Here is a 115,343-nt window from a genome sequence, read left to right on the forward strand (position 1 = left end):
TCAAAGCCTTTCCTTTATTATAACATTGCCCCCGGGGAAAGCAATGGCTAAAGTAACGAAAGTTAACGTGTAACCCTTACTTTTTTAGACCGAGGCACCCTTGTCTATCCTTCAGGGCCACAAGAACCTGCCGCTGGTACTGTACAATCAACCTGTCCAGGCGCCGGCTTAAAGCCAGGAGCTGATCCTGATCCTCCCTGTCTATGCCGTTCAGCCTCCGGCGCAGGTGCTCAATTTGCACCCTGAGTTTCCGATCCAAGGCTACGCCCCCCTTAGTCATGGAAACGATATAAACAAGCTCTCTTCTTTAGCACGCATTTATCCTTGGAAACGTTGACAAACCTTCTCGTTTTACTTTTTCCTACGTACTTACTATACGACTGCCGCATCCAATTTTCGCAGCTATATGAAGAAAGATCGTCTCCCGCCCTGGCATTTATACCATTTTATGGTATAATAACTATTAACCGGTGCATTTCCCGGGCTTTAACTTTTTATATTTTCTCTCTTGCCACCCCTTTTGCCACCAATGTACGCCCTTATTTTTGAAGGGTAATCTTTTCAGCAGCCGCATTGCGCTTGCCGCTGTCGGAGTCGGGGTCAGGCAGCTTCCAACTCCTGGTAGGGAGGCCGAGTTTCAGCATCCATACCGAAACCGTTGCCCTGCCCACACCAAACAGTTGGGCCAGCTGGTCCAGGGTATACCCTTTTTCGTAGTAATAGTGCCTGATAAGTGTTGCTACGGGCTCGCCAAACCTCGCCTCAATTTCGGCCATTTTACTTTTGCGACCGGCCACGTTATCACCTCGTGTACAATGTTTTCTCAATGATAACTTAATGACAAAAATAAAAGTTCCTGCCATTTATTCTAAAGTTATCATACTAATAACTTGCTGTCAAGAGGTTTTTCCGAAATTTCAAGGAATAATAAGGAATAATATAGTTACACTTCCCTGGTGAAAATTAAGGTGACATTATGAAAAATTATTATGAAGAAATTGGCAAAAGAATAAAGATTGCCCGGGAAGACCGGGGACTCACCCAGGAGCAGCTGGGTGAAAAGCTGGGGTTCACTAAAACAGCCATCAACCTTTACGAAAAAGGGAAAAGGCGGATTTCCATAGATGATTTAAAACGAATATCAACCATTCTGGGCAAGCCCCTGTCCTTTTTTTTGGGGGAAAGCATTGTCCCAATGGAAACCATCAGTACGCTTATCCAGAAACCCCTGGCCGACTTCCTGCCCATCAAACAAGTCCCCCTTTTAGGGACCATACGCGCCGGGGCTTCCCCCTACAGTGAAGCGGATATTCTTGGTTACGTAAGCATCGACAAAGAGCTTGACGCCGATTTTGCCTTTAAGGTAAGGGATGACAGTATGAGCGGGGCCGGAATCATGCCCGGGGATATAGCCATATGTAAAAAAGTTGACGCGGCAGAGCCGGGCCAGCTAGCTGTCGCATTCATAAACGGGGATGAGGTAGCCGTAAGGTATATCATTTCCGAGGATGGTCTTTGGAAGCTACGTGCGGCCAACCCCCAATATGAAGATGTTCCTTTTAGCCCCAGCGAAAAAAGGATTCATGGCATCGTAGTGTTAATCCAGAAAAAGCCACCAGCATTGGCAGAGAGAGTTTATGCCGGCCAAACCGACGACTGGCTGCAGGTCAGGGAAGTGGCGGCAAAATACGGCATTAGCCCGGAAAAGGCCAAGCGGCTGCTTGAATCCTTTGGCAGGTTAATGGAAAGTGAACAGGGAGAAGCCGTTGATGACAGGGATGACGAGTAAAAAGGCCCGACTGGCTTAAAACCGGCCGGGCCTTTGGCTTAACAAAGCCTAAATATTTAAATATTTGAGCCAGTGGAACAAAACAAACCTTAATTCATAATTCCTGATCACCAACTCGGTAACAGCCCCCCCGGCCCATTTCAGCGGAGATTTTACTAAACACTTTTGTTATCTTTAGCTCATTATATATGATAAAATAGCAGGTAGAGATGTGGAAGCGAGGTGAACCTCATTGAGTGATCCCAAAGCGCCAGTTCAGGAAAGCCACCCCACTTACCCGCCCTGCTACCACCCCGTACCAGTTGGTTCCCGGGGAGAAATATGCGTACGTTATGGTTGTTCTCCCAGTTGTGCCGTTTGTCCACTGGCCAGGGTTAAAAATACACCGGCATGCTTTCAGAGCCTGCCCGGCTTTCCCGAGTACTGTATTTCTGAATATTTTATTCCCGAATGCAAGCGTTTTTGCAAGTATGCGGTTACGGAAATATGAAAACTAATCAATTAAAAAAGTCCGGGGAAGGCTGGATGGATGGGATTCAAATAATTAATTAAAGAATAAATGCCAATTAAAATAAGCAGGCCAGCCACCCAGAAGATCACTATTTTCCGGTGGTTCCAGGTTGTAAAGTCCCACAGGTAAAAATATAAAAGCATATAAGGGCACAGAAACAGGAAAAGCCAGGTGATATCCACAAGCCCCACCCCCATCTAGCATTGCCGAACTACCCAGGCGCGTCGTCATGCAGCATCTCTAATCATAATTATACTATATCATTTTTTAAGACAGAGGTGAGCATGTAAAAAAAGCAGGCTGTTCTGGTGATAATCCAGCCTGCTTTTTTTTCGCCCCAGAGTCGTAAAAGGAGGAACCGGAAGTTACAAATAGCTGCTTTACCCAAAAGCCCAAATTTGCACCGCAAATATTAACGTCCCTGGAATTGCGGCTTGCGCTTGCTTAAAAAGGCCGCAATACCTTCATCCCGGTCGGCCGTGGCAAATACCAGCCCGAAAAGGTCCGCCTCGTGGGCCAGGGCCTTCTCCAGGTCCATTTCCAGTCCTTCATTCACGGCTTCCTTGGTCAACCTTACAGCCACCGGTCCCCGGGCGGCAATGCGCTCGGCCATCCCCCGGCAAAAGCTAAGCAGTTCCTCAGCCGGTACCACATGATTCACCAGTCCTATGCGCCTGGCGGTTTCGGCATCAAACATGTCCGCCGTAAACAAAATCTCCTTGGCCAGGCCGGGGTTGACCAGTCTGGTCAAACGCTGGGTACCGCCGAAACCGGCAATTAAACCAAGATTAACCTCCGGTTGACCGAATTTAGCCTTTTCCGAGGCCACGCGAATATCACAGGCCATGGCCAGTTCGCACCCGCCGCCCAGGGCAAAGCCGTTGACGGCGGCAATTACGGGTTTGGGCAGGTTTTCAATCTTGCTCAGCACCTTCTGCCCCAGCCGGGCGAAATCTTTAGCCTCCAGGGGGGTCAGCTTGCTCATAAAGGCAATGTCCGCCCCGGCCACAAAGGCCTTCTCCCCCGCACCGGTAATGATGATCACCCGCACCGCCGGGTCCGCCCCCAGTTCCTCGATGGCCCCGTCGATCTCCGTAAGCGTCTCGGCATTTAGTGCGTTCAACACCTGCGGCCGGTTGATGGTGAGTATGGCCACCGGGCCATCCTTTTCCACCAGGATATTATTCCAGGACATTATCCTACCTCCTCTGTTTTCTGCCAACCTTCAGGCCAGAAGTCACTGGTTGTAAACGTAGAATCCCCGTCCGGTCTTACGGCCCAACCAGCCGGCGGCTACGTATTTTCTCAGGAGGGGACAGGGGCGGTACTTGCTGTCACCCAGTTCCTTGTGCAGCACTTCCAAAATGTAAAGACAGGTGTCCAGGCCAATGAGATCCGCCAGGGCCAGGGGTCCCATGGGATGGTTCATACCCAGTTTCATCACCTGGTCCACTGCTTCGGGAGTGGCTATTCCTTCGTAAACGCAGAAAATGGCTTCGTTGATCATGGGCAGAAGCACCCGGTTGGATACAAAACCCGGAGCATCGTTGACTTCCACGGGCACCTTGCCCATGCGTTCACTCATGGCCTTGACCACCGCAAAGGTTTCATCGGAGGTAGCCAGTCCACGGATAACTTCTACCAGCTTCATTACCGGCACCGGGTTCATAAAGTGCATGCCGATGACCTTTTCCGGCCTTTTCGTTGCCGCGGCAATCTGGGTTATGGGCAGGGACGAGGTGTTGGTGGCCAGGATGGTGTGGGGGGGACAGATTTCATCCAGCTGTTTAAAAATGCTGGATTTCACTTCCATATTTTCTATAGCCGCTTCAATGACCAGGTCCACATCTTTAGCATCGGCCAGACTGGTGGAAGGTGTAATGCGCGCGAGGATTTCTGCCTTTTGATCTTCCTGCAACCTCCCTTTGCTTACATCCCGGCTCAGGTTCTTTTCGATATTGCCCAGGCCCCGTTGAACAAATTCATCTTTAATGTCATTTAAAATGACCTGGCAGCCGGCCACTGCCGCCACCTGGGCAATGCCCGAACCCATCTGGCCGGCACCGACAACCATTACCTTTTGTGCATCCATAAACCTTAAACCTCCCCGGTGAGAACGTCTTCTTCTTGCGATCATTCAAAGGGTAAAGACTTTCTAAATATTTTCCAGAATCATGGCCATCCCCTGGCCCCCGCCAATGCACATGGTCACCAGGCCGGTTTGCCAATTTTTTCTCTTCATTTCGTGCATAATGGTGACCACCAGCCTGGCCCCCGTGCAGCCTATGGGATGACCAAGAGAAATGCCGCTGCCCAGCGGGTTGGTTTTTTCCAGGGTGAGGCCAAGTTCCCTCATACAGGCCAGGGCCTGGGCGGCAAAGGCTTCATTCAGTTCCACCACGTCTACATCCTGGATGGTTAGTCCCGCCTTTTTCAGGGCTTTTCTGACGGCCGGAACCGGCCCGATGCCCATGTAGGCCGGGTCCACCCCGCCGGAAGCGTAGGCTTTAATAGCCACCCAGGGCTTCAGCCCCAGCTCCTTCGCCTTCTCCCGGGACATCAGCACCACTGCCGCTGCGGCGTCATTTATGCCCGAGGCGTTGCCCGCGGTCACTGTTCCATCGGGCCGGAAGACCGGGCGCAATTTGGCCATCTTTTCCATACTGGTATCCATGGGCCGCTCGTCGGTGTCAAAGACTGCCGGCTCACCTTTCTTCTGGGGCAGGGGTACGGGCACAATTTCTTCTTTAAAAAGCCCTTCTTTAATGGCGGCCCTGGCCCGCTGGTGGCTGAGCAGGCCCAGCTCATCCTGCTCCCGGCGGGTGATACCGTATTTGGCGGCGATGTTTTCCGCCGTATTACCCATGTGGTAGCCGTAAAAAATTTCCCACAGCCCATCGTAAACCATCAGGTCAATGCATTCGCCTTTGGCGTTGACATCCATCCGGTATCCCCATCGGGCCCGGGGCAGGATATAAGGCGCCTGGCTCATATTTTCCATTCCACCGGCCACCACCACTTCCGCCTCACCGGCCATGATGGCCTGGGCGCCCAGGGCAATGGCTTTTAAGCCCGAACCGCAAACCTTGTTTACCGTAAAGGCGTTGGATTCTTTGGGAATGCCGGCATAAATGGCGGCCTGGCGGGCGGTGTTCTGGCCGCTGCCACCCTGGAGCACATGCCCCATAATGACTTCGTCAACCTGTACTTCCTGCAGGGAGTCATCCCAGTCATAGGAGTTTTGCTCCAAATCCGTTACCGGTTCATCTTTCAGGGCGTCGGGGCCGTAATTTAAAAGCTCCTGGCTGGAGACGGGCCTTAAACCGGCCCGTTTTAAGGCTTCTTTTATTACCAGACTGCCCAGCTTGACCACCGGCACATCCTTTAAGGAACCGCCAAAGGCGCCGATGGCCGTACGCACCCCGCTAACTATAACCACTTCTTTCACCGGTGCTCATCTCCTAACATCTTATTCCTTCCCGAGGAGCTTTCTGAACTCCCGGGTAAGCAGGGGTACCACTTCAAAAAGGTCACCCACAATCCCGTAATCGGCCACCTTGAAGATATTGGCTTCCGGGTCCTTGTTGATGGCCACAATCACCTTGGATGAGCCCATCCCCGCCAGGTGCTGGATGGCCCCCGAGATGCCGCAGGCAATGTACAGCTGCGGGGATACGGTCTTACCCGTCTGACCCACCTGCATGCTGTGCGGCGCATATCCCGCATCCACCGCCGCCCGGGAGGCTCCCACCGCCGCCCCCAGCACGTCCGCCAGCTCTTCCAGTATCCTGAAGTTCTCCGCCGATTTCATCCCCCGGCCCCCGGAGACAATAATGTCCGCTTCGGTGAGTTCGGGACGGCTGGATACCTGGCGAACTACTTCTTTAATGATCTGGCGGATGTCCCCCGGCTCCACGTCCACCCGTACCACTTCCGCCGCGCATCCCGCCCGGGGTTCGGGCACCGGCAGTACGTTGGGCCTGATGGTGGCCATCACCGGCCGGGCTTCCGGAGAGATGGCCTGGACAAAGGCCTTGCCCGCGTAAACGGGCCGGGTGAGGGTTATCTGGCCGTCCTGCAGTTCCACTTTCGTGCAGTCGGTGCACAGCCCCGTCTGCAGCCGCTGGGCCACCTGGGCGGCCAGGTCCCGCCCCTGTACGGTGCAGCCCAGGAAGATGGCCGTGGGCCGGTGTTCCAAGGCCAGCCCGGCCAGCGCCCTGGTGTACCCGTCCGTGGTGTATTCGGCCAGAGCGTCATTTTCCAGCACGTATACCTTGTCGGCACCGTATTCCCCCAGGGCGGATGCGAGTTCGCCCACTTCTTTGCCGATGATTACAGCCGCAACTTCTTCAGCCAGCTGGTCAGCCAGCTGGCGGGCGGCACCCAGCATTTCATAGGTGACTTTTTTAACCTTGCCGTTTTTGTGTTCGGCGTAGACCCAGATTCCTTTCCCCATTTCCTTCCACCTTCCTTAGATGACCTTTGCTTCTTCCCGCAGAAGCCGCACCAGGGCGGCGGCAGCTTCCGCCGGTTCTCCGGGTACGATCTTTCCTTGTGCCCTGGGGGAGGGCAGGAAGTATTTGAGGGCGCGCACTTTGGGCGCTACTTCTTCCGCGCTAAGTCCCAGGTCGCTCAGAGCGAGTTTTTCCATGGGCTTCTTTTTGGCCTGCATGATGCCCTTCATGGTGGGATAGCGGGGTTCGTTCAACCCTTTCTGGGCGGTGATCACCGCGGGCAGGGGCACTTCCACCATTTCGCTGCCCCCTTCAATTTCCCGGGTGGCCAGGGCCCTGCCGCCGTCTATTTCCAGCTTGACGACCATGTTGACCACCGGCAGTCCCAGGATTTCCGCCACCCGCCCGGCCACCTGGGCGGAGCCGTCGTCAATGGCCCGCCAGCCGCCCAGAATGAGGTCGTATTCCATGCGGGATACGGCTCTGGCCAGGATGGTGGCCGTGGTGTATTCGTCCATTTCTTCCAGTTCGGGGGTGATGAGCACGGCCCGGTCGGCGCCCATGGCGAGGGCCTGGCGCAGGACGTCCTGGGCCTTCGGCCCGCCCATGCTGACCACGGTTACTTCCCCTTTGGTTTTTTCCTTGATGCGCAGGGCTTCTTCCACGGCAAATTCATCGTAGGGGTTCATGATCAGGCTGACGCCTTCCGGGTTGATTTTGCCCTGATCGTCAAGGGTGATTTTGGCTTCCGTGTCAAAGGTTTGTTTGGTGAATACTACTACCTTCATCTTCCTCCTCCTTGCATCAGCTATTTGAGCAGATAGTTGGCAATGACAATGCGCTGTACCTCACTGGTACCTTCATAAATTTCCGTAATCTTGGCATCGCGCATCATGCGCTCCACGGGGTACTCCCGGGTATAGCCGTAACCGCCGTGAATCTGCACCGCCTTGGTGGTCACCCACATGGCCACTTCCGAGGCATAAAGTTTGGCCATGGCCGACTCCTTACCGTAGGGCAGCTTGTTGTCTTTCAAAAAGGCAGCCTGGTAAACCAGCAGGCGGGCGGCTTCAATACGGGTGGCCATATCAGCCAGCATCCAGGCAATGCCCTGATTGGCACAAATGGGCCGGCCGAATTGCTCCCGCACTTTACTGTAAGCCAGGGCCTGCTCGAAGGCCCCTTGGGCAATCCCCAGGGCCTGAGCGGCAATACCAATCCGCCCGCCGTCCAAAGTGGCCATGGCAATTTTAAAGCCTTCACCCTCTTTGCCCAGCATATTTTCTTTGGGGATACGGCAATTATCAAAAACCAGTTCGTAGGTATAGGAGGCCCGGATACCCATCTTGTGCTCCTTCTTGCCAAAGGTAAATCCGGGTGTACCCTTTTCCACAATAAAAGCGGTTGTACCCCGGTGTTTCTTGCTCATATCCGGATCCGTGCGGGCAACAACAACGTAAACGTCCGCCCGCCCACCATTGGTAATAAAAATCTTGGTTCCATTGAGTACGTACTCATCCCCGTCCCGCACGGCGCTTAATTTTACCGACCCGGCATCGGAACCCGCAGAGGGCTCGGTCAGGCCCAGGGCCCCGATCTTTTTCCCTTCTGCCAGGGGGACCAGGTATTTGCGCTTCTGCTCCTCGGTGCCGAAAGCATAGATGGGCCAGCTACACAGGGAGGTATGGGCCGAGATCAGCACCCCGGTGGAAGCACAAACCCGGCTCAATTCCTCCACCGCAATGGCATAACTGAGGTTGTCCATACCCGCTCCCCCATACTCTTCGGGAAAGGGAATGCCAGTTAAACCCATATCGGCCATCTTATCCCAAAGGGACCAGTCGTACTCTTCCGTTTCATCCATCTCGGCCGCCTTGGGAGCTACCTCGTTCTCGGCAAAGTCCCGGACGGTCTGGCGCAGTAATTGTTGTTCTTCCGTGAGCATAAAGTCCATAAATCTCTCCCCTTTTCTCTGCCCCGATTTTTAATTTACCTTTCCCCATAAAAAACTATTTGATAACCGCTGGCCCACCTAAAGAACGCAACCTGTCTCCCTTGCAAGCACCATGCCTGACTTTTTAGAAAACTCTAACTTGACCCGCAAGGGCAGCAATTCCAACAACCTGTAAACCTTTTCCCCACTACAATGAGGGATAAAACGTGCCTTCGCCATAGACATTGCGTGCCGCTTGAAATAACGGGAGGGACGGAAAAGGCTTTCGCCACCGGGCCGCCAAACAGGTGTTTACATAAGTAAACATGACCAGCCCACAGCTAGACATCTGGCTTTTGGATCCGGTCAGGTTTGCACTATCGTTCTTTTATCAGTAGCATATTCCTTTTTCCCGCAAGAATCAAGAACAAACACATGAATAAAGGCCGGGCATTTCTCCCGGCCTTGTTTTCCCGTAACTACCTGCGCTTACCGGCCCACTCCCGTTCCCGCAGCTCCACCCGCCGAATTTTACCGCTTATGGTTTTAGGCAATGATTCCACAAATTCAACCTTCCGCGGGTACTTATAGGGTGCGGTAATCTTCTTTACATGCTCCTGCAGTTCTTTTACCAGTTCATCGGAGGGCTGGTAACCCGGTGCCAGCACCACAAAGGCCTTCACTACCTCGCCTCGAATCTCGTCAGGACTGGATACCACGGCCGATTCGGCAACCGCCGGGTGTTCCAACAGGGCGCTTTCCACTTCAAAGGGACCGATGCGGTAACCCGCGGCCAGGATTACGTCATCGGCGCGACCCACAAACCAGAAATAGCCATCATCGTCTCTGTATGCCCGGTCACCGGTAATGTACCAGTCACCACGGTATACGCTGGCCGTCTTTTCGGGATTCTTCCAGTACTCCTTGAAAAGCCCCACCGGACGTTCGGGTTTTACCCTTACGGCAACATCCCCTTCAGTGTTGGGCGGCAGGATATTGCCTTCTTCGTCAATAACCTGGACGTCAAAGCCGGGGGAAGGTTTACCCATGGAGCCGAAACGGGGCTCAATGCAGGGGAAGCTGCCGCACAGCAGTACCGTTTCGGTCTGGCCGTAACCATCACGGATGATCAAACCGGTGGCTTCTTTCCAGATTTCAATGACTTCCGGGTTCAGGGGTTCGCCGGCACCCACACAGTGGCGCAGGGCTGGGAATTTGTACTGGCTCAAATCTTCCAGCACAATCATCCGGTAGTTGGTCGGCGCCCCGCATAGAGTGGTGATGGGATATTTCTGCAGTAGCTCCAGGGTTTTCTTGGGACTAAAACGGGAAGTATGGTGGACAAATATGGCCGCTCCCATATTCCAGGGACCATAGAAGCTGCTCCAGGCCGCCTTGGCCCAACCCGTATCGCTTAAATTCCAGTGCAGGTCATCCGGGCGCAGGTCCAGCCAGTATCTTCCGGTAACAATATGCCCAATGGGGTAACTGGCGTGGGTATGCACCGTCATCTTTGGATAGCCCGTAGTTCCCGAGGTGAAGTACAAAATGGCGTCGTCATCACTCCTGGTACTTACCGTGGTAAAGTCGTCGCTGGCCCTGGCCACGGCTTCCCTGTAATCCAGCCAGCCCTGGCGGGGCTCGCCAACGATAATGCGGGACTTTACCGTGGGGCATTCCCCAACAACCTCGTCCACCTTGGGAGCATTATCGTTGTCGGTGATGACACAAACCGCTTCCGCCGTCTCCAGACGGTACTTGATGTCCTTGGCGGTAAGCTGGGTGGTACCGGGGCTGATTACCGCACCCAGGCGCAGGCAGGCCAGGTTGATCTCCCACCATTCGATCAAACGGGGAAGGATGACCACCACCACATCGCCCTGTTTTACCCCCTGTTCCCGGAGGACGTTGGCCGCCCGTTTGGAAGCCCTGGAAAAGTCAAGAAAAGTTTTGCGCACCTCTTTGCCCTCATCGTCGACCCAAAGCATGGCCAGCCTGTTAGGGTCCCGAGCCCACTTATCAATGACATCCCGGGCAAAGTTAAAATACTCCGGTTTTTCCCATTTAAATTCCGCATAGGTTTTATCATAATCCACCATGTTGTGCTGGCTCAACTTTGCTTCCTCCTTTAATGGATTACCGGCCTGGTATCAGGGCATCCTCATTTAAATTGAGCCGGTTGCGGGACCGCCCTTGGGCCGACCCCGCAACCGCGCTCTGTCGAAGGTGCCGCTACAGCTGTCCCCAAACCATGCCAACTCGTAAGGTCGTCCTAGTGCCCCTGTCACCTCCTCCCCGCCGATTGCCGAAAATTCTACCATGCAATAATTAAGCCACTATTCTGACTATTATTCTTTTAGCCGGGTAAAATTTGCGCAAAAGAACCGGTAACCAGGGACCCACGCCTAATAAATCTATGTTCGTATAACCGTTATAACCGCAAAAATGGGTAGGTTACCCCCTTAGAATGAGTTGGCGGTGTGTAAATTTTAATAGACATGTTTTTGAGCGTATCCAAGAAAAAGATTTACCCCCGTGCCTTTTTGGCTGCCACTATGGCCTTTACCTGCTCCACAGTGCCAATATCTTCAAGACCGGTGATATCTCCCTTTATTTCCCCCCCGACGACAATTTCCTTTAGTAGCCGGCGCATGATCTTGCCGCTGGGGGTTTTGGGCATTACCGGGGTAAAGTAAATGGTACCGGGAATGGCAATTTTACCAATGTTTTCAACCACCTTGTCTTTAATGGCCTGTTCCATTTCAGGACCGGCTTCATAACCCTGCCGGAGGGTGACAAAGGCTACGGGGATTAATCCTTTAATAGGATCTGGAACACCAATCACCGCCGCTTCGGCCACCCCCTCACACTCAATAATGGCACTCTCCATCTCCATGGTGGAAAGGCGGTGACCGGCCACGTTAAAGACGTCGTCAATCCGGCCGGTAACCCAGAAGTGTCCGTCCCTATCCTTGATGGCGGCATCATTGGTAAAATAACAGCCTTCCACCTGGCTGAAGTACTCCCGGATATGCCTTTCTGGCTCTCTCCAAAGGGTCCGAACCATCATGGGGATGGGGCGGGTGATGATGAGGTTGCCGGGCGTTTCAGGGGGAACGGGTTTGCCATCCTCATCCACCACATCCAGCTGGGCGCCCAGAAACTGGATGCCACACGAACCGGGTTTCATGGGGGTTACCCAGGCTGCTCCGGCCAGGGGGCAACCGGCGGTTTCCGTCTGACCCCAGGTGTTATTGATGTACATGCGCTTTTGGCCCAGCTTTTCAAAGGCCCAGTGCCAGGCTTCCGGGTTAAACGGTTCCCCCACCAGGGAGAGAACATCCAGGCATGAAATATCGTAAGATTCCATCCAGCTTTCCCCGTACCGCATGAGCATGCGGATGGCGGTGGGTGCGGTAAATAGTTTATTCACCCGGTACTTGTCAATGATCTGGTAGAACCGGTCGGGGCGCGGGTAATCCAGGGCCCCCTCGTAAAATATGGTAGTCACCCCGTTGGACAGGGCGCCCGCAATCCCCCAGATATGCATGGTCAGCCAGCCGATGTCGGCCGTACACCAGAACATATCGTTGGGGTGATGGTCCATGTGGAACTTAGCGTAAACATAATTGTTTACCACGAAGGCCACGCTTGAATGCACTATACCTTTAGGTTTGCCGGTGGTACCGCTGGTGTAAAACACCAGTCCCGGTTCATTGGCCTCCATGGGCTCCGGCGGACATTCCAGGTGGGCCCCGGCCATTAATTCATGCCACCAGTAGTCCCGTCCTTCTTTCATGTTAATCCCGGAACCTGTGCGTTTGACCACCACCACGGCCTGGATGCTTTCCATACCCTCGATTGCTTCGTCCACCTTGGACTTTAAAGGAACTTCCCGGCCGCGACGGTAACCACCGTCGGCGGTGACAATTACCTGGGGTTCATAGTTAATCAACCGGTCCCGCAGGGCACGCACGGAAAAACCGGAGAAAACGGTATTAAACAGCACCCCCAGGCGGTAGCAGGCCAATACGGCTATTACCGTTTCGGCCAGGTTGGGCAGGAAAATGGCCACCCGATCCCCTTTTTGCAAACCAAAACCCTTTAAAACATTGGCAAATTTGCACACTTCGCTATAAAGCATCCGGTAAGTATAAAATTTGGTCTGATAGTCTTCCCCCTCCCAGATCAGGGCCAGCTTGTTATCGGCACCCTGCTCCAGATGCCGGTCGATGAGGTTGTAGCAGGGGTTGGTTATACCCCCCACGAAAAATTTAAAATAAGGCATTTTACCTCCCATGACTTTTTCCCAGGGTTTAATCCAGTAAAGCTCACTGGCTACATCGGCCCAAAAACTTTCCGGATCCTCCCATGATTTGCGAAGCAAGGCATTAAAGGCGTCCACACTGCCCAGAACTGACTTTTTTACTTTTTCGGGATCCGGATAGTAAAGTTTGCTCTCCTTAATCATTTTTAACTCTTCGGGTTTTACTTCTACCATGTACCCCCATACCCCCTGTTGGTTTCTTGGACCCGAAAACCCCCCGGTCGGAAGATAAGAGCCCCGCACAGGCCGGTCGAAAATTAAATTCACCTCCAGTCTTTCGAAAAATCGTTTTCCCCAACCGGTGTCCGGGCATCTAAAAAAATATATTTAACTCCCTTTGCTTTCCCACCATTTGCTTAATGGATCGTGAAGGGCAAACCCTCCATCGGAATTACGCCGCACCCGCCCAACCCGGACCAGTTCCTGGAGCAACTGGTCAATTAATTTCTCGTCAAGCCCCAGGTGCTCGGCCAGTTCGGGAACATTCCCGGAAGCACGGCAGAGCAACCGGATAATGGCTTCCCTGGCAGCTTTTTTCTGCCGGCGGGTCAGAGGACCACCGGGCGGTACAGTCCTTTCGCAAATCCTGCGAACCATCTCTACCTCCTCCGATATACCCACTTACCTGGTTATCAACACCCCAGGGTCCGTGCAATGACCAAACGCTGGATCTCCGAGGTGCCTTCCCCAATCTCCAACAGCTTGGCATCCCGCAGGTGGCGTTCAACCGGAAACTCCTTCATATAGCCGTAGCCACCGTGAATTTGAATGGCGTCCAGGGCGGCCCGGGTGGCCATTTCAGAAGCAAAAACCTTGATCATGGCCGCTTCCTTGGTGTAAGGCCGGCCCTGATCCTTCAGCCAGGCAGCTTTCAAGTACATATTCCGTGCTACTTCAATGTTGGTGGCCATATCGGCCAGTTTAAAGGAGACAGCCTGAAATTTGGAGATGCTTTGCCCAAACTGGATTCTTTGCCGGGCATAGTTCAGGGCGGCATCCAAACAGGCCTGGGCAATACCTACCGCCATGGCCCCAATGGCAATGCGCCCGCCGTCAAGCACCTGCAAAAACTGCTTGAAACCCTGGTTTAGCTGGCCCAAAAGATTTTCTTTGGGTATCCTCACATCGTCAAAAAACAGTTCCGTGGTATTGGACCCGGACATGCCCAGCTTTTCATAACCGGCTTTAATAGTTAAACCGGAAGCATCGGTGGGTACAATAAAGGCACTGATACCATTTTTCCCTCTCGTGCGGTCGGTAACAGCCGTAATGGTAACAAAGCGGGCATAGCTGGCATTGGTAATAAAACATTTGGAGCCATTGATCACCCATTCATCTCCCCGAAGTACCGCCGTGGTCTGGGTCCCGCCGGCATCCGAACCTGCATTGGGCTCGGTAAGCCCAAAGGCCCCTAGACATTCTCCCCGGCACAAAGGAACCAGGTATTTCTGCTTCTGTTCCGCGGTACCAAAGAGATAAATAGGCATGCAGCCAAGGGAAATGTGCGCCTCATAGGTAAGACCGGTCGAAGCACAGGCCCGGGTGATCTCTTCTAAGGCCAGGCAGTAACTGACATAGTCCCCCCCGGCACCTCCGTATTCCTCGGGAAAGGGCAGCCCCATGAGATCCATCCGGGCAAGCTTTTTTATTATATCCAGGGGGAACTGTCCGCTCCGGTCAATCTCTTTTGCCCTGGGAAGTATTTCTTTTTGCGCAAAATCCCGCACTACCTCCCGGATCAGCTGCTGATCCCTGGTGAGGTCGAAATCCATCGTTTCACCCCTCCCGGAAGATTTTTACTGGTCCTGTAGCCCCCTAAAAAGGTGACGGGCCCGAAAAAAACCACGCCCCTTCCCGGCCTGATCTTGTCACCCGGCAAATTCCATTAGCAAATTAACCGTAACCAGCCGGGTTTTTAGCTGCCAATAACCGTAAAATGGGGTTAAGGATACAAAATTAAGGCCCTAGTAGCAACCCTTTTTTGCATTTACCCCGGAGGTGTTACCAAACTTAACACGAGCAAGGGTTATTACTTTCGACGCCCCGGGCATTTGTCCGGGAGGGGGAAGGGTAATGGTCCGGGAAGGGTGAAAGGGCGGCAAGAGGGGCAGTTGTTTATATTAATTTACATTAAATTGTATTTAATTAATTTTTTATACAGGCCCGGGCGGGATATCCCCAGCAACTGGGCGGCTTTGGCCTTGTTTCCTTTACTCTCGGCCAGGGCCTGCAGAACAACGGTTTTTTCTATCTGTTCCATAATTTGGGCCAGGGTTTTCCCCTGCCTGAATGCTGCCGTCACCTGGCCAGGAAACCCTTTTTCACCGGGCAACCGGTTTTCCCCTGCCAAAGCATACAGGTGGGCGGGCAAATGGTGCGGTTGAATAACCTTCTCCTCATCCACCAGGTTAAAGGCCCGCTCCAAACAGTTCTCCAGTTCACGCACATTTCCCGGCCAGGGATAATGCAGAAAGGCGGTCATTACTTCCGGGGCCACTCCGTTTACCCCGGCCCTGAAGGAGAGATTAAACTTTTGTATAAATGCATCAACCAGCAAGGGGATATCTTCCTTGCGTTCCCTTAAGGGGGGAATGTGTAAATTAATCACGTTTAAACGATAAAAAAGGTCTTCCCGGAACTTTTTATATTTAACCATTTGTTCCAGGTTAACATTGGTGGCTGCCACTATCCGGACATCAACGAAGATAGTTCGCCTGCTGCCCAGTTTCTGGATCTCGCGTTCCTGCAGGAAACGCAAAAGTTTGGCTTGCATGGCACAGGAAAGTTCAGCCACTTCATCTAAAAAGACCGTACCCCGGTGAGCCAGTTCCAGTTTGCCAACCTGTCCCCCCTTACGGCAGCCTGTAAACGCTCCTTCTTCATAACCAAATAGCTCCGACTCTACAAGGGTATCGGGAATAGCCGCACAATTTATTTTCACAAAGGGTCCTGCCCGCCGCAAACTGGCCGCGTGCAGTGCCCGGGCAAAAAGTTCCTTCCCGGTACCGCTCTCACCGGTAATGAGTACGTTGGAATTGCGGGGAGCTACCTTGAGCAGGGTTTCCTTGAGGTCAAGCATTTGGGGGCTCAGGCCGACAATATGATCCGCCGTAAAATGGGAGAGTTTCGGGGAGTGATGTCTCACTGGTTACCACCGGCCCTTCCTGAAAGGAAAATTAAGAGGTGCCAGAGTAACTGGTTGGCTAGCGGGAAAGAGAATTGTTTCACTTCTCTTAATATTGTAACAACTCGCGCCCCGGGTGTAAACTTAAAAAGCAAAGGCCATCCACCGGGGGACGGCCTTTGCGTGTTTCAGGCGGTTTTCGCCCTGGCCAGATGCCGGCTCAAAGCCTCCTGGTAGAGTTGTAGATATTCCACTGCGGAACGGGCCCAGGAAAAGTCAAGCTCCATAGCCCTTTTTATCAGCATTTTCCACTCGTGCGGATGCTCCGTGTACAGGGAGAGGGCCCGCTGGATGGCGTGGTACAGGGCATCTCCTTCATATTCGGAAAAAACGAAACCATTTCCGGAACCTGTAGACGGATTAAAATCGTGAACCGTATCGGCCAGCCCGCCGGTAGCCCGGACAATGGGAATGGTCCCGTAACGCATGGCAATCAATTGCCCCAGGCCGCAGGGCTCAAAGCGGGAGGGCATTAAGAACATGTCGGCGCCGGCATAAATGCGCTGGGCCAGAATGGCGTTAAAACCGATGTAGACAGCAGCTTTTTCGGGGTAACGATTGTGGATGTCCCTGAACATATCTTCATAGCGCCGGTCACCGCTACCCAGAACCACAAATTGCAAATCATGGGAAAGCAACCGGTCGGCAATCCGGGCAATTAGGTCGAGCCCTTTTTGATCCACCAGGCGCGAGATCATCCCCAGCACCGGTACATCCCTTACAGGCAGATTCATTTCTTTTTGCAGGGCGTATTTGTTTTCCTTTTTATTTTCAATGCTGTTCTGGTCATAGTTCCGGTGAATACGGGGATCGGTTTTGGGGTTAAATTCATGGTAATTAATGCCATTAACTATCCCGTACAGATCGGGGGAACGTTTACGCAGCAGACCGTCCATCCGCTCACCCAACTCCGGTCGCTGGATCTCGGCTGCATAAGTTTTACTGACCGTGCTAATGACATCGGCATACAATATACCCATTTTCATGTAACTGACCGTGCCGTAAAACTCAAGCAATTCGGGAGTAAAATACTCCTCCCCCACCCCCAAAAGCTTTAGCGTCTCCTTGGGGAAGTTGCCCTGATATTGCAGGTTGTGGATGGTAAAAACCGTTGCCACACGGCTGTAAAACGGATCCTGCGCGTAGCGAACTTTCAGGAAAAAGGGGATGGGTCCGGTCTGCCAGTCGTTGCAGTGGATGATATCCGGCTGCCAGTTGAGGCGCGGCAACATTTCCAGCACCGCACGGCAGAAGAAGGTAAAACGTTCGGCCTCGTCGGGGAACATGTACATGCCGTCGCGGTAGAAGTAATGGTGATTATCCACCAGGTACACTGGAATGATGCGGTGCTCCCCCTGGTAATAGGCCTCGATGGTACTCTCCCGGATGATGGCCGTCTCAGCCCGACTGTTGAAAAACACTGGAAAATCCATGCGGTAGGTGGCCTTTTCGATCCCCTTGTAATGGGGCATGGCCACCCGCACATCGTTCCCGAGATTGTCATTGCCCACGGTAGCCAGAGCCTTGGGCAGGGAACCGGCTACATCAGCCAGCCCCCCCGTCTTGGCAAAGGGAACCACTTCGGATGAGACAAGCAAAATTTTCAGCGGCCGATCAAACATACTGTACTGCCTCCCTTTCTCCCCCGGCATAAACCGGAGGCGAGCAGAAAACTTCCTGTTCCCGCAGGACCTCCGCCGCCAGTTCCGGTGGCGTGGGGTTAATGTAAAAGCCCGTACCCAGTTCAAAACCGGCCATTATGGTTAGCCGGGGCAGGATTTCCAGATGCCAGTGGTAATGAATCGTATCCGGCTCATTTACCGGGGCGGTGTGCAGGACCATATTGAAGGGCGGGCCACCTAAACTTTGCCTTAAGCGCAACAGGGTGTTGCGCAGTATCCGGGCCAGGTCTCCTACCTGCTCCTCCCGGATGCTGGCAAAGTCATGCTGGTGCTCCCGGGGTACAATCCACATTTCAAAGGGAAACCGGGAAGCAAAGGGGGCAAAGCTGATGAATTTACCTGTTTCAACAACCACCCGCTGCCGCTCGGAAACTTCCTGGGCCAGTACATCGCAAAGGATACACCGTCCCGTAGACCAGGCGTAATGGTTAAAGCCCTGCATTTCCTCCTGTATATCCACAGGAACCATGGGCGTAGCTAAAATCTGGGAGTGGGTGTGCTCCAAGGAAGCTCCGGCAGTCTGGCCAAAGTTTTTAAAGATTTGGATATATTTCAGCCGGGTATCCCGGCGGAGATCCAGGGAACGCTGCTGCCAGGCCCATATAACTTCCTCCAGTTGACGCTCATCCAGGGCATCCAGGTAAGCTTCGTGCTCCGGAGCCTCCACCACCACCTCATGGGCACCCAGGCCATCCATTACCTCGTAGACCCCATGACGGCGCACGCCGGTTTGAGCCTCGATGCGTACCGCCGGAAACTTGTTCGGAACCACCCTTACCCACCAACCCGGCGCATCCGGTGAGGTGCCCCTTTCCCGGAAGGCCAGGACCTCCGGGGGTGTATCTCCTTCATGTCCCGGACACAGGGGACAGCGTCCGCCTTTTTTTTCGTCTTGCGGCACCTTGAAGTCGCAGGGACGTTTGCCCCTTTCGGTGGCAATGACCACCCAGCGCTTCACCAACGGGTCTTTTCTCCATTCGGGCACTTCCTTTCCTCCCCTCGCAAAGTATGTCAGTTATGGCAACACGGCTCGAACCATGTCTTCCATGGATTCCTCTTTATCCCGGCGCTCATCGATGGTGATGGAGGTCACTACTCGCATGACGCCGTCGTTAAAGGGAGCCCGGTGCATTTTTTTCACCGCATCCAGCACCCGGTCCAGTTCTCCTTCAATAATGGTGGACATGGGTGTTACCTGATGCTTGAGACCCGGTTCCCCTTTTACCACCTCGTAGCAATGGCTGATATAACTGCTGATACTGGGATCACCGGTGCCCATGGGCATGACACTTACTTCCACTATAGCCATGCTTTTCTTCACTCCCTTATGCGGTAAATTCTAATGTAAAATTACCGCAAAGGGTTTCTTTTTATACAATTAGACGGCAATATTTTCGTGGGGAGCAGGAAAGTGACGGCAGAAATCGAAATATGCTTTAGAGGAAACAAAAAGGGGTTGGGTAAAGTGCCCAGGGAACTGGTAAGCATCAAGGGTACCCGGGAGGGCCTGGTCATCCTGCTCGATCCCAACCGGGAATTTGAAGATATAAAATTGCACTTGAAACGAAAAATGGAGTCTTCCCGGGGCTTTTTCCGGGGTGCACGCTTCACCGTTTACGGGCAAACAATCACCGGTTACCAGCGGACTGAACTGGAAAATATTTGCCGCCAGTACGGGTTAATTCCCTCGCCGGAAATATCCTGGCCCTTTGAAAAAAAGAAAGCCGCTTCCCCGGGGGAACCGGCCCGGTTGGTGCAATGCGCTTTACGCTCGGGCCAGGAGATACGTCACCGGGGCAGCGTGGTCATCGTGGGCAACGTCCACCCCGGAGCCCAGGTGATAGCCGATGGCAGCGTCATCATCATGGGCGGCTGCCGGGGAACAATCCATGCCGGAGCGGGGGGCAACAATACGGCCACCATCACGGCCCTAAAGTTCGAGCCGATCCGTTTATCCATTGCCGGGGTGACCGCAGACCCAGCCACTATCCCGCAAAATAGCCTTTTTCCTTTAACTGCCAGACTGGAAAAGGGCAGGATCATTTTTTCCTCCTACCGCAGCAAAGCTACATACCCGATTTTTTAAACCTTTTCCCGGGCCAAAAGGTAATGTGTGGCCAGCAAGCCAACGGTGGACTTGGCGTCACAAATTTCCCCCCGCAAGAGCATAGTTAGGGCTTCGTCCAGGGGTACCTTCACCACCTGGACGAATTCGTCTTCGTCCGGGTGCTGGCCTTCCTGGTTTAAATCCCGCGCCAGGAATAAATGCATTTTTTCGCTGGTAAATCCCGGGGTGGAGTAAAAGCTGCACAGCAGTTGCCAGCGTTCCGCCCTTAGCCCGGTTTCCTCCGCCAGCTCCCTTTGGGCACACTGTAAGGGTTCCTCCCCATCTTCTATTTTACCGGCAGGTATTTCTAAAAGTTCCTTACCCACTGGATAACGGTATTGCCGGACCAGGAAAACTTCCTTTTTCTCATTCAGAGCCACGATGGCCACGGCCCCGGTATATTCCACCACTTCCCGGGTGCCGGTGCGACCGTCGGGCAGAAGCACCGTATCCACCCGCAGATTTAAGATTTTTCCCCGGTAAACTACCCGGGAATCCAGCTTCTTTTCGATTAATGCGGACATTTTTTATCCCCTTCCTAACGGCTTTTTTCATATGGCTACACAAGCCTTCTCATTTTCCCCAAAACAAGACCGGGCAAAAGGGCGTAGTCCTCGGTAGGCAGGTGGCGGGAGGCTGAAGCATCAAAGAGAACATTCCCCGAGGGAGGAAATTCCTCATCTCCCAGCCACAGGACAAAGGTTATGGGTACTTTTGGCAATACCGGCACGCTCACAGCCACGTCTCCAATTTCCACCCGCCTCCCCCCTAACATTTCCGCAGCCCGCACCAAAAGTTCCGGCTTGCCTCCGAAGATGCCCACCAGAGGGCGCACCGCACGATTGTTAAAGGGGCCGACATAAATAAATCCGCCGGGCAGTTCCTGGAAGGAAATTAATCGCCCTTCCACCTGGGCCGGACTGGCCTTGGCGAGATAATGCAACAGGGTAATCTGTACTTCCTTGGGTACTTCTGGCCCGCCGGCTGCATCTATAACCTCACCGCCGGGATATTTTACCAGATAATGCGAGCCAAGAAAGGGCACAATGAATTCCGCCGTTTCCGGCCGGTAAGTTACGGCTGCGTTAAAAGCCATGCTTCCCGGCTCCCGCAGGGCAAATTCCTCCTTTGCCTGCCGGTGGGCAGGCTCAAGGTTCATCCAGGCCAAGATAATCCCCTCCCGAGAAAGTATTGCGCTTTAAACAGGCTTCGTCGCAAAGGGAAGCTTTTCCTCCCCCAAAATGATCGAATCGCTGAAAGCCGGCAGGGTACTGCCACTTTAATGTATATCTGAAACTATTCTGTACAAGATCTAAGTGAGAAACTATTCTTTCGGAGGTGTCCGGCATTGGACCTTGTACACTGGGAACCCTTTCACGAGCTTCGCCACCAAATGAACCGGCTTTTTAACAGCCCCTGGTTCCGTGGGGCGCCGGGTTTTTGGGGCCTTGAAGGCGTCAGCCCCCGGGTGGATATTTACCAAACGGATCAGGAGGTTGTAGCCACGGCCGAACTGCCCGGGATAGCTTCCAAGGACGACCTGCAGGTAACCCTCACCGAAAATACCCTGAGCATTAAAGGGGAGTTTAAGAGGGGTACCGAGGAAAGACAGGAAGGTTACTACCACAGCGAACGCTATTACGGCACTTTCAGCCGTACCCTGCCCCTGCCGGTGGAAGTAAAACCCGATCAGGCGAAGGCCAGCTATAAAAACGGTATTCTGGAAGTGCGTATTCCGAAAAAAGAACCCGGCAAGAGGAATATTTACCGGGTAGACGTCCAATAGCAAACAAATCTTCCCACGGTACTGCGGCAACTAAGCAAAACCCGGTAGACAGTAGCCGGAGCCTGAACAGGGGGCTCCGGCTTGCTATTGGTATATATTTGAGCGGCCATCTGGCGCCTGGGAATGGAAGACCCCGACAGCTGGAGAGTAATTGGCGACAAATTTACTATCGAAAAGTGACTACCACGGCCCGGACCCACAGGGCTTTTTTTCTTACCAATTCAAGAAAGGATTTCCCGTGCTCAAAGAGAAATATTAAACATACCATAATGAAAAGTGTCATTTTTTACCGGATGAAGGAGAGAGTATGATTTGGCTGCCCGGGTTGGCATTCCCTGTTCATTACTGTACTTTCTTTATTACCCGACCTGGAAAACCTTCTTCAACGAACTTGGGGCTCAAGTAATCCCTTCCGGAAACACTACCAGGGAAATGCTTGATCTGGGAGTGAAGGAAGCCCTGGCCGATGCCTGTGTGCCCATTAAACTATACTTCGGTCATGTGCAGGTCCTGATCGGCCGGGTTGATTATTTATTTATCCCGCGGGTGGTCTGTTTAAACAGGGAAACAACCTACTGCCCTAAGTTTCTGGGGCTACCCGATATGATCCGGCATTCTTTTAAAAAAATCCCCCCGCTTATTGACGTACGCATAGACGTACGGGAAGGATGGAACGCCCTATCAAAAGCCTACCGGCAAGCGGGGCTGGTTCTTGGTGCCGCCCGGGGAGCCATCGCTCTTGCCTACCGCAAGGCCATGGCCGTGGAACGCCGGTTTTTCTCCCTGCTACAGGAAGGCTGGCAACCTCTGGAGGCCATGCAAATTTTAAATACGGCCATCTTGCCCCGAAAACAAAAAGGCCGGCTGGTTTTTGCCGTACTGGGCTATCCTTATCTCGTTCACGATCAGTACATCAGTGTGGGCTTGCTGGGCCGGTTAAAAAAAATGGGGGTAGAAGTGATCACTATGGAAAACCTGCCGCCCCGGGCGCTGTACAGGCAAAACGACCACCTGGAAAAACGCCTGTTTTGGACCCTGGGGGACCTGGTTCTACGGGCGGCCCATTATTTTCTCCGGCACACAAGAATCGACGGGATGATACACCTGACGGCCTTTGGCTGCGGACCCGATTCACTGGTGGGCAAGTTCCTGGAGATGGCTGCCCACGAGCAGCAAACCGTCCCTTTTATGAGCCTGTCTATCGATGAACACAGCGGTGAAGCCGGTATTGCCACCCGGCTGGAAGCCTTTGTGGACATGGTATGCCGCAAAAAAGAGGTGTGTCTTTAGTGCCCAGAGTTACTTTCCCCCATGTGGCGGAATCCTATCGCAGCTTTAAAATGCTCATGGAAGATCTGGGTAATGAGGTCATCCTCCCTCCCCGCCCCAGCAAGCACACCCTGGACCTCGGGGTACGCTACGCCCCGGAATTTGCCTGTTTCCCGGTGAAAATACTCCTGGGCACCTACCTGGAAACCTGCCCGAAAGGGGTGGAGCTTATCGTTACCAGTGGCGGGGTGGGACCCTGCCGTGCCGGTCATTACGCGCAGCTACACAAAAAAATCCTGCACTCCCTGGGCTACCCCGTTGATATTGTTGTTTTTGAACCGCCACGGCTTTATCCCCTGGACTTTTTGCATAACATTCAGCGACTGAATCCCCGGCGCATGTCTTACCGGGCCATTTACGAGTGTGTCCGGCGAGCCTGGCGCAAACTCCAGGCGCTGGACAATGTAGAAAAACTAACCCATAAAGTACGCCCCAAGGAAACCATCCGGGGTGCCACCACCCGTACTTACCGCCGGGTGCTGGAATGGATCGACAGGGCCTACAGCCTTGTGGAAATTGAGGAAGCTGAACGAAGTGCCCTTGAAGAACTGCAAAAGGTGCCCCAGGATCCAAACCGGGATGTCTTAAGGGTGGGTATTGTAGGTGAAGTATATGTCCTCCTGGAACCGGCCAGCAACCTGGAAATTGAAGAAACCCTGGGGAACCTGGGGGTAGAGGTGGAAAGATCTTTATTTTTAACCGGCTGGACCAGGGACAACACCTGGGCGGAAACCACCGAGGGCTTAACGGTGAAAGAGGCCGCCATGCCTTATCTGCCCGAGTTGCTGGGGGGGCACGGCCGGGACTCCATTGGCAACACGGTGCTTTATGCCAAACGGGGTTTTGACGGGGTCATTCAGCTCGCCCCCTTCACCTGTATCCCGGAAATTGTAGCCCGCACCATTTTGCCCCGGGTAAGCGAAGAACACAATATCCCGGTGCTGACTTTCTTCCTGGATGAACAAACGGGCAAGGCAGGCATGACCACCCGGCTGGAGGCCTTTGTGGATTTAATGCGGCGCAAAAAAGCCGCCCGCCGCCCGGCATAAAATGGCCGCCGGGAAAAGTAACGTTTATAGTCAGTAAAATACATTGTCAGTAAAATACATTAACTTTCAAGCTTATTTAATAAGCAGTCTTGAAAAGCATCATCTTACAGTCTATTAGGCAGCAGGAAGGGAAGGATATGAAAGCTTACCTGGGTATAGATGTGGGTTCGGTAAGCACCAACATTGTGATTTTGAGCGAGGCCGGAGAAGTCCTCACCGGCCTTTACTTGCGTACCCGGGGCCGCCCCATTGAAGCCATCCAGAGCGGCTTAAAGGCAGCCAGGGAGAGCCTCAAACCGGACGTGGAAATAGCAGGTGTCGGCACCACCGGAAGCGGGCGCTATCTGGCCGGCGTCATGGTGGGGGCAGACGTGATCAAGAACGAAATCACCGCCCATGCCGTGGCCGCCTGTATGCTGGTACCCGATGTACAGACGGTTCTGGAAATAGGTGGACAGGATTCTAAAATTATTATCCTGCGCGATGGCGTGGTGGTGGACTTTGCCATGAACACGGTCTGCGCCGCCGGTACCGGTTCCTTTTTGGATCAACAGGCTGCCCGGCTGAATATCCCCATCGAGCAATTTGGCGAACTGGCTTTGCAATCAACCAACCCGGTGCGCATTGCCGGCCGCTGTACGGTATTTGCCGAGTCGGATATGATCCATAAACAACAAATGGGCCACGCCCTGCCGGATATCATTAACGGTTTGTGTGAAGCCCTGGTGCGCAACTACCTGAACAACGTGGGCAAGGGTAAGGAAATTCTGCCCCCTGTGGTGTTCCAGGGTGGAGTGGCCGCCAACATCGGTATTAAGGCCGCCTTTGAACGGGCCCTGGGCATGCCCGTGCTGGTACCGGAACATCATAAGATCATGGGTGCCATTGGCGCTGCCCAGCTGGCCGCCGAGAAGGTAGCCGGAACCGGCCAGACCGGGTTTAAAGGTTTTGGTATTACGGAACTCCCATATCATACGAGGAGTTTCGAGTGTGACGGTTGTCCCAATGCCTGCGAGATTGCCGAGATTTATGAAGAGGATAAGGTTATCGGTCGCTGGGGTGCCCGCTGTCCGCGCTGGGATGTAATCTAGAGAGGAGAAAGACCCTTGTCGCCAGAAGTAGCTCTAGTTGTAACCTGGTTATTGCTGGGATTGATGGTGGGCAATGGTCTATGGGTGGCCTGGGATGCCCGTCGACGGGGCAAACCGCTGGGAGAAGTCATTGCCTGGGGGCTGTTTTCCACCGCTTTCTTTGGCGTCGGGCTGGCCCTGTACCTGATGTGGGGCCGCCACCTGCCCTCCGAAAACAACAACCGGAAAAGCTGATTTCCTGCCGTTATCAAGAATTAGGCTGCCAGGGGCCCGGGTATGACTTTTGGGGTAATTCCCGGGCCGTACGGTATTTTTTGTCTTTTTTCACAGCGGTACTGCCTGTTGTAAAGGTAAATGTTCAGCAAAACCGTTATGAATACATTGGAGTGAGCGAGGACAGCACCGGGTCCAACCAGGTTCACTGAACATTTACTTGTAAAGTGCCGTCCACCGTTTTGTATACTAACGTAGACTATTTACATCTTTTAGAGGTAATCCACTATCCCTTGACGGTACCTTTTTTCGCAAAAGCCTGCTGTCGCGCCGCATACACGGCAAATCGGGGGAATAGTCAGTTTTGGCGCAACTTTGTGACAACTATCCCCGCGGCTCTCTTCCCCAATTCCTTTCTTATTTTGGTATAAATTTTGCTTTACCTGATGTCTGGCGACTTGTGTGGTGAAATTGACAAAACATATATAAATGGTACGTCAAGTTGCACAGGCACAAATGGAGGGGGGACAAATCTTGCGGGAAACGGTAATCGTCAGTGCAGCCAGGACGCCCTTTGGAAAGCTGGGCGGTGTTCTGGCCCCTCTCACTGCCGTCCAGCTGGGGGGTATGGTGATTAAAGAAGCCATCCAGCGGGCGGGCATCAACGGGGACCAGGTGGAAAACGTGATCATGGGGCAGGTGCTGCAGGGCGGCTGCGGCCAGATTCCCTCCCGCCAGGCCACCCGGCTGGCGGGGTTGCCCTGGGAGGTGCCCTCGGAAACCATAAACAAGGTCTGTGCCTCCGGCCTGCGGGCGGTAACCCTGGGCGACCAGATCATCCGGGCCGGCGACGCCGACATCATTGTTGCCGGCGGCATGGAAAGCATGAGCAACGCGCCCTACTTTGTGCACGCCCGCTGGGGCCTGCGCATGGGTGACACCAGGTTTGCCGACCTGATGGTCCACGACGGCCTGTGGTGCGCCTTTTACAACCGGCACATGGCCATCCACGGCGGCGAAGTGGCCAGGGAATACGGCATCTCCCGGGAAGAACAGGACGAATGGGCCCTGCGCAGCCACCGGCTGGCCATCGCGGCCATGGACGGCGGGCGGCTGAAGGAAGAAATTGTGCCCGTGGCCGTACCCCAGAAAAAGGGCGACCCGAAAGTGGTGGACACGGACGAAGCGCCCCGGCGGGATACCAGCCTGGAGGCCCTGCGCCGCCTGCCGCCGGTTTTCGACCCCAACAACACGGTTACGGCGGGCAATGCCCCGGGGGTCAACGACGGGGCGGGGGCTCTGGTGCTGATGTCCCGGGAGAAAGCACACGAGCTGGGCATAAAACCCCTGGCCACCATCCTGGGGCATGCCTCGGTTTCCCAGGATGCCAAATACATTGCCACCGTACCGGGTTTGTCCATCAACAAACTGCTGGCCAAAAAGGGACTCCCGGTGGACGCCATTGACCTTTTTGAAGTGAACGAAGCCTTTGCCGCCGTGGTCCTGGTCAGTGCAAAGATTGCCAATTTACCGAAAGACAAAATAAATGTGAACGGCGGCGCGGTGGCCTTCGGCCATCCCATTGGCGCCAGCGGCGCCCGCATCCTGATGACGCTCATCTATGAACTACGCCGGCGGGGCGGCGGTCTGGGCATTGCGGCCATCTGCAGCGGCGCCGCCCAGGGCGATGCCCTGCTGGTGCGGGTAGATGAATAGTAGATACTGTCGCAAAACCAGAAACTGGATGGGCGGCGGTCGTCCCTTAAGGAGCGACATTGCGGAGGGCCGGATACGAAACACGGCGCTGCCGAGGTTAGCGAACCGGCAGCGCGAATCGCGCTGGTAGCAGTATCGATATAATGATTGGGCTACTTAGACTGAAACTATTCATGAGGAAAGTAGACTTCCGGCGCATATGCAGCGCTGCCAGGTTCGCTCCGAGGCAAGCCGATGTTTCGTCCGGCCCGTAGCACGGAGCGACGGGGGACGACCGCCGTCCCGATAGTTATGCGACAGTATCTAGTAAGTAAAGGAGCTGAATTAAAATGACCCTGGACTTCGACCTTACCGAAGAACAACTGATGATCCGCGATACCGTGCGCAAACTGGCCCAGAACGAGTTTGCCCCCCGGGCGGCGGAAATTGACAAAGAACACCGCTTCCCCCGGGAGAACATAAAGAAGCTGGCCGAGCTGGGCCTGATGGGCATACCCATACCCGAAGAATACGGCGGTGCCGGGTGCGACTTTCTCTCATATATCATGGCCATAGAAGAAATCTCCCGGGCCTGCGCCTCCACCGGCGTAATCCTGGCGGTGCACACCTCTTTAGGGTGCTTTTCCCTCCTCTATCACGGCACGGAAGAACAAAAGAAAAAATATCTGACCAAACTGGCTACCGGCGAGTGGCTGGGTGCCTTTGCCCTTACCGAATCCAACGCCGGTTCGGACCCCTCCAACCTGTCCACCAGCGCCCGGCTGGAAGGCGACCACTATATTATCAACGGCAGCAAGATCTTCATCACCAGCGGCGGAGAAGCGGACCTCTACGTCACCTTCGTACGCACCGGCCCGGGCAGGGGGCACAAGGGAATCACCTGTCTTTTAATCGAGAAGGATACCCCGGGCTTTACCATTGGCAAAGTGGAGGAAAAGATGGGTCTCAACGGTTCCCGGACCACGGAGCTGATCTTTGACAATGCCAGGGTGCCCCGGGAGAACGTGCTGGGCCAGGAAGGCGAAGGCTTCAAGGTGGCCATGGCCCTTCTGGACGGCGGCCGCATCGGTATCGGCGCCCAGGGTCTGGGCATTGCCCAGGCGGCCTTTGACGTGGCCCTGGAGTATTCCAGGCAGCGGGTGCAGTTTGGCCGTACAATAGCGGAATTCCAGGCCATCCAGTTCATGCTGGCCGACATGGCCACCCGGATCGATGCCGCCCGGCTGCTGGTTTACCGGGCCGCCCGGCTGAAAGACAAAGGGCTGCCCCACTCCAAGGAAGCCTCCATGGCCAAGATGTATGCCACGGACACGGCCATGTTCGTCACCACCAATGCGGTACAGATCCTGGGCGGTTACGGCTACTGCAAGGAGTACCCCGTGGAGCGGTACATGCGCGATGCCAAGATCACCCAGATCTATGAGGGCACCAACCAGATCCAGCGGCTGGTCATTGCCAAAAACCTCCTGAAATAGCAACGAAACTCCACCAGCGAAAAATTTATTTTAGAAAGGAGATATGCCATGAACCACCGGCGACTGGAGAAAGGATTCGTGCACGTGTACACCGGCAACGGCAAGGGCAAGACCACCGCCGCCCTGGGGCTGGCCCTCCGGGCCATCGGTCACGGCTACCGGGTGTTCATGCTTCAATTCATGAAGGGGAGCAAGGAATACGGCGAGATTAAGGCGACTGAAAAGTATTTGCCCGAGCTGACCATAGTACAGTCGGGCCTGGAAACTTTTGTAGATAAGGAAAATCCTTCCCCGGAAGATATCGCCCTGGCCCGGCAGGGTCTGGATATGGCCCGCAAGGTGATCATGGAAGGTAATTATGACCTGGTTATCCTGGATGAGATCAATGTGGCTGTTGATTTTGACCTGATCCCTCTGGATGCGGTTTTAGACCTGATTCGAAATAAGCCGACCCACGTGGAGTTGATCCTCACCGGCCGGTATGCCCATCCCAAAATCATCAAGGCGGCCGACGTGGTAACCGAAATGCACCTGATCAACCATCCCTATTATGACGGCATTGAGGCCCGGAAAGGCATTGAATACTAGGGGGGATCCCATGAACAACCTGGTAGAAAAAATGCTGCAGGGCGACCGGCGCAGCGCGGCCAGGCTAATCACCTTGATTGAAAATGATGCACCGGAAAAAAGGGATGTTTTAAAGCAAATATATCCCCATACCGGCCGCGCCCATGTGGTGGGTATCACCGGGTCCCCGGGGGCAGGCAAAAGTTCCCTGGTCGACGAACTAACCAGGGAAATCCGCGGTGAGGACCTGAAGGTGGGCGTGATTGCGGTGGATCCCACCAGCCCCTTCTCAGGTGGAGCCCTTCTCGGAGACCGCATCAGGATGCAGGAACATGCCACTGACCGGGGAGTGTTTATCCGCAGCATGGGCACCCGGGGCAGCCTGGGAGGGCTGGCCGAGGCCACGCGGGATGCGATCAGGGTGCTGGACGCCTTTGGATGCGACGTTATCCTGGTGGAAACGGTGGGGGTTGGCCAGTCGGAACTGGACATAATGCACCACGCGGATACTACCCTGGTCGTTCTCACCCCCCAGGCGGGAGATCACATCCAGACCATCAAGGCCGGGATCATGGAAATTGCCGATATTTTCGTGATCAACAAAGCCGACCTTGAGGGGACCCCTAAAATGGTCACCGATATTGAAGCCATGCTGGACTTAAGTCCGCTGGTGAACGGGTGGCGTCCTCCGGTGGTGACCACCATTGCCATAGACCACCGGGGCATCCCGGAACTGTGGGCTACCATCAAAAAACACAGGGCCTGGCGTAAGGGTAACAAGGGCGAAACAAACAGGGAAAGGGTGCGCCGGGAGCTGGCGGAAATAATTCAGCGCCAGCTTGCGCACCTGATTTCCCGGGATCTGGACAGGCATTACGAACACCTGGTGGAAAAAGTGGCCGCGCGCCAGCTGGATCCATACTCGGCAGCCATGGATATAATTAGACAATCATGGAAAGGAGGATTAACGCAATGAACGATCAACCGAAAGGGATCAAGGAGGGCCTGGAAAAATGGCGGGAAAACCGCTGTCAGATGAAGGACCGGGACTTCCGGTTTGAAACCGTTTCCGGCATGGAGGTTAAAGACCTCTACACTCCTCTGGACATCGAGGATCTTGACTATGAGCGGGATCTGGGGTTCCCCGGTGAATACCCCTTTACCAGGGGGGTTTACAGGAATATGTACCGGGGCCGGCTGTGGACCATGCGCCAGTTTGCCGGTTTTGCCACGGCCAAAGAATCCAACAAACGCTACAAGTATTTGCTGGAAAAGGGGCAGACAGGGTTAAGTGTAGCCTTTGACATGCCCACCATCATGGGTTACGACAGCGACCATCCCCGGTCCCTGGGTGAAGTGGGCCGGGTGGGCGTGGCCATTGACTCCCTGCAGGATATGGAAATCCTTTTTGACGGCATCCCCCTGGATAAGGTGAGCACCTCCATGACCATCAATGCCCCGGCTGCCGTCATCTGGTGCATGTATATTGCCACCGGGGAAAAACAGGGCGTGCGACCGGAAAAGCTTACCGGCACCATCCAGAATGATATCTTAAAAGAATACATCGCCCAAAAGTCCTGGATTTTCCCGCCGGAACCCTCCATGCGCCTGATCACCGACATATTTGCCTACGCCAGCCGTCACGTCCCCAAATGGAATACCATCAGCATCAGCGGCTATCACATCCGGGAAGCCGGCTCCACAGCGGTGCAGGAACTGGCCTTTACCCTGGCCAACGGTTTTGCCTACGTGGAAGCCGGCATCAAGGCGGGGCTGAATGTGGACGACTTTGCCCCCCGCTTGTCCTTCTTCTTTAATGCCCATATCGATTTCTTTGAGGAGATCGCCAAGTACCGGGCCGCCCGGCGCATCTGGGCACGGCGGATGAAGGAAAAATACGGCGCCAAAGACCCCCGCTCCTGGTTGTTGCGTTTCCACACCCAGACGGCCGGTTGCAGCCTGACCGCCCAGCAGCCGGAAAACAACATTGTACGCACCGCCTACGAGGCCCTGGCCGCCGTGCTGGGAGGCACCCAGTCCCTGCATACCAATTCCATGGACGAGGTACTGGCCCTGCCCACGGAAAAGGCGGTACAGATTGCCCTGCGCACCCAGCAAATTCTGGCCTATGAGACCGGGGTGGCCAATGTAATTGATCCCCTGGCCGGTTCCTATTACGTGGAAGCCCTGACCAACAAGATGGAAGAAGAAGCGGAAAAATATTTTGAAGAGATTGAAAAGCGTGGCGGTGTCCTGGCCTGCATCGAGCAGAACTTCTTCCAGCAGGAAATTGCCGACGCCGCCTACCGTTACCAGCGGGCCCTGGACAGCAAGCAGCGGATCCTGGTAGGTGTAAATGAATTTGTCAATCCCGATGAAAAGCTGGAGATCGAAATCTTAAAAATCGATCCCAAAATTGAACAGGAACAGGTGGCCCGGTTGCAAAAGCTGCGCCGGGAGCGGGATAACATCCGGGTCAGGGAAACCCTGGAGGCTCTGCGCCGGGCCTGTGAGGGGACGGAAAACGTCATCCCCTACATCCTGGACTGCGTGCGGGCCTATGCCACCGAGGGGGAAATAATCCAGGTCATGCGGGAAGTGTTTGGGGAGTATAAAGAGAAACCAACGTTCTAGCAGGAGGCAACAAGGCAATTTTCCTCTCAACCCATACTGAATACTTGACTGGTGAAGGAGGGCAAAGTAAATGGCCAGAAAGATCAGAGTGCTGGTTGCCAAACCAGGCCTTGACGGCCACGACCGCGGTGCCCGTGTTATCGCCCGGGCGCTGCGGGATGCCGGTATGGAGGTAATCTATACCGGTTTGCACCAGACACCGGAACAAATCGTGGAGGCCGCCATCCAGGAAGATGTGGACGTGGTTGGTTTAAGCATTCTTTCCGGGGCCCATATGACCCTTATTCCCAGGGTGACACAGCTGCTCAGGGAAAACGGTGCCGATGACATCATTGTCATTGGAGGAGGTACCATCCCCGAGGACGATATAAGGGCCCTTAAGGAGGGCGGCTGGGTCAAGGAGTTGTTTACTCCCGGCACCCCCCTGGAAGCCATCGCCGAGTGGATCCAGTCCAATGTAAAGGTTTAATTTATTATAAATGTTCTTCAGTTAAACCGGGGGAACCATACATTTTACGGTTCCCCCTTTTCGATGTCCACTAGCACCCGCAGCCACTGCTGCCTTCGGGCGCTGGTATGTCTTTTTCCGCAATCTCCAAAAGACACCTGAGGGCATAATCCACCTCGTCGGGCCGGTTAAAATACGAAAAGCTGAAACGGACCAGTTTTTGTTCAAAAGTACCCAGTGTGCGGTGGGCGTCGGGGGCGCAGTGCAGCCCGGCCCGGCAGGCAATGTTATACTTTTGGTCCAGAATGGTGCCAATATCCCCCGCCGGCCGGTTTTTCACGGCAAAGGAAACTACCGGCGCCTGGCGCGCTGCATCCCGGGGCCCGTATACCCGTATACCCTCAATTTTCATGAGCCCTTCCAGGAACTGCCCGGTCAATTCCTGCTCGTGCCGCCGGATTTTCTCTATGCCCTCCCGCCGGATAAATTTAACCCCCGCCCCCAAACCGGCCAGGCCCACCGTGTTCAGGGTGCCGCTCTCGTAGCGCTCGGGCAGCACCTCCGGCTGGCCCGGCACATCCGAATGGCTGCCGGTACCCCCTTCTTTTAACGGCGTCAGTTCCAATCCCCCGGCCACATACAATCCCCCCGTCCCCGGCGGGCCGAACAGGCTCTTATGGCCGGGAAAGGCCAGCAGGTCAATGTACATCGCCTCTACGTCAATATCCAGCACCCCCGCCGTCTGAGCGGCATCCACAATGAAGTGCAACCCCTTTTTCCGGGCCAGGCGGCCGATCTCGGCCACGGGCATGATGGTTCCGGTCACATTGGAGGCATGGGTCATAACAATGGCTGCGGTATCAGGCCGAATGGCGGCGGCCACATCTTCCACCCGAATGGCCCCGGTATGGTCGCAGGGCACCTTGGTTACCTCCACCCCCCGCCCCTGCAGGACATGGAGGGGGCGGGTAACCGAATTGTGTTCCATGGAGCTGGTAACCACATGCTGCCCGGGCCTGAGCAACCCCTTGATGGCCAGGTTCAGGGCTTCGGTGGCATTCAAGCCGAACACGATGCGGTCGGGATCCCGGATGTTGAACAGGGCGGCCAGTTCCTTCCTCGTTTCGTCCACCAGGCGGTTGGCTGCCAGGGCCAGCTTGTGCCCCGCCCGCCCCGGGTTGGCTCCCACTTCCCGCAGGCAATGCTCCATGGCTGCCAGCACTTCCGGCGGCTTGGGCCAGGAGGTAGCCGCGTTGTCGAAGTAAATCAATTTATTCCCCCCCCTTTTCCCCCCTGGTGAAATGGCCTTGCTTTTTTTTTAATATAGCCGTTTTACTGACCAGTGTATGCAATAACCCTGGGGCAAATAGGGGGCAGGGAATTACCGGCGGATTTCACATCTAACCTTCCACCAGCCCCCGCTCAATTAACTTTGCCTTTACAGTGGGGTAATAGTCCAGGTTGGTGTGGGGTAGAAATTTGCTCCCGACGAATTTGTTCATAAAGACCTGGTTGGCGTTGAGCTCGAAGTAAGTGATGTTGCGGGCAATGGACTCAGCCTCCGCGCGCTTCCGGTTGGAGAGCAGCACCAGCCGCGCCCCTTCTCCCGAAGCGTTGCCCAGGCGTACCATTTTATCCCGGGGCAAATCAGGGTAAAGGCCGATGGTGATGGCCGACTCCAGGTGCAGGTACTGGCCGAAGGCGCCGGCGGCATAGAAGCGGCTGATCCCGGAAAGTTCGCAGCCCACACTTTCCAGCAACAACTCCAGGGCGGCATTAACCGCCCCCTTGGTGCGCATGAGATTGTTGATGTCCACCTGGGTAACCACAATGTCCTTGCCGGTAGCCGATTCCGACGCGGGCACCACCACGAACTCCCTGCGCCCGTCCCTGAAACGCCCCGCCCGGTCGACGATACCCGCCAGCAAAAGTTCCGCCAGGCAGTCCACCAGCCCGGAGCCGCAAATGCCTACGGGGGGCGCACCGCCGATGGTTGTGTAGCGGACCTTGCCACTTCCGGGATCGATAGATATGCTGTCTATGGCCCCCGGCTCGGCACGCATGCCGCATTCCGCCACACCACCCTCCAAAGCCGGCCCGGCCGCTCCCGCGCAGCCCACCAGCCAGTCCCGGTTGCCCATAATAATCTCACCATTGGTGCCAATGTCTACAAACAAAGAGAGCTCCGGCTGCTGGTGCAAACCACTGGCCAGTACGCCGGCAATCACATCACCGCCCACGTAACTGCCCACGGAGGGGAGGCAGTAGACGGGCGCCAGGGGGTTGATCTCCAATCCCAGCTGCCCGGCGGGTATAAGGCCCGGGTTGTTTACCACCGGAATGTACGGGGCCATGCAAATGCGGGAGGGGTCCAGCCCCAGAAACAGGTGGACCATGGTGCTATTGGCACCTACGGCAACGGCGCTGATCTCACGGCCGGCCAGTCCATGCTCGCCAGTCAACCGCCTGATCAAACCGTTCAGAGTATCGAGAATAGCCCGTTGCAGTTGCTCCAGGCCCCCGGGCGTACCCGCCAGGTATATGCGGGTGAGGATGTCCTCACCCAGGCCAACCTGCCCGTTGTAATCCGCTGCCGTGCCCATAATTCGCCCGTCGTGCATGTTCACCAGGTAAACCACCACGGTGGTCGTGCCGATATCTACGGCCAGGCCGTAATGGCGTTTGACGGTATCGCCGGGTTCCACATCCACCAGGTTCCATACCCCGGGAGCCCCCGCCCCCACTGTGACCGTTACCCGCCAGTCCGCATCCCGCAAAACAGTGGGAATGCGGCGCATTGCCGCCAGGGGCACAACTACCGGCCCCACTAATTTCACTAAAGCCGCCGCCAGCCTGTCCACATCGGCCCGGTTATCTTCCAAACTTGGTTCCGTAAGCTCCAGGTAAATTTTCCTGGTCAGAGGATCTAAAGCAATCTCCTCCCTGGACACACCTCCAGTTAAAATCACCACTTGGTCCGCCACGTTATACACCTCGTTTAACCACTCTGATGCCAGAATTATAACATAACTCTCCTGGGAAGAATGATTTCTTTTCTTGATGTTGATCATTAGATTCGTTCTTTGTAACAAAATCGTAACAGTTTCCCAACTACTTTGTGATAATTGAAGGGTATAATAAATCCAGATAAGAATTCCAGCTCAAGGAGGTGAATTCCATGAAAAAGAAACTGGTAATCATTCTGGCCATCATCCTGGTCCTGGTCATGGCCGTCCCGGCCCTGGCCGCCACCGTATCCGCCGCCCTCACTCCGGAGCAGGCCAAGGAGTTGAGCGCCCTGCACCAGCAAATAATCAACCTGAGAAAGCAAATGGTAGACAAGTACGTGGAGTATGGCCGGCTAACCCCGGAACAGGGCCAGCAAATTAAGGCCAACCTGGACGCCAGGCAGAAATTCTTTGCCGAAAATCCCGACCGCTTTGCCGGGTACGGCCCGGGTGTCTGCCCCGGTTTCGGCTACATGGGCGGGAGGGGCGGCTGGCGGATGGGCCCCGGCTGGGGAATGATGGGCGGTTACTGGAACAGTAACCCCAACCCCGCGCCCTCCACCGGCAGTTAAAGCTCGAGTAAAAAGAGGGCTTGTACACAAAAGGTACCAGCCCTCTTTTTTGATCATTTCGCAAAATATCCGGCCGGGCGAGTGTACTAACCGCGCCACTTATACATTTTTGTGGGTTTTGCGAAACGTCTTATTCAACCAGCAGTTTTTCATGCATCCATCATGGCGGCTTCCAGGGTAATGGTAAAGGTAGCTCCTTGTCCCGGTTCGCTGTCCACTTTAATCTCCCCGCCATGCAGGTCGATGATCTGTTTGGCAATGGCCAGGCCCAGACCGCTCCCACCCCCGGTCCGCCGGCGGGAGGGGTCACCCTTGTAAAACCGTTCCCAAAGGAGAGGTATTTCATGAGCCGGAATCCCCGGTCCCGTGTCCTTTACGGCCACCTCCACCTTGCCGGCCGCCTGCCGGGCCGCAACTTCCACCCGGCCACCGGCAGGCGTAACCCTCAGGGCATTATCAATCAAGTTATATAGCACCTGGGCCAGACGGTCGCCGTCGCCGCAAACCGGAGGCAAATCATCCGGCAAATGAACCCCCAGGAATGTACCCTTCTCCCCGGCCACGCCGGCAAACCGTTCCACCACCTGGTTAACGAGCGCTTTCATATCCACCGGCTGTTTGCGCAGGGTGATCCGCCCCGATTCCATGCGGCGCAGGTCCAGGAGGTCATCCACCAGGCGGCGCAGGCGTAAAATTTCTTCCAGTATATTTTGCAGGTATTCCCGGCGCTGGCTTTCATCCCGGGCCAGACCGTCCAGGATGGCCTCGGTATAACCCTGCATGATGGTCAGGGGTGTGCGCAGCTCGTGGGAAACGTTGGCCACAAATTCCTTGCGTGCTGCGTCGATCTTTTGCAAAGCGGATATTTTTTCCTGCAATTCCCGGGAAAGGGTGTTGAGCGACTGGGCCAGGGCCCCGATTTCGTCTCTGGAACGCACCGTCACCTGGCGGGTAAAATCTCCCTGGGCCATGGCCCGGGCAATCCGATTCATTTCCACCAGAGGCCTGGCCAGGGTGCGGGAGAGAAGGAGGCCGAGCAAGGTAGCCATTAAAGCCCCCAGGGCCAGGGCATAAAGGCTGGATTGCTGCAGGGCCTTAAGGTTTGCGGCCAGGGGAGCCACCGGAGCATGAATAAACAGCGCTCCAAAGACCTGTTTTCCCTTTTGCAGGGGAATGCCGGCTACCACCACATCGGTATTAAAAAAGGGGTTATATTCCCGGCGCACAACCCTTTCACCGGCCAGCACCCGCTGGATCTGTTCCCGGTTAAAAGGCATCATGGCGGCCAAACTCCCCCCTTCACCGCGACTGACAGGCGGTGTGGGGCAGGGCGCACCATCCATTGCCTCCTGGCCAAACCGGGGCTGGAAGGATTGCTCATCGCTTGCTCCACCCCGCCAGGGCGCTCCCTGACCCCGGCCACCCCTGGACCAGGGGGCTCCCCCCATGTGGGGCATCATGTGACCCATGCCCATGGCCTGCCAGTGCTCCACCAACCCCCGGGGGTCAACCACCATCACGCTGGCATTCATCAACCGGGCGAGCAAGTCCACCTGCCGGGCCGCCAGATTGGGGTCCTGCTGTTCCACCAGGAGCTTCGCCAGCCTTTCACCTTGTTCCATCAGCCGGTTCGCTTGCTGTTCGTAATAGATTTTTTCCAGGATGCCGGCCTGGATCAGCGCGGATAACCCCAAAACCCCTACCACCAGAACCAGCATAGCCAGCCAGAGCTTGCCTACAATTCCCCGCAGCTTCATTTGTTCACCTCAAATTTATAACCCACACCCCATACGGTGACAATGTACTGGGGTGCTCCCGGAACACGGGACAACTTTTCCCGGAGCCTGGTAATATGGGTATCCACCGTCCGCATTTCACCAAAGAAATCATAACCCCAGACCTTTTCCAGCAACTGTTCCCGGGTGAATACACGGCCCGGGGATAGGGCCATCACATAAAGCAAGTCGTACTCCTTGGGAGTAAGGTTAACTACCTGCCCGTTGACTTCTACCTTCCGGGAAGAGGGGTCGATGGTCAACCCGTCATAAACAAGAACCTCAGGACCGTTTTTCTCCCCGCCAGAACGGCGCAGAACCGCTTTCACCCGGGCCACCAGTTCCCGGGGGCTAAATGGTTTAACCACATAATCATCGGCCCCCAGTTCCAGCCCCAGCACCCGGTCAATCTCATCCCCCCGGGCGGTGAGCATAATGATGGGCACCGGGTTATCTCGCTTGCGGATCTCCCGGCATACCGTCCAGCCATCGGTATTGGGCATCATAAGATCAAGAATCACCAGATCAAAATGCTCCCGGGCAAGATAATCCAAAGCAGCAGCTCCATCGGCGGCCTCCACCACCCTGAAGCCTTCTTTTTCCAGATACATACGCACCAATTCTCTGATCTTAACCTCATCGTCGGCTACCAGGATTTTTTTCATTAATAGTTCCCCCGGAAAAAATGTTTTTGAGCTCAGGTAATTAACTTATGCCGAATTTTGGGTAGAACACGGCATAGTGTTCTATGTTTCAGACAGGGGGTTCGTTTTCCCTCTGTGCTTCAATTATACCATAAGAGCATTGTCGGCCATATTTTATCGCCCTAGCAGTTGATCCACGTTCGATCTACGGTACAATGCCAGGTAAAAAGCGGTTTGAAGTTTGGCCCCATCTGAAAACGCAGGCTGAACCACCAGCGGAGTTGTTCGCCCGCGTGAGGTTGACCGCCCGTCCGGCGGGAGCGGCTGGGCGACATTGCGGAGGATGACGCCCAGAAAAAGGGCTACTTCCTCAGTTGAATATTTCAAACCCTCTTGCGCGAGCATATTTCCCTTTCTGCCTGCGTCTGCTGGCAATTCGACAAAAAGCAATAAAAATACCCGTTTATTTTTTTTGACAATATGTTACTTTAAGGTAAGAATTGGCAAGTAACAAAAAAAGATGGTATGAGTTAAATTCAGGGCAAGAGAAATCGCGGGTTTGCAGCAGTGGTACAGCTTGCAACAGTAATTGGAGGTGGGGTGGGTCTTTGTTTTATCAATAAGCCAGAATTAATAACCTAAGAAAGGAAGTGAAACCCAGTGAAAAGTAAAGCTATGCTAATTATGCTGATTAGCCTAACTCTTTTCTGTGTGGTTTTAACAGTACCAACCTTTGCTTCTTTCTCTTCCATCAAGCAGATATTCGATACACCATCGTTCGAAAATGCACCTGAAAAAACTGAAATAGAAGCAGCAATTAAAGAAAAGAACCCGCTTGGTTTCATGGTTCGCAATAAGGATGAGTTAAACCGGGCTGAACTTGCAGAGGTTAATGATCCAACCAACTTGACACTCGGTAGGCCAGTTAAAGTATTTATCCCTAACGAGTCTGTGTTCCAGGCATTAATGAAGAACGATCCCTTGACCAAACTACTTAAGCAGTGCCCATATTCATGGGAATTTCCAGTAATAAACAAAAAAAGCGGCGAGTTTGTGGGCTCATTTAGGGTTGAAAAGATTCAAGGAAAATGGGAGTTTTCCGAATTAGGTGGATACCTTTCTTCACAAACGCTCTCTCTCATCTCCGATAGCTCCCGCTTGGCAGATTTAATGGGCAAAGCAGGGGTATATGCCATTGAAGATTATGCATTTTTCACGGTTATGCCTTTACATACCACCTTTTTATTAGTTGTGAAAGAAGGTGAAGAGTATCTCGTACCGTTTATTCATGGAGACTGGAAGGAAGCATACGGCTTAAGGAGTGGAGAAATTTATTCACGGAACAAGGTGGTATCAACCGTAGGCCCTGTTTTACAACAATTCCGCGAGAATCCGAACTCTTTAGCAGGTTATTCGAATAAAACCGATAATAAGAACATTTTTAAGCTCCCCCTAACTGTTTTGTTAATCATCATTTTCGGTGCAGTGATTGGATTCTATGTCTTTCGCCGAAGAATGGGCCAGGTTTGATAGACCCAAAGCTGTACTGGAAGATCACTAACCAGTAAGGAAGCAGTGTTTGGGAAGCCGGACGTCCATTTTCAAGACGCCCGGTCTTTTGTTCTTTATGGAAGGTTAGCTCCATCCACCACTGCACATTAAATTACCGGGCGGAGCCGTTCGCCCGCGTGAGGTTGACCGCCCGTACAGTTTATTTTGGTCCCGCATCAGGACTATGTAACCAGTACTCGCCTTCTCAAAACGTCCGCTCGATCCACGGCACAAGACTGTGGGTTTTCAGGAGTGGGGTGCTGTTAAACATTTAGGCGTAAAACTAAGGCGTAAAATTAGGGCCCACCACTTCCGGTGCGGCCCCCGGCTTTAAATCGGCTGCCCTGTGGGTCCCCCAAACCAGGAACAAAAACGTATAGCCAGCCTGACCAGAGGATTTTTCAAGCTACCCTGCAGGCGACGGTATTGCTCCTGGCAGCGCTGCAGTTCCTTCTGGGTAAAGCGCAGGGAACGTTGTGCTTCTTCCCCCTTTTCCAGCGCCTCTTTCAAGTCGTTGCTTAAAAGGCTGATTTCTTCCCGCAGTTGTCTTTCCTCCTGTAAGGCCATTTCCTGAGCCCGCTCCAGCTTCTGCCTGAGTTCGACAATTTCCGTCTGCAGCTCCGCCACCCTGGTGGCATGCTGTTCCTTGAGCTCAGCTAGCTTGCTCTTATTTTCCCGGTCCCGCTCTTTATATTGCTGCAGCTTGGTAAACATGGTTTCCAGGCTGGCCTGGTTCTTGGCCAGCACCTGGCGCAACTGAGCGATTTCCTGTTCGCCGTCCCGGGCCCTTTTTACCCAGAGGCGGCATTGATGCAGGATACTGTTGGCCTTGGCCTCCAGCTTGTTGATGTGCTCCCGGTAGCGTAATATTTCCTTCTTCCGCAGGGAAAGGAGCAAATCCTTTTCCGCCATCTGGGTCACCAGGTATTCATGATGGGCCACTTCTTCTGCCCGCTGGGCAAGGGCCGCTGCCGCCTCCCGGTAGGCGGCATTTACCTCTTGCAATTGCTGCTCCAGCGTGCTGATCTTTTTGCGCCAGCGCTCCCGGTCCCGGTGCCAGCGGGCTTTTTGACGGTTCAAAGCGGCCAGGTAGCGTTTCGTCAGGGCCTCGTAGGCCAACTGTACACCGGGGTTGTAGGTCCATACCCCTTCCCCCACCAGCTCGAAATAGGGAAACTTCCGGAGCACCCCCTCGATGGCTGTTACTGTGGTTTGGCGCCAGGCATTGACCACCTCATAAATCTGCTGCAGGCTTAAACCCTGGGGATGGGTTTTTAGAGCCTTGATCACCAGATGTTTCAGGGCGTACTGCCCGGCCTCCACCTCCCATTCGGTCAGCCCCCAGTAACCGTTGTCCAGCTGAATAAAGCGCCCATCGGAAATGAGGCTGGCTTCCTCAGCAACCAGGCGCTTGTTTTTCTTGTTTTTACCCCAGGCGGCACCCTTGAGCTCCTTTAAACTCATGGGTTTCTGGCGCTTGAGCAGCAGGGCGTAAAAAGCATCATTTTCCCGGTTCCCTTCCAGATCCAGGTGCCAGGCGTTACGGTTATCCACAAAAAAACAGGGATGTTGACGCAAACAAAGCACGACCTTTTCTTCCACTTGAGAGAGGGTGTAATCGCGCATCATCCGCTTATGCACGTAGGGGGTTAATTCCGCTACGGTTAAGGAATCAAAGAAAAACAGTGTCTTCTTTAAAACATCGGTCAGGGAATAGAGTTTTCCTTCCATGGCAAAAAGACCACCTTCCTAACTAACTTCTAGAAATAATGGATCTATTCCCTGACGCATATTGTTTCCCCTGCAAAGATATGCCACTTTTTACCACTTTTTTCCTGCACAATTCTACAGAAAAATTTCTATTGTCAGCCAGGCGACAGGTAGGTTATAATTGGATCAAGCAAACGGTTGAATTAAGGGGTTGAATGGTCAAATACAACCGTGAACGTTTTCGAGCATGATAATCCCCACCCATTGGTTTTAGGGCTGAGTGGTCAAATACAACCGTGAACGGTTGGATGGTCATTTCCGGGCAAAAAACATCGGAGGTGAACATCATGAGCACCGCCTGTGCGGAAATAGAAAATGTGTTCCAGGTAATTACTCCCCACGGGGTAGCTGTTTTAGAAGGACCTGTAAGCGGCGGTTACCTGGGTACATTAACCTTCGATGAAAAATTAAATAATTTTCGCCAGCCGGAAAAACAAAAAGCCGCTCTGAAGGAAATAGCCGATCTGCCGGAAGGCATGGTTTACATTGTGCGCGTGGGATCAAAGGTCGTCGGTTATGTCACTTTTCTGCCGCCGGACCGCCATAGCCGCTGGAGCAAGCACCCGCGGGTGTTGGAGCTGGGGGCTATTGAAGTCAGCCCGGACTGGCGTGAATATAAACTGGCCCGGAAGCTTTTGGAGCTGGCCTTTTCTAACCCGGTAATGGAGGACTATATTGTCATTACCATCGAGTTTTGCTGGCACTGGGATCTGCGGAACACGGGCCTTGACGTGTGGCAGTATCAGAAAATGCTGGCCAAACTTTTCGGCTCGGTAGGAATGCAAAAGGAACTTACCGATGATCCCGATATCCTGGAACACATAGCCAACGTGCTCATGGTGCGCTACGGAAAGCGAGTACCCCAGAAGGATATAGAACTTTTTAAGGAAATGCTCTTTATGCGTCAAGGGGTGTTCTTTCGGGAGCAGTGTAAATAAGGATAAAAAGATTTAAAACCTCTCCCGGTGGTGGAAGAGGTTTTTTCGTTCACTTCAGGCTGTAGTTGGGAGCTTCCTTGGTGATTACCACATCGTGGGGATGGCTTTCCCGCAAGCCCGCCGGTGTGATGCGCATGAACCGGGTTTTGGTTTTCAGTTCCTGGATGTTCCGGCAACCACAATAGCCCATGCCGGCCCGTAAACCCCCGATGAGCTGAAAAACAGTCTCCGACAGGGGCCCGCGGTAGGGTACGCGCCCCTCCACTCCTTCCGGAACCAGTTTAAGCTGGTGCTCTTGAAAGTAGCGATCGCTGCTGCCTTCCTTCATCGCCCCCAGGGAACCCATTCCCCGGTAGACCTTATAGCTGCGTCCCTGGTAAATTTCAATTTCTCCCGGGCTTTCTTCCGTTCCGGCAAACAGGCTGCCAATCATTACCACATCTGCCCCGGCGGCGATGGCCTTGGTAATATCCCCGGAATATTTAATCCCGCCATCGGCAATAATGGGCGTATTGTGCGCCATGGCCTCCCGGGCGCATTCATAAATGGCGGTAATTTGGGGTACTCCCGCACCGGCCACCACCCGCGTAGTGCAGATGGAACCGGGCCCGATGCCCACCTTGACCGCATCGGCGCCGGCCCGGATTAAATCCCGCGTTCCTTCCGCGGTGGCCACATTACCGGCAATCACGGCTACCTCGGGATATTTGCGCTTGATTCTGGCCACGGTTTCCAGCACCCCCTTGCTGTGGCCGTGGGCGGTATCCACCACAATGGCGTCCACACCGGCACGAACCAGAGCATCTGCCCGTTCTTCCGTATCGGCGCTGACGCCCACCGCCGCCGCCACCAGAAGCCGTCCCTTTTTGTCCTTGGCCGATAAAGGATACTGGCGCGCTTTTTCGATATCCTTGATGGTTATTAGCCCCCGCAGATTAAAATCTTCATCGACAATGGGCAATTTTTCCACCTTGTGCCGCCGTAAAATTTCTTTGGCCTGCTCCAGGGTTGTCCCCACCGGAGCCGTAACCAGGTTATCCTTGGTCATTACTTCCCCTACCGGTTTACTGAAATCCCGCTCAAACCGGAGGTCCCGGTTGGTCAGAATACCTACCAGTTTGCCGTTGACAGTGATCGGTACCCCTGAAATGCGATAACGTTCCATTAACAGCAGGGCTTCACTGATGGGGCTCTCCGGAGACAGGAAAATGGGATCGGAAATTACTCCGTGTTCCGAGCGCTTGACCCGGTCCACTTCCAGGGCCTGCCGTTCAATGGACATATTTTTATGGATTACCCCGATCCCGCCTTCCCGGGCAATGGCAATGGCCATGCGGGATTCGGTCACCGTATCCATGGCAGCGCTCATCAGGGGGATATTTAGCTTAATATCCCGGGTGAGGTAAGTGGTGGTGTCCACCTCCCCAGGCAATACCTCGGATTTTGCCGGAACGAGCAAAACATCGTCAAAGGTAAGGCCGAACTTGGCAAATTTTTCTGGGTACAGCATAAATCCCTCCTCAATTCTTGCCCTTTTTATATTCGTCTATTATAGCACAACCCGCCCCTTCTGTGCGTGAAAGTATAGTTAAATTTTTTAACATAAAATACCAGGGCCCTGGGCTAATTAAATCTGTAAACCCAGGACCTTTTTCTAAAGGACTCAGTTTGCAATTCTCCTTAAACTGACAGGATGATCATCTATGCGGACGGAAATAATAAGGGTGAGGAGGTGTTGCCGCATGCCAAATCGTCAAAACAAATTATTGGTACCGGCAGCTGACTCCCGCCTGGATGCCCTGAAATACGAGATAGCCAATGAACTGGGGTATCCGTTGCATGTTGGTGAGCGCGTGGCCACTCCCCAGAACTGGAACCGCATTTTAGATCAAATGAAGTACGAAATCGCTCAAGAATTGGGACTCACGCCACACATTAAAAACGGTTACTGGGGAGACTTGAGCTCCCGGGCCTGCGGCGCCGTAGGTGGACGTATCGGCGGCAAACTGGGCGGCAATATGGTCCGGCAGATGATTCTGTTTGCCGAACAAAACCTGCTCAAGTAGTTGGTAACCGGGGAGGTGGCCTGACCACCTCCCTATTCTTTTCTACAATGGAATCTGTTTGAAGAACGGAAAAAACAAAAATCTGGCTCTAATCCTGCCCCATAATGGAACCAATACCATACCGCTCGAAACGGTCGCGCAAATGGTAAATAAGTTTTTCGGTCACCCCAAATTCAGCGGCCATTTCCGCATCGCTCTTGCCGTCTTCCAACCCTTCGATGAATTCATCAAAATCTATGCCCACTTCCCCGGTCTTTGTTTTAAGGCTTGGTTCGGTACTCCATGGGACGCGGGAACGGATGTATTCCTCCATGGCCATCACTCCAGACTGCTGTTTTCTTTTATATTGTCCCATGGGTAAAGTTTTATTATTACTTTACGATAATACAACGGTGTTTCATAAACAATTGCCGAAACCCAATAACTATAAGCCGGCACGGTAAACCCGTGCCGGCACGTTTTTCCCTAGTGGCGGTTGGGGTAAGAAATGATCTTTTTTTCCCAGGTGCGAAAGACCACCTGCTTGTCGTCCCGGAACACCATATACTTGGGTAACACGGGGGTTTTCCCCAGGCCACCCGGGGCGTTGATGATATAGGTTGGTACGGCCAACCCGGAGGTGTAGCCCCTCAGTTTTTCCATAATCTCAATTCCCTCATCCACGGAAGTAATAAAATGCCTGGTTCCTTTGACCTCTTTGGCGTGGAAGATGTAATAAGGACGGACGCGGATGCGCAAAAGGGTTTGGTTCAGTTTTTTCATCACATGGGGATTATTGTTAACCCCTTTCAGCAATACGGCCTGGTTGCCCAGAACCACACCCGCCTTAACCAGGCGATCACAGGCCTCCTTTACTTCCGGTGTGATCTCCATGGGGTGATTGAACTGGGTGTTGATGTATATGGGCGGGTGTTTTTCCAGGACGGCACACAGCGCGGGGGTAATGCGCTGGGGCATGGTCACAATGGCTCTGGTCCCGATGCGCTTTATTTCCACGTGAGGGATGGCGTCCAGTTCGCTCAATAACCAGTCCAGGCAACGATCACTTAAAAGCAGGGCATCGCCGCCGGTAATCAGCACGTCCCGGATTTCCGGATTAGACCGGATGTAATCCAGTGCTGCCTTGAGGACTTCCCTGGGCTGGTGCCGGTCTATTTCCCCGATATTGCGGCGCCGCTGGCAGTGGCGGCAATACATGGCACACTGATTGGTTACATTGATAATCAGTCGGTCGGGGTAACGGCGGGTAATGGCCGGTGCCGGGTTGGTAAAAGCCTCGGCCATGGGATCTTCACTGCCACCGCTATCGTTCAACTCGGCCTCCTGGGGCACTGACTGCAGCCAGATGGGGCCACCCGGACGGTCAACGGCCAGCAGGCTGGCGTAGTAAGGAGAAATGGCCCACCGGAAACGTTTTCCCACTTCAGCAATACTTTGCCGCTCCTCAGGTGTTAAGTCCACGATCTGGCTCAACAGGTCCACATTGGTGATGCGGTGGGCCATTTGCCAGTGCCAGTCTGCCCACTGCTCTTTCCCGGCATTGAAAATAGCCAGAATTTTTTTCCGGGCTGCTTCCAGCGGTTCTGCCAGATCAAGACCGGTTAATATCTTATCTTTAACCTGCAGGTAATCGCGAATACGCTCTTTTAGCTCCCGAGCCCGTTCCAGGGAGATGCGACGTTTTTCTTCGGGATCAAATCCAGCCGGAGGCATTGGAAAAATTGCCATCTTTAACCCCTCCTTATGCAATGTTTTGCCAAACACGTAAAAAAAACCCCCAGGAATCTTTCCTGGGGTGGAAGACAGCAAGCAAATACCCAGCTACGACACACAGGCAGAGAAAAAAAGCCGTGTGCCAGCCCAAGCACATGTCCTCCCTTCCACGCTTACGAAGTTAGCTGACGGGTTCGGGTTGAAAGGATAACCCTACCCCCGGGAAACCTGGTACAACGCCACGCATCAAGGGCGCCTCGTTTCCAGGGGGATTCACCCCAGGAAAATGGGTCCTCCGCTTCTTTGGGTAAAGAATTAAGCGTTCAGGACATAAAATATTTAATTGTTAACTTCCTTAAATTGTATCATCTTTAGAACAAATTGTAAATAGTTTTTGAGTATAATCAGCAACTGGGTTCCTTTCCGGTTAAGTGGCTTTTGCCCACCGGCCTCAAAGCGTCCCATAAACGCCGGATAACTCTTTCACCAATACATTGGTGAGCCGGCGTACCATCGGATCGGAACATTTCCTGATAGGGAATGAAAAGGGTGAAATAATTATCGGCATCAAGATTGCCTAACAGGTCAACCTTTGCCTTCATGTGAATGCGCAGTCCGTCCTCTTCGTTTACAAAAATCATTTCAATGTGTTCAATGTGGCGAAAATCGGTGGGTGTACCGGGACCGGAACAAAATTTAAATACCTGCTGCCGGGAAGTAGAGGTAAGACCACAGGAGGCAAAACCCAAATGCCAGGACAAGGATTCCCATACGGCAGTGATGGCCGGGGAAGGCCTTATGGTCAGTTCGATCATGCGGGTGACATCGGGGGCAAAGGCAATCACCACCTGTACACGCAAAAAACAACGGTGGCGATCACTGCTGATGACCAGGTTCAAGGGCAGGTGCAAGGTGAAAGGCAATTCCAATACTTTGCCCGGATCTACGGTCACTTCCCTGGCCAGGTCCATTTTGACCGCGGTTTCCCTTTGCCGGTGACGTCTCTTCTCCCCTTCCTCTCCCTCATGCCATTCCTCCAATAATTCCAGCTGTATCCCCTTGATGCGCCGGGAAGTTTTTACCGCTTTCAAAAGAACTTCCCCTTGTATCGTCCCTCCCTGGACATACTCCAGGGACGGCAAGCGCACATCCAGGGAGAGATCGGGGAAAACTTTCCTTTTTAAGTTATCCCATAAACTCAAAAACCCCCACCCTCCCCCCCAGTAAATTGGCCATTTGCTAATTATTCGTTGTGGGGGCAACTAATTCCTGCCGTTGGCAAACAGAAGACCATACTCAATTTGCAGACGGCAGGAAGGACAGCCCGTAACCACCGCTTGAGCACCGGTAGCCTTGATGTTTTCTACTTTACGCCTTTTCTCAAAACATCTTGAAAGAAAAAAACCGCCTGGAAGGCAGGTTAAGTTCGGTTAAGCCGTCACCCGGAATGTGAGCGGGTGGATGGTAATTTGGTTTTATTTACCATTGAAGTAGTTGCATATAACCTGATGAAAGGGTAATAATACGAACAACAGGGTCGGTAATGGCCGAGCCAAGACTGCTACAGGGTCGCAAATGGCTCTGTAGCAGTCGGCCAAAGGTTGATATCGGGTCGCATAGGCTCGATACCAGCCGGCGGGCAGATCAATGGAGGTTCCTGCAGGCTCGGCAGCAGTCCGAAGGACTGCTGCCGGGTCGTAAGGGATATCCATTGATCGAGCTAAGATCAGTACAGGTGCCGGAATATTTTTGTCGACTACGACTAAAATAGAGAGGTCTGGTGCAGTCGAGAGATTGCATCAGGCTTCCCAGGTATCTGTACTGGTCGAGCAAAGGTCTTTACGGGTTCCGTAATGGTCCGCGGTAGCCGAAAGGTTACCGTGGGCTATGCAGGGATGCGTAATGGCTGTAGCGCAGGTCATTACCGGCTCGAAAAAGAAACCCTTCTCCAATGGAGAAGGGTTTCTTATTTGAACTAATGCCGGTACGCTGGTCTCCGCTCACTCCAGTGCTCCGCCCCGGTTACTCAGGACCCTCACACAGCGGGGGCACAGAGTGGGATGCTCCTGGTCCTGGCCGACTCCAGGATGGTACATCCAGCACCGCTCACATTTTTCTCCCGGCGCCCTTTCTACCACTATCGCCAGCCCCGGGATTGTTTCAGAAACCACCGCCTTTTCCGGCAGGTCCCCGGTCCACTTTTTCAGCTCCACGGCGGAGACGATGAAAATGGTAGGCAGATCCTGGACCCTGGACAGAAAATCGTACATTTCCTCCCGGACAAACAGAACCACTGCAGCTTCCAGGGAGTTACCAATCAATTTTTCCCGCCGGGCCGCCTCCAGGGCCCGGGTAACCTCTCCCCGCACGCCCAGCAGGCGCTCCCATTTGGCTTCCAGTTCCACATCCAGATAATCCTCGTTCACCTGGGGCATGTCGGTTAGCTGGACACTTACCGGCGCCTCCTTTTCTTTGGGGGCATAGCGCCAGATTTCCTCCGTGGTAAAGGCCAAAATGGGGGCAAGCAAACGTACCAGTGCATGTAATACCTGGTAGAGCACAGTCTGGGCCGCCCGGCGTTCCGGGGATTGGGCGGGGGTGGTGTAGAGCCGGTCTTTAATCATATCCAGATACAGCGCGCTCATATCAATGGTACAAAAGTGATGAATGGTATGGAAAACCACGTGGTACTCGTAATCCCTGTAGGCAGCCAGCACCCGTTCCATCATCCGGTGCAGGCGCAAAAGAGCCCAGCGATCCATCTCGGGAAGCCGGTCATAGGGTACCTGGTCGCCGGGTCCGAAGTCATACAGGTTCCCCAATAAAAACCGGCAGGTATTGCGGATCTTGCGGTAGGCTTCGGTCATTTGCTTGAGAATGTTCTGCGATACCGCCAGATCACCCCGGTAGTCGGCAGAGCTCACCCACAAGCGCAAAATATCGGCACCCATTTGATCGACAATCTTCAGGGGATCGATAACATTACCCAGGGATTTGCTCATCTTGCGGCCCTGCTCATCAACCACGAAACCGTGAGTGAGCACAGCCCGGTACGGAGCCCGACCCCGTACCGCCACCGCCGTGGACAGGGAACTGTTAAACCAGCCCCGGTGCTGGTCGCTGCCTTCCAGGTAGAGATCCGCCGGCCAGCGCAGTTCCGGCCAGATGTCCGGCTGCTCCAGCACGCCCACGTGGGAAGTGCCGCTGTCAAACCAGACATCCATGATATCGGTTTCCTTGGTAAACTCGCCGGCTCCGCAGGACGGGCATTTGAACCCCGGGGGAAGCAGTTCCGCTGCTTCCCGCATAAACCAGATATCCGACCCGTGCTCCTTAAACAACTCCTGCAGGTTGGATATGGTTTCTTCGGTAATAATTTCCTTGCCACAACCGGTGCAGTAAAAGATAGGTATGGGTACGCCCCAGGTCCGCTGCCGGGAAATGCACCAGTCGCCGCGGTTGGCCACCATATTGTAAATGCGCTCTTCTCCCCAGGCCGGGATCCAGCGCACCTGGCGGATGGCCTCCAGAGCTTTCTGGCGAAAGCCCTCAATAGAAGCAAACCATTGTTCCGTAGCCCGGAAAAAGACCGGTTTTTTACAGCGCCAGCAGTGGGGGTACTGGTGGTTTATGGTATCGCTTTTGAGCAGTTTACCCCTGGCCCTTAACTCGGCAATGATACCCTCGTTGGCGTCCGTATAAAACTGCCCGGCAAACTGCCCCGCTTCCCCGGTAAAACGCCCCCGGCCGTCAATGGGAGACAGGATGGGCAAACCGTAGCGCTGCCCCACCAGGTAGTCTTCATGGCCGTGGCCCGGAGCAGTGTGCACGCAACCGGTACCGGCATCCAGGGTAACGTGATCCCCTAAAATGACCAGGGAATCCCGTTCAATAAAGGGATGCCCCAGAACTACGCCCTCCAGGTCGCTGCCGGCAAACTCTTCTTTAACGGTCCAATCATTGAGTCCCACAGCCCGGGCAAAAGAAGGCAGCAGCTCTTTGGCCACCACATATTCCTCTTCCCCGGAGGCCACCAGAACATAGGTGAAATCAGGATGCAGGCAAACGGCCACGTTGGCAATTAACGTCCAGGGGGTGGTGGTCCAGATGACCACCTGGCTGCCCGCCGGCAAACGCCCCTTTCCATCCTTTACGGGAAAACGAACATAGATGGACGGAGACTTTTTATCCTGATATTCCACTTCCGCCTCAGCCAGGGCCGTTTCACAGGTGGCACACCAGTAAACGGGTTTTAAGCCCTTGTAAATGTAACCCCGGCGGGCCATTTCCCCGAAGACGCCAATTTGCGCCGCCTCATAATGGGGCATCAGGGTGAGATAGGGATGCTCCCAGTCTCCCCGCACGCCCAGGCGCTTAAACTCCTGCCGCTGGACGTCCACAAATTTCAAGGCGTATTCCCTGCACTTGCGCCGGAACTCCACCGGGTGAACGGCATGCCGGTTTAACCCCAGGTTTTTAATGGCCTGCTGTTCAATGGGCAACCCGTGGGTATCCCAGCCGGGCACATAGGGGGCATCGTAGCCGGCCATGGAATGATACTTGACCACAATATCCTTGAGCACCTTGTTCAGGGCAGTCCCCAGGTGGATGTGCCCGTTGGCGTAGGGCGGCCCGTCATGCAGAATAAACTTGGGCCGGCCGGCATTTTTTTGCTGTACGAGGCGGTAAATATTAATTTCATCCCAGAATTTTAAAATCTCCGGTTCCCGTTGGGGCAGATTGGCCCGCATGGGAAAATCGGTTTTAGGCAGGTTCAAGGTTTGACTGTAATCCATCAGCAACCACCTCGGTTTCACGTGGAATTGCTCCAAGTGTACAAAGAATAGAAAAAATCCCGCCCCAAGGGACGGGATCTTCCCGCGGTACCACCCTTATAGACAGGTTAACGTTCACTAACCTGTCCCCTCGTTTTGCCGGTAACGGTGGCCAGCCGTCCGGGCCTACTAAACGGGGATAATCCCGCCGTTCAGCCGGCGCCTCCCGGGTGATTTTCGCCATGGCTTCCTGTACCCGGTTTCCAGCTTCCCCGGGCTCTCTGCAACAGGAGGGACCTGGCTACTCGTCCCGCTCACAGGCTTTGCAACATAAGCTTTTGCAACATAAACAACAAGTATTATACACAAAAAATAGGGGTAAGGTCAACATGCCTGGTTGTATCCGTGTGATCCGTCTGTGATATTGTCAGGGTAAAATCCGTCAGTGAAAATGTCAGTATGAAGGAGATGGTTACCCTGTCACAGACGGAACTGAAGCGGATGCTGGTTTTGCAGCGGGTTTTGGAAGGTCAGATCTCAACCTTTGAAGCTGCCCTGGTATTAGGCTTAAGTGAACGTCAGGTATACAGGCTAAAGGCCAAATTCCAGTCGCAGGGGCCTGCTGCCCTCGTCCATGGGAACCGGGGCCGCAAGCAGGTTCACGCTGTTCCCGAGGAGACCCGCCAGCAGGTCATCCAACTCGCCCAAACCATTTACAGGGATGTTGGCTTAAATCCCATTTCCCCCCGATCTCGGCATAACCTTCTTCCCAGGCTGCCTCACCTTCATTTAAGCTGCTTAATACAAGCTTGTTTTTTAGGGCGAAGCGATCCCGGTCTATTTGCTCCTTCCCCTCGTAAGCTACTATGTGTTTGATTTCTCCTCGTTTCTGCTTTGCCCTTTGCAGGCGGATTATTACCCCGTCGGCTTCAATACACAGCTCCGGCGCCACTTCTTTCCCTCCGGGAGCTTCGCCGTCTTCAAAAACTGCTGCTCTTTTTTCTTGGCCTTCGCGTTGGAGAACTTCGCCTACTTCCTGGGTGGCCTGCCAGATGGTCATGGAACTTACCCCGGGAGCAAGGTAGCTCAAAATCTCAGCCGCTCGGTCAAAGGGAAGCTCAGTGCTTAGTTTGACAGCCAGTTCTTTTAGGCGAGGGGTAATCGTGGCCCGCTCCGGCCAGCCCAACAGCTCATCTAAAAAGAAGCTGGTTTCCCCGGTTTTCTTGTTTTTGTACAGGCGCCTTTTGTAGGGAAATTCCCCAAAGGTGCTGATGGCTGTTTTTTCCCGAAACCCAACCACCCTCCAGGTGCTCCGGTCACGTTCATTCATCAGGCGGGTATCGAGCTGTTCCAGTGCCCAGGTGAATATTTGGTTGCAGACTTTCTGACAAAGCTCATGGATACCTTTTTCAAGTTCATAGAAGTCCTTGTAACTACCAAGTAATTCAATCAGACCCTTAACGAAAAGAAGGACTGCACCCACTATTTGGCGAATATTTAGCATGAGACCTCACACTCCTTTAGCTTGATTTTTGGTGTTTTTTGGGCGCGTGAGGTCTCATTTCTTTTTCAGGGGGCTGATCCCCTTCTGGTGCCTACTGAAATTTTACACGGCCAACTTGATCAGGGAAAAGTTTACACACGCAGGGAAATAGCAAGAATATGTCACATGTCTCATACCACCCTCTACAAGTTTTTGGAAAGGTATGAGGAACAGGGTGAGACCGGCCTTTATGATAAAGAACGTGTACCGGGCATCAGACCGAATCAGACCCCACCAGACATTGAGGAAGCCATTCTGGCTTTTGTCCAGGAACACCCTGCTTACGGCCCGAAAAGAATCAGCGCTGAACTGAGAAAGCCGGAAAACGGCGGCATTATTGTCGGTGAAACTGCCGTATATGGAGTACTCAAACGGAACGGTCTCAATACCAGGCAAAAACGTTTTAAGTGGGTTGACTCTTTGCAGCCTCCACAAGAGAAAACGGCATGGGAGTTGGATAAGGAGGCCAGCCAACACCGGCACGTTCATGCCCCCGTACCAGGTTACCTGTTGAGCCGGGACGGGAAGCTTATCGGTCGCCTGGCTGGTATCGGGAAAGTGTATGTCCAGCATTATTACAACTGGGAACGTCCACACCAGGGTCGTCGCACCAGGGGCCGGACACCGGCACAAGCATTCTTCGTACCATACCCGGATCAGCTCTGCCTACCGGCACCGAAAGATGCTGCGTAAGTTATAAGCATCAAAGAGCCGTTCAAGATTTTCCTGGCGGTAGTGCTCATATCAGGTTAACTTCGACAGACTGACCATGACCATGTTATAAAGGGGAGTAATAATCATTTTCATTATGTCAACCCCTTGACAACTTAACTCTTTTTTTTTAACTAGGCCGGTGACGAAAAGAAGGACTGCACCCACTATTTGGCGATATTTAACATGAGACCTCACACTCCTTTAGTTTGACTTTCGGTGTTTTTTGAGGGCGAGGTCTCATTTCTTTTTTTGGGGGATCGTTCTCCTTCTGGTACCTACTTAAATTTTACATGGCCGTATAGCCTCTTTCGGGAGAAATTTTCCTTACGGATTAAACCGGTGGATGGAGTTTGACATTATCCGGTGGATCACTTTTATATTGATAATCGCAAAAAATTACCCGGGCAGAGAAAGTGCCGGGTTTTGTAATCGATTAAGAAGTAATTGGCTTTCTTGTTGTGGTCACTGCCTACTTGCTGGTGCGCATTCCGCTCCCCATTTCCGCATCGCGCTGGTTATCCAATAAAAAGTCGAGATCGCTCCGGTTCTTGAAATGCTCTTTGTCAGTTTGGTTGCATTCGAAGGGCACCATCAAGACGAATGGTAGTACCGTTCAACATGGGATTTTGCACAATAGCCTGTACAAGCATGGCAAATTCGGCTGGCCTTCCAAGGCGGGACGGGAAAGGAACCATTTTCTCCAAGGATTTACGAACATCATCGGGAATACTTTCAAACATCGGAGTATCAAAGATCCCCGGGGCGATACCCATAACGCGAATCCCGTACGGAGCAAACTCCCGGGCTATTGGAAGAATCATGCTTACTATTCCCCCCTTGGAGGCGCTATAAGCCGCCTGGCCAATCTGACCTTCAAAGGCAGCCACCGAGGCGGTATTAATAATGACTCCCCGCTCCCCGTCCTGGTTAGGCACATTTTGTATCATCTTTTCAGCAGCGAGGCGAATGACATTAAAAGTTCCCACTAGATTTACTTGAATTACCTTATTAAAATTCTCTAGGGGCATGGGACCTTTTTTCCCCAATACCTTTTGTGCAACAGCAATGCCTGCACAATTAACAACAATATGAAGGCCGCCAAATTGTTTTATCGTTGCCTCAATTGCGCTGCGTACGCTTATTTCATCCAGCACGTCGGTTTTTACAAATACTACTTGATTGCCTAGTTCTGCAGCAATTTTATTGCCGCGTTCTTCAGCCAGATCAATTATAGCTACTTTCCCCCCTCTGGCCACAAAATTTCGAACCGTCTCTTCGCCTAACCCGGAAGCGCCACCTGTAACTATCGAAACAGAACCTCTTATTTCCATCTTATTCCTCCACCTAATCATTAAATTTAAACTTTAATAAACTACTCTCTACCGTCTAAATCAGTGAAAAAGTAATGGCCACCCCTTCACCTGAGGTATAGTTCCCAGGAGGAATAACGCGGCATCCAATTTTAACCTTCCTGTCTAAAATATCCGTAGTTATGCTATCGGGATCAAGGCCTATCAAGTTTCCCATAACCCAAGGGCCCTCGTCCAGTTCCACCATGGCTACAATGTATGGCGGCTCAAACCCCTCGGGAGCTACCCTGATTATGGTAAAGGTCTTTATTTTGCCCATCCCGCTCAGTTGCACCACCTCTAATTCCGTACTGCCGCATTCGGCACAGCATATTTTAGGCGGCGTAGTAAGCAAGCCGCAGCTTTTGCATTTTAAGGCCAAAAGCAACCCCTTTTTCAAACTTTCATAAAACTCCCGGTAGGTTAATGGATAACCCATATCCTTTTCCTCCTTAAAAACCAATACTATATGCCGTAAAGGGTCACAACCACCGTACTGGCGTCACCCCCCAATGTATCCGTCAGGCCGACTCTAGCCCCATCCACTTGGCGTGTGCCGGCCTCTCCGCGAAGCTGTTTGACAATTTCATATACTTGTGCCGCTCCGGTTGCCCCAATGGGGTGGCCCTTGGCCTTGAGTCCTCCTGAAGGATTGATGACAACGCGCCCGCCATAGGTTGTTTCCCCTTTCATTGCCGCCTCGCCTCCACGCCCGAACTCACAAAGGCCGAGACCTTCGCTTGCTATGATTTCAGCGATAGTAAAGCAGTCGTGCAATTCACAGACATGGACATCTTCTGGAGATAGCCCGGCCATGCTGTATGCTTTCTTAGCCGCTGCTTCTCGCGCCACTAACCGCGGCAATCCCCTTTGGCGGAACAAGGAACCGGCGGAAGCCTGACCAATACCTAAAATGTAAACTGGCTTGGGTACCAATTTTGCGGCAATTCCTTCAGCAGCTAACACAACTGCCGCCGCCCCATCGGAAAAGGGGCAGCAATCGTAGAGCTGAAGGGGATCGGCAATCATGATGCTGTTAAAGACGGTTTCAACCGTAATTTCTTTCTGAAACTGGGCCAAGGGGTTCCGTGCCCCGTGCCGGTGATTTTTAACTGCCACCATGGCCATTTGTTCCTTAAGCTCAGCTAAGGGAATACCGTACTCCCGGGCGTACAAGTGGGATAATAGGGCAAAAACTCCGGGAAAGGTTATGCCCGTAAATTCTTCATAACGGCTATCAGTGGCCATAGCAAAGGTCCGAGTAGCCAGGGGGGTACCCATAGCGGTGGCCTTTTCTGTGCCGCCGGCCAGGACAATATCGTAAAAACCTGCGGCTACCCCCATAAAGGCCTCCTTAATAGCTACACTGCCCGAAGCGCAGGCACCCTCTACCCTTGTGGCCGGTACTTCCGGCGGTAAACCTAGTTCAGCCGAGCAAAAAGGGGCAATGTTCATCTGGCCCTCTTCAAAATCTCCCAGGACGTTGCCAACATATACTGCTTGGATATCGCGGGGCTTGAGATTTGACGTGTTAATAGCTTCCAAAGCTGCTTCAGCAAACATTTCCACCTGGCTTTTAGTCGATACACCAAACTTGGTCATACCAACGCCCAGTACCGCTACCCTGCGCATGATCCCTTTTCTCCCTCCCCTGAAGCTTTTCATGTTAAATCGCACAGCTTGACAGCTAACTTCTCTTTTTGGTCCAGATTTGCCTGCCTAAGCATCAGAACCTTCATAGCCTGAGGGGATCCAGCACCGTGCATGGCCTCAACTAAAGACGCCGTCCCCGTTAGGGATTCAATGAGACGTAACAGTCGCACCCTATTTTCAACCGGCATCCCCGCCACGGTCTGTAAATATTTCTGGATTAATGGCCCTATTATCGGATGCCGAAAATCAACTTCTGAAGGAAGTGTAGCAAGTATACCGCCGGCAATATCGTGTGCTAGCCTGGCTATCTCGTAAATGTTCCTGGTGACATTAAGCTTGACCGTGTTAGCAAGCAGAGGGTTTGCCATATAAGCCCCTGAAGCCGTTTTTACCGCCTGAAGTCCAGAGGCCAGGGCACAACCAAAGAGCGTTTCGTTTAGATGTACCATTTCGGCAAGCTTATCCCGTATATGTGAGACCCGCTGGAGTCCATGGTATTTAACAATAAGAGATGTGGCACCAATAAGGCAATCCATTACGCCAACCTTACAACCACCATAATTTTGTCGGTGAGTACATGCAAAGATTTCTACACCCCGCCCCGCCATGTCCCATTCGCCAAGCATAAACACCCTTTCTGAAGGCACAAAAACATCGTCGAAAATTATTAGAGCTTCGCCGCCGACCATGCCATAATGATGGTTGCCTACATCAATACGGCCGGATTCAAGTTTCCGGCTATCATTGGTCTGGCGACCAAATATAAAAGTGAGGCCTTTTGTATCAACAGGAATTGCAAATGCTACTGCGTAGTCCCGATCCTCTTCGCGAAGAGCGGTAGTGGGAAGCACTACCACCTCGTGGGCATTGACGGCACCCGTCTGGTGTGCCTTCGCCCCCCGTATAACAATGCCGTCCTTCTTAACATGGATAACACGGAGGTAAAGATCAGGGTCTGCTTGCTGGCTCGGAGAACGGCTGCGGTCACCCTTTGGGTCGGTCATGCCGGCGGCAACCATGAGATCGTTTTCTTGAACATGGCGGAGAAACCGCAAATATCGTTCATGATAATTTGTGCCGTGGCGCTGGTCAATCTCGTAGGTTAGAATATATAACGAGTGCAATGCATCCCACCCGGCGCAACGCTGGAAACATGTACCTGTTTTTTGACCCAAAGCACGGAGAAGCTTAACTTTTTTTACCAAGTCTTCGGGACTTTTGTGGATGTACGTAAAACGGTTTACCGTGCAATCGCATAGGTCGGAGCGTGCCACCGCTAAATCCTCAAAAACGGGGTCATGGGCAATGGCATAACATTCAGCTGCAGCGTTAACATGGGGGGAGGTTAAGGGAAAGTCTACGACATTGTTGATTACTTCCCCGTAATAAAAAACTGTGCGCTTTAAAGCACGAATATTGTCTTTGTATTGTTCCGCCGTCTTCACCAGCATCTTCCTTTCCAAACTGATTATTTATATTTCCGCCGCCGGGCAGCCGTTGAGGGTTCATGCAAGAGGAAAACGGTGAGACCCTTCCCTCAGCGGCTGCCCGGCAAGATATATAACTACCAAGAACTTTTAGAGTGAACTTTTAGCATCTTCAACCGGACTAACTTGCCTGTACGTGCTTAGCTTTGCCTCATAATGATAAGGTTTCTCGCTCATTAGCAGTGCACATACGGCACCCCCCAGGGCCAATAGGGCGAAAAATGTGAAAACGTTGCTGTAGTCTACTCCTGTTGCCGTCTTAACCACTAGATAGCCCGCCACAAGGGGTGCTACGAAGGAACCAAATTGGCCGCTGCCGTTGGAAAAACCGGATGCGAAACCCAACGTTTCCTTTGGGTACCTAATTTGAGGGTACCCGTAAACAACCCCAAACGAAAGGTTAACGCAGAATCCGAGTAGAATGAGACATAATACCAATAACCCAACATGACCGGTTGGTATACGGGCTATAAAGTAGAGAACAGGTATGCTCGAGATGAAGGATAAGATCAAAAGTGGCTTAACACGTCCCTTAAAAATGCGGTCCAGGCACCATCCACCGGCAACCATTGCGGTCGCTGCAGCTACGTACGGCAGGGAAGCCAAGGCCCCCATGGTTATAATCTTGAACTTGTGTTGTTCGTAAAGGAAGGATGACAACCATGCCGTGCTGCCCCAAAAAACACCTAACAGGCAAAAGAGAGATACACAGTACGCCCAAAAACTTATATCTCCCAGCACAACGCGTACCTGCTCCCTGAAATTAAGGCGTTGCTCCACCCCTACTTCTACCAAACCATTCTTTATATACCTGTACTCCTCCTCTGTAATACGTTTCCGTTGCTTAGCGGCATCGGGCGTATCGTCTATCAAGTAAGTAACCAGTAAAATGCCTATTAAGCCCGGTAAGAACAGAATCATAAAAACTGGGCGCCAGCTTTCAAACATTGTTGCCAGCCATGTAACCAAGAGAGGTATGAACGCCGGGCCAATACCCCACGTGGTAGCAAAAATTGCAGTCGCACGACCTTTTTCGCTTTTAGGAAACCAGTTCGCGATAGTGCGGAAGATAGGCGGGGTATGTAAACCCTCACCGATACCCAACAGAACCCTTATAACCATGAACTGGGCAAAGCTCCTCATTAACCCGGTAAAGAAGGTGACTATGGAAAAAAGACCAATAGCCAGGTTCATAAGCACCTTAGGCCGAAAACGGTCAGCAGCCCAGCCTAAAAAAACTTGCGTCAAGGCGTATGCCAAAAAGAAGGCCGAAGCAGCCTGCCCAATTTGACTGTGGGTTAAATTCAAATCCTGCCTTATAAGCGGTAGAAAAGTCAACACGCTTACCCGGTCCAGGTAGTTTATTATGAAAGTGATCCATATAACAGCAAGCACGACCCACCTTATCTGGCTGCCTTGCTTCATAATCGAACGCCCTCCTTTATTAAAAGAATATTCACTATTTTGGTTAGATTTGGAATATTTAAATTCACCCAACAATTTCTTTGTTAATTAACTGTTTTACCTCATTTTCATTAAAACCAATCCTTTGCAGGATCTCCCGGGTATGTTCACCAAGCCGTGGCGCTCTTTTATCCGGATTTTTAACAACACCCCGGAACTTTAACGGATTACCGACTGTAGCAACCTTTCTTCCATCTTCATCAGAGGTTTCCACAATCATATTGCGAAACCTAATTTGTGGATGGGCCACTACCTCCTTGATGTCCAGTACCGGTTCTATGCACGTATCGACTTCTTGAAATAGTTCCATGATTTCATCCCGCGTTTTGCTTTGAAAGAACTCTTCCACGACTCTAAAGGCTTCTTCATTTGTGGCATGCTGCAAAGGCATTAAATCCTGCCGCCCGGCAACCGTGCAAAAGTTTTCCCAAAACTTTGACTCCAGGTTTCCCACGCTGATATAATACCCGTCACTGGTCCGGTAAACGCCGTAGCAAACTTGGCCGCCATTTAAATCGGCTAAACCGCGCCGCGGCTCGCAACCCGTGGCTAAGTATTCGGTAATGTAAAGGGTGAGCCATGAAACCACGGTATCAGTCATAGCCACATCTACGTATGCTCCTCGACCCGTGCGCAAGCTTTGTACATACGCCGCCAGGATACCCGCAACCGCCATCAAGCCGCCGCCTATATCAGCAACCTGAACCGCCGGCGGAACGGGATGACCGTTCCGGTAACCGGTCAGGCCCAGGGCACCGGCTATGCTAATGTAATTGATATCATGTCCCGGGCGCTGGCTATACGGGCCGTCCTGACCGTAACCAGAAAGCGAGCAGTACACCAACCGCGGATTAACCTCCGCTAAAACCGAATAACCCAGCCCCAGGCGCTCCATTACCCCGGGGCGAAAACCTTCAATTAATACATCGAACTGCTCCACCATGCGACAGAAAATTTTCTTTCCCTGTTCATCCTTTAAGTTTAAACGTACGGACTTCTTATTTCGATTGAGCGCATGAAACCATGCGCTGTCCTTACCTACCTGCGGGCCCATCACCCGAATATAATCTCCTGCACCCAAATCTTCCACTTTAACCACTTCAGCTCCTAGATCCGCAAGAAGTAAAGTGGCATACCCCCCCGGCAAAAGGCGTGTAAGATCTATTACTTTCATTCCTTCGAGCAATGGGTACAAAGAGTTCACCTCCTTATCAGTTTGCCATGGTATATCCGCCGTCAACAACCAAAACTTGGCCGGTGACATACGACGCACCGCACGCCAAAAAACATACAACTTCCGCCACTTCTTCAGGTTTGCCCAAACGCCCGAGAGGAATACTTTGGGCCAAGCGCTCCCGCACCTTCTCGTCCAGCGCGCGATTCATGTCGGTGATAATGATTCCCGGCGCGACAGCATTTACTGTAATACCGTACCTTGCCAACTCTTTAGCTAGCGACTTGGTAAAGCCAATTATGCCTGCCTTTGAAGCTCCGTAGATGGTATCTCCGGGAAAACCAGCAATGCCAATAACCGAGGCAATATTGATAATCTTCCCCTGCTTCCTGGGTATCATAGAACGCAGAACCGCTTGGGTACAGTTAAAGACACCTTTCAGGTTGGTATCTAAAACTATATCCCAGTCAGACTTATTAACTTTATGGAGCCGGCCCCCCTTCCAAATCCCCGCGTTATTGACCAGCACATCAATGGCGCCGAATTTTTCGAGAACTTCATCAACCATGCGGTATACGGCATCATAATCGGCTATATCGGCTTGCAATGCTATTCCTCTCGCCCCCTTGGCGTTAACCGCCGCGACCACCTCGTTGGCGGCCGTTTTGTTGCTTGCGTAATTAACCACCACGGTCGCTCCTTCCACAGCCAGGACTTCAGCCACTGCCCGACCGATGCCCCGTGAAGCTCCCGTTACCAATGCTACCTTGTCTTTCAACCGCATTTATTTGCCACCTCCTGCTAGCAACCTCGAAACTGCGGCAGCCGTTTTTCCAAAAATGCTTTCACTCCCTCGATGGCATCCTCGCTCCCTGCCGCGCGCGCAAAACAAAGCTCTTCACCGCTAAGTCCTGCCGCCAGTCCAAACTTCAACCCATGGTTGACGGCTTGTTTAGCCGCCCGCAAAGCCACCGGCGATAAATTCATCAAGCTTTGAGCTAATCTAAAAGCCTCGTCCAGAACATTTGCCACGACCTTGTCTATTAGCCCCCACGACATCGCTTCGGCAGCGCTAATAGTGCGCCCGGTTAGGAGCAATTCTTTAGCCCGAGCGGGCCCGACAAAACGCACTAGGCGCTGTGTCCCCCCCGCCCCGGGAGTCAAACCCAATTTAATCTCGGGAAGGCCGAAGGTAGCCGCTTCAGCCGCTACGCGAAAGTCGCAGGCCAGGCATATTTCACAACCGCCGCCAAGAGCTGGCCCGTTTACAGCTGCAATTACCGGGCGGGGGAAATCCTCGATGTAACTCACCAACCGGGCAATACTCCGACAAAACGTGACAATCTCATCTGGTGTTGCAAAGCTCCGGAGTTGTTCAATATCTGCGCCGGCGGAGAAGGCACGCCCGGCGCCGGTAATCACAACTACCCGCAATTGATTGTCCTTTTCCAGGCTTTCCATGCAATCCCGCAATTCACGGCTCAATGTGTAATTTAGGGAGTTTAATTTTTCAGGCCGGTTTAATGTAATTATTGCTACGCCCCTGTTGCACTCAAGCTTTATAGTTTCGTAACTCACGGGGTACCACTTCCGTTTAGTTTTGTTATGCCTGCCACCTCACAGGCCATGCGCTTCTTGTGCTCCCAGTTTGTTTCCGCTTCTATTACAATTTTCTGGGTTTGCGGTCCGCCGCCGCCAAAAAGGTCGGCAGGCAACGTTACCCCTAACGTTATGTTCTCGATTAGTCGTACCAGCCTCATCCTGACCCATGTGGGAACGTGTTCTACACCACGCAGGTACTTTTCCACTTTAGGTCCAATCTCGTGATTTAATAAATCCTTTTCTGAAGGCATGGTCGCAATTATGCCCCCTGTAACTTCATGAGCCAGCCTGGCAATTTCGTAGGGGAAACGTCCCACGTTCAATTTAGCCACATTAGCAAGCATCCGGTTGGGACAATAAACGCCCGAGGGCAAAACATGCCCCTCTAAAGCTGCGGCCAAGCCGCAAGCCCAAATGGTTTCGGACAAGTGAACCATTTCTGTCAATTTATCTCTTATATGCGAGGCACGGCTCACCCCATTGATTTCCGATATAAGCCGGGTCGCTCCAATTAAAACGTCCATTACCCCAGGGCGGCAACCGCCGTAGCTAAACCGGTGCATTGCCGTAAAAAGTTCTATGGCGAGCCCTGTAAATTCAAATTCCCCGCACATGAATACTCTTTCCCAGGGAATGAATACATCTTCAAAAATAACCAGTGCTTCATGCATGTCATAGTGCAGGTTCCCCAGATCCGACCCATCCAGCCGGCGCTCATCCATGGAATGACGCCCAAGCACAAAAGTTAAACCTGGAGCATTAACAGGCACGGCAAAGGCTACGGCGTAATCGGCATCCTCCTCGCGCATCGTCGTGGTCGGCATAACGTTGATATAATGACTGGCCAGTACGCCGGTCATATGCATCTTGGCTCCCCGCACGACAATCCCATCACTATTCTTTTTGACTACCCGTACATATAAATCCGGATCCGCCTGCCGCGACGGTGAACGGGCACGGTCACCTTTAACGTCCGTAACTCCAGCCGCGCAGAAAAGGTCTTCACTCTGGATGTAGGAAAGGTACTTTTTGAACCGCGCGTGGTAATTGGTGCCGCGTTTCAGATCAATTTGGTAGGTTAACTCATATAGCGGGTTAATGGTCTCCTTGGTTACACACCGGATGCAGCAAGTTCCAACCAACTGGTTGAGGACCCGCAACATACGCAGGCTCCTGATGCAATCCTCCCTGCTTTGGTAAACGTGCAACAGGCGATTGATTTTTTCGCCGCTTATGTGCGAAACAGCGGTACATAAATCTTCGTAGCGGGGATCAAGTGCCGCCGCATATGTTTGTGCCACCACATTTATTCCGGGCCTGATCAGAGGATGATCCACATAATTATCTATCCTTTCCCCAGCTATATAAACGACCGGGTTCAATCGGCGCAGGCTCTCTACGTATTCTTCTGGTGTTCTAAGCGCCATGGAAGTTCCCCCTTCCCCACAATGACCTACCTTTGCAAATCTTTTTTGTTCATTCTTTCTAACTCAAGATCGCGCAGAATTCGCCTTTGGATTTTGCCGGTGCTTGTTTTGGGAAGTTCTCCTACGAACTCTATCTCTCGCGGATAATTGTGTTTGGATAGTTTGGTGCGGACAAAATTAATGATTTCAGTGGCAAGTTCGTCGGAGGCACGGTAACCTGAGCACAAGACAACAAACGCTTTTACTATTTCCCCGCGTAAAGCATCAGGCTTACCGATTACTGCGCATTCGGCTACCGCCGGGTGTTCCATAATGCAGCTTTCCACCTCGAAAGGCCCGATGCGGTACCCTGCACTGGAAATTACATCGTCGTGCCTGCCAACAAAGTAGAAATAACCGTCCTCATCCTTATATGCCAGATCACCGGTGTTAAACCATTCGCCCTGGATAAAAGCCTTTTGCCACTTCTCGCCCTTGCCGAAATAGCCATCAGAAAGGAAAAACCCGTTGTGCTTTGCACAGATAAGCCCTATCTCGCGAGCAGCGCATTCACGCCCCTGTTCATCTCTAATAGAAACTTCAAATCCGGGAACCGGCTTGCCACAAGAACCTATGCGTAAAGGAAGATACGGGCTGTTGCATATGAGCATGGATACCTCGGTGATGCCGTACATATCACGAACCGGTACCCCGAAGTGCTTTTCGAACCAATAAACTACCTCGGGGTTAAGAGGTTCGCCCGCTGAAGCAAGGTAACGAAACTTAAGCCCGTAAGCCCGCGCCAAATCATCGCCAGCCGCCATTATAGCCCGAAAAGCCGTGGGGGCAGCTGTGAAATTCGTTACACCCAATTTTTTCACCGTTTTGTACCAACCTTCCGGCTCAAAGCGCGGCTCGTAGACTACAAGCGATCTCCCTAGGGCCATTACTGCGCTTCCAGCGGAAAACAGGCCGTAAGTCCACCCGGGGTCGGCAAAACCCCAGTACATATCATCTTCAAGTACATTAAGGCAATACTCTGCATAGGGCATAACCGAAATAATACCCTTCTGCAAGATTACAGTGCCCTTAGGCGGACCAGTAGTACCCGAAGTATAGACAAACACTGCTGGATCGTGGAGCTTGGTATCTGCTGCAACAAAATCGCCGCTTGCATTATTCATTTCGTGCCAGAAGCTAAGATCTCCGGGCTGCAAGCCCTGTTCTTGTTCGTTAGCAACAACTATAATTTTTAAGTTGTCTTTAAAAGTGTCTTTAATTGGCTCAATCTTACGGCGATTCTCCACATCAGTAATCAAGACCTTAGCACCGCTATCCCGCAACCGGTACTCAATAGCATCGGGGCCAAAAGCCGTGTAGAGGGGCACATCAACCATCCCTGCTTTCCAAGTACCAAAAAAGCTGATGTAGGTTTCCGGGATTCGCGGCAACAACCTGGCTACTCGATCGCCTCGTTGTAATCCGAAGCCTGTTAAGACATTCGCAAACTTATTTGAAAGCTCTTTAAGCTCCCTAAAGGTAATTTTTTCAACGCTAAAATCCTTACGCACATGAAAAAGCGCTACTTTTTTGGGGTCAACGGCGTAGCGATCTACAGCCGCATAAGTAATGTTAAAATGTTCTCTCCAGTTCCAGTTAAAGTGGCTATCACAAAATCGATTCCAATCAAACTCCTGATAAAGCGTATCGTAGTCCTTCTCTGTATAAGCTTCTTGTTGTACTTGCAGCTTATACATAATTTTTCACCTCCAAAATGTTAGTTGAAATTTCTTTTAATTTAAACACAAGCAAACGACATGCCAAAGCAGCAACAGACCGCTTTGAACAGGAACATCTTTGTATCTCATATGACTTTGGGTTCAATGACGATAAATACATGGTGCATTTGCGCACCGCGTAGCTAAGGCCTAAAAAATAATTTTCTACATTTTTGCAGAGAAAAAATATAAGCCTGCCAATGGTGGATCGGCACACCACCTATTGTAGGCTTGCACCATTTTTGAAAAGTAATAATATTTCCAATTCCCTAATTACATTGTAAAGTCTAATAAATCACCTGCTACCGTTGTTATTTAAAGCCCAGGCCGTTTCGCTTATCCAGAGAGCAACCGCAGTAAGAATTTTAATTTCAGAGAACACCAGGAGTCCTTGCGTGCCGTGGTACACCTGTCTATTGAAATGAATGGCAAGCGGGACCTTTTACAAGGTGCCTCATTCTAACGCCGGACGGCATCGGCTCACCGGTTGCTTATCCATGAACATTAATAGCCTTTTGGCGGTTAATCTTCCGCAAAACTGTGGTATGATCTACTCCCAGCTTTTTGGCAATTTGACGGGCCGATTTACAGGTTCTTAAAGCTTCCCGCAAAAGCTCTCGTTCAAGAATTTCGTATGCTTCCTTTAATGGGATAAGTTCGTTAACTATTACCTTTACTTTTTCCTTTGTTTCTTGTTCTTGTGACAACTGCATTTGCGCTGGGAGATGATTGACATCTATGACGTTGGATCCAACCAAGATGACGAGTTGCTCGACGAGATGTTGCAGTTCGCGGACGTTACCGGGCCAGCCATATCGCTGGAGGGCCAACAGAGCAGCGGGGCTGAATTGTTTTTCCTTGTTATACAAACGGCAATATTGTTGGAGGAAATGAAGTACCAGGGGTACAATGTCTTTAGGGCGTTCTCGAAGCGGCGGGATGTTAATGGGAATAACACATAAGCGGTAATAAAGATCCTGGCGAAATGTACCCTCATCAATTAAGTGTTTGAGGTTGCGATTTGAAGCAGCAATTACCCGTACATCAACGTAGTTTGCTTTGGTGCCGCCAAGCTTATAAAATTCCTTGCTCTGGAGAAAGCGCAATAGCTTTGTCTGCAATTGCAGAGGCAGTTCGGTTATCTCGTCTAAAAAGAGCGTCCCCCCGTTGGCTGCTTCAATTAGACCAATTTTCCCTTCTTTCGCCGCCCCGGTAAAAGCGCCTCTCTCATATCCAAACAATTCCGACTCCAATAAAGTTTCCGGAATAGCCGCACAGTTTACCTTAATCAGTGGCTTATGGGCACGTGGTCCCATACGGTGAATTATTTCAGCCACGATTTCTTTTCCTACCCCTGTCTCCCCCGTAATTAAGACGCTCGAAGTGGTTTGAGCGGCCTTAAGGGCTAAATCCAACACATGTTTCATGTTAGAATCTACAATTATAATGTCGGGAAATATTTCCCGAACCCTGTTTTCCTGCTCAGGATGTTCTATAATATGATTAGCAAGTTCGGACTGGTAATCTGGCAAAAGAATTACCAATGTTCCTAAATGTCGCGTGCTCAAATTAATAGGATAGTATTCCAGGATAAAACTAGAGCCATTGTTTCTGTATTGACGCCTTACGGGTATCTTCTCGCAACTGCTAGACGCAGGAATAGTAGAAGTAACGTTTTTAAGAGATATGGTCACAGAACCTGAGTCGCCAAAACCCATAGCTTGTTGGAAAAAGAGGTTGGCATAAAGTAAGTCACCCTGCGCTGAAAACACCGCAGCACCAGCATTGAGCTGGTCTAGGGCAAAACGGAGAACTTCAATTTCACGCATAAGTGCACTAATAACATTTGCCCGCGTGAGCATACCACCAAGCTTGCCGCTTGAGGTTACGACTATACGATCTACGGGAAAATATGCAGCATTATGTATTATTTCATGCTTTTCGATGGTGTTCACAGAATTCTGAAAACAGGATTGAGGAATAGAGGCATCCCCACTGACAAATTGAAGCAGGTAGTTGGCAACATTGAATAAATCAAGGGTGGCAACAATTTCGCGCTCGTTGTTAACGACAGGAATTTCTGGAAGACGGTACTTTGACATGAGACAAAGAGCTTGTCGTAAACTTTGTTCCTCCGTAACGTACGGGCAGTGCGCATGATTTATAAAATTTTTTACTGGAAACAATTAACCCCCCCCCTTTATTTTAGCAGACTCTTTAAAAGCCAACTCAGCTTTTCGTTAAACAGGTGGATATAATTCAAAAAGGCAAGCCTAACGACCCTTAAATGCTGGTACCCGCTTTTCAAGATATGCGGTAATGCCTTCAAATAAATCCTCGGTCTGGAAGCTTCCAATACTATGCTCGAGTTCTTTTGCTAGAGCTTCGTGCAAAGGCAAACACAGACCTTGTTTAACTAGTTTTTTGATGGCAGAGACTGTTAGCGGTGCATTTGCAGCTATTGAACAGGCTATTGACCGGGCCAAAGGAAGGACTTCCTGAGCGGGCACAATGAAATCGACGAACCCCAGCTCAAAGGCCTCTTGCGCCGTCATTTTGGCACTAGTAAGAAGGTAATAGAGCGCGCGACCCTGTGGAATTAGGCGTTGCAAGCGCTGTGTAGCCCCTCCCGCGGATACCACTCCCAATTTACATTCGGGAAAAAGAAAGGTAGCCTCTTCACTAGCGATACGGATATCACAAACCATAGCTAACTCGCAACCATTGCCGACGGCGTGGCTATTAATAGCACATATTACCGGCACTGGAAACGTTTCTATTCGATTAAAAGTGTCATGAATAGCCCTTAAAAACGAGCGTATCTCCCTCGGATTCTTACGAGAAAGTACATTTAGATCAGCGCCGGCAACAAAAGCCCGTGAGCCCTGGGCAGTAAGAATAACGGCACGAATTTCTTTCTTTTGTTCCAGTTCGCTAAAAGCTTGATCGAGGGCTAAAAGCACTTCTTCGGTAAGAGCGTTAACAGGATGATGGTTTATAGTAAGAGTTGCTATATGGGGCTCCTCATAATCAATAATTACGTTCTGTTTATTGTTATTGGACAAATGAACCCCCCCTGTTTTTAAAATTAAATAAACCTTTCGGCGATGTCCCACGTGTCGTGGAATTTCGCCGACGACCCTTTTCTTCGTTTTTAAGCCGCTTTCACCGTATTGGATAATATTGGAGCTGCCTTTTGCTGTAGAATCGCGGCCAGCATGGGCAGCAAGCGGAACCCTTGAGTACGCCTGAATCCCTTTTCCGCCTCAAGCAACCCGGCCGCTGTCCACCGTAAAACCTGCTGTCCGTTGCGCCAGCGTATCACGTTGCGGGCGGCCACCCTGACCTTGTCAAAGGCGCTTTCAATGGGGTTGGTTGACTGCAGTGTCTTCCGTAATGTCCCAGGCAGCCTAAACGGGTCACGGTGAGCGTTTCTTCAGGCCCCTCCCGCAGGCTGGCGGCCGCCCCGGGGTGCCAGTCCTTACGTCATCAGCCAATTTTCGCAACGCCTTGAGAGCTTTCGTAGTCTAATTCCCGTCAGGCTTGGTCGGGTTCTCGGCTTACTAAAAACCTCCGTTCCCTTTCCGGCAGGTGCTCCAACATGTTCCGCTTCTTGTGTACCTGGCAACGTTGCACAACCGCTGGCGGGCCTAATACATCTCTTACCGCTGCTCTCAGTGCCTTTAAACCATCGATTACCATCAGTATCCCTTCTGTGACCTCAAGCCCTCGCTCTATCAGGTCCTCAAGGAGGGAGCGACAGACTGCAGCGTTCTCTGTAGCCCCTTCCCATAGACCCAAAATGCATTTTCGCCTCCCGCCGTAATTCCCAAGGCTACCACAACCGTGTGCTCGCCATGACTATGCCGTCGATCATCAGAACCAGGTAGCGTTCCCTTTGAGGGGCCTGGTTAATAGTTCCTCCAGGGTTTTGCATGTGGCAGCGGCAAACCGCTGATACTACTTTTTGTGGTGACCTCTTCCTCAACCTCGCTGCCCACCAGCTCAAGCTCAAAGCGGTACCGCCGACACGACAGCCCAAACAGCATCCGCTCAAAACAGGCTTCGGTGAAAAGACTTTCGTCCTGGAAGACCTCATAGGTCTTGAGTTTGATCTCCCGGCCCTCTTTGCTGTACACCCTGGGCCGCCGTACCGCTACTTTTCGCCCGCCAAGCACCACGCTCCCTTTTTCCGTACCGTGGCTGTACACCTGGCGATCCGGAAGATGCTCACCCTTAGGCCCGGCCATTTCCGTCACTTCCGCCTCCATCATGGAACGCAAGACCTTCAGTCCTAGGGCTACGGACAGGGCAAGTAGCCCTTCCTTCGCCGCGCCCATGATCTCCTGCAGGGATACCTCTACCTTTTCCGGTAACCCTTGTCGTAATTCCTTCGCAGGTATGGCCTTCGGTCGCCTTCTTGTGGTATACTTTCTTCAGTGGCGGCCGCCTCTTTTCTTGGGTTTATTACACTCCTGTTATACCACATGGGATTGAGAGGCCACCACTCTCATTTTCCACGATTTTTGGGACAACACCCTTTTTAAATGCCGAATTGTGAAATTTTCTCTTGCCAAGACCATATTCTATAGGAAAAAACTTCTTATCTGAGGTATTCAACAGCAAAATTACAATAAAAACCTATTGCCTCCAGGAGCTTTGAAATTTCTTATACTCATTTGGCTGATGTGCCAGCGTGGCCTCTCCCGGCCCGAATATGAAGAAGAGTAGTTTTGTGGGTGGAATTAAGACTGCCGCATCAGTATAGTAGCTAACCCCCTCTATTGCAACTTCCCTCCCCAAGGTCTGACTGGCAACTTTTTTCCCATCTTTACAAGTTCATGGTTCATAGGGGTATCAACGGAAGGCCTATCATTTATAATTTCTACTTCAGCTTCAAGACCTTGTTTTTCCAATATGTCCTGTATGTCCCTCAGTATTTCCTGATGAGCCATTCCCGGTACAGTACGTATATCCACCGTCAGCACATACTTATCGGGAACAACATTGGTTTTTATACCGCCGGAGATTGTCCCTATATTTAACGATGGTTTACCCAATAAGGGATGCTCCATAAATCTGAAATTATATCGTTGTAGTTCGTTAATCAAAGTGCTCATCATCAGGATGGCGTTTTTCCCTTACCCGGGCATAGAGCCATGGGCGGTTTTGCCGTAGGTAGTTATCTTTAACCATAAGGCCCCCTTCTCTGCGACATAAAAATTGTTATTGCTAGGTTCACCAATAACTACTGCTCCTACTTTATTCAAAACACCGCCCTGCAGGAGACGCTTGGCGCCCACGCTATCCACCTCCTCGCCAGCGGTGCCGGCCACAATGAGATCTCTAGCCAGTTCCACCCCTGCTGCTTTGAGTATAGTATATCGGCAGCCATGATCATAGCCACTAAGCTGCCCTTCATATCAGCGGCTCCCCGCCCGTAAACTTTATCCCAATAATTTGACCAGACAGTGGATCATATTCCCATCCCACGTCCCCCGTAGGAACAGTATCCAGATGGCCGTTATATAAAAGTGCCGGTTTATCCCCTCGCCCCTTCAGTACTCCTACTACATTGGCACGATTTTTTCTAGGGGCTCGACCATAATTTCTATACCCATCCTCCTCATCTGTTCGGCTAGGTACAGGGCTAAGGGTTCTTCATCTCCGGGAGGGTTTGCGGTATTTATTTTGTAAAGATTTTATCAGAGCATCGAGTATTTTTCCCTGGTCCATGTATTCACTTGCCGAAATGTGCGAAAACATTTTTATACTTCCATACTTTTCAGATTTAACATGTCACTAAAGCATGCCTTTGACAATTCCCTCAAGACGAGGAACCTTTTCAGATCTCTGAGATAAGGGATTCTTCTACGTTGCTCTGCTATCTCAGCCAAATCCACGGTGGCAACAATTGCCTCATCATCGTTTTTAGCCTCCATTAAAATCTTACCCTGTGGGTTCACTATCCGAGAGTGACCGGCAAACTGGGTATCCTTTTCCTGACCGGATCTATTGGCGGCAATTAAAAACACCCCGTTTTCCAGCGCTCTGGAACGGGTAGCAAGATCCCACGCATACAACCTGGGCAATCCAAAAGCCGACGGATAAAGGAGCATATCTGCCCCCTTTAAAGTAAGGATGCGAGCGCTTTCGGGGAACCCTACCTCATAACATATCTGTATTCCGACCCTACCAAAGGGAGTAGGAAAAACTGGGTATTCCTCGCCACAGGCCCACCGCAGTTGCTCCCTATCCCAGAGGTGAACTTTGCGATAAGTGCCGATTAGCCCATCGGGGCCAATTAAAAAAGCCGTATTATAAACTACTCCCCTCTTTACACCCACTTCCATAATGGTACCAGCCAAGAAAACCTTCTTTTCCCGAGCATACTTTCCCAATTGTTCTACAGCGTACCCCGGTATGGTCTCGGCCAGAGCAAGATCTTCTTCTTCAACCCTGTAACCTGTCAAAAAAAGCTCAGGCAAAACAATAAGCTCTGCCCCCTTGCTCCGGGCATCATCAATCAAAGTTAATGCTTTTTGGAGGTTCTTTTCTTTATTTGCCGGGAAACATTTCATTTGTACCGCTGCTACCGTTACCGGATTGGCGCTCAAACTTCTCATCCCCCTCTTTACCTATTAAAGTATTCGCCTTAACGAACCAGTTCATTAGCCTGCTTTTTTAAAACTACTGCCAAATTGCTCAGTTCATCAACTGCAGCACTTATCTCTTGAGTTGAGGCAGCCTGCTGTTGAGCCGCCGCCGATATTTGTTCAATCGCGTGCGTCAAATCCAGAATAGAGCGTTGTATTTCCTGCAGTGCTTGCATAACTTCTTTTGCCGAACGCTGTGTATTTTGAGAAAGGTTACGTATTTCCCCTGCTACTACATTAAAGCCACGTCCTGCATCACCTACCCGAGCTGCTTCAATAGCCGCGTTTAAACCCAGCATGTGAGTCTCCTCGGCAATATCCCGTATTAGGTTCACTATGCTATCTGTTTTTCTGACTTCATCCTTGAGAGCTTGAGCGGTACTATTCAAGTTTTCCGTAGTGGCCGCCAACTCCTCTGTAGTAGCGGAAAGATTAGTTATAGCCGTTGCAATAGTGTTAACCTGGTCTTCCATCTTCTCCGCCGCTGCCATCAGATCTTCCTGGCGGTCAATGGGAGAGGTTATGGCTAGCGCACCAACTACTTTACCCGTAGCGGGGTCAGTTATAGGATATGCTATGCCAATATACGGAATACCGTAAACTTCTTTTCCCACACGCATGACAATCCTTTGCTTTTTTTTCAAAGCCAGAGCTGTTGCACTCCCCTCTCCAAAGGCATCTCCCGCCTTTAAAGGAAGGCGAACGCTACCGTGGTTACAGTATATGCACCGTTCCAGGTTCGAAACATATAACCCAACTTCCTCGCCCAAAAGCCCCTTGATAAAGGGTGCCAGCTCCAGCGCATAGGAAAGGAGGTCACGCGATGGTAATGATAGCGAGCCTTCATTTTTCTCTTCAACGGAAACATGTGAAAAATTCTCTTCTATTAAAGGTTCTGCTTCTTGTGTTTTAGGTGCCTGTTTATAGAAAAATGAGAAAAACATAAATGGAAGCACCCTCCCTCAGAAAAAATAAAAGCACGGCCGCCGGAGATGGTTAACCTTTGTAAACTATCCCGGCAACCCCATAGGGGTATGCTGTATACAGCACCGCTTTATGCCCGAAGCTCTGCATTCTCATCTTTTGATGGGTTTATCCGTTTACCCCTGGTAAAGATCTCTTCCCGCGGCGGATAGTACCATTCTTCTTTGTATAACGCTAGTTGGAAAAATGAAACAGACTGGAAGAAAGTCAAGACTATTTTGTTGTTAAGCCATCAAACTTTTCTACTGCAGCACGGAAGAAATCAGGCACCGGTTCTGCAGTTCGTGCTGTGGGATTATAGTTTACATAAACTGTTTGTCCTTTAAGCACTAAAACACCTGAATCTTTCTTATAGATCTCAAAGTCCACAGTATAACTTTTATTCCCAATATTAGAAACACGAACCCCTATTTCCAGAACTTCATCAAAAAAGGCAGGTGCCTTGAATTCGAGGCATGTTTTTACCAAGGCCATATCCATTTTACCTTCCTGGGCCAGTTGCTTGTAATCAAAACCAAGGTAGCGAAAATATTCCGTAATAGCCACGTCCAAATAAGTCAAGTAGTGGGCGTTAAAAACAATCCCCTGTGCGTCAACTTCGGAATAGCGAACCCGAAGTTGATGGAAAAAGCGAAAGTCAGAACGCATAGATTTTGGTACCTCCCGGAATGCCTCGCGCTCGCTTTGGGGGGGCCATTTGGTAGGAGCGGCGGTCTCCAAATTTGGGTTCAGAATCAGCCGTTTCTCGGAAGGGGCCGTAGAAGGCCGAAGCGTATTTAACTGTGTAAGACATGATAGCGACATCTTGAAATTATGTAAACCATAATCCTGCAACACGCTCCGCATAACCGGTACCCGATTTCTTCAGAACTGCCGTGGAAAGTTTCGAAAAACTGCCTCAGTAATCACCGTCGGACACCTACCTTTAAAAGGGATCCGCTCCCTATTTGGAAAGCAGATCCCTTTTTACTTCTATAAAGTAGTTGAACCTTATACACCTCTAAATTGAGGTGACCGCTTTTCCAGGAAAGCTCTGGCCCCTTCTTTCTGGTCCTCCGTTGCACAAAGGCTGCCAAAGAGATCTGCCTCTGCTTCCAGCCCTTTGTCCAGCGGCAAATCCAAACCCCGGTTGATGGCCTCCTTGGCCGCCCGTACAGCCAGCGGGGCTTTACCGTCAATGACGGCTGCCACCCTTAAAGCCTCTTCCAGGGCCCTTCCCTCAGGTACCACCCGATCCACCAGCCCGATACGCAGCGCCTCTTCCGCTAAGAGCGTTTCACCGGTAAAGATCAGTTCCTTGGCTTTACCCGGGCCCACCAGGCGCGCCAGGCGCTGGGTACCACCATAGCCGGGGATCAGTCCCAAATTCACTTCGGGCTGTCCCAGACGGGCATTGGCCGCCGCTATCCGGATATCACAAGCCATAGCCAGCTCCAGCCCGCCGCCCAGGGCATAGCCGTTAACGGCCGCAATTACCGGACAGGGGAGGAAAGCCAGTTCCTCGAAAATAACCTGCCCCTCCCTGGCCAACTCCCGACCACTGACGGGATCAAGTTCTAGAAAACGGGTGATGTCCGCTCCGGCCACGAAAGATTTCGGCCCATTACCAGTGACGACCACCGCCCGGACGTCACCTGCTTCTATTTGCTGCCGCAGCTTTTGAATTGCTTCCCTAAGTTCTTTTAATAACGCTGCGCTCAGGGCATTCACTGGCGGGTTATCTAACCGGATAATTGCCGTTCGTCCTGCATATTCAAGGTGGACAGGCACGATTTATCACCTCACAAGTCTTCATACAAGCAGGGGTAACCTTCCCCATAAACTGCCCGGAGTTTAATACGTGTAAAAACCCTTACCGGTCTTCCGTCCCAGGTACCCGGCGCGGACGAGCTTTCTCAGTAGAGGACAGGGACGGTACTTGGCATCGCTGAATTCGGCGTACAGAGTTTCCATCACTGCCAGGCATACATCGATACCGATCATGTCCGCCAGGGCCAGGGGACCTATGGGGTGGTTGGCACCCAACTTCATGGCCGTGTCGATATCTTCGGCACTGGCCACACCTTCCATAAGAATGTACGCGGCTTCATTGATCATGGGTACCAGCATGCGGTTCACAATGAACCCGGGCGCCTCATTAACGGCCACGGCGGTTTTGCCCAGTTTTTCCACCATAGCCTTGATGGTGGCAAAGGTTTCCTCGCTGGTAGCGGACCCCTTGACAACCTCCACCAGTTGCATGACCGGTGCCGGGTTAAAGAAGTGCATACCGATTACCTTTTCCGGCCGGGAAGTAGCAGCGGCAAGGGCACTAATACTTAAAGCCGAGGTGTTGCTGGCCAGAATGGCCTCTTTCTTTATGGCACGGTCCAGTTCCCGGAACACGTTTGTCTTTAATTCCAGGTTTTCAATAACCGCTTCTATAACCAGATCAACATCAGCCCCGTCAGCCATATTGGTGGTAGTTTTTATTCGCCCCAGAATAGCTTCTTTATCCGCGGCCGTCATCTTCCCCTTTTCCACCTGACGGGCCAGGTTTTTCTCAATTAGAGACAGGCCCCTTTGTACAAAACGATCCTCCACATCGCACAACACCACGGGAAACCCGGCCTGGGCCACCACCTGGGCTATACCCGACCCCATGGTGCCGGCTCCCAAAACCAATACCTTCTCCATTGTAGTTTTTCCTCCCTCATTTTTTCTCCCTTAGGCAAGCATTTCGATGACCGTGGCCATGGCCGGGCCGCCACCCACGCACAGGGAGGCCACCCCGTAGCGTGCGCCCCGACGGCGTAGTTCGGACAGAAGGGTGACGATAATCCGGACCCCGGTACACCCCACCGGATGACCCAGGGCAATACCGGAACCGTTGGTATTTACACGCTCCATATCCAGCTTCAATTCCCGGTTTACGGCCAGGAATTGAGCGGCAAAGGCCTCGTTGATCTCAAAATAGTCGATGTCTTCCAGTTGCAGTCCCGCATACTTCAATGCCCTGGGGATGGCATAAGCCGGCCCGATACCCATAATCTCGGGAGCCACACCAAAAGAAGCAGTAGCAATAATTTTCGCCAGGGGCTTTACGCCCAGCTCCCAGGCTTTTGATTCGGCCATCAGGATAAGTGCCGCCGCACCGTCGTTAACCCCGCTGGCATTACCGGCCGTTACGGTTCCCCCCTCTTTGAATACAGGTCGGAGTTTTGAAAGAGCATCCAAGGAAGTGTCTGGCCGGGGATGTTCGTCGGTGTCTATCACCACAGTTCCCTTCCTGGTCTTGACCTCTACGGGGACGATTTCCTCTTTAAATTTTCCTTCCCGGATGGCGGCTACGGCGCGCTGGTGGCTTAACAGGGCCAGTTCGTCCTGTTCCTGGCGGGTGATACCGTATCTTTCCGCCAGATTCTCCGCGGTTACCCCCATATGGTAACCGTGGAACGCATCATGCAGCGCATCGTATAGCAGGGCATCCTCTACTCGCCCGGGTCCCATCCGGTATCCCGTACGCGCCCCCATCAGCAGGTAAGGCACCTGGGACATGCTTTCCATACCCACCGCCAGGCTAATGCTGGATTTCCCGAGCATAATCTGCTGGGCCGCAACCTCCACCGCACGCATACCGGAGGCACACTGTTGTTCCACGGTAACCGCAGCGGCCTCCACCGGGATCCCGCACTTTAACTGCACCTGCCGGGCCGGGTTGCCCTTCACGCCTTCCTTGTACACCATCCCGGCCACTACATCCTCCACCTGTTCGGGGCTAACCCCGGCACGCTCCATAGCCGCCCGGGCTGCGATTATCCCCAGATCTACCGCTGAGACATCTTTCAAGCTACCCAGAAAATCACCAATGGGGGTCCGGGCCGCACCTACAATGACGACACTTTCCACTGCTTATCCTCCTTGCATTGACAGAATTTCTTTTAAGGCAATCTTGTCCTGCCGGCTTCACACCTGGAACGGGTAAATGACGGCGGGGTGATAACTTTTAGCGTCATCACCCGCCATGCGTCATATATTACTTATGCCTTTACTGTGGATTCGGATTTCGGCAGGGTAGCGGTCAGCGGTTTCTCACTCAGGAAAAGGGTAAGCACGGCAGCAATCACGGCCATGGCCGAAAAGAAGATAAACACGTTAGTGTAAGAAGCCCCTCCGCCAGCCTTCTCCACCACCAGATAACCGGCAATGAGCGGAGCCACAAAGGAACCGAACTGGCCAAACCCGTTAGAAATTCCTACCGCACTGCCCACAACCTCTCGCGGATAACGGATCTGCGGATAGGCGTAAACCGCCCCGAAGCTCAGATTTACAAAAAACCCCATCAGCGCCAGCATGGCCACGATCATGGATACGTTTCCTTTAGGAATCATCCCAATGTACAACAGAACCGGAATGCTTACAAGATAGGAGATTAGCAGTACAGGACGGGTCTTGTTCTTAAATACATTATCGGTGAGCCAGCCGCCCAGAATCATGGCCACAAAGGCTACGGCATAGGGCAGGGAAACCAGGGCACCCATAGTTTTCAGGCTAAAACCATGCTGTTCATAAAGGAAGGAGGAAATCCATGTGGTGCTGCCCCAGTAAATGGCCAGGTTCATGAACAGGACAATGCAGTACATCCAGAAGTACACGTCCCTGGCTACAACAGTCAGCCCACCTTTGGAACTTCCCTTTGCGGACTCCGACACCACACCAGCTTCAATATAGTCGGCCTCCGCCTGGGTCATCCGGCCCCGCCTGACCATTTCTTCCGGCTTATCAGCCACAAAGTACCAGAGCAACAGGATACCGATAATCCCCGGAACGGCCAGCCAGAAGAACACCGGTCGCCAGCTTCCGTAAACGGCAGCCAGCCATGTGATGATAATCGGAACGACAGCAGGCCCTACAGCCCACGAGGTGGAAAAGAATCCAGCTGCCCGTCCCTTTTCCTCTTTAGGAAACCAGTTGGCAATGGCTTTATGAGAAGGAGAGAAATGGTGACCTTCGAAGAAACCCAGTCCTAATCGAACAAGGATGAAGTGGGTGAAATTGCGAATGAACCCCGTGACAAAGGTAACGGCTGTAAAGGTAGTGATAGCAATATACATCACCTTTTTTGGTCCAATGCGGTCAGCAAGCCACCCGCCGGTAAACTGAGCAATCGCATAGGCGAAGAAAAACAGGGATGCACCAAGACCGGCCTGGGCAGCTGTAAGTCCCAGGTCGCTCCGGATAAGTGGCAGAAACGTCAGTACCGCAATACGATCAAAGTAGTTAATAATATAGACAAGCCAAATGACAATAAGTACTATCCACCGGTACCGGGATACCTTACCCAAAACATTTTTTGCGGTTTCCACAGGCTTAAACCTCCTTTGTTGCTGGATGAATAATGACAACATTCTGAATCTCTTTTTTGTTACTGCGCCGTCCACCCCCCGTCAATGACCAGGCACTGGCCAGTCATATAACTGGCGGCATCCGAGGCCAGGAAGACTACAGCTCCTACCATGTCTTCAACCTGTCCCAGGCGGCGCATCGGAATATTCTTGATAAGATGGTTATAAATTTTTTCATTCTTTAGATCAGCCTCATTCATTGGGGTGAGGACATAACCTGGACAGAGGGCATTGACACTGATGTTGTATTTGGCCCATTCCAGTGCCAATGCCCTGGTCATCTGGATGACACCACCCTTGGCCACGCAATAGGGCAGCACCCGGCGTTCGCCCACCAGTCCAAGGATGGAGGCTACGTTGATGATTCGACCGCCGCCCTGCTTGATCATCTGCCGGCCCACGGCCTGGGCCACAAAAAAGACCGCCCGCTGGTCAAGGGCCACCACCCGCTCAAAATCCGCTTCCGTCAGGTCTTCTGCCCTCTTCGTAATGGCAGTACCGGCGTTGTTCACCAGGATATCAATCCTGCCATATTCCGCCACGGTCCTTTCCACCAGTTTCTGCACCTGATCATTTTGGGTTACATCGGTGGCGACACCTATAGCCCGGCGGCCCATGCCACGAATTTCATCGGCCACACGGTCACAATCGGCCTGATTCCGACTGACTATAACCAGATCCGCTCCGGCCCCGGCCAGCGCCAGAGCAATACCGTAGCCAATACCCTTGGTGGATCCCGTAACCAGGGCCACTCTACCGTTTAAACCAAACGTGGGAAATTTCATGCTCCTCTTCCTCCCTCAAGGTATAATCCGATGCACAAAAGAATCTCCCCACAATTCATACACGCACTTCCCATCCGCACATTAAACTTAACCGGCACCCGAGTAGAAGTACTCCCTGAAGGCCCGCCGGGCTAATTAAAAGAGCTGCTGCAGTTCCTCCAGGGAACCTTCCAGAAGTTGAATGTAGCTCTCGAAGGTAAGGTTTTTGAGGCCGTTGTTGGTATAGACACCGGCCCGGTCTATAATGCGAATGATGCGCAGCTGTTCCTCAGTGGGAGGAGGCGTAACTTTGACTTCCGGAGCTACCTTAAGATCCCAGGAAACATTGGCCCGCACCTCTTCCACACTCACTCCGGGGTGAACGCTGTCCAGATAGGCCTCTTTGGTTTCTGGATCAAACCGGAAGATACATTTATTGGTAATGATGGCTACCGGACCTCCACCCGGCAGACCTGCTTTTTTACGAGAATTGTAACCGTCCAGGTACCCCGGAGAGGTGATGTAATCGACCCGCTCCAGGAAGCGTCTCTTTTCCAGGGGGATGGTGATGACGGTCCGGCGGGCTGAACTCGCAATGTCGTTGGCTCCGCCGCTTCCCGGCAACCTGGAGGCAGGATGGTAGTAATCCCCACTGCCAAAAATGGCCGTGCTATTCAAGTTACCATACTTATCCACCTGGGCACCACCGACCATCCCCACATCAAAGTAACCCCGTTGCTGATCGGCAAAGAGCCGCCATAATGAGGTGGTGCAAATGGCATTTTCCACACATGCGTTATCCCCAATACCCAGCACTATACGGTAAGGCATAGGACCAACGCTTCCTGACTCCATGGCCATGATAAGATTCGGTGCGTGGGTGAGCTTAGCCACCAGGGCCCCTAACAGAGGCACCCCCACACCGACAAACACCACGTCGCCGTCCCGAAGCTCCCGGGCAGCTGCCGCCACCAGCAGTTCCGGCAAGTTATAATCCCGAGCGAAATTTTGACTCTCTGCCATACCTTCTTCCCCCTTATCACCCGATACGGGTGAACCTTCTTTCAATGCGCCTTAGCTTGTCCAGCCTGCCCCAGCCCACCTTTTCCATATACCCCTCCCAGCTATCCACACCAAAACACCATTCGTCCAGCCACTTTTCAAAGCCCTCGCGGGTCCGGAAAGCTGCCAGTTGTTGTACATGAAAGGGAATATCATAAGCGTAGTAGTAAGGCATGTTCCAGGGATGACAGGCGAAAGGCACTTCTACCACAGCATCCACGGTATACTCCGGCGCAATGGTTAGATTGGGATGACGGCGCACTTCATCAGTAGAAACTATCTCTTCACAGGTGATAATGACTTTTTTTGCCGCTCTTACCAAATTCTCGGCATTAGAGGAGAAACCAAACATCTGTGCGTTACCCCTTTTATCAGACCGGCTGACGTGGACAATGGCTACATCCGGTCTGGCTGCCGGTACCAGAGCCACCTTTTCTCCCGTGTAGGGATCATCCATGGTTTTAATTCGCGCATTGTATTTCGGCAGATCTGAACCCAGCAAGGATTTGGTAGGCAAGAAGGGTACGTTCATGGCCCCCGCCAAAAACCTCAAGCCAATAGTAAAATTAGAATAATCCTCCACCTCTATTGGATGTGGAATTCCCTTTTCCACGGCCCGGCGGAAATTGTAGGCCAAACCTGCCACGGCGTAGGAGCACCATGCAATTTCCATCCGTTTTAAGACTCCCGCCCCCACCAGCAGGTCTCCAGCCTCGCAGGGACTGTCTCCAATGAGGGTAAGATTTCTCTTGCCCTGTCTTATGATCTCGTAGGCATGAGCTACGCACTGGATGCCACCCATCCCGCCAAAGGCAATAGTATCTCCATCTTCTACGAAAGTAGCGATGGCTTCTTTCAGGGTCATGCGTTTATCCGTTTTCTTCTTAGTGTTCATAAATTCCATTCCCTACTATCCCCCTTTCCTGGTACCGAAGACTTTAAGCCCCTCATCCAGACAAGCCTCCAGCAAATTTTCCGCTGGATGACCGGTTGGTACATGCCATTCCCGCACTTCATCGGCGGCAATCTCTATGCGGGGGCCATTAAAGGGCGGCCGGGTGGCACAATCGGACGGGCAAGCACTTACCACCAGCAGGACGTCATAGGTCTGGTCATTCCAAGGAACCACCTTCAGTTCCGCAAGCCGGCTCTGTAATTTACGAACCAGAGCCGGGCCGTCCTCTTGCGGGTTACAGTGCCCGCAGTACTTTACACCCGCCTTCAGCTTACCTGTCGCCAAGGCGGATCATTCCTTTTCCGGTATACCGGCCAGGATCCTGGCCAGTTTCTTCTTCTGCTCCAGGTTCCCCTGACGCATGATCATTACACGCTGTGCCTGGGGAGAACCGGCTCCGTGCATACTCTCGGCCAGGGCGGTACCGCCGGTCATGTTTTCAATCAGCCGGGCTACCCGGATCCTGTCCTCTGTCGGAACACTAGCCACACCCCGGAAATATTTCTCTACATAGGGGCCAACTTCTGGACAGCGAAGATCCTGCTCCGAGGGCAATGTGGCAATGAATCCGCCTGCAATATCGTGGCTGAGACGACAAATCTCATAGATAAACCGTGTAACGTTTAGCTTGGTGATGTTAGCCAGCAATGGATCGACAAAATAGGCGCCGGAAGGGGTGGGCCTGCCTTCGGCGGAACAGGCAATGGAACCGGCATAAAGAGTTTCCGTTAGATGGATCATTTCCGTGATCTTGTCCCGCACATGGGATGCTTTGGCAATGCCATTATAGTCCGCGATAAGTGCTGTGGCCCCTATAATTACGTCACTTACACCACCTTTACAGCCCCCATAATTCTGCCGGTGGTATGAGGCAAAGCGCTCCACCAGGGAGCCGGCAAACTGCCACTCGCCACACATAAACACACGCTCCCATGGAACAAAGACATTTTCTAGAACGGTCAGTGCCTCACCCCCCACGATACCATAACGGGCATTTCCCTGGTCAATCTGACCGTTCTTACGGGAGTCATTGGTCTGCCGCCCAAAGATGTGAATGACACCGGGAGCATCTACCGGAACAGCACAGGCTACGGCATACCGGGCGTCCTCGGCCGTCATGGCCGTGGTGGGCATGATGAGCATTTCGTGGGAGTTCACAATTCCTGTCTGGTGGGCTTTGGCACCTCGGATAACGATGCCTTTTTCGTTCTTCTCCACCACGTGTACATAGAGATCCGGATCCACCTGCTGCGAGGGCCGGAGACTGCGATCCCCCTTGGGATCGGTCATGGAACCAGCAACCATAATGTCCGTATCCTGAACGTATAAAAGGTACTCTTTGAAACGTTCGTGATAGTTGGTTCCCAGGTTCTGATCCATTTCATAGGTAACGGAATACAAAGCATTGAGGGCATCGAACCCCACACAACGCTGGAAACAGGTACCCGTACGCCGGGCAATCATGCGCAGCATTTTTACCTTTTTTACAAGGTCTTCCGTACTTTGGTGGATGTGGGTGAAGCGGTTAATACGCTTACCGGTAAGGTGAGAAGTGACCGTCACCAGGTCTTCGGTTACGGGATCATGGGCCATGTCATAAGTTACGGCTGCCGCGTTAATGTGGGGCCGGAATAACGGGTTATCGACCAGGTCCGTTACCTGCTCCCCGAAGGCGTATACCTTTGTTTTGAGCCTGCGCAAGCTTTCGATGTACTCGGAACCCGTTTTCATAACCATAATCTCCTCCTAATTTGTTCTCGGGATAGACCTTATTGTTCTTTCGTCAGGCAAGACCTGTGCCAGCCCCCCAACTCGATACATCTATCTTCATTAATCATGAAAACCAAAAGCAAAAGAGGCGTTCAGGTCATACGCCTCCTTTGCTTAACACCCTGGCTTAACCGGATAAATGTTTTGAATCGCTACAGCGTAGCGTTTCGCTACAATACATTCCTGTCCTGGGCAACTCATAAACCTGCTCACCATTGATTTGTCCGGTTATATTGATCCCGATCGTAACGCAGCCCGTATTTGGCCATCCTCCGGTACAGGGTAGTCCGGGCTATGCCCAATTGGTTCGCCACCCGTGAGAGATTACCCTTATTTTCCTCGAGCAATTTCAAAATTACCTGCTTTTCGTAGTCCGGTACTGGTAAAAGATCCTTTCGTGCCTGCAGGTTGTTTTGGACCCTGCGGATTTCCTCCGGCAGGTGTTCCGGTCGCAACGTCGGACCACCGGCAAGGTGCAGGGCCCTCTCCACCACATTTTGCAGCTCACGGACATTGCCGGGCCATGGATAGGCTTTAACAAGGGGCCAAACTCTCTCATCCACCGAAAGGATATGTTTTCCCATTTGCTTACCCAACCGCTCCAGGAAATACCACAGGAGGAGTTCAATATCCCCCTGACGTTCCCTGAGAGGGACCAGCCGGATGGTAACCACGTTCAAGCGGTAATACAGGTCCCGCCGGAAGTTTCCCCGCTCCACCTCTGCGGCCAGATCCCGGTTGGTAGCTGCAATGACGCGCACATTGACAGGCAATACCGTAGAACCGCCAATACGGGTAATGGCCTTTTGCTCCAGTACCCTGAGAAGGGTAGTTTGCAATTCCAGAGGCATATCCCCAATTTCATCCAAAAAAATGGTTCCCCCGTCCGCCAGTTCGAATTTACCGGGACTCCCTCCCTTCCTGGCGCCGGTGAAGGCACCTTCCGTATAGCCAAAAAGTTCGCTCCCGATCAGGTCCCGGGGAATGGCTCCACAGTTAATGGCCACAAAGGGGCCCTTCGCCCGTTGACTGGCGTTATGAATGGCTTGAGCCAGGATATCTTTACCGGTGCCGCTCTCCCCCAGCAGCAATACCGTAGAGTCACTGCTCGCTGCCGCACGGGCAAGACGCAAGGATTCTCGAAACTTGGGGTCCTCACCCACCATATCGTCAAAGGTGAGCCTGGCCACTGCCCCGCTCATTCTTTGAGTCAACTTCCGGGCGCGGGTAATTTCATTCAGGACCATAACGATACCCTCACATTGCCCGTCGTTTCCACGAATGGGCCGGGAAGTCACGGTTAGCTTTACGGTTCCGAAAGGGGTGGTTACATCCAGTTCCCGGTCGGTGATAAATTTCTGCCCGCTTACAATTGCTTCCCAGTCCGCCCCCTCACCACCCAGGACCTTCCGGACGTCCGCCCCTACCGCCCTTTCTTTTTTTGTACCTAAAAGGCGAACAGCCTCTTGATTCATATGGATGACTCTTCGATTGCAATCCGTGGCCAGGATTCCTTCTGAAATTGATTCCATCAGGGCCTCCCGAACCCGGTTGGCCAGGTCTCGCTCCCGCCAGGCCCTTTTCATAGCCATTTGCCGTTCAATGGCATCCGCACCCGCCACCACCATTCCCAGTGTGTGAGGATGGACCTTTTCAAAAGACCCGGTCATATCCAATACACCAATCAGATTGCCGTCCGGATCATGAATGGGCGCCGCAGAACAGGTCCACCGGTGGGAACAGATGCAATAGTGTTCGTAGCTGAAAATTTGTAATGGTTGATTCATAATAAGTGCAGTGCCAACGCTATTTGTACCGGCGCTAAGTTCGCTCCAATCGGCCCCTGGTATAAAATTCCCTTTTGCAATAGCTTGAACCACTTCTGGATCTCCAATTACTTCCAACAAGTAACCCTCACAGTCAGCGACTGCAACCACAAAGCCCGACCCGGCAACAAACCTGTATAAGGTTTCCATTACCGGGCGAGCAATCTCCAGCCACTCCCTATTTTTTTCACGGCGCATCGCCAGAGCTTCCGGATCCAGTACGTTGGGAACTACCTTTTGATATGGGTTAACACCGGCGCGCCGACAGCGTTCCCATGACTCCCGCACGATAGGCCTTAGCATTTGTAAGCCATCTTCGTTCCCAACAACAAAAGCATGCCAGGCAGCCCGCAATTCCTCCTGAACCGCTGCCATGACTGGTGCCCCCCTCTAAAGTTTGGCAATTGATACTTATCAGTATTATTCAACTCAGTATTATTCAACAACGTATTTGGAATCACCTTTTTATTTTCGCTTTACTTATGTTAGTAAAATATTGATTCAAATTACGAAAAATGGTACATTAACCTGGAGGTTAACTATTGGTTAATAGACCTAAAAGCAATTCCACCAATATTTCGGAGGTGCCTAACAATGGCCACCATACTTGGTATCTGCTGTTCCCGGCGTCCCCTGGGCAACAGCGAGGTACTCCTGCGCGAAGCGCTGGACGAGGCTCAAAAAACCGGTGCGGCTGTATCCTTTTTACGCCTGCCGGACCTGCGGTTCGAACCCTGCCGGGGTTGCCTGGCCTGTGTCTACAAGGGGTCCTGTGCCATCAAAAATGACGACCTGGGGGTTTTACTGGAGAAAATCCTGGAGGCCGACGGGTTAATCATTGCCGCACCCACCTACCTTTTGGGCCCGGCAGGAATAGTCAAGCTGGTAACAGATCGGGCCCTCAGCCTCTCCCCCCACCTTGAAGATCTGGCCGGTCGCTCCAGGGTGGCCGCCACCATCAGTGTAGCCGGCAACAGAAAGTGGAACCCGCTGGGGGTAGAACTGCTAAACCTTTTCCCACTGGCCTACGGCTACCGGGTCATCGACTACCTGGAAGCGTATGCTCCCGGACCGGGGGAGGTCCTGTTGGAATCCGAAAACGTTACCCGGGCCCGCGAGCTGGGCCGGCGGGTAGCCAGGGCCCTATCCGGAGAAATCGAGGCGCGTCCTCCGGAAGAGCAGCAGTGCGGCAACTGCTACGGTCGAGCTTTTCGCCTCAGTGAGCAGGACAGGGTTACCTGTGTGGTATGTAATACCACAGGACGGCTGGTTCCAGATGAGAGCGGCCTGCGCTTCGTACCCGACCCGCCGGGCCCCCATGGCCATTTCTGGACGGCAGAACATCGCCGCCACCATCTCAATGAGTGGATTGTTCCCAGCCGCGACCGTTATTTGGCCCGGCGGGAGCTAATTAAGGAACTGCTGGCCAGGTATAAAACGTGAGTGGAAGAGGTGATGCGCCTGCTTAACACGGTGCATTACCTCTTCCACTCTTTTAAAGAATAAAGCTTTTGGTTGACGCGATTAGCCAAGCCTATCTTTGGGCAGCCATCAAAGAGCGCACCTGCTCGACAGTAACACCCTGTACCCGCACGAGCTTGTTACGGCCGGTGTGCCCGGCTATGATTTCCACCCGTACCCTGGGCACTCCCAGCAGCCGGGCAAAAAAATCCCGGCAGGCTTCATTGGCTTCTCCTTCCACGGGGGGAGCCGTTAAACGGACCTTCAGGGCGTCTTCAAACACCCCGGCCAACTCATTTCTGGCCGCCCGGGGCTGAACGCGCACTTTAAAGACTACTGCTCCCTTTTCTTCCCGCAGGAAGATCATAAACCCGTCACCCCATCAGACATACCGGTGTAAAATGAGCGCCAACCGGCCGCTCTTAGTGGTTCCCGTAACTCGGGTTACCTGCACCCGGCCGCGTCCCCGGGCGGAAATAATGTCCCCTTCCCGCACCGTATGAGAAAGCTCACTGCAGACCTGCCAGTTCAGGCTAACCCGCTGGGCAGTAATTTCCCGGGCCATGCGGGTGCGGGAAGTACCAAAACCGGCAGCAGCCACCACGTCCAGACGCAGGGAAGGCACGGTGGCCTTGATTTCCCGAATCCGGCGGGGGGGAGAACAGAGTTGCTCCCTGGAAATCCGGTGCACGGTCACGGAAATGCGACCCACCCGGGCAAGCTGGGATTGAATGAAGGGAGCTATTTCACCGGCCACAACCACCTGGGCCTGGTCGTTATGCAGGAGGATGTCCCCAATTTTCTCCCGGCGCAGACCGAGGGCCAGCAAAGCCCCCAGAAAATCCCTGTGGCTAGGCTCCTGCTCTTCAAAGGAACCCTGGATAGATAAAAATGCCAGTTGCCAATCCTCCTCCCGGGGATCCAGATAATCGGGATAAATAAGAATACGCACCCGCTCGGCGCCCGGGTAACCACCATCACTCCGTGCCGCCAGATCGGGAACCCTTTCTAATGCCATAAGCACAAGACCGGCATGATAAGGATCAAGGAAATCGGTTACTCGCGGCTGGCGGGCACGCAAAACTTGCTGCACCAGGTCATAAACCCGGGACAGCATTTCTTTTTCATCTTGGGTTTTGGCACGGTATAGCAAAAACTCCTTATCCAGCATTCCTCACCCCTTCAGGACTACAACCCCAGGGCCCGGATCACGTTGAGAATTATCTGGCGCAGCAATTCCAGGGCAAAGAAAGCCACCAGGGGTGAAAAATCCAGCATCCCCACGGGGGGAATAAAGCGCCTGAAGAAACCCAGCACAGGTTCGGTAATTTCATAAACGAAGCGGATCAGGGGCTGGTAGGGGTTATGACGGATAAAAGACAAAATAATGCGGATAAAGATCAGCCAGGCATAAACCTGGAAAGCCACGTTTATAATGCGTTCTAAACTCATAATGCTCTCCTCTTATTTTAATGCACTGGACAGTTCCCGGGAGCGGCGGGTAGCTTCTTCCACCGCCCGCATGAGGGTTACCCGCAGTCCTCCCTCTTCCAGGGCAAAGACACCTGCAATAGCCGTACCCCCCGGTGTGGTAACCATATTTTTCAGGCGGCCAGGGTGTTCGTTGGTTTCTAGAACCATCCGGGCGGCCCCCAGCATGGTCTGGGCGCTGAGCAAAAGAGCCACATCCCGGGGGAGACCCACCCGTACCCCGGCATCGGCCAGAGCCTCCAGGATGACATACATATAGGCAGGCCCGCTGCCGCTAAGCCCTGTCACGGCGTCCATCAGCCCTTCCGGCACTTCCACCGCCCGGCCGACGACACTGAAAATAGCCATAGCCCGCTCCCGATCCCTAACACCGGCATGGGTCCCGAGACAAAGGGCACTGGCACCGGCTCCCAAAAGGCAGGGTGTGTTGGGCATGACGCGGACTACCGGTACCGGTTGGGCGAGAAAACTTTCAATAAACTGGGTGGTAATACCGGCGGCAATGGAAATGAGGGTTTGCTGGGGCTGAAATATGCCCCCTGTTTCTTTCAAAACCTCCTCTACTACTTGAGGTTTAACCGCTAGAATAACCACATCTGATTCCTTTACTAGATCCTTGTTGCTCTCCCGCGTATGTACACCCAGCTCCCGGTGCAAAAACTCCAGTCGATCCCGGCGGGTATCGCTTACATACAGATTCCGGGCCTGAAGACCGCTTTTAATTAATCCTGTGAGCAAGGCCTGGGCCATGGCCCCGCCCCCCAGGCAGCCAATGGCAAGTCCTGTCAATGGCAAAAGGAATACCCCCTTTTACTCGTCCATCCAGGAGAAAATCCCCCGTCCTCCATATTCTTTAATGTCACCGGCTATATCCATATTACTGGGTACAAAGAGAAAAATTCCGTTGCCCACCTTTTGCATGTTCCCGTTCAGGGCGTATGTAGCTCCGCTGACAAAATCCACCACGCGCCTGGCCAGCTCGCTTTCAGCCCTCTCCAGATTAACCACCACCGGGCGGCGGTTTTTTAAATGTTCAGCGATGCTCTGCACATCTTCAAAAGCCCGGGGTTCTGCCACAATAACCCGCACCTGGCGCTGGGTGTGTAAGCTGAATACCTGCCCCTTGCGCTTCACCTGGGGCACAGAATCTTCTTCCCGGAAGCGCTCCTTTTCCTCTTCCTCCAGGGGCTCCTCTTCAAAGCCCATAAAACCGAGTACTTTATCCACCAATTTTTTCGCCATGGTTATCCCTCCTTGGGTTTGGTCGAGGTCCAAAAATGGCGCTACCCACCCGAATTATATTTGCTCCTTCTTCTACGGCTACCGTAAAATCGTTGCTCATCCCCATAGACAAAAAATCCAGCGGTAACTCCGGCAGCTCTTGTTTAAGCCAGCTGGCCATTTGATACAGTTCCCTGAAGATCGGCCTTGCCTGTTCGGGATCGGAGACCAGGGGAGCAATGGTCATTAATCCGCGTACGCGAATACCGGGAAGCTCCGCCACCCCCGCAACAAAGCTCCTCACCTCCCCGGGGGGTAAACCGTATTTGGTTTCTTCCCCGGATATATTTACCTGTACCAGCACTTCCACCGTTAAACCCCGCTCCTGGGCCCGGCGGCTGATTTCCCGGGCCAGGCGCCAGCTGTCCAGGGAATGGATCAGGTGTACCTTGCCGATAATATATTTAACCTTATTCGTTTGCAGATGGCCGATAAGGTGCCATTCCACATCAACCGGCAGCTGGGGGTGTTTGGCCACCAGTTCCTGCACCCGGTTCTCCCCAAAGGCATTTATTCCTGCTGCCAGCGCTTCCCGCATAATGTCGACGGAAACATTTTTAGTCACTGCTACCAGCTTAACCGAGCCGGGATCCCGGCCGGCCTTTTTTGCCGCTTTTGTCATCTGCTCAATTACATGAGAAAGGTTTTCCCTGACTCCCAATATCTTTCCCCCCAGCTCTCATTCCAGCCTGTCTCCCTCCCGGACCCAGAAAGGGTTGGTCACATAGCGGGTGCGGGTAGATAGACTCTGGCCGGAAATAACCACCCGTCCTGACGTTTCACCCAGAACCTGAACGGGCACCCAGGTGGCCCGGCGCCGGGAAATGACATAAATCCCGGGTTGCCCGTCCCGCTCCACCACCGCCCGGGGAGGGACCAGAAAACCGGCCACTTCTCCCGTCACCAGCTCCAGCTGGACCTGGCGCTGGTGGACCAGGTCGCCGGGATAAACGGATAACAGAAAGAGCATCTCTTCCCCGGTAATTTTCTCCAACCGGGCGCGCATTTGCCGCCCCTGCCATAGAACGACCACCGGTTGCCCGGAAGACCATCTTCCAGCTCCGGCTTCCTCCCGGGGAACGCGGCACCAGTACCATATGCCGGACAGGTTGTCCACCAACTTGCCTACGGGTTCCCCTTTTTCTACCCGGTTCCCTGTACCGGGGGAAGCGGATTTTGCCCCCAGTTTTTCCACGGCCTCCATTTCTAATGCATTTCCAGGCCGCAATACCTTTTCCAGTCCATCGATATGGTTGCAAAAAACCCCTCCCCGGGGTGCATAAACAACCATCTTTCTTCCATCGTTACCATTATCAGCCAGAAGGATCTCTGCCACCGCTCCTCCGGCCCGCACCCGCTGCCCGTCACTTACCAGCAGCCTTAACTGGCCCCTTCCCGGTGAGGGAAGCAGTTGCTCTTCCTTAATCAGCCAGCCGGAGGTGGTAATGGTACGGGAAACCTTGTCCTCCTCCAACCATTCCACCCTGACCAGCCGTGTCTCAACCAGGTACCAGGTGCGATTTCCCAGCCACCAGAGGAAAAAAAGAACCACCAGAGAAAGGATCGACAAAGGGAATATTTTTCTGGCCCGGAGCAGGGAGATCAACCCCGTCACCTGCCAAGATTCAGATAGAGATGCGTAACTTGTTTTATTCTACGGCTCTTGGTGCAAATCCTGCGAAAAAAGAACCGGCAACTGGCGCCCGGGTAAGAAAATTAGTTCAGTTCCCGGCGTTCACCCGTGACCAGGTAGATGACGGCCTCTCCAATATTGGTGGCATGGTCGGCAATCCTTTCCAGGTAGCGACTGACGTAAAGAAGGTAGGCCGATTGCATCACTGTTTTAGGATTCTCTATCATGCCGTTGATCAGTTCCCGGAAGACTCTAGCAAAGATATAGTCCACTTCATCATCCAGGGCACACATCTCCCTGGCCTTTTGGACATCACCATTAACATAGGCATCCAGTCCATCTTTGACCATTTGCTGGGCAAGCCGTCCCATTTGAGGAATATATTCCAGGCATTTTACCGTCAAAGGCTGCCCGCTCAAACACATGGTGGCCCGGGCGATATCCACCGCATGATCGGCCATCCGCTCCAGACTCAAAAGAATCTTGATCCCGGTGATGGCCACCCGCAAATCCCGGGCAATGGGTTGCTGGGTGGCAATTAATTTTACGCATTTATCTTCAATTTCCAGGTAAAGTTCATCGATCATCTCATCGCCCATGATTACCTGGGCCGCACTTGCCACGTCGAGCTTGACCAGGGATTGCACCGCATCATAAATGGCCTGTTCCACCAGACTGGCCATGCGCAGGATATCCTGCTGGAGTTCAGCCAGGGCTTTATCAAAGGAAGAACGGGGACTCACGGTCATCCCTCCCGCAAAAACATGCAAGTTTTCGTCCTTTGCGCCAAAATTCGCAGGTGAACGGCAAACCTCAAAGTCCTAACCAAATCGACCGGTAATATAATCTTCCGTACGCTGATCTTTGGGACGGGTAAAGATTTCATCCGTCGTCCCCCATTCCACCAGTTCGCCGTTTAAAAAATACGCGGTAACGTCCGAAACCCGGGCGGCCTGCTGCATATTGTGGGTCACAATCACAATGGTGTAATCTTTCTTCAGCACCTGGATCAGCTCTTCTATTTTGAGAGTGGAAATGGGATCCAGGGCGGAACTGGGTTCGTCCATCAGTAGCACTTCCGGTTCCACCGCCAGGAGGCGGGCAATGCAGAGGCGTTGCTGCTGGCCACCGGAAAGGCCCAGGGCCGATTTAAATAAGCGGTCCTGCACCTCATCCCACAGGGCCGCGTCCCGCAGGCTCCTTTCCACAATTTCGTCCAACAACCGCTTATTCTTGATACCGTGAACCCTCGGGCCGTACGCCACGTTATCATAAACCGACATAGGAAAGGGATTCGGACGCTGGAAGACCATCCCGACTCGTTTGCGTAAGTAAACCACATCCACATCGGGAGCGTAGATATCCTGGCCGTCCAGTAAAACCGTTCCCTCTATCCGTACTCCCTCGATAAGATCGTTCATCCGGTTTAAGGTACGTAAAAAGGTTGACTTGCCGCAACCGGAAGGACCAATAAGAGCAGTGATTTTATTGGCCTTTATATCTAAATTGATATCTTTCAGGGCGTGAAAATCTTTATAATAAAGGTTTAAATCTTTAACGGCAATCTTCACGTGTTCCTCCATCGGGCACCCCCCAAGTCAACTCTTTTTTTGTCATTGTGGCCCGTTCTAACAAAGGAATGTTAATTATGGTTTACCAAAGGCTATTTTTGATTAACGGGATGCCGGTTCAGCCAGGGGCAGGGTAAAGTAAAACAAACTTCCCTTGCCGGGTGTACTTTCCACCTCAATCTTGCCGCCATGAGCGCGAATAATATGTTTCACAATGGCCAGGCCGATACCAAAACCCCCCAGTTCCCGGGAACGGGCCTTATCCACACGGTAGAAACGCTCAAATATACGGGGCAGGCTTTCGGCAGGAATGCCAATGCCGGTATCTTCCACCTCTACCCTCAACTGATCCTCCAGGACCATGGCCCGGATGGTTACGCTGCCCCGGGGCGGGGTATATTTAATGGCGTTGTCCAGCAAATTAATCAACACCTGGGCAAGCATATCGGGATCACCATACACGCTGGGCAGATCCCGGGGCACTTCCAGGGAAAGGGTGAGTGCTTTTTCCTTTGCCTGCGGCCGGAACAGGGAAGCCACGCGGTTGATAATGTCCACCAAATTCACCGGTTGCCAGCGGTGCACCACCCGTCGTTCCTCAATCTTGGAGAGATCCAGCAGATCGTCCACCAGACGGGTTAGGCGTTCGGTTTCCTGACTCATTATTTCCAGAAACTGGCGGGAAGTTTTGGGATCATTCATAGCCCCGTCCAGAAGGGTTTCTAAGAAACCCTTGATGGAAGTTAATGGAGTACGCAGTTCATGGGAAACATTGGCCACAAACTCCGTACGCATCTGTTCCAGTTTTTTGCGTTCGGTAATATCCCGCAGGACCACCACTACCCCCCCGGTTTCCCGGTTGGAGCCTTTTAAAGGGGTGGCATGGAGGCGGAAAATGCGAGGGTCGGAGCCGGCCCCGAAAATTTTCACTTCCTCGCTGGTGGGTTTTTGTGTCTCTAGAGCCTTGCGCAGGAGGCGCTCAACGTCATAGTTGCGGATAACTCCCAGGATTTTTTTCCCCAGGCAGGTTTCCTGCCTTAAGTCAAATATTTCCTCTACCACCGGGTTTATGAGCAGCACGCGACCCTCCCGGTCCAGGGCAATTACCCCGTCGGCCATGCTGTCCAGAATGGCGCGGGCCCGGTTCCTTTCATCGGTAATCATGTCAATAGTGTTCCGCAGTTGACGGGCCATGTCATTAATGCTGCGGGCCAGTTCCCCTATTTCATCCTGGGTATAAATATGCAGTTCCCGGTCCAGGTTGCCCCGGGCCATATCCCTGGCCGCGGCAATGATTTCATTTAACGGACCGATGACCCTCTGGTATAAAAGCCAGGCCAGTAATACCGATAGGGGCAGGATAATAAATAAAGCTCCTAATACGCTCAGTTTTTTAGCGGCATAAAGCTGCAAAAGGGCAAAAAAGATGGCCATTAGGAAAAAATAACTGACCACCGGCCGCCAGGAAATACCCCGCAGGAAGTTAAGCTTCACCCTCTAAGGCACCTCCCGGAAGCGATAACCCACCCCACGCACCGTTTCAATATACTGGGGCGCGTTGGGCACCTGTTCCAGCTTTTGACGGATATGGCGTATATGCACATCCACCGTCCGGGAGTCCCCGGCATAATCGTAACCCCAGATCTGTTCCAGCAGGTATTCACGGGAAAAAACTTTTCCCGGCTCACTGGCCAGAAAACGCAGTAACTCGAATTCCTTCGGAGTTAGGTCCTGTTTAACGCCGTCCACGGTAACCAGGAAACGATCCGGGTCAATTACCAGCCGCCCGCGGACCAGTCTTCCCCCCGGAGGGCGAACACCCCTGCCTTCGCCTTCCCCAGGCGCCCGGCGCAACCGGGCTTTGACCCGGGCCACCAGCTCCCGCGGGCTGAAAGGCTTGGTGACGTAGTCGTCGGCTCCCATTTCCAGACCCAGGACCTTATCCAGTTCCTCCCCCCGGGCACTGATCATGATTACCGGAATATGCCGGGTTTCGGCCTCCTGCTGCAAGGTGCGACAGACCGCCAAGCCATCCTGTCCCGGCAACATCACATCAAGGAGGATGAGATCGGGCCGCTGGGAGCGTGCCATTTCGATGGCGATATTCCCGTCCGTGGCGGCTATTACCTGGTAACCTTCCTTTTCCAGGTTAAAGCGGATCAACTCCACAATATGCTCTTCATCATCCACAACCAGGATTTTAGCCATATAGTCGCCTCCTTTAAGCGGCGGGTTAAGTTAACATGATCAGGGCCGCCATCCTCCCGGTACGGCCGCCACTCCCCCGGTAGGAAAAAAAGAGGTCCTGCCGGCAACAGGTGCAAACACCGGCTATAAAAATGTTTTCCGGTACAAGGCCGGCTTCCAGGAGAACGCGCCGGTTGGCCTCCCAAAGGTCGAGCTGCCACTTGCCAGACGGATTGGGAACTAAAAGATCCTGCCAGAAGGGAAAATGTCCTTTAAACAGGTCAACCAGGGGCGCATCCACTTCATAGCAACAGGGTCCAATGGAGGGGCCAATGCCCGCCAGGCAATCCTCGGATCGGCTGCCAAAGAAACGGCCCATGGCCTCCACCGTTTTGGCCGCAATGTCAAGGTACGTCCCCCTCCAGCCCGCATGTGCCAGACCCACCACCCGCCGAACCGGATCCAGAAGGAAAACCGGCACGCAATCGGCATAATAACTGGACAGGGGTACCAGGAGTTCCCCGGTAATCAGGGCATCAGTGGCGGGCAGGGCATCTTCCGTTGACCGGGCCCCCCGGCCGCGGTGAACCTTCCCGACCACCGCCACCCGGTCCCCGTGGACCTGCTGGCCGGCCACCAGGTGTGCGGGGTTCATTTCCAAAGCCCGGCAGGCCCGCTCCCGGTTGGTCAGCACATGACCAGGGTCATCACCCACGTGAAAGGCCATATTTAAAGTGGCGAACTCCCCAGCACTGACACCGCCATGGCGGGTGGTAAAGCCATGGCTCACCAAACCGGTGTCCAGGAAGGCTTCCCAGAGCAGCCACTTAACCGTCCCTTCTTCTCTCCACAGGTAGCCGGGCACGGAAATCAGTCCCTCCCAAAAAACCGGGAAAATTCCCGATTACACCATAATTATATCGGTACGCCTTGTTTTAGGCAATGTAATTAACTGGCCTGCTTTTGAATGGATGCCAGCAGGGCGTTCAAATGGTCCAGCTGTTCCATAATCTCCTGGTAATGCCCCCTACCCAGACCACTGGCCAGCACATCCTGTAAACGGCTCGCCACTGCGTCATATGCCCGGCGTAACTCCTCCTCGCCAAGCGGCAAAGCCGGGGTAAGCTGCACTTCTTCCTCAAGCACGGGAACGTGCACGGAATAACCGTAACGACGGGCAATATCCTGCGCCAGAACATTCATGGAAGAAGGTTCCCCGTGCACCAGGAAAACCCTGGTAGGGGGTTTTTGTAAGTGTCCCAACCATTCCAGCAATTCTTCTTTATCCGCATGGGCAGAAAAACTATCGATACTTTTAATGGTAGCCCGTACGGCCACTTCTTCCCCGTGAATGCGCACGTATTTTGCCCCGTCTTTTATCTTACGGCCCTTGGTTCCAGGAGCCTGGTAACCAACAAAAAGAATGGTGCATTCGGGACGCCACAGGTTGTGGCGCAGGTGGTGCTTGATCCGGCCGGCCTCGCACATACCGCTGGCCGCTATGATGATGGCCCCGCTTTTAATTTTATTTAAAGCCATGGATTCTTCGGTGGTGCGGGTAAACTCAAGGGCGGTCATGTTTAGGGGGTCTTTCCCTTGGGCTATAAGCTCCCGGGTCTCCTGGTCAAAATAAGGTGTATATTTTTTGAAAACTTCCGTGGCCGCCACGGCCATGGGGCTGTCAATATAAACCTTCATGGGCGGGAAGCGGTTGTTGACAATCAGGAGATTGAGATCATAAAGCAAATCCTGGGTGCGTTCCACGGCAAAAGCGGGAATAATTAAATTGCCGCCTTTACGATAGGTCTCCCAGATAATATCGTGGAGCAGATTTACATGATCCCCCTGATCCGGGTGCAGGCGGTCACCATAGGTGGATTCGATGAATACATAATCGGCATGGTCAATAAACGAGGGGTCTTTAAGGAAGGGCTTGTTCTTTTTCCCTAAATCCCCAGTAAAAAGAAGTTTGGTTTCTTGTCGCCCCTCCCTGACCGTAAGTTCTACCATGGCCGAACCAAGGATATGTCCCGCTTCTAAAAAGCGTACGCTGATCTCTTTGGTGAGATTTACCACCCGGTCGTAATCCACGGGCTCAAAAAAATTTATAGCCCGGTTGGCGTCCTCAACGTTATAAATTGGTTCTATGAGCGGGCGGCCGGCCCGGGCGGCCTTGCGGTTAAGCCTTTCTACCTCCATTTCCTGGATGTGCCCGCTGTCGGGCAACATGACTGCACACAGATCGATGGTAGCCGGGGTGGCCAGCACCTTGCCCCGAAAACCATGTTTCACCAGCTTGGGAATTAAGCCGCTGTGATCTATATGGGCGTGGGTGAGCAAAACGTAATCCACGCTAAGGGGTGATACAGGGAAAGGCCGGTAGTTGCGCTCCCTTAAGGCCCGGGCCCCTTGAAACATGCCGCAATCCACCATTATCCGGTTGGCTCCCACTTCTAAAAGAAAGCAGGAGCCCGTGACCGTTTGGGCAGCTCCGAGAAAACGAACGCGCATGCAACCCCTCCTAATTAGTGCAACTTAGATTTTTATTAATTCCCTTTCAACGAGGATATCCCTTCTGAATACAGTGAAAAATGTCTTCCTTGACAGGTGCCGGTCCGCGGCGTAAGCTAAAAATAGCCGGGAAGTCCCGGCTGTGAATGGGGAAAGGGGTGTTACGGAATGCCTATTTATGAATTTCGCTGCAACACCTGCGGTCACCGCTTTGAAAAATTATGCTCGCTGGGAGAAAGTGGTGAGCATCAGGTATGCCCGGCATGCCAGGCCACCGGCGCAAACCGGCTAATGAGCAGCTTTGCCTCCCTGGGCAACCGGGATGCCGGCGGTAGCAGCAGTGGTGGCAGCAGCTGCGGCGGTTGCGCCGGGGGAAGCTGCGCTACCTGCGGACATTGAAAAAGGGGGTTCAAAGCCCCCTTTTTTTCGCTATATGGGATATGGCCGGAATTAGATGCAGCGCAAATCCACCTCATCAACGGCCACAGGGTTATTGTTGCCGGCTGCCGGAGTAAAAATGAACCGCACCTCCACCCGGCCCGTGCGTGCCGGGGAAAGACCGGTGGTAAGGGAAAAACGCCGGCAGGACTCCGGGATGCTGGTTTCACTGAAAACGGGGTCCGCCCTGCTGATCAGTCGCCCCTGGACATCGTAGAAAAACACCGCCGCTTCCAGAGAGAAGTTCCCCCGAGGAGGCCGCCCGGGAATTTCCCGGGCGGAAAAGCTCAGTTGATACAACCGGCCGGGCAGGCCCGCCACCGACTGGGTAAGGGTGGCCTGGCGGTTGGGCACAGCCCCCATACCGGCGGCAAGGCGTCCCCCGCAGTTTAACGGGGTGCGGAAAATGTTGGTTCCATTCCACAAGACAGGCGTATTCACATCCCGCCATTCCTCTAAACCTGGATCCCGTAACAAATTACCGGTAGGGCACACACCAGTTGGCGGGGGCGGCGTTGGCACCACCGCGGGCGCAACACTTATGGGTATGGAAACAAAACGCTGGGCCAGCCCCCGGGCCACGTTGAAGCCCCGGATGGTGAAATTGCCTGAAGCCACCAGATTACCCGCGTTGTTCCGCTGGTCCCAGGTCGCCCTGAAGGTCTGGCTTTCCCCCGGTTGAAGCGTTACCTGGCCGGCAACTTGAGGAAAGCTCCTCCCAAAGGACCAGCGCCACACTTCCCGGCCCTCCCGCAGGGCGGCAAAGTCGAAACGCTGGCCCGTAGCATAGGTCATGGTGATAGGGCTATCCTGGATGTTTACTTTAATTAAGGTTAAACGCACCGGTTCCCCCTGGCGGTAAGTCCGGCGATCTGTAGATAAAACATACAAAAGTCCATCAACAACACGGGCGGCAACCGGATCTCCCCCGGCACCACCGTCTCCGTCCGCCTCAATGGTTAAAACCATCCCCACGTCGATATGATCGGGATCGGAAATATTATTCAAGGCCACCAGTTTCTCCACGGTGGTGTTAAAACGCTGGGCAATTGATGAAAGTGTGTCCCCCGGCTGCACCGTATAGGTAAGCATAACAAACCCTCTCCCCGGTAGCAATGGGTGTGATTGTTTCATTATATGCTCCCAGGGGGCAGAAGGTTCATCAGGGCCCCAAGCCATTGACAACGTAATGAAATAAGGCAAGTACCACCATCATGTACTTGCCTTGTTCCTGTTTCATTACCCGCCCCACGAAGCGATGACCACCCGGCCGCAGGCAAGGGAGGCGGGTACATCGATAATGCGCTGGTTGCTGGAACCACGGAAGGGCAGTTCCGGGTCCCTTTTTTCCTGGATATAGGGACCGTCCACAATATAATCGGAAAGCTCCAGAAGCTCTTTTACCGCCCCATCCCTTCTGGCGAGCTCAAGAAGTTCCTCCCAGGTATAGCCCGTATAAGTAATCACATCCCGGCCCAGGGCGTGAGCCTGCCGGGCCAGATAGGCCAGGGCGCCGGCCTGGGCAAAGGGCTCGCCCCCGGAAAGGGTTATCCCTTTTAAAAGGGGATTTTTCTTGACCATGGCCAGAACTTCTTCCACCTCAACCAAAGTGCCCCCGGCCGGATCCCAGGTATGGGGATTATGGCAGCCGGGACAGCGACGGGGGCAACCCTGGGCAAAAACCACCAGCCGCAGGCCAGGCCCGTCCACCACACTTTCCTTAATTATCCCGGCTACACGTAACTGCATAAGTACCTCTCCTCGCTAAAGCATCTAACTCAAGCTGTGGGGCAAACGGTCGTTTAATTCCGCCACCTTGCTGTCGTTGAAGCGGTCCACGGTGGAAAGGTAACCGGTAATCCGCCGCACCCGCCGGATGGCTGCCGACCCGCAGCGGGGGCAATTGTTTTCGTTGATTACACCCATTAAGTTGCAGCTGGTACAGAAATCCACCGGGAAGTTAATGGCCGCATAACCCATGTCGCTGGCCGCCATGTGGCGGATAATGGCTTCCACCGCCTCGGGGTTGTGTACCGGTGGCGAAGCCATTTCCACATAGCTGATGTGCCCGGCATTGCAGTATTTATGGTAGGGTCCTTCCAGGCTGATTTTCTCAAAGCTGCTGATGGGATAGTACACCGGTATATGGAAAGAGTTGGTGTAATATTCCCGGTCCGTCACGCCGGGAATAATGCCGAACTCCCGCCGGTCTATGTGCACAAACCGCCCGGAAAGCCCCTCGGCCGGTGTGGCCAGCAGGGTATAGTTCAGGTCATATTCCTCACAGGCCTCATCAATACGCCGGCGCATAAAGGCCACAATCTCCTGGCCGAGGGCCTGGGATTCCTCGCTTTGGCCGTGATGCCGCCCGGTTAAAGCCACCAGGGCTTCGGCCAGGCCGATAAAGCCCACGGCCAGGGTGCCGTTGACAATGGCCGGTTCGATACAATCGTCCTCCTTCAGCCCCTCCGAACCCAGGTAAATACCCTGCCCCATGACAAAGGGCATGTCCTTGACCTTGAGCCTGGCCTGCACCCGGAAGCGATGGTAAAGCTGCCTGATGGCCAGGTCCATAACCTCCGACAAAAGCCCATAGAACCGCTTGAGATTTCGCTCGGCCTTTATGCCCAGCCGGGGCAGGTTGATGGTGGTGAAGGACAGGTTCCCCCTACCCGGCGTGACCTCCGGACCCCGCCTGTTGGCCATCACCCGGCTGCGGCAGCCCATATAGGCCACCTGATCCCCGTAAGGACGGTTGAAAGAAGAATCCATAAAGGCAAAGGAAGGATTCAACCGTTTGCTGGCTACCCGAATGGCTAACTGGAACAAATCATAGTTCGGGTCCCCGGGTTCAAAGTTGACCCCTTTCTGTATACGGAAAATGATATTGGGGAAAATGGGGTTTTCCCCCCTCCCCAGCCCGGCCTCATAGGCTAAAAGCAGGTTGCGGGTTACCTTACGCCCGGCCTCGGAAGTATCGGTGCCCAGGTTGATGCTGGAAAACGGCACCTGGCTCCCCGCCCGGGAGTGCATGGAGTTGAGGTTGTACACCAGGGCTTCCATGGCCTGGAATGTCTCGTTTTCATCGGCATCTTCCACAAAGGGAGCCATTTGCCGGTCAAAGAAGGGGAAGGACTGCCCGCCGAACATATCGTTTTGTGAACTCTGCAAAATGATTGCCGCCAGGGCCGTAGCCGAGGTTGGCCGTTTCGGGGGTCGGATGTACCCGTGACCGGTATTAAAGCCTTCGGTCAAGAGCCTGTCCAGGGGCAGCTGCAGGCAGTTCAAGGTTTTGGCGTACCAGTCAAGATCGTGGATGTGGATGTCTCCCCGCATATGGGCATTGGAAAAATCCTCGTCCAGAAGGCGGGTGAGATAATATTTCTTGCTGGCTGCGCTGGCAATCTGCAACATTTTGGCCGAGGGGGAATTGCCCACATTGGCATTTTCCCGGTTGGTTTCCGCCAGGATTTCCTCCACCGCATCCATTAAATCACCCTTGGCTTCCCGGATGCGGGTTCGCTTGTCCCGGTAGAGGATGTAGGCCTTGGCCGTGCGGGCGTGACCGGCTTCAATGAGCACCTTTTCCACCACGTCCTGAACATCTTCCACGCCGAAGACCTGGCCGTTGTATTTCTTTTTGAGCATCTTGAGGACCTCGATGGTGAGCTCCATGGCCGTCTGGCGGTCCTCACCCCCTACCGCCCGGGCGGCCTTAAAGATGGCATCGGTAATTTTGGTCTCATCGAAGGGCACTTCCCGCCCATCCCGTTTGCGGATAACTTTGAACAAATTCGTTTCCTCCTCTAACTAAGGTCTGTATAAATATCCAGCGTTCCTGCCTTTGTTATGTAAAAGATCTGACTTACAATTCCAGCTGCTACAATTTAAGCTAAACTTTTACGGCGTTTCGGATAAGCGCCGGATTTCCTGCAAAAATTCCTGTACATCCCGGAACTCCCGGTAAACCGAGGCAAAGCGTACATAAGCCACTTCATCAAGCACACGCAGCCGTTCCATAATCATTTCGCCGATTTGCCGGCTGGTAACCTCCAGCTCCGCCGTGCTGCGCAATGTGCGCTCCACCTCGTCCACCAGGGCCTCCAGGGCGGCCATGGATACTGGGCGCTTTTGACAGGCCTTCACCAGCCCGGCCAGGAGCTTATTGCGATCAAAAACCTCCCGCCGGCCGTCCTTTTTTACCACCACCAGGGGAAGCTCATCCACCCGCTCGTAGGTGGTAAACCTCCGGGCGCATCCCGCGCATTCCCTCCGGCGGCGGATGGAATAACCGTCCTCCGCCGAGCGGGAATCCAGCACCCGGCTTTCCGAAAAACCGCAGAAGGGACAGCGCACGCTGTTTCACCACTCTTTTCCATCACGGGCCCGGGGATAAATTTCTTCACATATATAGTACAGCTGGTGAGGATATTATACTATATATAGGGGGTAAAACTAAAACGTGAAAAGGGTACCCCTCGCGAAACCACAAATGATTTCCTCCTTCTTGGTCTACCAGAGGTACCCTTTTCACATTTTTCCGCTGCGGTAATGCTTGTCCGACATTTTTAATCGGGGACGATTACCACCCGAACCGGAAACGGATAGTTTCGAAGTTCTTCTTAGAAATATCGTTCTTTCCCGTTGCCCGGAAAACCACCTTCAGGCCGTATGTCGGTAACATCCCGCAAATCGATTAGGATTACGTCCAGGCCGATTTTTTTAATTTTATGCCAGGGGACCACAATTTCCTCTTCCCGGCCGAACAACCCTAAAAGGCGACTTCCCTGACCGGGGAGAATGATGGCGCTGATACGCCCCTGTTCCAGGTCAATGTCAATATCCTTAATCGGCCCCATACGGCGCCCGTCAGCAATGTTAATTACTTCCCGCATGCGCAAATCCGATACCTTTACCATTGCCTGCACCCCCTGGCATATTATATGCCGCCAGGGGGGCAGGCTGAACCCAGCACTCACCGAAATAAAGGTTATCTAATGGTGCGGACTGACTATATGCGGTTTTGATCTACGTAGTTACCTAAAAACGGTGAGTGCTGGGCACTCCAGAGACGATCCAACCAGCCATGCGCACCGGCAAAGAAGTCCAGGATGCGGAAACGAAATTCCACGGGAGTACCGTCGGAGGAATTTACTCTTAAAATGGTACCCTCGTCCTGGCCGTTCTGGTGGGTGGGAGCCAGGGTGGCTACGGCGGAGGGCCCGGTCCATTTAAAAGCCGGCTCCGCTTTTGAACCCGCCGCGGCATCTTCATCCGGCGGAGAGAAAGGTTTTTGCTCCGGACTTTCTTTAGCCGGATCATGCTTCAACCCGGGGTCCCGCCGGGGCGGGTTTTCCCGTTCACCGGCACAAGGTCCGGCAGCATTTTGAACATCTACAAAACATAGAGGAGGGAATAACACGCACCACCAGTTGGCACCGGCACCCCGGCCGATGACCACCCGCACCGCTTCATATTCGCCGGCGGGCAGGGTCAGGTCGTGAACTCTCCCCGGGTTGGCATTAGCCACGTGATAGGTTTTCGCCGGAAACCGGTAGTGACCCAGGGACACGGTAACGGGGTAGTCCGCCCCGGCATCGCGGATTGCCTGCCTGGCCAGTTGCTCCATGTAATCCAGGTTGGTCCGGGCGATGATCCTGGCTTCTTCAATATCCCGGGCCTGCTGGAAGCGAAGGGTCATGGCCTGGACAAGCACATCCCGCACCCGGAATTTCAGCGCCTGGTCGGTGGGCGAATTGCTGTTGGCTATTACATGGAAGCGGATCAGGTGATCGGGACGGTAAGGGTTATCCATGACATGCCGGTACCAACCCCAGCCGGCCAGCAGCGTCACCGCCAGCACACCTGCAACCCAAAAGCCAATCCGCCTTTGCGAGAGCATTTTCTCGTTCCCCCATTACTTAACTTGCAAATATTTGTTCTACCCCTAGTTTTACCCGTATTTCGACAGCTTAAACCTGGAGTAATGGGGGCACAGAAAAGCGAAAGCACCGGTGAGTTTTATCCCCTGGGAGCGGTCAGAAGGGACAACACCGGCGGCAGAAAGAAACGCCAAAAACAAAACCTATAGTAAACGTTCACTAAAACCGCTTTGTTACTACAAAGGCACGGCGTTGTTTATAGCGAACGATTTTGCGGAGCGCCGGTAACAACACCCGGTGAACCCAGCACTCACCGGCAAAGATGCTTCATTCCAAGGCAAATGCAAAATGCAGTAGAAAATTTGGCCTTCGCAGTATGGCTTATTCAGTGAGTGCTGGGCGGCCCGAAGCGAACCGCGGTGCGCATCTTACGCGGAGCATATGAGTGAGCGGAACAACGCCGTGCCTTAAGCGGCTTAACCAAACATTTACAACCTATAAATATTTGCGCATGTTATTTAAAGCAGCCTTCTCCAGGCGGGATACCTGGGCCTGGGATATGCCGATCTCTTCCGCCACCTCCATCTGGGTTTTCCCCTCATAAAAACGCAAGGTCAGGATTAATTTTTCCCGATCGCTCAGTCGCCTTAAGGCATCCCTGATGGCGATGCCTTCCAGCCAGTTATGGTCGTGGTTCTTTTCGTCCTTAATCTGGTCCATGACAAAGATGGGGTCCCCGCCGTCATGATAGATAGGTTCAAAGAGGGAAATGGGTTCCTGGATGGCATCCAGGGCAAAAACTATTTCCTCCCGGGGCAGCTTCAATTCCCCGGCGATTTCGTTGATCGACGGTTCCCGGGAATACTTGTTTACCAGGTTGTCTCTTACCTGCAGGGCTTTATAGGCAATATCCCTTAAAGAGCGGCTTACGCGAATGGAATTGTTGTCTCTTAAATAACGCCGGATTTCACCAATGATCATGGGAACAGCGTAGGTGGAAAACTTAACGTTCTGGGAGAGGTCAAAATTATCGATCGCCTTCATCAATCCGATGCAACCCACCTGAAAGAGGTCGTCCACATATTCACCGCGGTTGGTAAACCGCTGGATTACCGAAAGGACCAAGCGCAGGTTACCATTAATCAACTGGGTTCGGGCTTCCTGGTCTCCGTTATGCATTGCTTCGAACAACTGGCGCATCTGGGTCCCCGTTAACAGGGGGAGTTTTGAGGTGTTCACACCACTGATCTCTACCTTGTTCAGCAGCATGGAAGACCGCCCACCTCTTTTCAAGTTTTTATGCGTTTGGCCATAACCTCATTATTACCCCGCCCCCCTGCCTTTATACATGGATAAAAAAAGACCCGGCGGACTTTGGAGCACTTAGCCACCCTATTCCAGCCGGTGCATTTCCTTCTTCAGCCGCTTGATAATTCTCTTTTCCAGCCGGGAAATGTAGGACTGGGAAATACCCAGTAAGTCGGCCACCTCCTTTTGAGTCTTTTCCACCCCGTTGTTCAAGCCGAAACGTAGTTCCATAATCTTGCGTTCCCGGCCGCTCAATTTGTTCAGCGCCATATACAAAAGCTTTTTATCTATCTCATCTTCAATATACTTGTAGATAATATCGTTTTCCGTACCCAGCACATCGGAGAGCAATAGCTCGTTGCCCTCCCAGTCAATATTCAGGGGTTCGTCAAAGGATACCTCAGCCCGGGTTTTATTGTTGCGGCGCAGGTACATGAGGATTTCGTTTTCAATGCAGCGGGAAGCATAGGTGGCCAGCTTGATTTTTTTCGCGGGGTCAAAGGTGTTTACCGCCTTAATTAAACCAATGGTTCCGATGGAAACCAGGTCCTCTATCCCTACACCGGTATTTTCAAACTTCCGGGCTATATAGACCACCAGACGGAGGTTGCGTTCAATGAGCACGGTGCGTACGGCGGTGTCTCCGGCCTCCAGTTTGTTGATCAAAAAGGATTCTTCATCGGTGGAAAGGGGTGGCGGGAGCGCCTCACTGCTGCCTACATAATAAATTTCCCGGTGGTAGCCCAACCAGGCCGCCAGCCTGATCAGTAGTAAGCGGCAGTGCCACTTCAGTTGCACAATTCTCGGCAAAGACATACTTTCCCACCCCACCTTGATCTTGGTCCCCGGCCCGTCAGGCCGCTTTGACCACTGCCGGGGGTACCAGTGCTTGATAACTTCCCAGCGTATGCCTGTAAATGCCTACAACCACCTGATGAACCCCGGTACTGCCGTCTTTTTGGAGAATTTCCACCCGGTCCGGACGAATACCAATCAGCATCCCCTGCTCCTGGCCTACGGAGCGGAAGGGAATCAAACAGAGGCGGGCCGCCCAGCCGGTTCCGGCCAGGGCTGCCAGAACGGAGGGGTCGCTGGAATCCCCTGCCTCCTCGATAATTTGCCGTACCGCCGGGGGCAATATGGTCAGCAAGGCGGTGTACTCCACGACAATCACCGGGTGACCGGTAAGGGGATCCCTTAAACTGTTACCCGTATCCACCAGGCCACACACCTCTACCCGCCGCCCCTCCACTTCCACCACCAGGCCCACCCTGTGCGCCTGCTGCTCCAACCGTAACTGCATCAACAGGGCTAGTACACGTCCTCCCCCCATCAGAGTTGCGAGAGCCAGCAAAAGGCCGGGCCAGAAATAACGCTGGATAATGTGCAACGTCTGGTTTACGGCGGTGGCGAAATCACTATTGGAGTAAAGAAAATAAATAAAACCGAGCCAGATGCCTCCCAGGGCAAAAGACGACAGGTAAAAAAATACAAGACAGGCGAGCAGTCTTTTCAGGGGCAAAGGGGCAAAGGCTCCCACGACCATTAAGGAGGAAAAGAAAATTTTCAAAGGCAAACTGAATAACTGGTTAAATCCCGGGACAAAAAAGAACAAAGCGTATACACTGCCCAGGGCGCTGGATAAGACCAGCCGGAATATAGTTGTCCTCACCTGTGATAGTCGCCCGGCCGTCCATAATAAAATATAATTGAGGAGCAAATTGCCTGCCAGGACCTGATCCACATAGACGACGTAGCCGGTCATCAAGCCCACTCCCACCTGGCCATGCACAGCCCTCTATCATTATATGGCCGCCTCTAGACCCTTATGACAGCCTTACAAATCAATGGGCATAAAGAAAAGTCTGGTCTTATTATACAATACCAGACTGGTAAAATATGTCATTCTATGTTTCCCAGGCTTTCTTTTTTCTCTTATTCTCCGGCCCCCGTTCGGGATCTACCAGGCGCTGGGTACCCCTGATGCGGTTAAGATCTTCCTTGCGACTTCCCTTCATTTCTACAGTTTTCTCGTGCTCCGGATGCTCCAAATGTTCATCGCCTCCTTCTGCTTTATTGTGCACAAAAAACAAAAAAGCCATGTCCTTAAGACCGGCTTTTGTAAAAAATTTGTTCATAAAATCGCTGCAAAAAACTCTAATTGCGCCGGCGCAAAAAGGCCGGAATGTCAAGGTCGTCGTGGCTGGTAAAGGGCTTAATTTCTAACTCATCTTTAGCCCGTTCTTTTTTAACCACTTTTTGATCGAAACCGGTAGCAATGACCGTCACCCGCACTTCATCCTCCATACGCTCATCGATGACCGCACCAAAAATAATGTTGGCCTCGGGATCGGCAGCCTGGGAGATAATTTCCGCCGCCTCATTTACCTCAAAGAGCCCCAGGGAGGTTCCACCGGTAATGTTTAGCAGTACGCCCCTGGCTCCTTCGATGGAGGTTTCCAGCAACGGGCTGGAAATGGCCATGCGGGCGGCCTCGGTAGCCCGGTTCTCGCCGCTGGCCACTCCGATGCCCATGAGGGCGGAACCGGTATCCTTCATAATTGTCTTCACATCGGCAAAATCCAGGTTGATTAAGCCGGGTACGGCAATCAAATCCGAAATGCCCTGTACACCCTGGCGCAAAACGTCGTCAGCTATGCGAAAAGCCTCAACAATGGAGGTATGCTTATCAATAACCTGCAGCAAACGATCGTTGGGAATGGTGATCAGGGTATCCACCTTACCCTTAAGGTTCTGAATCCCCATCTCTGCCTGGTTCATCCGCTTCCTTCCTTCAAAGGTGAAAGGCTTGGTCACCACCCCCACAGTCAAGGCACCCAGTTCCTTGGCCACCTCGGCCACCACCGGCGCCGCCCCGGTACCGGTACCGCCACCCATACCGGCAGTGACAAAAACCATATCTGCCCCCTTTAAAGCCTGGATGATATCATCCCGGCTCTCTTCAGCCGCCTTCTGCCCAATCTCCGGGTTGGCACCGGCACCCAGCCCTTTGGTTAACTTGGCCCCAATTTGAATTTTGTTGCTGGTTTGGGCCATTTGGAGGGCCTGGGCATCGGTGTTAACGGCAATGAATTCCACTCCCCGCAAACCGGCCATGATCATCCGGTTAACGGCGTTGTTGCCTGCCCCTCCCACTCCGATGACTTTAATATTGGCGAACTGGTTGTTTTCAAGCTCGAAGTCAAGCATGACAATCCCCCTCTATGGTTTCTCAAGCAAGATAACTTAACCGTCAGTACCGCTTCCATGAGGGTAACTCCGGCGTATATGGGCAAAAATTTGTCTTACTCCCCGCGGCCCTAACCGGAACTCCCCGGCTGCCACCGCCAGCCTGTGATTTTCCCGCCTGGCTATTCCTGCTGCTGCACGCCTGGCCAGAAAACGGGCGACCTGCCAGTCCGGTTCCGTTGTAGCTACCCGGACCGGCAATTGCAAAACCCGGGAGGCCAGATCGGGCAATCCTTTTAGACAGGAGCCGCCGCCCGCGAGTACCACCCCCCCGGGCAACGCCCTCCCCCGGGCGAGCCTGTCAATGCTTTGCTTAATTAGATCCAGGATCTCCAGCACCCTGGATTCAACAATCTGCCTGATGGTAACCAGGCTGGCCCGCCGGGAGGCCTGGCCACCCATGGTAGGCAATTCCACCCAAACTGCTTCTTGCGGAAGGAGGCCGATCTCCCGTTTTACCTTCTCCGCCGCATCCAGGGATGTTCTCACTCCAATGGCCAGGTCACTGGTAATATGTTCCCCACCCACGGGAATAACGGTCATATCTACCAGGGTGCCACCTCGGAAGAACGTAACGGCAGTAGTTCCACCGCCTAAATCCACCAGAACCGCGCCAAGTTCCCTCTCAACGGTGCTCAAAACTTCCTGCGCCAATACCAGTGGGTTTAACACGACCTCCGCTACCCGTAGCCCCGCCGCTTCCACGGCGGTAACCAACTGATCAATCACCTGACTATCTACAGTTACCACCCGTGCTTCCAGGGATAGTCTGGAACCCGTGCGGCCGATGGGATTATCCATCCGGGGCATACCGTCAATCATAAACTCCACCGGCACCACTTGCAGAACCCGCCTTCCGGCAGGAACCTCCACTTGCCTAAAAACTTGGATCAGGTCAGCCACATCACCGGTGGTAATTTTTCTGCCGTGACCAATGGTTATATCGGCATGTCTGGTGAGCACATTTACACCATGGCCGGAAAAACCCACGCTAACAGTGCCGATCCTGTATCCGGCCGCCTCCTGGGCCATCTCCACAGCCCGTTTTATTGCCTGGGCTGCCCCTTCCAGGTCAACGACTATACCCTTACGCATCCCCAGGGATGGGCACCAGCCCACTCCAGCCGCCCGTTCGGGATCGGCAACCCGGGTTACCACCGCCACCATACTGGACGTACCCACATCCAGGCCGGCTACAACTTCCTTTCCAGTCAAGCGGGGCACCCCCTACCAGTTACTAAAAATGTAAAATTCAACGCCAGCGGTCTTTTCCCTTTATAAAGTTTATTTTATTTTTTTAAACAGGTGGCGCCGGATAATGGCCAGGTTTTGAAACAGCCGCACCCCGAAGGCCACCACGGCAGCTAAATAAAGATCGATCCCCAGGCGTTCTCCAATGAAGGCCAGACCGGCAGCCAGCAGGGCATTGCTGAAGAAACCGGAAATGAAGACGGTGTTATCAAACTGGTCCTCCATGGCTGCCCGGATGCCTCCAAAAACCGAATCCAGGGCTGCCAGGGCCGCTACGGAAAGATACTTGGCGTAAACCTGTGGCAACACCAGGGGAATATTAAGCCCCAGCAGCACTCCCAAAACCAGACCGGCAACAGCCAGCCAGATACCCAACCACATATTTCTCACCCTTTTACCACTGGTTTGGCATAGCGAAACTCCGTCGTGCGGGAATAACCCGGGATGGTAAGCCGGTCATAAGGCTGTATCTTTACCTGGACCCCCAGATCCCGCAAGTACTCCACCAGTCCGCCCGGGATCTCCAGGGCGCTTTTTAAATTATCCGGCTTGCCAATGGCCAGAATATGATAGGGCGGCACCACCCTGGTCAAATTAACATTAATAAAGGGGGCAGCCCAGCGGATTTCAGAGTGGGCCACTATGCGCTGGCCGTTAATGGAAAGGGCCTCGGCCCCCGCACCCCGCAGTTCATTGATCACCCGCAAGAGGTCCTCGTCCCGGATGACATAAAGGCTGGCGGGCCCCCCTCCACCGGGTTGCTGGGGAGGATTGTCCAGGGTTACCTCAATACCGGGTCCGGTAACGGAAACCAAACCGGCCAGCAACCTGGCTTTGGCCAGCTCATCCTTAAGGGCCTTCTCCGCCTCGGTTTGACCCCGGGTAACCTGCTCCAGTTTAAGGCTTAAGTCATTGGCCTCGGCCTCGAGCTTGCTCTTATCCTTTTCCAGCTGGCGCAGTTCCAGGGCCAGCTCCTGTGCCCGGCCGGCCGGTATGCCCTGTTCAATGTGCCTGGTGACCCGGAACTGGAAAACAATAAGCACACCTAAAACCATAGCCACCAATCCGAGGGATAAATAGGTGGACAGCTTCATTGTTTTACTCCCTCCTCCAGCGGCCGGGCATACTCAAAGCGCACCCCTCCCGTGTAGGCAGGCACCGTTAGTTGCGCTACTTTTTTAACCTCCACCTGAATACCCCAAAAGCGCAGTTGCTCCACTACCCCACCCCGCATTTGCAGGGAATTAATTAAATTGTCAGGATTACCGATGGCGGAGATAACAAAAGGGGGGGTCAAGCGCTGGTTGCGGTTGGTTAAAATGGTCGGGCCGATACAGCGTATTTCACTGGTGGCCAGCATGCGCTGACCGTTGATGGCTATAGCTTCGGCCCCGGCAGCCTTCAACTCGTTAATAATTTTCAGCACATCCTCATCGTGTAAAACATAAAGGTTTGGATTTTGTCCCGGCTGCAAAATCTGGTTGCTATCATTTAAAGTTACTTCCACCCCCGGCCCGCTAACATCTACCAGGCCGGCTGTAATACGCACCCGGTTCAACTCCTCTTTTAACGCGTTCAAGCGGGGACCGGCTGCCACTTCATCCAGGCGGGTCCGCAGGTCACTTACCCGTCGCTGGAGCTCGTCCCGTTCTTTTTTAGCCTGATTAACCTGGGCAGCCAGGGTTTGCGTTTGCTTAACGGGGGGCGTTTCCTGGATATCCCTGGTCAAACGGAACTGTACCGCCAGCATCAAACCCATAACCAGTCCCACCAGGACCAACGCCCAGTGAAATCCCCTGATTTTCACGGTCATGCCCCCCATTTTCATACCCTCCAAATTTTACCTGACATATTTAACTACGGGAACACCGGTAAGATCTACATAGGCTATCTGCCGGCCCTTTACCTGTTCCAGAACCTGCAGAAGAACCCCGGCCTTTTTGCGGATATCCACGGGAGCACCCAGGCGGCATTCAACCCCGTCCAGGGTGTACAGCACCACCTGACCCCGGGCATTAACATGTATTTCGGAAAGCTTACTACGCAGTGACCCGGGGAGCTGGTTGAGCACGTGCAGGGCTGTACCCAGTTTTGCATCCCGGATCACCTGTCCCGGAGCAGGGGTGGGAACTACTGTCCCCGTCACCACCGGGAGGGAACCGGCCACCCCGCTCTCCTTCAGGCACACCCCTTCCCGGTCCACCTGTATAAAACCGTCCTTTACGGGAAGCAAAGCCACTGCTTTTCTTTCCTCTACTGCAATCACGATGCGGGACGGAAACTCACGAGTAAGACTGACATCTTTGATGAGCGGCACGGTGCGGATCCGGGCCTCGGACTCTTTTAAATTAACCTTGAAAATATTTATTCCGGCGGTGATCCCCGAAAGCTCCACAATTTTTTTTTCCGGCAGGGCACTGTTGCCGGTAACTTCAATCTCGCGCACCTCGAACAGGGGTGAACCCAGGAGAATAAAGGCGGCCAGCAGGACCACAAAGGCAAACAAAATCCTTTCGACAAGATATTTTCCGGTATGCCGCGGTATGCCCAACCTCACCACTCCTAATATTTTGTCCCGGAACCGGCAGAATTGATGCCCGCGGCTGGCATCCCTTGTTACCCGGCCAGCCCGCCGACTGGCCCAAACAAATAATAACACCCGGTTTTCCCGTTCCCGGATTATTATACAAAATATTATAGCAACCGGAAAAACTTGTCCACCCAAAACTAAAAAAGAACCACGCTAAGTGGATATCCTCATAATTCTGGCCCCCAGGGCGGTATATTTTTGTTCCATCTTTTCGTAGCCCCGGTCGATATGTTCCACGCCTTCAACCACGGTACCGTTTTCGGCAGCAAGGGCGGCCAGGACCAGGGCGGCGCCCGCCCGCAAATCCGTGGCCATAACCGGGGCCCCGGTGAGCCTTTCTACCCCCTTGATGATGGCTATCTGCCCCTCCACCTTGATGTCGGCTCCCATCCGCCGGAGTTCACTCACATGTTTAAAACGGTTCTCAAAGACTGTTTCGGTAATTACGCTGGTTCCTTCTGCCAGGCAGGCCAGGGCCATCATCTGGGGCTGCATATCGGTAGGGAAGCCGGGATGGGGCAGCGTTTTGATATCTACCGCCCGCGGCCGCCGATCCTGGGCCGCCACCCGCACATGTTCATCACCCGTCTCTACCAAAAAGCCCATTTCCTTCAACTTAGCGAGCACGGGCTCCAGATGTTCGGGAATGACGTTGGTTACCGTAACATCTCCGCCGGTAATGGCAGCGGCCACCAGGTAGGTTCCCGCTTCAATGCGATCGGGAATCACCGCGTGTTCCACGGAGTTAAGGTGTTTTACCCCTTCGATCCGGATCACATCGGTACCCGCACCCTTGATGCGCGCTCCCATCCGGTTCAAAAAGTTTTGCAGGTCCACGATCTCCGGTTCCTTGGCAGCATTACGAATGATGGTTGTGCCCCTGGCCAGCACGGCAGCCATCATAATGTTTTCGGTAGCGCCCACACTGGGAACATCCAGGTGGATTTCGGCACCCTCCAGTTTACCGGCCTCCACGGTAATATAGCCGAATTTTTCTTCAATCCTGGCCCCCAGGGCCTTGAGCCCTTTTAAATGCAGGTTCATGGGCCGGGAGCCGATGTTGCAGCCGCCGGGGTGGGAGATTCTAACCCGGCGAAAGCGCCCCAAAAGAGGCCCCAGCACCAGGTTGGACGCCCGCATCCGGCGCATCAAGTCTTCCCCTACTTCCAGGGATTGGATATGCGTGGCGTCTACCCTGATGGAATCCCCTTCCCTGTTCACCCGAGCACCCAGGTATTCCAGGACATCGCACATGGTCGTTACGTCTTTTAGCGCCGGCACCTGCTGGATTACGTTAGGTGCCCCTTGCAAGAGACAGGCGGCCAGTATTGGCAGGGTGGCGTTCTTGCTTCCGCTGGCCCGCACGGTGCCCCGCAGGGGATTACCGCCCGTAATGAAAAACCTGACCATGCTGTCACCCCCGCCTCAATCCTCACCGAGAACCTGTACCTCCAGAGTTAGAGTTATCCCGAAGCGCTCGTAAACCAGTTGCTGCACCCGGTGGATCAGGATTTGCACATCCCGGGCGGTAGCCCTCCCCAAATTGACTATAAAGTTGGCGTGGACCAAAGATACCTGGGCATCACCCTGGCGCATACCCTTGCACCCGGCCTGTTCAATTAACCAGCCGGCTGTTTTCCCGGGAGGATTTTTAAAGACGCTGCCGGCACTGGGGTAGGACAGGGGCTGCGAAGCCCGGCGGCGGGCGAGATACTGCTCCATATCCGCCCGGATCCGGTCGGGGTCCCGGGCTACACCCCGGCACGTCACCTCCAGAACCACCAGCGAACTGCCCAGCAAATTGCTGGTCCGGTAGCCAAAACCCAGTTCGCCGGCATTCCGCCGTTCCAGCTCACCGGATAAATCCATAACCATAACTTCCTGTACCAGGTCGGCCATGGACGAACCGTTGGCGCCGGCATTCATTACCACCGCCCCGCCTACCGTTCCGGGAATACCGGTGGCAAACTCCAAACCGCCCACGCCGCTCTTCTGGGCTACGGACGCCAGCAGACCCAGCATGGTCCCGGCCCCGGCGATCAGGGTTGTTTCCCGCACCTGGACCTGACCGAAAGCACGGCCAATTTTCACCACGATGCCGCGGATGCCGCCATCCTTTACCAGCAGGTTGGAACCGTTCCCAATAAAATAAAGGGGGAGGTCTCGGCCGTACACCCAGGTAACCAGCCGGGCCAGTTCCTTCACTCCCGCCGGTTCCACAAAAATATCTGCCGGGCCGCCGATACGCCATGTGGTATGGCGGGCCATGGGCTCATTGGCCTTCACCTGTCCGGGCAACAGGGCATTTAATTCTTTAAAACCGGCCGGTAAAGTCATGCTGTTTTCTCCCTTAACCTTTTTACCAGTTCCAAGCCACAGAGCCAGATATTTCCTGCACCCATGGTTAAAATCAAATCGCCGGGCAGGGCCATGGCAGCCAGGTAATTGACTATTTGTTCCCTGGTCGGCAGATAAACCACTGGCGGACGGCCATGGTTTTTAATGGCCTGGACAATCAACTGGGCGTTGACCCCTTCTATGGGTTGCTCCCCGGCACTGTATATCTCATTGACTATTACCAGATCGGCTTCGCCAAAGGCCTTCCCAAATTGTTCCTTTAACAAGGCCGTCCGGGTGTAGCGATGAGGTTGAAAGACGACGATCAGGCGCTTAGGCCCCGTCTGGCGGGCCGCCTGCAGAGTGGCCTTTATTTCACTGGGATGGTGGGCATAGTCATCCACCACCCGCATATTCCCCACTTCCCCCAGCAGTTCAAACCTTCTTCTGGCTCCCCGGAACTCTTTGAGGATCCGGGCGATGAGCTGGAAATCAAGACCGATCCAGCGGGCGGCAGCGACCACGGCCAGGGCGTTTAACATATTATGTTTCCCAGGGACGGAAAGTTCCAGGGTGCCCAGGCGCTGATCGCGATAATACACTTCACCGCGGGAACCTTCACCATCTAACGATAAATGGCGCAGGACATAGTCGGCACCGGAACTCTCGATACCGTAGGTAATCACGGGGCGGCCCAAATCCTGTACTACTTCCCGCACATTGGGATCGTCGATACAGGCAATGACCAGCCCGTGTTCCGGCACTTTGCCCATGAACTGCCGGAAAGCCTTTTTAATTTCCGCCACCGAACCGTAATGGTCCAGATGATCATCTTCAATATTGGTCACGATCACTGCCAGCGGATGTAACTTTAAAAAGGACCCGTCGCTTTCATCGGCTTCAGCCACCAGATATTCCCCCCGACCCAGCTTGGCGTTTCCGCCAATATCGTTCAATTCACCTCCGATAATAATGGTCGGGTCAAGTCCGCTCCTTTCCAGCGCCAGGGCCAGCATGGAAGTGGTAGTGGTCTTGCCATGGGCCCCTGCAACGGCAATACCCTTTTGCCGCTGCATCAGCCAGGCCAGTAGATCTCCCCGGTGTATTACCGGGATGCCCTTTTCCCGGGCGGCCAGCAATTCGACGTTATCCGGTTTAATGGCCGAGGAAATCACCACCAGTTGCGTGGTATCCAGATTCTGGGGGGCGTGCCCCACATGGCAGATGGCTCCCCGGGATTCCAGCCTGCGGGTGGTATCAGTAAAAGAAAGATCCGAACCGGTAATTTCATAACCTAGATCCAGAAGGATGCTGGCCAAGCCACTCATGCCAGCCCCGCCAATACCGATAAAATGTACCCGCCGGGGTATTACCTGCAAGGACTTTCAACTCCTTTCCCGGTTACAGCTCCTGGCAAACGTGACGGCTTCGCGATACACCATATACTATGCCCGGACTAAAAAAGGTGTGCCACT

The 115,343-nt window shown here is 53.0% G+C and carries 107 protein-coding genes, 5 pseudogenes, 1 riboswitch and 1 other annotated feature; of the genes and pseudogenes, 21 read left to right on the forward strand and 91 right to left on the reverse strand.

The window, feature by feature from the left end:
- Nucleotides 1-76 precede the first annotated feature (76 nt).
- Together G7K71_RS01520 and G7K71_RS01525 are read right to left on the reverse strand one after the other, a co-directional pair.
- Nucleotides 77-259 carry an aspartyl-phosphate phosphatase Spo0E family protein gene (locus G7K71_RS01520; protein ID WP_013822336.1) on the reverse strand — a complete coding sequence of 61 codons (183 nt, stop codon included), beginning with the start codon at nucleotides 257-259 and terminating at the stop codon, nucleotides 77-79.
- A 280-nt stretch (nucleotides 260-539) separates the two neighbouring features.
- Nucleotides 540-797: a transposase family protein gene (locus tag G7K71_RS01525; protein WP_121451783.1), complete on the reverse strand. Its 258-nt coding sequence runs from the start codon at nucleotides 795-797 to the stop codon at nucleotides 540-542.
- Between the two features lie 179 nt (nucleotides 798-976).
- Here G7K71_RS01525 and G7K71_RS01530 point away from each other — a divergent pair, with 179 nt between their 5' ends.
- Nucleotides 977-1,789 carry a LexA family transcriptional regulator gene (locus G7K71_RS01530; RefSeq protein ID WP_013822334.1) on the forward strand — a complete coding sequence of 271 codons (813 nt, stop codon included), beginning with the start codon at nucleotides 977-979 and terminating at the stop codon, nucleotides 1,787-1,789.
- Nucleotides 1,790-2,712: 923 nt separating this feature from the next.
- Here the strand turns inward: G7K71_RS01530 and G7K71_RS01535 are convergent.
- The 14 genes from G7K71_RS01535 to G7K71_RS01600 form a co-directional block, all read right to left on the reverse strand.
- Nucleotides 2,713-3,495, reverse strand: coding sequence for an enoyl-CoA hydratase-related protein (locus G7K71_RS01535; protein ID WP_166342976.1), 783 nt, complete (start codon nucleotides 3,493-3,495; stop codon nucleotides 2,713-2,715).
- A gap of 42 nt (nucleotides 3,496-3,537) precedes the next feature.
- On the reverse strand, nucleotides 3,538-4,392 hold the full coding sequence (locus G7K71_RS01540; protein WP_166342978.1) for a 3-hydroxybutyryl-CoA dehydrogenase: 855 nt from the start codon (nucleotides 4,390-4,392) through the stop codon (nucleotides 3,538-3,540).
- A 63-nt stretch (nucleotides 4,393-4,455) separates the two neighbouring features.
- Complete coding sequence (locus G7K71_RS01545) at nucleotides 4,456-5,748, reverse strand: acetyl-CoA C-acetyltransferase (RefSeq protein ID WP_166342980.1); 1,293 nt, start codon at nucleotides 5,746-5,748, stop codon at nucleotides 4,456-4,458.
- A 21-nt stretch (nucleotides 5,749-5,769) separates the two neighbouring features.
- The gene (locus tag G7K71_RS01550) at nucleotides 5,770-6,756 is read right to left on the reverse strand and encodes an electron transfer flavoprotein subunit alpha/FixB family protein (RefSeq protein WP_166342982.1); all 987 of its coding nucleotides are present in this window, start codon (nucleotides 6,754-6,756) and stop codon (nucleotides 5,770-5,772) included.
- Between the two features lie 15 nt (nucleotides 6,757-6,771).
- Entirely contained in the window at nucleotides 6,772-7,542 is a 771-nt protein-coding gene (locus tag G7K71_RS01555; protein WP_166342984.1) for an electron transfer flavoprotein subunit beta/FixA family protein, read from the reverse strand.
- A gap of 20 nt (nucleotides 7,543-7,562) precedes the next feature.
- Complete coding sequence (locus G7K71_RS01560) at nucleotides 7,563-8,708, reverse strand: acyl-CoA dehydrogenase (RefSeq protein WP_166342986.1); 1,146 nt, start codon at nucleotides 8,706-8,708, stop codon at nucleotides 7,563-7,565.
- A 458-nt stretch (nucleotides 8,709-9,166) separates the two neighbouring features.
- A complete protein-coding gene (locus G7K71_RS01565) occupies nucleotides 9,167-10,786 on the reverse strand; it encodes an AMP-binding protein (RefSeq protein ID WP_166344980.1) in 1,620 nt (539 codons plus the stop codon).
- A gap of 428 nt (nucleotides 10,787-11,214) precedes the next feature.
- Nucleotides 11,215-13,188 carry an acetate--CoA ligase gene (gene acs, locus G7K71_RS01570; protein WP_013822324.1) on the reverse strand — a complete coding sequence of 658 codons (1,974 nt, stop codon included), beginning with the start codon at nucleotides 13,186-13,188 and terminating at the stop codon, nucleotides 11,215-11,217.
- A 153-nt stretch (nucleotides 13,189-13,341) separates the two neighbouring features.
- Nucleotides 13,342-13,611, reverse strand: a complete 270-nt coding sequence (locus G7K71_RS01575) for a hypothetical protein (RefSeq protein WP_013822323.1) — start codon at nucleotides 13,609-13,611, stop codon at nucleotides 13,342-13,344.
- 35 nt (nucleotides 13,612-13,646) lie between these two features.
- Nucleotides 13,647-14,786 (reverse strand): acyl-CoA dehydrogenase, encoded by a 1,140-nt coding sequence (locus G7K71_RS01580; protein WP_013822322.1) that lies wholly within the window; start codon nucleotides 14,784-14,786, stop codon nucleotides 13,647-13,649.
- Nucleotides 14,787-15,139: 353 nt separating this feature from the next.
- Complete coding sequence (locus tag G7K71_RS01585) at nucleotides 15,140-16,159, reverse strand: sigma-54-dependent Fis family transcriptional regulator (RefSeq protein ID WP_013822321.1); 1,020 nt, start codon at nucleotides 16,157-16,159, stop codon at nucleotides 15,140-15,142.
- Nucleotides 16,160-16,326: 167 nt separating this feature from the next.
- A complete protein-coding gene (gene glgA / locus G7K71_RS01590) occupies nucleotides 16,327-17,820 on the reverse strand; it encodes a glycogen synthase GlgA (protein ID WP_013822320.1) in 1,494 nt (497 codons plus the stop codon).
- Entirely contained in the window at nucleotides 17,813-18,865 is a 1,053-nt protein-coding gene (gene galT / locus G7K71_RS01595) for a galactose-1-phosphate uridylyltransferase (protein WP_013822319.1), read from the reverse strand. The genes glgA and galT overlap by 8 nt, the downstream gene beginning before the upstream one ends.
- 30 nt (nucleotides 18,866-18,895) lie before the next feature.
- Nucleotides 18,896-19,189 carry an MTH1187 family thiamine-binding protein gene (locus G7K71_RS01600; RefSeq protein WP_013822318.1) on the reverse strand — a complete coding sequence of 98 codons (294 nt, stop codon included), beginning with the start codon at nucleotides 19,187-19,189 and terminating at the stop codon, nucleotides 18,896-18,898.
- 156 nt (nucleotides 19,190-19,345) lie between these two features.
- Between G7K71_RS01600 and minC the strand changes: the two genes are divergently transcribed.
- Nucleotides 19,346-19,966 carry a septum site-determining protein MinC gene (minC, locus tag G7K71_RS01605; protein WP_166342988.1) on the forward strand — a complete coding sequence of 207 codons (621 nt, stop codon included), beginning with the start codon at nucleotides 19,346-19,348 and terminating at the stop codon, nucleotides 19,964-19,966.
- On the opposite strand, the gene G7K71_RS01610 is transcribed toward minC, so the two are convergent.
- Together G7K71_RS01610 and G7K71_RS01615 are read right to left on the reverse strand one after the other, a co-directional pair.
- Nucleotides 19,963-20,511, reverse strand: a complete 549-nt coding sequence (locus tag G7K71_RS01610; RefSeq protein ID WP_166342990.1) for an NUDIX hydrolase — start codon at nucleotides 20,509-20,511, stop codon at nucleotides 19,963-19,965. The genes minC and G7K71_RS01610 overlap by 4 nt on opposite strands.
- Before the next feature lie 35 nt (nucleotides 20,512-20,546).
- Complete coding sequence (locus G7K71_RS01615; RefSeq protein WP_041283236.1) at nucleotides 20,547-21,146, reverse strand: DUF3786 domain-containing protein; 600 nt, start codon at nucleotides 21,144-21,146, stop codon at nucleotides 20,547-20,549.
- Between the two features lie 189 nt (nucleotides 21,147-21,335).
- Here G7K71_RS01615 and G7K71_RS01620 point away from each other — a divergent pair, with 189 nt between their 5' ends.
- The 11 genes from G7K71_RS01620 to G7K71_RS01670 all read left to right on the forward strand — a co-directional run bounded on the left by G7K71_RS01620 (nucleotide 21,336) and on the right by G7K71_RS01670 (nucleotide 32,316).
- Nucleotides 21,336-21,773: an Hsp20/alpha crystallin family protein gene (locus G7K71_RS01620; protein WP_013822314.1), complete on the forward strand. Its 438-nt coding sequence runs from the start codon at nucleotides 21,336-21,338 to the stop codon at nucleotides 21,771-21,773.
- A gap of 312 nt (nucleotides 21,774-22,085) precedes the next feature.
- Nucleotides 22,086-23,063, forward strand: coding sequence for an acyl-CoA dehydratase activase-related protein (locus tag G7K71_RS01625; protein ID WP_013822313.1), 978 nt, complete (start codon nucleotides 22,086-22,088; stop codon nucleotides 23,061-23,063).
- Complete coding sequence (locus G7K71_RS01630) at nucleotides 23,063-24,151, forward strand: hypothetical protein (RefSeq protein WP_013822312.1); 1,089 nt, start codon at nucleotides 23,063-23,065, stop codon at nucleotides 24,149-24,151. Before G7K71_RS01625 ends, G7K71_RS01630 begins: the two co-directional genes overlap by 1 nt.
- A 137-nt stretch (nucleotides 24,152-24,288) precedes the next feature.
- Nucleotides 24,289-25,242, forward strand: a complete 954-nt coding sequence (locus G7K71_RS01635; RefSeq protein WP_013822311.1) for an acyl-CoA dehydratase activase — start codon at nucleotides 24,289-24,291, stop codon at nucleotides 25,240-25,242.
- A gap of 15 nt (nucleotides 25,243-25,257) precedes the next feature.
- Complete coding sequence (locus G7K71_RS01640) at nucleotides 25,258-25,476, forward strand: hypothetical protein (RefSeq protein WP_013822310.1); 219 nt, start codon at nucleotides 25,258-25,260, stop codon at nucleotides 25,474-25,476.
- Nucleotides 25,477-25,989: 513 nt separating this feature from the next.
- Complete coding sequence (locus G7K71_RS01645) at nucleotides 25,990-27,171, forward strand: acetyl-CoA C-acetyltransferase (RefSeq protein ID WP_166342992.1); 1,182 nt, start codon at nucleotides 25,990-25,992, stop codon at nucleotides 27,169-27,171.
- Nucleotides 27,172-27,500: 329 nt separating this feature from the next.
- Entirely contained in the window at nucleotides 27,501-28,646 is a 1,146-nt protein-coding gene (locus G7K71_RS01650; protein WP_279286263.1) for an acyl-CoA dehydrogenase, read from the forward strand.
- A 48-nt stretch (nucleotides 28,647-28,694) separates the two neighbouring features.
- Complete coding sequence (gene cobO / locus G7K71_RS01655; protein ID WP_166342994.1) at nucleotides 28,695-29,234, forward strand: cob(I)yrinic acid a,c-diamide adenosyltransferase; 540 nt, start codon at nucleotides 28,695-28,697, stop codon at nucleotides 29,232-29,234.
- Between the two features lie 10 nt (nucleotides 29,235-29,244).
- Nucleotides 29,245-30,189 (forward strand): methylmalonyl Co-A mutase-associated GTPase MeaB, encoded by a 945-nt coding sequence (gene meaB / locus G7K71_RS01660; RefSeq protein ID WP_166342996.1) that lies wholly within the window; start codon nucleotides 29,245-29,247, stop codon nucleotides 30,187-30,189.
- On the forward strand, nucleotides 30,186-31,847 hold the full coding sequence (locus G7K71_RS01665) for a methylmalonyl-CoA mutase (RefSeq protein ID WP_166342998.1): 1,662 nt from the start codon (nucleotides 30,186-30,188) through the stop codon (nucleotides 31,845-31,847). Before meaB ends, G7K71_RS01665 begins: the two co-directional genes overlap by 4 nt.
- Before the next feature lie 70 nt (nucleotides 31,848-31,917).
- Nucleotides 31,918-32,316, forward strand: a complete 399-nt coding sequence (locus tag G7K71_RS01670; RefSeq protein ID WP_013822304.1) for a cobalamin B12-binding domain-containing protein — start codon at nucleotides 31,918-31,920, stop codon at nucleotides 32,314-32,316.
- 70 nt (nucleotides 32,317-32,386) lie between these two features.
- Here the strand turns inward: G7K71_RS01670 and G7K71_RS01675 are convergent, their stop codons facing one another.
- Together G7K71_RS01675 and G7K71_RS01680 are read right to left on the reverse strand one after the other, a co-directional pair.
- Entirely contained in the window at nucleotides 32,387-33,565 is a 1,179-nt protein-coding gene (locus G7K71_RS01675) for an aminotransferase class V-fold PLP-dependent enzyme (RefSeq protein ID WP_166343000.1), read from the reverse strand.
- 130 nt (nucleotides 33,566-33,695) lie between these two features.
- Nucleotides 33,696-35,288 carry an ASKHA domain-containing protein gene (locus G7K71_RS01680; protein WP_395858261.1) on the reverse strand — a complete coding sequence of 531 codons (1,593 nt, stop codon included), beginning with the start codon at nucleotides 35,286-35,288 and terminating at the stop codon, nucleotides 33,696-33,698.
- Between the two features lie 185 nt (nucleotides 35,289-35,473).
- On the opposite strand from G7K71_RS01680, the gene G7K71_RS01685 reads away from it, so the two are divergent.
- Nucleotides 35,474-35,875, forward strand: a complete 402-nt coding sequence (locus G7K71_RS01685) for a YckD family protein (RefSeq protein ID WP_166343004.1) — start codon at nucleotides 35,474-35,476, stop codon at nucleotides 35,873-35,875.
- Between the two features lie 149 nt (nucleotides 35,876-36,024).
- Here the strand turns inward: G7K71_RS01685 and G7K71_RS01690 are convergent, their stop codons facing one another.
- Nucleotides 36,025-37,632, reverse strand: a complete 1,608-nt coding sequence (locus tag G7K71_RS01690) for a cell wall metabolism sensor histidine kinase WalK (protein ID WP_013822300.1) — start codon at nucleotides 37,630-37,632, stop codon at nucleotides 36,025-36,027.
- The gene (locus G7K71_RS01695) at nucleotides 37,629-38,315 is read right to left on the reverse strand and encodes a response regulator transcription factor (RefSeq protein WP_166343006.1); all 687 of its coding nucleotides are present in this window, start codon (nucleotides 38,313-38,315) and stop codon (nucleotides 37,629-37,631) included. Before G7K71_RS01695 ends, G7K71_RS01690 begins: the two co-directional genes overlap by 4 nt.
- A 639-nt stretch (nucleotides 38,316-38,954) precedes the next feature.
- Here G7K71_RS01695 and G7K71_RS01700 point away from each other — a divergent pair.
- Complete coding sequence (locus tag G7K71_RS01700) at nucleotides 38,955-39,824, forward strand: hypothetical protein (RefSeq protein ID WP_166343008.1); 870 nt, start codon at nucleotides 38,955-38,957, stop codon at nucleotides 39,822-39,824.
- A 351-nt stretch (nucleotides 39,825-40,175) separates the two neighbouring features.
- Here the strand turns inward: G7K71_RS01700 and G7K71_RS01705 are convergent, their stop codons facing one another.
- Entirely contained in the window at nucleotides 40,176-41,576 is a 1,401-nt protein-coding gene (locus G7K71_RS01705; protein WP_166343010.1) for a phage-shock protein, read from the reverse strand.
- A 326-nt stretch (nucleotides 41,577-41,902) separates the two neighbouring features.
- On the opposite strand from G7K71_RS01705, the gene G7K71_RS01710 reads away from it, so the two are divergent.
- On the forward strand, nucleotides 41,903-42,553 hold the full coding sequence (locus G7K71_RS01710; protein WP_166343012.1) for a GNAT family N-acetyltransferase: 651 nt from the start codon (nucleotides 41,903-41,905) through the stop codon (nucleotides 42,551-42,553).
- Between the two features lie 49 nt (nucleotides 42,554-42,602).
- On the opposite strand, the gene guaB is transcribed toward G7K71_RS01710, so the two are convergent.
- Nucleotides 42,603-44,060, reverse strand: coding sequence for an IMP dehydrogenase (guaB, locus tag G7K71_RS01715; RefSeq protein ID WP_041283231.1), 1,458 nt, complete (start codon nucleotides 44,058-44,060; stop codon nucleotides 42,603-42,605).
- Between the two features lie 235 nt (nucleotides 44,061-44,295).
- On the opposite strand from guaB, the gene G7K71_RS01720 reads away from it, so the two are divergent.
- Nucleotides 44,296-44,619 carry an alpha/beta-type small acid-soluble spore protein gene (locus G7K71_RS01720; protein ID WP_013822293.1) on the forward strand — a complete coding sequence of 108 codons (324 nt, stop codon included), beginning with the start codon at nucleotides 44,296-44,298 and terminating at the stop codon, nucleotides 44,617-44,619.
- Nucleotides 44,620-44,707: 88 nt separating this feature from the next.
- Here G7K71_RS01720 and G7K71_RS01725 read toward each other — a convergent pair whose 3' ends face one another.
- The 5 genes and pseudogenes from G7K71_RS01725 to ileS form a co-directional block, all read right to left on the reverse strand.
- Complete coding sequence (locus G7K71_RS01725) at nucleotides 44,708-44,932, reverse strand: helix-turn-helix domain-containing protein (RefSeq protein ID WP_166343014.1); 225 nt, start codon at nucleotides 44,930-44,932, stop codon at nucleotides 44,708-44,710.
- Nucleotides 44,933-45,084: 152 nt separating this feature from the next.
- Nucleotides 45,085-46,347, reverse strand: coding sequence for a glutamate 2,3-aminomutase (eam, locus tag G7K71_RS01730; RefSeq protein WP_166343016.1), 1,263 nt, complete (start codon nucleotides 46,345-46,347; stop codon nucleotides 45,085-45,087).
- A gap of 140 nt (nucleotides 46,348-46,487) precedes the next feature.
- Nucleotides 46,488-46,664, reverse strand: a riboswitch (cyclic di-AMP (ydaO/yuaA leader).
- Nucleotides 46,665-46,736: 72 nt separating this feature from the next.
- Nucleotides 46,737-47,534, reverse strand: coding sequence for a sporulation protein (locus G7K71_RS01735; RefSeq protein WP_013822290.1), 798 nt, complete (start codon nucleotides 47,532-47,534; stop codon nucleotides 46,737-46,739).
- Nucleotides 47,535-47,594: 60 nt separating this feature from the next.
- Nucleotides 47,595-47,696, reverse strand: a pseudogene (locus tag G7K71_RS01740) (hypothetical protein); the annotation flags it as partial.
- Between the two features lie 636 nt (nucleotides 47,697-48,332).
- Nucleotides 48,333-51,128, reverse strand: coding sequence for an isoleucine--tRNA ligase (ileS, locus tag G7K71_RS01745; protein ID WP_166343018.1), 2,796 nt, complete (start codon nucleotides 51,126-51,128; stop codon nucleotides 48,333-48,335).
- Nucleotides 51,129-51,192: 64 nt separating this feature from the next.
- Nucleotides 51,193-51,434, reverse strand: a binding site (T-box leader).
- A gap of 174 nt (nucleotides 51,435-51,608) precedes the next feature.
- Between ileS and G7K71_RS20140 the strand changes: the two are divergent.
- Nucleotides 51,609-51,734, forward strand: a pseudogene (locus G7K71_RS20140) (helix-turn-helix domain-containing protein); the annotation flags it as partial.
- 97 nt (nucleotides 51,735-51,831) lie between these two features.
- On the opposite strand, the pseudogene G7K71_RS01755 reads toward G7K71_RS20140, so the two are convergent.
- Nucleotides 51,832-52,611: pseudogene (locus G7K71_RS01755) on the reverse strand (UPF0236 family transposase-like protein); the annotation flags it as partial.
- Between the two features lie 87 nt (nucleotides 52,612-52,698).
- Between G7K71_RS01755 and G7K71_RS01760 the strand changes: the two are divergent.
- Entirely contained in the window at nucleotides 52,699-53,343 is a 645-nt protein-coding gene (locus tag G7K71_RS01760; RefSeq protein ID WP_313884861.1) for a helix-turn-helix domain-containing protein, read from the forward strand.
- A 584-nt stretch (nucleotides 53,344-53,927) separates the two neighbouring features.
- Here the strand turns inward: G7K71_RS01760 and G7K71_RS01765 are convergent.
- The 29 genes and pseudogenes from G7K71_RS01765 to G7K71_RS01910 all read right to left on the reverse strand — a co-directional run bounded on the left by G7K71_RS01765 (nucleotide 53,928) and on the right by G7K71_RS01910 (nucleotide 85,053).
- Nucleotides 53,928-54,695 carry a 3-hydroxyacyl-CoA dehydrogenase gene (locus G7K71_RS01765; protein ID WP_166343019.1) on the reverse strand — a complete coding sequence of 256 codons (768 nt, stop codon included), beginning with the start codon at nucleotides 54,693-54,695 and terminating at the stop codon, nucleotides 53,928-53,930.
- Nucleotides 54,696-54,750: 55 nt separating this feature from the next.
- On the reverse strand, nucleotides 54,751-55,152 hold the full coding sequence (locus G7K71_RS01770) for a Zn-ribbon domain-containing OB-fold protein (protein WP_166343021.1): 402 nt from the start codon (nucleotides 55,150-55,152) through the stop codon (nucleotides 54,751-54,753).
- A 26-nt stretch (nucleotides 55,153-55,178) separates the two neighbouring features.
- A complete protein-coding gene (locus G7K71_RS01775) occupies nucleotides 55,179-56,345 on the reverse strand; it encodes a thiolase domain-containing protein (protein ID WP_166343022.1) in 1,167 nt (388 codons plus the stop codon).
- Nucleotides 56,346-56,374: 29 nt separating this feature from the next.
- Nucleotides 56,375-57,817: a 4-hydroxyphenylacetate 3-hydroxylase family protein gene (locus tag G7K71_RS01780; protein ID WP_166343024.1), complete on the reverse strand. Its 1,443-nt coding sequence runs from the start codon at nucleotides 57,815-57,817 to the stop codon at nucleotides 56,375-56,377.
- Nucleotides 57,818-57,943: 126 nt separating this feature from the next.
- Nucleotides 57,944-59,278 carry an MFS transporter gene (locus tag G7K71_RS01785; protein ID WP_166343025.1) on the reverse strand — a complete coding sequence of 445 codons (1,335 nt, stop codon included), beginning with the start codon at nucleotides 59,276-59,278 and terminating at the stop codon, nucleotides 57,944-57,946.
- Nucleotides 59,279-59,342: 64 nt separating this feature from the next.
- The gene (locus G7K71_RS01790) at nucleotides 59,343-60,512 is read right to left on the reverse strand and encodes a CaiB/BaiF CoA-transferase family protein (RefSeq protein WP_207712582.1); all 1,170 of its coding nucleotides are present in this window, start codon (nucleotides 60,510-60,512) and stop codon (nucleotides 59,343-59,345) included.
- Nucleotides 60,513-60,528: 16 nt separating this feature from the next.
- On the reverse strand, nucleotides 60,529-61,275 hold the full coding sequence (locus G7K71_RS01795; RefSeq protein WP_166343028.1) for a 3-oxoacyl-ACP reductase family protein: 747 nt from the start codon (nucleotides 61,273-61,275) through the stop codon (nucleotides 60,529-60,531).
- A 17-nt stretch (nucleotides 61,276-61,292) separates the two neighbouring features.
- Nucleotides 61,293-62,069, reverse strand: a complete 777-nt coding sequence (locus G7K71_RS01800; protein WP_166343030.1) for an enoyl-CoA hydratase/isomerase family protein — start codon at nucleotides 62,067-62,069, stop codon at nucleotides 61,293-61,295.
- Nucleotides 62,066-63,520 carry a 4-hydroxyphenylacetate 3-hydroxylase family protein gene (locus tag G7K71_RS01805; RefSeq protein WP_166343031.1) on the reverse strand — a complete coding sequence of 485 codons (1,455 nt, stop codon included), beginning with the start codon at nucleotides 63,518-63,520 and terminating at the stop codon, nucleotides 62,066-62,068. The genes G7K71_RS01800 and G7K71_RS01805 overlap by 4 nt, the downstream gene beginning before the upstream one ends.
- Before the next feature lie 26 nt (nucleotides 63,521-63,546).
- Nucleotides 63,547-65,130, reverse strand: coding sequence for an acyl-CoA synthetase (locus G7K71_RS01810; protein WP_395858262.1), 1,584 nt, complete (start codon nucleotides 65,128-65,130; stop codon nucleotides 63,547-63,549).
- 638 nt (nucleotides 65,131-65,768) lie between these two features.
- Nucleotides 65,769-67,463: a sigma 54-interacting transcriptional regulator gene (locus G7K71_RS01815; protein WP_166343034.1), complete on the reverse strand. Its 1,695-nt coding sequence runs from the start codon at nucleotides 67,461-67,463 to the stop codon at nucleotides 65,769-65,771.
- 87 nt (nucleotides 67,464-67,550) lie between these two features.
- Nucleotides 67,551-68,342 (reverse strand): enoyl-CoA hydratase/isomerase family protein, encoded by a 792-nt coding sequence (locus G7K71_RS01820; protein WP_166343036.1) that lies wholly within the window; start codon nucleotides 68,340-68,342, stop codon nucleotides 67,551-67,553.
- Nucleotides 68,343-68,431: 89 nt separating this feature from the next.
- Nucleotides 68,432-69,551: pseudogene (locus tag G7K71_RS20145) on the reverse strand (IS256 family transposase).
- 507 nt (nucleotides 69,552-70,058) lie between these two features.
- Nucleotides 70,059-70,406: a peptidase dimerization domain-containing protein gene (locus tag G7K71_RS01835; RefSeq protein WP_313884921.1), complete on the reverse strand. Its 348-nt coding sequence runs from the start codon at nucleotides 70,404-70,406 to the stop codon at nucleotides 70,059-70,061.
- A gap of 12 nt (nucleotides 70,407-70,418) precedes the next feature.
- Nucleotides 70,419-70,637 carry a M20 family metallopeptidase gene (locus tag G7K71_RS01840; protein WP_166343044.1) on the reverse strand — a complete coding sequence of 73 codons (219 nt, stop codon included), beginning with the start codon at nucleotides 70,635-70,637 and terminating at the stop codon, nucleotides 70,419-70,421.
- Between the two features lie 408 nt (nucleotides 70,638-71,045).
- Nucleotides 71,046-71,894 (reverse strand): carbon-nitrogen hydrolase family protein, encoded by an 849-nt coding sequence (locus G7K71_RS01845; protein WP_207712584.1) that lies wholly within the window; start codon nucleotides 71,892-71,894, stop codon nucleotides 71,046-71,048.
- Between the two features lie 38 nt (nucleotides 71,895-71,932).
- Complete coding sequence (locus G7K71_RS01850; RefSeq protein WP_166343048.1) at nucleotides 71,933-72,877, reverse strand: methyl-accepting chemotaxis protein; 945 nt, start codon at nucleotides 72,875-72,877, stop codon at nucleotides 71,933-71,935.
- Nucleotides 72,878-73,130: 253 nt separating this feature from the next.
- Nucleotides 73,131-73,565, reverse strand: coding sequence for a thioesterase family protein (locus G7K71_RS01855; protein WP_166343050.1), 435 nt, complete (start codon nucleotides 73,563-73,565; stop codon nucleotides 73,131-73,133).
- 19 nt (nucleotides 73,566-73,584) lie between these two features.
- Nucleotides 73,585-73,728, reverse strand: a pseudogene (locus tag G7K71_RS01860) (porphobilinogen synthase); the annotation flags it as partial.
- A gap of 179 nt (nucleotides 73,729-73,907) precedes the next feature.
- A complete protein-coding gene (locus tag G7K71_RS01865) occupies nucleotides 73,908-74,687 on the reverse strand; it encodes an enoyl-CoA hydratase-related protein (RefSeq protein ID WP_313884862.1) in 780 nt (259 codons plus the stop codon).
- A gap of 63 nt (nucleotides 74,688-74,750) precedes the next feature.
- Nucleotides 74,751-75,593: a 3-hydroxybutyryl-CoA dehydrogenase gene (locus G7K71_RS01870; protein ID WP_166343054.1), complete on the reverse strand. Its 843-nt coding sequence runs from the start codon at nucleotides 75,591-75,593 to the stop codon at nucleotides 74,751-74,753.
- A gap of 30 nt (nucleotides 75,594-75,623) precedes the next feature.
- Nucleotides 75,624-76,805 carry a thiolase family protein gene (locus G7K71_RS01875; RefSeq protein ID WP_166343056.1) on the reverse strand — a complete coding sequence of 394 codons (1,182 nt, stop codon included), beginning with the start codon at nucleotides 76,803-76,805 and terminating at the stop codon, nucleotides 75,624-75,626.
- 131 nt (nucleotides 76,806-76,936) lie between these two features.
- On the reverse strand, nucleotides 76,937-78,262 hold the full coding sequence (locus G7K71_RS01880) for an MFS transporter (RefSeq protein WP_207712586.1): 1,326 nt from the start codon (nucleotides 78,260-78,262) through the stop codon (nucleotides 76,937-76,939).
- A 59-nt stretch (nucleotides 78,263-78,321) separates the two neighbouring features.
- Nucleotides 78,322-79,086: an SDR family NAD(P)-dependent oxidoreductase gene (locus G7K71_RS01885; protein WP_166343060.1), complete on the reverse strand. Its 765-nt coding sequence runs from the start codon at nucleotides 79,084-79,086 to the stop codon at nucleotides 78,322-78,324.
- A gap of 135 nt (nucleotides 79,087-79,221) precedes the next feature.
- A complete protein-coding gene (locus G7K71_RS01890; protein WP_166343062.1) occupies nucleotides 79,222-80,088 on the reverse strand; it encodes a CoA-transferase in 867 nt (288 codons plus the stop codon).
- 16 nt (nucleotides 80,089-80,104) lie between these two features.
- Entirely contained in the window at nucleotides 80,105-81,031 is a 927-nt protein-coding gene (locus tag G7K71_RS01895) for a CoA transferase subunit A (RefSeq protein ID WP_166343072.1), read from the reverse strand.
- Between the two features lie 6 nt (nucleotides 81,032-81,037).
- Entirely contained in the window at nucleotides 81,038-81,367 is a 330-nt protein-coding gene (locus G7K71_RS01900) for a hypothetical protein (RefSeq protein ID WP_166343074.1), read from the reverse strand.
- Between the two features lie 6 nt (nucleotides 81,368-81,373).
- The gene (locus G7K71_RS01905; protein ID WP_166343076.1) at nucleotides 81,374-82,819 is read right to left on the reverse strand and encodes a 4-hydroxyphenylacetate 3-hydroxylase family protein; all 1,446 of its coding nucleotides are present in this window, start codon (nucleotides 82,817-82,819) and stop codon (nucleotides 81,374-81,376) included.
- Nucleotides 82,820-83,061: 242 nt separating this feature from the next.
- Nucleotides 83,062-85,053, reverse strand: a complete 1,992-nt coding sequence (locus G7K71_RS01910) for a sigma-54-dependent Fis family transcriptional regulator (protein ID WP_166343078.1) — start codon at nucleotides 85,051-85,053, stop codon at nucleotides 83,062-83,064.
- A 219-nt stretch (nucleotides 85,054-85,272) separates the two neighbouring features.
- Here G7K71_RS01910 and G7K71_RS01915 point away from each other — a divergent pair, with 219 nt between their 5' ends.
- Nucleotides 85,273-86,121 carry a flavodoxin family protein gene (locus tag G7K71_RS01915; protein ID WP_166343080.1) on the forward strand — a complete coding sequence of 283 codons (849 nt, stop codon included), beginning with the start codon at nucleotides 85,273-85,275 and terminating at the stop codon, nucleotides 86,119-86,121.
- Between the two features lie 91 nt (nucleotides 86,122-86,212).
- Here G7K71_RS01915 and G7K71_RS01920 read toward each other — a convergent pair whose 3' ends face one another.
- The 13 genes from G7K71_RS01920 to G7K71_RS01980 form a co-directional block, all read right to left on the reverse strand.
- Nucleotides 86,213-86,506, reverse strand: a complete 294-nt coding sequence (locus tag G7K71_RS01920) for a DUF167 domain-containing protein (protein ID WP_013822287.1) — start codon at nucleotides 86,504-86,506, stop codon at nucleotides 86,213-86,215.
- Nucleotides 86,507-86,521: 15 nt separating this feature from the next.
- Complete coding sequence (locus G7K71_RS01925; protein WP_166343082.1) at nucleotides 86,522-87,310, reverse strand: RNA-binding protein; 789 nt, start codon at nucleotides 87,308-87,310, stop codon at nucleotides 86,522-86,524.
- Between the two features lie 17 nt (nucleotides 87,311-87,327).
- A complete protein-coding gene (locus tag G7K71_RS01930; RefSeq protein ID WP_013822285.1) occupies nucleotides 87,328-87,591 on the reverse strand; it encodes a YggT family protein in 264 nt (87 codons plus the stop codon).
- Between the two features lie 12 nt (nucleotides 87,592-87,603).
- A complete protein-coding gene (gene proC, locus G7K71_RS01935) occupies nucleotides 87,604-88,425 on the reverse strand; it encodes a pyrroline-5-carboxylate reductase (protein WP_013822284.1) in 822 nt (273 codons plus the stop codon).
- Nucleotides 88,426-88,440: 15 nt separating this feature from the next.
- Nucleotides 88,441-88,872 (reverse strand): cell division protein SepF, encoded by a 432-nt coding sequence (locus G7K71_RS01940; RefSeq protein WP_166343084.1) that lies wholly within the window; start codon nucleotides 88,870-88,872, stop codon nucleotides 88,441-88,443.
- The gene (locus tag G7K71_RS01945; protein ID WP_166343086.1) at nucleotides 88,850-89,572 is read right to left on the reverse strand and encodes a YggS family pyridoxal phosphate-dependent enzyme; all 723 of its coding nucleotides are present in this window, start codon (nucleotides 89,570-89,572) and stop codon (nucleotides 88,850-88,852) included. Before G7K71_RS01945 ends, G7K71_RS01940 begins: the two co-directional genes overlap by 23 nt.
- A gap of 18 nt (nucleotides 89,573-89,590) precedes the next feature.
- Complete coding sequence (locus tag G7K71_RS01950; protein ID WP_166343088.1) at nucleotides 89,591-90,517, reverse strand: HlyD family efflux transporter periplasmic adaptor subunit; 927 nt, start codon at nucleotides 90,515-90,517, stop codon at nucleotides 89,591-89,593.
- 110 nt (nucleotides 90,518-90,627) lie between these two features.
- A complete protein-coding gene (gene phoU, locus G7K71_RS01955) occupies nucleotides 90,628-91,287 on the reverse strand; it encodes a phosphate signaling complex protein PhoU (RefSeq protein ID WP_013822280.1) in 660 nt (219 codons plus the stop codon).
- A 78-nt stretch (nucleotides 91,288-91,365) separates the two neighbouring features.
- Complete coding sequence (gene pstB, locus G7K71_RS01960) at nucleotides 91,366-92,127, reverse strand: phosphate ABC transporter ATP-binding protein PstB (RefSeq protein WP_166343090.1); 762 nt, start codon at nucleotides 92,125-92,127, stop codon at nucleotides 91,366-91,368.
- 90 nt (nucleotides 92,128-92,217) lie between these two features.
- Entirely contained in the window at nucleotides 92,218-93,609 is a 1,392-nt protein-coding gene (gene pnpS / locus G7K71_RS01965; RefSeq protein ID WP_166343092.1) for a two-component system histidine kinase PnpS, read from the reverse strand.
- Nucleotides 93,610-93,612: 3 nt separating this feature from the next.
- Complete coding sequence (locus tag G7K71_RS01970; protein ID WP_166343094.1) at nucleotides 93,613-94,323, reverse strand: response regulator transcription factor; 711 nt, start codon at nucleotides 94,321-94,323, stop codon at nucleotides 93,613-93,615.
- A 25-nt stretch (nucleotides 94,324-94,348) separates the two neighbouring features.
- Nucleotides 94,349-95,167, reverse strand: a complete 819-nt coding sequence (pgeF, locus tag G7K71_RS01975; RefSeq protein WP_166343096.1) for a peptidoglycan editing factor PgeF — start codon at nucleotides 95,165-95,167, stop codon at nucleotides 94,349-94,351.
- Nucleotides 95,168-95,250: 83 nt separating this feature from the next.
- Nucleotides 95,251-96,813 carry an MBL fold metallo-hydrolase RNA specificity domain-containing protein gene (locus G7K71_RS01980; protein WP_166343098.1) on the reverse strand — a complete coding sequence of 521 codons (1,563 nt, stop codon included), beginning with the start codon at nucleotides 96,811-96,813 and terminating at the stop codon, nucleotides 95,251-95,253.
- A gap of 168 nt (nucleotides 96,814-96,981) precedes the next feature.
- Here G7K71_RS01980 and G7K71_RS01985 point away from each other — a divergent pair, with 168 nt between their 5' ends.
- The gene (locus G7K71_RS01985; RefSeq protein ID WP_166343100.1) at nucleotides 96,982-97,212 is read left to right on the forward strand and encodes a zinc ribbon domain-containing protein; all 231 of its coding nucleotides are present in this window, start codon (nucleotides 96,982-96,984) and stop codon (nucleotides 97,210-97,212) included.
- Between the two features lie 51 nt (nucleotides 97,213-97,263).
- Here the strand turns inward: G7K71_RS01985 and G7K71_RS01990 are convergent, their stop codons facing one another.
- The 19 genes from G7K71_RS01990 to murC all read right to left on the reverse strand — a co-directional run bounded on the left by G7K71_RS01990 (nucleotide 97,264) and on the right by murC (nucleotide 115,247).
- Nucleotides 97,264-98,343 carry a BsuPI-related putative proteinase inhibitor gene (locus tag G7K71_RS01990; RefSeq protein ID WP_243174526.1) on the reverse strand — a complete coding sequence of 360 codons (1,080 nt, stop codon included), beginning with the start codon at nucleotides 98,341-98,343 and terminating at the stop codon, nucleotides 97,264-97,266.
- A 147-nt stretch (nucleotides 98,344-98,490) separates the two neighbouring features.
- On the reverse strand, nucleotides 98,491-99,000 hold the full coding sequence (nrdG, locus tag G7K71_RS01995) for an anaerobic ribonucleoside-triphosphate reductase activating protein (RefSeq protein ID WP_166343104.1): 510 nt from the start codon (nucleotides 98,998-99,000) through the stop codon (nucleotides 98,491-98,493).
- A 24-nt stretch (nucleotides 99,001-99,024) separates the two neighbouring features.
- A complete protein-coding gene (gene nrdD, locus G7K71_RS02000) occupies nucleotides 99,025-101,043 on the reverse strand; it encodes an anaerobic ribonucleoside-triphosphate reductase (RefSeq protein ID WP_166343106.1) in 2,019 nt (672 codons plus the stop codon).
- A 108-nt stretch (nucleotides 101,044-101,151) separates the two neighbouring features.
- Nucleotides 101,152-101,607 carry a transcriptional regulator NrdR gene (gene nrdR, locus G7K71_RS02005; RefSeq protein ID WP_166343108.1) on the reverse strand — a complete coding sequence of 152 codons (456 nt, stop codon included), beginning with the start codon at nucleotides 101,605-101,607 and terminating at the stop codon, nucleotides 101,152-101,154.
- Nucleotides 101,608-101,873: 266 nt separating this feature from the next.
- Nucleotides 101,874-102,170, reverse strand: a complete 297-nt coding sequence (locus G7K71_RS02010; RefSeq protein WP_013822269.1) for a YlmC/YmxH family sporulation protein — start codon at nucleotides 102,168-102,170, stop codon at nucleotides 101,874-101,876.
- 92 nt (nucleotides 102,171-102,262) lie between these two features.
- Nucleotides 102,263-103,153 (reverse strand): stage II sporulation protein R, encoded by an 891-nt coding sequence (gene spoIIR, locus G7K71_RS02015; RefSeq protein ID WP_166343110.1) that lies wholly within the window; start codon nucleotides 103,151-103,153, stop codon nucleotides 102,263-102,265.
- A 475-nt stretch (nucleotides 103,154-103,628) separates the two neighbouring features.
- Nucleotides 103,629-104,402, reverse strand: a complete 774-nt coding sequence (gene sigG / locus G7K71_RS02020; RefSeq protein ID WP_013822267.1) for an RNA polymerase sporulation sigma factor SigG — start codon at nucleotides 104,400-104,402, stop codon at nucleotides 103,629-103,631.
- Between the two features lie 123 nt (nucleotides 104,403-104,525).
- On the reverse strand, nucleotides 104,526-105,257 hold the full coding sequence (gene sigE, locus G7K71_RS02025) for an RNA polymerase sporulation sigma factor SigE (RefSeq protein WP_013822266.1): 732 nt from the start codon (nucleotides 105,255-105,257) through the stop codon (nucleotides 104,526-104,528).
- A 37-nt stretch (nucleotides 105,258-105,294) separates the two neighbouring features.
- Nucleotides 105,295-106,206, reverse strand: coding sequence for a sigma-E processing peptidase SpoIIGA (spoIIGA, locus tag G7K71_RS02030; RefSeq protein WP_166343112.1), 912 nt, complete (start codon nucleotides 106,204-106,206; stop codon nucleotides 105,295-105,297).
- 142 nt (nucleotides 106,207-106,348) lie between these two features.
- Complete coding sequence (locus G7K71_RS02035; protein WP_166342626.1) at nucleotides 106,349-106,492, reverse strand: hypothetical protein; 144 nt, start codon at nucleotides 106,490-106,492, stop codon at nucleotides 106,349-106,351.
- Nucleotides 106,493-106,598: 106 nt separating this feature from the next.
- On the reverse strand, nucleotides 106,599-107,651 hold the full coding sequence (gene ftsZ / locus G7K71_RS02040) for a cell division protein FtsZ (RefSeq protein ID WP_013822263.1): 1,053 nt from the start codon (nucleotides 107,649-107,651) through the stop codon (nucleotides 106,599-106,601).
- A gap of 36 nt (nucleotides 107,652-107,687) precedes the next feature.
- Nucleotides 107,688-108,905 (reverse strand): cell division protein FtsA, encoded by a 1,218-nt coding sequence (gene ftsA, locus G7K71_RS02045; protein WP_166343114.1) that lies wholly within the window; start codon nucleotides 108,903-108,905, stop codon nucleotides 107,688-107,690.
- 69 nt (nucleotides 108,906-108,974) lie between these two features.
- The gene (locus G7K71_RS02050; protein WP_013822261.1) at nucleotides 108,975-109,322 is read right to left on the reverse strand and encodes a small basic family protein; all 348 of its coding nucleotides are present in this window, start codon (nucleotides 109,320-109,322) and stop codon (nucleotides 108,975-108,977) included.
- 5 nt (nucleotides 109,323-109,327) lie between these two features.
- Nucleotides 109,328-110,035 (reverse strand): DUF881 domain-containing protein, encoded by a 708-nt coding sequence (locus G7K71_RS02055; RefSeq protein ID WP_166343116.1) that lies wholly within the window; start codon nucleotides 110,033-110,035, stop codon nucleotides 109,328-109,330.
- Nucleotides 110,032-110,763, reverse strand: coding sequence for a DUF881 domain-containing protein (locus tag G7K71_RS02060; RefSeq protein WP_207712590.1), 732 nt, complete (start codon nucleotides 110,761-110,763; stop codon nucleotides 110,032-110,034). Before G7K71_RS02060 ends, G7K71_RS02055 begins: the two co-directional genes overlap by 4 nt.
- An 18-nt stretch (nucleotides 110,764-110,781) precedes the next feature.
- Nucleotides 110,782-111,492 carry a cell division protein FtsQ/DivIB gene (locus G7K71_RS02065; protein ID WP_166343118.1) on the reverse strand — a complete coding sequence of 237 codons (711 nt, stop codon included), beginning with the start codon at nucleotides 111,490-111,492 and terminating at the stop codon, nucleotides 110,782-110,784.
- 192 nt (nucleotides 111,493-111,684) lie between these two features.
- Nucleotides 111,685-112,941, reverse strand: a complete 1,257-nt coding sequence (gene murA, locus G7K71_RS02070) for a UDP-N-acetylglucosamine 1-carboxyvinyltransferase (RefSeq protein WP_166343120.1) — start codon at nucleotides 112,939-112,941, stop codon at nucleotides 111,685-111,687.
- Between the two features lie 15 nt (nucleotides 112,942-112,956).
- Complete coding sequence (gene murB / locus G7K71_RS02075; protein WP_166343122.1) at nucleotides 112,957-113,868, reverse strand: UDP-N-acetylmuramate dehydrogenase; 912 nt, start codon at nucleotides 113,866-113,868, stop codon at nucleotides 112,957-112,959.
- Nucleotides 113,865-115,247 carry a UDP-N-acetylmuramate--L-alanine ligase gene (gene murC, locus G7K71_RS02080; RefSeq protein ID WP_166343124.1) on the reverse strand — a complete coding sequence of 461 codons (1,383 nt, stop codon included), beginning with the start codon at nucleotides 115,245-115,247 and terminating at the stop codon, nucleotides 113,865-113,867. The genes murB and murC overlap by 4 nt, the downstream gene beginning before the upstream one ends.
- Nucleotides 115,248-115,343: the final 96 nt, after the last annotated feature.

Source organism: Desulfofundulus sp. TPOSR, assembly GCF_011393055.1.
GTDB lineage: Bacteria > Bacillota > Desulfotomaculia > Desulfotomaculales > Desulfovirgulaceae > Desulfofundulus > Desulfofundulus kuznetsovii.

Bases quoted from the DNA above. Each gene is read 5' to 3' on its own strand.
- G7K71_RS01530 (WP_013822334.1), top strand. From the start codon at position 977: ATGAAAAATTATTATGAAGAAATTGGCAAAAGAATAAAGATTGCCCGG.
- G7K71_RS01535 (WP_166342976.1), bottom strand. From the start codon at position 3,495: ATGTCCTGGAATAATATCCTGGTGGAAAAGGATGGCCCGGTGGCCATA.
- G7K71_RS01540 (WP_166342978.1), bottom strand. From the start codon at position 4,392: ATGGATGCACAAAAGGTAATGGTTGTCGGTGCCGGCCAGATGGGTTCG.
- G7K71_RS01550 (WP_166342982.1), bottom strand. From the start codon at position 6,756: ATGGGGAAAGGAATCTGGGTCTACGCCGAACACAAAAACGGCAAGGTT.
- G7K71_RS01555 (WP_166342984.1), bottom strand. From the start codon at position 7,542: ATGAAGGTAGTAGTATTCACCAAACAAACCTTTGACACGGAAGCCAAA.
- G7K71_RS01560 (WP_166342986.1), bottom strand. From the start codon at position 8,708: ATGGACTTTATGCTCACGGAAGAACAACAATTACTGCGCCAGACCGTC.
- G7K71_RS01565 (WP_166344980.1), bottom strand. From the start codon at position 10,786: ATGGTGGATTATGATAAAACCTATGCGGAATTTAAATGGGAAAAACCG.
- acs (WP_013822324.1), bottom strand. From the start codon at position 13,188: ATGGTAGAAGTAAAACCCGAAGAGTTAAAAATGATTAAGGAGAGCAAA.
- G7K71_RS01575 (WP_013822323.1), bottom strand. From the start codon at position 13,611: ATGGTTCGCAGGATTTGCGAAAGGACTGTACCGCCCGGTGGTCCTCTG.
- G7K71_RS01580 (WP_013822322.1), bottom strand. From the start codon at position 14,786: ATGGATTTCGACCTCACCAGGGATCAGCAGCTGATCCGGGAGGTAGTG.
- glgA (WP_013822320.1), bottom strand. From the start codon at position 17,820: ATGTTTGATCGGCCGCTGAAAATTTTGCTTGTCTCATCCGAAGTGGTT.
- G7K71_RS01600 (WP_013822318.1), bottom strand. From the start codon at position 19,189: ATGGCTATAGTGGAAGTAAGTGTCATGCCCATGGGCACCGGTGATCCC.
- G7K71_RS01610 (WP_166342990.1), bottom strand. From the start codon at position 20,511: ATGTCCGCATTAATCGAAAAGAAGCTGGATTCCCGGGTAGTTTACCGG.
- G7K71_RS01615 (WP_041283236.1), bottom strand. From the start codon at position 21,146: ATGAACCTTGAGCCTGCCCACCGGCAGGCAAAGGAGGAATTTGCCCTG.
- G7K71_RS01635 (WP_013822311.1), top strand. From the start codon at position 24,289: ATGAAAGCTTACCTGGGTATAGATGTGGGTTCGGTAAGCACCAACATT.
- G7K71_RS01650 (WP_279286263.1), top strand. From the start codon at position 27,501: ATGACCCTGGACTTCGACCTTACCGAAGAACAACTGATGATCCGCGAT.
- cobO (WP_166342994.1), top strand. From the start codon at position 28,695: ATGAACCACCGGCGACTGGAGAAAGGATTCGTGCACGTGTACACCGGC.
- meaB (WP_166342996.1), top strand. From the start codon at position 29,245: ATGAACAACCTGGTAGAAAAAATGCTGCAGGGCGACCGGCGCAGCGCG.
- G7K71_RS01665 (WP_166342998.1), top strand. From the start codon at position 30,186: ATGAACGATCAACCGAAAGGGATCAAGGAGGGCCTGGAAAAATGGCGG.
- G7K71_RS01670 (WP_013822304.1), top strand. From the start codon at position 31,918: ATGGCCAGAAAGATCAGAGTGCTGGTTGCCAAACCAGGCCTTGACGGC.
- G7K71_RS01685 (WP_166343004.1), top strand. From the start codon at position 35,474: ATGAAAAAGAAACTGGTAATCATTCTGGCCATCATCCTGGTCCTGGTC.
- G7K71_RS01690 (WP_013822300.1), bottom strand. From the start codon at position 37,632: ATGAAGCTGCGGGGAATTGTAGGCAAGCTCTGGCTGGCTATGCTGGTT.
- G7K71_RS01695 (WP_166343006.1), bottom strand. From the start codon at position 38,315: ATGAAAAAAATCCTGGTAGCCGACGATGAGGTTAAGATCAGAGAATTG.
- G7K71_RS01705 (WP_166343010.1), bottom strand. From the start codon at position 41,576: ATGGAAGGAAAACTCTATTCCCTGACCGATGTTTTAAAGAAGACACTG.
- G7K71_RS01710 (WP_166343012.1), top strand. From the start codon at position 41,903: ATGAGCACCGCCTGTGCGGAAATAGAAAATGTGTTCCAGGTAATTACT.
- G7K71_RS01720 (WP_013822293.1), top strand. From the start codon at position 44,296: ATGCCAAATCGTCAAAACAAATTATTGGTACCGGCAGCTGACTCCCGC.
- G7K71_RS01725 (WP_166343014.1), bottom strand. From the start codon at position 44,932: ATGGAGGAATACATCCGTTCCCGCGTCCCATGGAGTACCGAACCAAGC.
- eam (WP_166343016.1), bottom strand. From the start codon at position 46,347: ATGGCAATTTTTCCAATGCCTCCGGCTGGATTTGATCCCGAAGAAAAA.
- ileS (WP_166343018.1), bottom strand. From the start codon at position 51,128: ATGGATTACAGTCAAACCTTGAACCTGCCTAAAACCGATTTTCCCATG.
- G7K71_RS01765 (WP_166343019.1), bottom strand. From the start codon at position 54,695: ATGGAAATAAGAGGTTCTGTTTCGATAGTTACAGGTGGCGCTTCCGGG.
- G7K71_RS01770 (WP_166343021.1), bottom strand. From the start codon at position 55,152: ATGGGTTATCCATTAACCTACCGGGAGTTTTATGAAAGTTTGAAAAAG.
- G7K71_RS01775 (WP_166343022.1), bottom strand. From the start codon at position 56,345: ATGCGCAGGGTAGCGGTACTGGGCGTTGGTATGACCAAGTTTGGTGTA.
- G7K71_RS01780 (WP_166343024.1), bottom strand. From the start codon at position 57,817: ATGCTGGTGAAGACGGCGGAACAATACAAAGACAATATTCGTGCTTTA.
- G7K71_RS01785 (WP_166343025.1), bottom strand. From the start codon at position 59,278: ATGAAGCAAGGCAGCCAGATAAGGTGGGTCGTGCTTGCTGTTATATGG.
- G7K71_RS01795 (WP_166343028.1), bottom strand. From the start codon at position 61,275: ATGCGGTTGAAAGACAAGGTAGCATTGGTAACGGGAGCTTCACGGGGC.
- G7K71_RS01805 (WP_166343031.1), bottom strand. From the start codon at position 63,520: ATGGCGCTTAGAACACCAGAAGAATACGTAGAGAGCCTGCGCCGATTG.
- G7K71_RS01850 (WP_166343048.1), bottom strand. From the start codon at position 72,877: ATGTTTTTCTCATTTTTCTATAAACAGGCACCTAAAACACAAGAAGCA.
- G7K71_RS01855 (WP_166343050.1), bottom strand. From the start codon at position 73,565: ATGCGTTCTGACTTTCGCTTTTTCCATCAACTTCGGGTTCGCTATTCC.
- G7K71_RS01870 (WP_166343054.1), bottom strand. From the start codon at position 75,593: ATGGAGAAGGTATTGGTTTTGGGAGCCGGCACCATGGGGTCGGGTATA.
- G7K71_RS01885 (WP_166343060.1), bottom strand. From the start codon at position 79,086: ATGAAATTTCCCACGTTTGGTTTAAACGGTAGAGTGGCCCTGGTTACG.
- G7K71_RS01890 (WP_166343062.1), bottom strand. From the start codon at position 80,088: ATGGCAGAGAGTCAAAATTTCGCTCGGGATTATAACTTGCCGGAACTG.
- G7K71_RS01895 (WP_166343072.1), bottom strand. From the start codon at position 81,031: ATGGAATTTATGAACACTAAGAAGAAAACGGATAAACGCATGACCCTG.
- G7K71_RS01905 (WP_166343076.1), bottom strand. From the start codon at position 82,819: ATGGTTATGAAAACGGGTTCCGAGTACATCGAAAGCTTGCGCAGGCTC.
- G7K71_RS01910 (WP_166343078.1), bottom strand. From the start codon at position 85,053: ATGGCAGCGGTTCAGGAGGAATTGCGGGCTGCCTGGCATGCTTTTGTT.
- G7K71_RS01915 (WP_166343080.1), top strand. From the start codon at position 85,273: ATGGCCACCATACTTGGTATCTGCTGTTCCCGGCGTCCCCTGGGCAAC.
- G7K71_RS01920 (WP_013822287.1), bottom strand. From the start codon at position 86,506: ATGATCTTCCTGCGGGAAGAAAAGGGAGCAGTAGTCTTTAAAGTGCGC.
- G7K71_RS01925 (WP_166343082.1), bottom strand. From the start codon at position 87,310: ATGCTGGATAAGGAGTTTTTGCTATACCGTGCCAAAACCCAAGATGAA.
- G7K71_RS01930 (WP_013822285.1), bottom strand. From the start codon at position 87,591: ATGAGTTTAGAACGCATTATAAACGTGGCTTTCCAGGTTTATGCCTGG.
- G7K71_RS01940 (WP_166343084.1), bottom strand. From the start codon at position 88,872: ATGGCGAAAAAATTGGTGGATAAAGTACTCGGTTTTATGGGCTTTGAA.
- pstB (WP_166343090.1), bottom strand. From the start codon at position 92,127: ATGGAGGAACACGTGAAGATTGCCGTTAAAGATTTAAACCTTTATTAT.
- G7K71_RS01970 (WP_166343094.1), bottom strand. From the start codon at position 94,323: ATGGCTAAAATCCTGGTTGTGGATGATGAAGAGCATATTGTGGAGTTG.
- G7K71_RS01980 (WP_166343098.1), bottom strand. From the start codon at position 96,813: ATGCGCGTTCGTTTTCTCGGAGCTGCCCAAACGGTCACGGGCTCCTGC.
- G7K71_RS01985 (WP_166343100.1), top strand. From the start codon at position 96,982: ATGCCTATTTATGAATTTCGCTGCAACACCTGCGGTCACCGCTTTGAA.
- G7K71_RS01990 (WP_243174526.1), bottom strand. From the start codon at position 98,343: ATGCTTACCTATACGGTGCAGCCGGGGGACACACTTTCATCAATTGCC.
- nrdG (WP_166343104.1), bottom strand. From the start codon at position 99,000: ATGCAGTTACGTGTAGCCGGGATAATTAAGGAAAGTGTGGTGGACGGG.
- G7K71_RS02010 (WP_013822269.1), bottom strand. From the start codon at position 102,170: ATGGTAAAGGTATCGGATTTGCGCATGCGGGAAGTAATTAACATTGCT.
- spoIIR (WP_166343110.1), bottom strand. From the start codon at position 103,153: ATGCTCTCGCAAAGGCGGATTGGCTTTTGGGTTGCAGGTGTGCTGGCG.
- sigG (WP_013822267.1), bottom strand. From the start codon at position 104,402: ATGCTGCTGAACAAGGTAGAGATCAGTGGTGTGAACACCTCAAAACTC.
- sigE (WP_013822266.1), bottom strand. From the start codon at position 105,257: ATGTCTTTGCCGAGAATTGTGCAACTGAAGTGGCACTGCCGCTTACTA.
- spoIIGA (WP_166343112.1), bottom strand. From the start codon at position 106,206: ATGACCGGCTACGTCGTCTATGTGGATCAGGTCCTGGCAGGCAATTTG.
- ftsZ (WP_013822263.1), bottom strand. From the start codon at position 107,651: ATGCTTGACTTCGAGCTTGAAAACAACCAGTTCGCCAATATTAAAGTC.
- G7K71_RS02050 (WP_013822261.1), bottom strand. From the start codon at position 109,322: ATGTGGTTGGGTATCTGGCTGGCTGTTGCCGGTCTGGTTTTGGGAGTG.
- G7K71_RS02055 (WP_166343116.1), bottom strand. From the start codon at position 110,035: ATGAAGCTGTCCACCTATTTATCCCTCGGATTGGTGGCTATGGTTTTA.
- G7K71_RS02060 (WP_207712590.1), bottom strand. From the start codon at position 110,763: ATGGGGGGCATGACCGTGAAAATCAGGGGATTTCACTGGGCGTTGGTC.
- murA (WP_166343120.1), bottom strand. From the start codon at position 112,941: ATGGTCAGGTTTTTCATTACGGGCGGTAATCCCCTGCGGGGCACCGTG.
- murB (WP_166343122.1), bottom strand. From the start codon at position 113,868: ATGACTTTACCGGCCGGTTTTAAAGAATTAAATGCCCTGTTGCCCGGA.